This window comes from Pseudomonas sp. BN415, from assembly GCF_029871195.1.
In the GTDB taxonomy this organism is placed as follows: domain Bacteria; phylum Pseudomonadota; class Gammaproteobacteria; order Pseudomonadales; family Pseudomonadaceae; genus Metapseudomonas; species Metapseudomonas resinovorans.
The window spans coordinates 166-100,347 of the sequence record NZ_SSOK01000035.1 but is presented as its reverse complement, the minus strand read 5'-3'; the positions used below and the strand labels follow the sequence as shown (position 1 = coordinate 100,347).

The following is a 100,182-nucleotide window of genomic DNA, read 5'->3' as shown; positions in this document are numbered from 1 at the left end:
GGCAGCTTCACGGTCGCGGATTCCGATGGCCTGGCCAACCTGAAGACCCTCAGCGTTGGTAGCCTCAACGTGGACCTGACCACCAGCGGCTTCGCCAGCCTGGTGGGGCAAAGCTTCGCGGCGGCCCATGGCACGGTGCTGATCACCGGCTACAGCAACGGTACCTACAGCTTCAGCTACACCCTGACCGAAGCCACCACCGACGCCGCTGGTCCGGAGACGGACGGCTTCCTTATTAATGTGGGCGACGGGCTGGCCAATGCCTCGGCCACGGTGACCATCGAGATCGTCGACGACCTGCCGCAGGCGAAGGCTGATGGTGCATCGGTCAGTGAAGGCAGCAGCGTCAGCGGAAACGTGGTCAGTGGTGCAGGCTTGGGATCGGTTGCGGACGTGTTCGGTGCCGATGGCCGACCCTCACCGGCTACCGGCGTGGTGGGCGTGCGTACCGGTAGCGATGTTTCGACGCCGGTCGCTGGCGGCGTGGGGGTGCCAATCGATACCGGCCTGGGCACCCTGGTGCTGCATGCCGACGGCAGTTACACCTACACCAGCCACGCCAATGTCCTGGGCCAGGCGGGTGCGGTGGATACCTTCACCTACACCATCGTCGACGCTGATGGTGACCTGAGCACCACGACCCTGACCATCGACCTGTCGAACATCACCGTGGTTGGTGACGTGCAGGCTGGCTCCGACGATGAAGTCCGCGAGGCAGCCCTGGGCTTCGGCAGCGAACCCACCAGCAATGACGAATTCGCCAGCGGCACCCTGGTAGCCAATGGAGGCAACGGCCCCTACAGCTTCAGCCTGGGCGTTGGCGCCGGCACCGGCCAGTACGGCCAATTGGTGGTCACCAGCAATGGGTCTTACACCTACACGCTGATTTCGGCGCCCAAGGTCAATCCGGATAACAACGGCAACAACCTGCAGTTCACTGAAACCTTCACTTTCACGGTGACCGATGCCAACGGCAATACCGGCATCGGCACCCTGACTATCGACATCATCGACGATGTACCGAGCATCAGCGTGAGGGGGCTGGATGGGTTCGATCTGCAGGTCGACGAGACCACCCTGGGCGCCACCGACAGCACCAACTTCGCCGGGGCCTTCGCGCCAGTATTCGGTGCCGATGGCGCTGCCCTCAGCAATGCCGTTACCTATAGCCTTGATGTGAAGTTGCCAGGAGTGGACAGCGGCCTGCGGGATTCTGCGACCGGCAATAGCATCCTGTTGTTCAAGGAGGGTGCGGATATCGTCGGCCGTGTGGTGGGAGGGGGGCAACTGGCCTTCCGCCTGAGTGTGGCCGCTGACGGCACGCTAACCCTGGATCAATCGCGGGCGATCTTCCACACCCCCAATGAAGGGCCAGACCAGGCCGCCGGGTTGGCCGGTGCCGACCTGATCACCCTGAACGCCACCATTACTGACGGCGATGGTGACCAGGACAGTGCTTCGCTCGACCTGGGCAACGCCATCAGCTTCAAGGATGACGCCCCTAGCATCGATCCCTACGTGAAGGTCTGCCTCGACGACGATGCCTTGCCCTATGGCAACCCCGGCGGCGTGGGCGACAGTGATCCCGACACCCGGAACACCAGCGGCACCATCGCCCATGATTTCGGTACTGATGGCTCCGGCGAGATTACCTTGCAGGATAGCGGCGCCCCCCATGGCTTCATCTATGTGCAAACCCACGGCGGCCTGCTGATCAAGCAGGGCGACGTGACTGTCATCACCATCACTCTGGACAAGTTCACCGGCGCCTACACCGTCACCCAGAACGCACCGATCCTGCATGCCAACGGTTACGACGAGAACGACCTGACCTTCGAGGTCGAGTACAAGATCGTCGACCGCGACGGCGACCGCGCCGACGGCTCGCTGTACATCAAGGTGGATGATGACACGCCCCTGGTCAGCGCCAGCCCCGTGGTGCAACTGGATGATGATGCCCTGCCAGGCGGCAACGCCTATGGCGTGGGCGACGTCACACCGGATACCGCGAATGTCACCGGTAAATTGGGGCATAGCTTCGGGGCGGACGGTCCTGGTTCGATCACGCTGCTTACCAGCGGCGCGCCCGATGGTTTCAGCTATGAGAAGGACGGCGACAACCTGTTGATCAAGCAGGGCGGCCTCACTGTCCTGACGCTGACCCTGAACTGGGCGACCGGTGCGTACAGCGTCGTTCAGAACAACCCGATCATGCATCCGGCCGGGTATGACGAAAACGATGTGAGCTTCAGCATTGCCTACAAGGTGACGGATGCCGATGGCGATAGCGCCACGGGCAGCTTGATCATCAATGTGGACGACGATACACCCAAGGCCTATGCCGACAGCGCCAGCATCGTCGAAGGCAGCGTCCCCGCCACCCTGGGCGGCAACGTGCTGGACAACGATGCCGGTGGTGCCGACCAGCCCAAGGCCTTCACCAGTTGGAATGGCGTAGCCGGTGCCACGCCGGGCGATAACGGCAGCCTGCTGGTGAGTACACCCTACGGCGTTGTCACCCTGAATGCCGATGGCAGCTACAGCTTCGCACTGGCCAATGGTTCACCGGCCGTGGAAGCGCTGGCGCCAGGCGAGCAGGTGGTCCTGCACTACGCCTACAGCATGCGTGATGCCGATGGCGACACCGACGACTCGACCCTGACCCTGACCATCATCGGCAGCAACGACACACCGACGGTTGAGGTCAGTTTCCCGAATACCCAGGGTGGAATGGCCCAGGTTTACGAGAAGGGGTTGCCGGAGGGTTCCAGCGCCGGTGATGGCAGTACTCAGGTCGATGGCACCTTCACTATTGGTGACCCTGATGGCCTGGGAGATCTGCAGTCGCTCAGCGTTGGCAGCCTGACTGTGGACCTGACCAGCAGCGACTTCACCAGTCTGGTCGGACAGAGCTTCACCACTGCCCATGGCACCGTGCAGATCACCGGCTATAGCAACGGTACCTACAGCTTCAGCTACACACTGACCGAAGCCACTACCGATGCCACTGGTCCGGAGACCGACGGCTTCCTTATTAATGTGGGCGACGGGCTGGCCAACGCTTCGGCGACGGTGACCGTCGAGATCGTCGATGATCTGCCGCAGGCGAAGGCCGATGGTGCATCGGTCAGCGAAGGCAGCAGCGTCAATGGCAATGTGGTCAGCGGCGCCGGTCTGGGCTCGGTGGCGGACGTGTTCGGTGCAGATGGACGTCCGTCGCTGACCACCGGTGTGGTAGGCGTGCGTACCGGTAATGACACGTCGACCCCGGTTTCGGGGGATGTCGGCGTGCCCATCGATACAGGTCTGGGCACCCTGGTACTGCATGCCGACGGCAGTTACACCTATACCAGCCACGCCAACTCCGTAGGCCAGGCGGGCGCGGTCGACACCTTCACCTACAGCATTGTCGATGCCGATGGTGATCTGAGCACCACGACCCTCACCATTAATGTGTCCAATTACACGGTGGTCGGCAGTGTGCAGGCCGGCTCGGATCAGGATGTGCGTGAAGCCGCCCTGAGCTTTGGCAGCGCGCCCACGAGCAACGATGAGTTCGCCAGCGGCACCCTGGTGGGCAGTGGCGGCAACGGGCCCTATAGCTTCAGCCTGGGTGTCGGGGCGGGCAACGGCCAGTACGGCCAGTTGGTGCTCGGCAGCAATGGCTCCTACACCTACACCTTGCTCTCCGCACCCAAGGTCAATCCGGGCAACAACGGCAACAACCTGCAGTTCACCGAAACCTTCACCTTCCAGGTGGTCGATGCCAACGGCAACTCCGGCACCGGCACCCTGACTGTCAGCATCGTCGACGACGTGCCCGAAATCAGCGTGACGAGTCTGGGCGGCCTGGGCGTGCAGGTGGACGAGACCGACCTGAACCTCAATGCCAGCACTAGCTTCGCCGGGGCCTTCACGACGGTGTTCGGCGCTGACGGAGCGGCCGTCAGCAACGCCATCACTTACAGCCTGGATGTGAAATCTGCGGGTGTGGACAGCGGGTTGAAGGACACCGCGACGGGCAACAGCATCCTGCTGTCCAAGGTTGGTTCGGACATCGTCGGCCTGGTCAGCGGCAGCGGGCAAGTGGCTTTCCGCCTGAGCGTGGCCGCCGATGGCACGGTGACCCTGGACCAGCAGCGCGCGATCATTCATTCGCCGGACAGCGGACCTGACCAGGTAGCTGGCTTGTCCAGTGCCGACCTGATCACCCTGACCGCCACTGTTACCGATGGCGATGGCGACAAGGACAGCGCGACCCTCGACCTGGGCAGCGCCATCAGCTTCCGTGACGCCGCTCCGACGGTGACCAGCAATGCCGTGGTGCAACTGGATGACGACGCCCTTCCCGGCGGGATTCCGAATGGCTCGGGTGACGATCCTGACTCGGCGAATGCCACGGGCAGCGTCGGGTTCGGTTTCGGTGCCGATGGCGCTGGTGATGTCCAGTGGCTGTCCACGGGCGCGCCTGACGGCTTCACCTATGTGAAGTCCGGCACCACCTTGTTGATCAAACAGGGCACTACCACGGTCATTGAAGTAACCCTCGACAGCACCACGGGTGCCTACGGGGTGACCCAGCTCGCACCCATCCAGCATGCGCTGGGCGACCAGGAGAACGACCAGCTCTTCACCCTGACCTATCAAGTCACCGACAAGGACGGCGACTCCACCAGCGGCACCCTGGATATCAAGGTCGATGACGATACACCGCATGCGAAGAACGACAGTGCCGATGTGGCCGAAGGCAGTGGTCAGGACTTCAACGTGGTGTTCGTGCTGGACTTCAGTAGCAGCATCGACAACACCGAGCTGAACACCATGCTGGACGCGGTGCGCAACGCCGGGCAGGCGCTGTTCAACACCACCGACGGCGATGTTCGCATCCAGTTGGTGGCGTTCTCTGGAACTGCCGCTTCCTACCCGCTGGTGACCGATGTCACCGCATTCACTACCCTGGTGAACAGCCTGAACCCGGCTGAAGGCGGTGCACGGCCGTTATCCGGCAACACGGACTTCACCGCAGCCATCCAGCAGACGATGGCGGTCTACACGCCCATTCCGAGCTGGAGCAATCAGGTCTTCTTCATCAGTGATGGCAACCCGAACGAACAAACCGGGCCGAATGACACGTCTCTGACCTCGACTGTGGCGGGCCAGTGGAACACCTTCGTTGATAACAATGGCATCAACGTGACCACCATCGGGGTGGGCAACGGTATCAATACCGAGCGGCTACAAGATGTGGATGTGGATGGCTCCGGCTTGCCCATCATGGTCAGTGCTTTCGAGGATCTGGTCGAAACCCTGGCCAGTCAGATAGTCGGGGGGGTGGTATCCGGCAACGTGCTACTGGGTAGTGATAACGCAGTAGGCGGTGGCGACGATGATGCCTTTGGTGCAGACGGTGCTGGCCGCATCCTGTCTCTTCAGATAGGCACCACAACCTATACCTGGAATGGTAGCGACAGCATCAGCCTGAGCACGGGCGGCAGCATTTCCGGCAACCTGCTCAATGCAATCACCACACCCGGTGGCGGCAAGCTCAGCTTCGATTTCACTAATGGCACCTGGACCTACATCGCTCCGAAGAACGTAGCGGCTGACACCAGCGAGAGCTTCACCTATAGCATCATCGACAAGGACGGTGACCCGTCGAGCGCCTCACTGACGGTGCGGATCGAGGACGCTTCGCCAGTGATCGGCCGCGTGGACGAGGACGAACTGCCGGGTGGCATCACCGACGGTGATGCCCAGACGACCGTGGTGACCGGCAATCTCGGCGAGCTGCTGGTCGGCACTCCGGTTGGCGCGCAGTTCAGCGTGGCCGCTACTCCGCAGGCGATGCCCGTGCTGACGTCCGATGGCGTTGCGGTCACCTACTCACGCGAGGGTGACACCCTGGTCGCCAAAGCCGATGCGTTTACCGTCTTCACCCTGCAGGTGGGTAGCGATGGCAGCTACACCTTCACCCTGCTAGGCGCATTGGACCATCCCGGCGGCGCGGGTGGTGACGACCAGATTCTCACTCTGAATCTGACAGGGGCCCTCCAGGCGAGCAATGGCAGCGGGAACCTGCCGTTGGCAGGAGATCTGCTTATCCAGGTGGAAGACGATATTCCGACAATCCTGGCCGCCTCGAACCTGGTCTACTCGAATAGCAGCAATCCCGGTGGAGCGACTGGCGTCTTCGATTACAGCACCGGTGCGGATACCCGCGGCAGTGGGCCTTTCTCGGCCACGGACTCGGATTTCACCTCCATCAGCCTCAGCGGCACCGTCGGCGGTACCGCTATTTCGTCGACTGCTGTCACCTGGGTTTCCGAAACCGCCTCGACAGCAACCTTCGATATCAGCTTCCGGTATGCGCCGAATCCGGCCAACCCGGGCGCACTCGATGATGCTGCCGGTAAGCTGGTGTTCGATAAGACCAACGGTACCTACACGGTGTCGCTGAATGAGCCGATCCAGGGCTTCACCATCTTCAAGACCAGCACATCGCTGAGCATCTCCGGATACGAGGTAAACAGTACGGTACCGGACAATACCCAGCCGGCGGTGTCCGTGGTGGAGCTGGATAACGATTTCTACGTCCAGTACACCAGCTACGCCGAGCCCGGCGGCGGCACCGACGAAGATAACCTGCGGGCCGGCACGGACAACACGTCGGTCTTCAGCCAAGGCGAGCTGTTCAGCCAGAGCTCCTCATGGGTCAGCGTGAGCAACTCGGACAATGGCGTGGGTGGAGACACATTGGGCAAGGGCGAGGTGCTGGACCTGAACTTCTATACCTCGAATCCCAAGGGCAACCTCGGCGTCGAGCCGTCTGCCCGCGCGGCCGGGATGTTCCTCAAGTTCGACGGGGTGGGCAATGAAGACCTGGTTGTCGTGCTCAAGCTGATCGGTGCGGGCGGTACCAAGACCACGCGAGCGTTGGTGGTGAGCAACAGTGACATCATGACCGCCAATAGCGTGGCATTGGCTGCCTACGGCATCACCCTGGGCAACAATGACGGGGCCATCGTCATCGAGAGCAACGACTTCAATGCGTCCGGCGAGAGTTGGCAGATCTACGGCGCACAGATACTCACCAGCGTCGAAAACATCACCACCTCCAGTGCTATCGACTTCAATTCGGCGCTTGGGGGCGGTGGCGCCTCGAATGTAGCCAATGGAACCAGCTTTGGCTCATCGGCAACCGATAACGATGTGCTCAAGGTTTCGGATATCGGCTTCATTACCGCCGAGACCAATACACTGGATACCGAACTGGACTTCCAGGTGGGTATCAAGGACGCAGACGGTGATTCCACCTCGCCCCAGTCGCTGCATGTGACGATGGAGGCGGGCAGCACCTTCGTAGGCACCACAACCAGTGATGTGATCCACGGGACCAGTGGCAGTGATCATCTCTCCGGCATGGCGGGGGATGACGTGCTGGTGGGGGGATTGGGCAATGATGTGATGGACGGAGGGATCGGAAGCGACACGGTGTCGTACGACGGCGCCAATGTGGGTGTTGCAGTGGATCTGGCTCTGATTGGCCAGCAGAACACCGGCGGCGGAGGCCTGGATACCCTCATCGACATCGAGAACCTGCTGGGTTCGCGCTTCGATGACGTGCTCACCGGTAACAACGGCGACAACATACTCGCTGGCAATGGCGGCGACGACCTGCTCAATGGTGGCGCCGGGGCGGATACCTTCAAGTGGTTGCCCGGCGACAGTGGCGTCACCACCATTGCCGGCTTCAACCCGGGCGTGGACAAACTGGACCTGTCGCAACTGCTCAGTGGCGAGCACAGCGATGTGGGCAGCCTGGACGATTACCTGACCATGGCCTTCGGCGCCAACACCACCATCACGGTGGACAGCAACGCGGCGGCAACGGGCGGGGAAGGACAGACCATCGTGCTGCAAGGGGTGAATCTGATGGCCGCGTATGGCGCGCCGGATACCGCCTCGGTGATTTCGCACATGCTCGATGACGGTTCATTGAAGGTGGATGCCTGATCGGTAGCGAAGGCCCGCCCTCAGGGCGGGTCTGGTCCTGCAAGGCAGAGGGGGAGGGAACAATGGTTTTCGTGCAACGCGACGAGAAAGGAAGAGTGCTGCGGGTAGAACACGAGCCCTTCGAGAGCATGACCCAGAGCATGCCGGCCAACGACCCGGAGGTGCAGAGCTGGTTCGCCAGCCGAAGCCTGCATGACCATCTGATGTCCTTGCAGCATTCCGACCTGGAATTGGTGCGGGTGATCGAGGACCTGGTGCAGGTACTGGTGAGCCGGGGCTTGATGAACTACACCGACCTACCGGAGCCTGCCCGTCACAAGCTCCAGCATCGTGCCTACGCGCGTGCACAGGTTGAGGGGCTGGGCGGATTGGTGCCCGACGAGACGGGCTTGCCGTATTGAGGGGCTGCACCTGGGCGCGTGCAAATCCAACCTACGCGCGTCTGCGCCTGGCTAACCGCCGAACCTGCAGGAGCGAGCTTGCTCGCGAATTATCCGAGCGCGATCATTGCGCAAGCAGGCTCACCACCTACACAAACGCCGACTTCACCCGGTTAGTCAGAGTGTTTCAATCATCACAGGCAGGGCCGGTTACTCGTGCCAGGGCGCTGGTGCGCCAATCAGGCGGCCCATGGCTCCCTGGATTCCCAGCTCCTTGAGCACCTCCAACTCGCCCTCGGTTTCGACCATTTCCGCGATCAGTGGCAGGTCGATGCTGTTGGTCGCGCGAAACAGCGCTTCGATGAACAGGCGCTTGTCGCTTTCCTGGTCGATGGTGCGGATGTAGGTGCCGTCGATCTTCAGGTAGGCCAGCCCCAGGTGGGCCAGGTTACCGATCAGGCTGAAGCGACCGCCGAAGTGTTGCAGGCCCACGCTGTAGCCGGTTTCGCGAATCGCCTGGCAGATTTGCCCGAGCTCGTTCGCGGGCGGTAGATGGCGCTCATCCAGTTCCAGCGTGAGCAGCGCCGCTTGCTGGGGATGGCTCTTCAGCAACGCAAGCAGGCGTTCGCGGTTGTCGCCCTGCTGCAGGCTGGCGGCTGACAGGCTGAGGGCGATAGGAGAAGGCGTCTGCTGCAGATGCGCCAGGCAGTGCTCCAGCATCGCCAGGTCGAAGCGCGCAGCCCAGCCCAGACGTTCGATCCAGGGCAGGAAGCGTCCGGCGGGTACGGCTTCGCCCTGAGGATCGAGCAGGCGCGCCAGCGCTTTGTGGTGCAGGATTTCCGCCGCATTCGTACAGAGGCCCACTGGCTGGAAGTAAAGGCGCAGCTTGCCCTTGTTGAGGGCGTCGTCGATCCAGACACGCCAGTCGTGCAGGCTCTGGCCGGGTGCAGCGTCGTAGTCGTCCAGCCGGACCCAGGGTCGGTCCGTGCATTGGGCCGCCTGGGCCAGAGCCTGGTCGGCGCGACCCATGACCCTATGGATGTCTTCCCCCGGTCGGTAGGCGGCGATACCCAGCAGGGCCACCGGGCTGCGGTCACTGGCGCCGGTGGCATGCAGGTTCTCCAGGCGATCAGCGAGCTCCGCGGTCAGGTGCTCGATGTCTTCGCCGTTGAGACCGGGGGCGAGCAGTGAGAACTCACCGCCGCGGCTGCGTGAGGCGAGCCAGTCCGGGGTTCCGTGCTTGTGTTCAAGGGCCTGGAGGAGTTCGCCGATATCCCGGATCAAGGCGTCGGTGCGCTGACCGCCGAGGCGCTGGTTGAGCCCTGCCAGGTCGTTGACCCGCAGCAATAGCAGGTAGCCGGCGGCGTTCTGGTCGTTGGGCACCAATTGGTTGGCCAGGCGGATGTCGAACTGACGACGGTTGGCCAGGCCCGTGAGGCTGTCCTGATAGGCTTCTTCGCGTAGGCGCTCGCTGCGTGCGGCTTCCTCGGCGAAGAGGTTGCGCAGCTTGTCCACCATCTGGTTCATGGCCAGTACCACGCGACGCAGCTCCGGCGTGCGCGGCACTTTCGGCAGGGCTAGAAATTCTCGGCGGCTGATGGCTTCGGCTTGCTGGACCATGTTGTCCAGCGGCCGCAGTTGGGTGCGCAGCAACCACGCGCCGACCAGCGCGCTGACCAGGCCGCAGAGCAGCAGCCAGGCGAGACTGCCGACCGCGCTGTCCCAGAGCTTGGCCAGGGCGAACTGGGGATGGCTGAGCACTTCCACCCGTGCCGCCTGTTGCCAGCCGCGCATGATCAGCGCATCGCCTCCTTGGGGGCGCAGATCGACCAGGTGGGCGAACCAGCTGGGCACTTGTTCGCTGGTCGTGGTGGTGCGGCGTTCGGCAATGACGCTGCCATCGGGGATGCGCACCACACGGATGCTGGCGAAGTAACCGCTGTCGAAGATGGAGCTGACCATCAGTTCGATCATTGCCGCGTCGTCGACATGGGGCGTCATCGACAGGCCAAGCGCCGTCGCCGCGTCCTGGGCATGGGAGCGCAACTGGCTGAGCAACTGCTCGCGGGAACTTTCGACTCCGGCGAGGAAGCTGCCGGCGAAGGCCAGTGCGAGCAGCAGGCAGATGGCCAGGAACAGTTGCTTGAGTAACGACATGAACTAACCCTCTCCAATGGCGAAGCCCTCGGCTCGCATCTTTTTCAACAGGTCCTGCCAGCGCGACAGTTTTTTGGTATCACCGGCGCGCTTGGCGCCGGTGTAGAGGCCCTCGGCATTGAAGGCATACACCGGCAGCAGGTCGGTGCGCTGGGAGGCGGGGCGGATCTCGCCGATCAGGTTGTCCAGCACCAGGGGGTCGGCGGTCGGGGTCCTGTAGTAGGTGAGCACCATGTGCGCCTGGTTCTGGCGCAGGGCCTTGACGTAGGTGATGCGCAGCTTCTCGGCGGGAATGCCAAGCCGGCGCAGGGTGAAGTACTTGGCGATGGAGTAGTCCTCGCAGTCGCCTGCCCCCTTCACCAGGGCCTCCACCGGGGTGGCCCAGTAGTCGTTCTCGCGCCAGGTGCGGATATCGTCGGTGAAGCGGATCTGGCGGTTGAAGAAACGGTTCACCGCGCTGAGCTTGTCGGCCTCGGGCAGGTCGGCGCTGCCTTGGATCAGCTCGCTCCAGGCAAGGATGCGCGCCTTGGACGGGCCGAGGTCGCCGTAGCGTTTCGAGGCGTTCTGCAGGATCAGCTCGAAGTCCCAGTTGGCCAGCACGCTGGCCAGGCAGAGCAGCAAACCGGCGAGCAGGCAGCCGCCTTGCCATGCCAGCCACGAGGGGTTCCGCAGTCCCTTTGCTGCCCACCGATGCCGCATCAGCCGTCTCTCCGCCCAGGATGCTCAGAGTCTAGGCGGAAATCGGCGATCTGCCGGGGCTTCAGTGGCTGCGCAGGGTTTTCTGGCGAAGGATGTAGACGCTGACCAGCACGGCGCTGGTGAGCATGAAGCCCCGGGCCCAGGGCAGGGGCACGAGGAAGCAGGAGAGGGTGATGCTGGTCCACATCAGGCCCAGGGCGTAGACCTTGGCCTTGAGGGGGATGCCCTGGCCTTCCAGGTAGTCGCGAATCCAGGGCCCGAGTTTCGGGTGTTCGACCAGCCAGAGGTAGAAACGCCGCGAGCTGCGTACGAAGCAGGCTGCGGCGAGCAGCAGGAAGGGCGTGGTAGGCAGCACCGGCACGAAAATGCCAATCACGCCCAGCACAACGCTGAGCCAGCCGATGATCAGGAGGACCATGCGCAGCGCCGGGTGGCGCTGCTGCTGGATATCGCTGTGCGCCATGCGCGCCTGGCCTTAGTGGTGGCGGGGCTTGAGCAGGGCGGGCTTTTCTTCCGGGGCGTTGCAGAGCAGGAAGAGGGCGGTCAGCAGTTCGGGGATCTGCTCGATCATCTCGTCCACCAGGTTGCGGTCCTTGGCGATGTCGGCGAACTCGGGCTGCTCGTCGAACAGGCCGGAGCCCACCATGATCGGCAGCAGCAGTTCACTGACTTCTTCCTCGGCGTTCTCGAACCAGGCCTCTTCACGCAGGAACACGCCTTCCATGAAGCCGATGCACCAGCCGCGCAGGTCGGCGTCGTCCGGGTCACTGCCCAGGTCCAGGTCGCACGGCAGCTCGGGGTCTTCATCGCTGGCCAGTTGGCGGGCGATGTGGGCCTTGAGGGCCAGCAGGGTGGTTTCGACCTCTTCGCGCTCGGCGTCGCTGCGGTAGTGCGGCGGTTCGGCGAACAGGGCGTCGATCCATTCACGCTCGGGCACCTGGTCCGGGCAGATCGACAGGGCGGTCAGGTAGCCGTGGGTGGCCACATAGTCCAGAGCCTCCTCGTGCAGGTCATCGGCGTCGAGAAAGGCTTGCAGGCGGGACAATTGCGCAGCGAAGGACATCGTGGGACTACCTTGAGGGATAAACGACGCTGAATTCTAGTCGAGTGCGAGGTCCGCGGCAAAAGGCACGCGCGATGGGCGTGGCCATCTTGCTTGTGCGGCTGACGTATAATGCGCGGCTTGTTCCGGAGACCTCCATGCTCGATCAGGCACTGCGCATCCTCAAAGACGTATTCGGCTACGACGCTTTCCGTGGCAACCAGGCCGCGATCATCGAACGTGTGGCGTCGGGTGGCGATGCCCTGGTGCTGATGCCCACCGGCGGCGGCAAGTCGCTCTGCTACCAGGTGCCGGCGCTGCTGCGCGAGGGCCTGACGGTGGTGGTGTCGCCGCTGATCGCGCTGATGGAGGACCAGGTCGCCACCCTGGATGAATTGGGTGTGCCGGCCGTGGCGCTGAACTCCATGCTGACCGCTGAAGCCCAGCGGGAGATCGCCGATCGCATTCGCCGGGGCGAGATCAAACTGCTCTATCTCGCCCCAGAGCGCCTCGTGCAGCCGCGAATGCTGGCATTCCTGCAGCGGCTGCAGATCGGCCTGTTCGCCATCGACGAAGCCCACTGCGTGTCCCAGTGGGGGCATGATTTCCGTCCCGAGTACCTGCAACTTGGCCAGTTGGCCGAATTGTTCCCCAATGTCCCGCGCATGGCGTTGACCGCCACCGCCGACATGCGTACTCGCGAGGAGATGGTCCAGCGCCTGCACCTGCAGAACGCCGAGCGTTTCCTGTCCAGCTTCGACCGGCCGAACATCTTTTATCGCATCGTCGCCAAGGATCAGCCGCGCAAGCAGCTACTGGGCTTCCTGGCCGAGCGGCGGGGCGATGCCGGCATCGTCTACTGCATGTCGCGCAAGAAAGTGGAGGAGGTGGCGTCCTTTCTGTCTGAGCAGGGATTCCCTGCGCTGCCCTATCACGCGGGCCTGCCCAACGACCTGAGGGCGTTTCACCAGAAGCGCTTCCTTAATGAGGAAGGGCTGATCATGGTCGCCACCATCGCCTTCGGCATGGGCATCGACAAACCCAACGTACGCTTCGTCGCCCACCTGGACCTGCCCAAGTCCCTCGAAGCCTATTACCAGGAAACCGGTCGCGCCGGCCGCGATGGCCTGCCGGCGGATGCCTGGATGGCCTATGGCCTGCAGGATGTGCTGCTGCTCAAGCAGATGCTGAGCAACTCCGACGGTGACGAACGCCACAAACGCATCGAACAGCACAAGCTGGACGCCATGCTGTCGCTCTGTGAGGAAACCCGCTGCCGCCGCCAGGCACTGCTGACCTACTTCGACGAGGAATTGCCCCAACCCTGTGGCCACTGTGATATCTGCACCGACGGCGTACAGACCTGGGATGCCACCGAGCCCGCGCGCCAGGCGCTCTCGGCCATCTACCGCAGCGGCCAACGCTATGGCGTCGGCCATCTGGTCGACCTGTTGCTGGGGCGTGACAACGAAAAGGTAAGGTCCTCTGGCCACCAGCACCTGTCGGTGTTCGGCATGGGCAAGAGTCTGTCCGAGAATGAATGGCGAACCCTTTACCGGCAATTGGTCGCCCGCGGCCTGGCCGATGTGGACCTGGAAGGCTTCGGCGGCCTGCGGTTGACCGAGGCTTGTCGCCCGCTGCTGCGCGGCGAGGTGCGACTGGAGTTGCGCCGCGACCTGTCGACCAAAGCACCCAAACCAACCGCCAGCGCTGCCAGCCAACTGGTGCGGGGCGAGGAGCGCGAGCAGTGGGAAGCCCTGCGTACGCTGCGCCGCAAGCTGGCTGAAGAGCACAGCGTGCCGCCCTACGTCATCTTCCCCGATGCAACCTTGCTGGAGATGCTCCGCAGCAAGCCGCGCAGCCTGTCCGAAATGGCCCAGGTCAGCGGTGTGGGTGCGCGCAAGCTGGAACGCTACGGAGACGCCTTCCTCGAAGTACTGAGCGGTGCCGGGGAAGCACCAACGGCCGTTGCCGACCTGCGCCATGAGTTGGTGAGCCTGGCTCGTGCGGGCATGACCCCGGCGCAGATCGCCCGTCAGCTCAGTTGCAGCGAGAAGAATGTCTACAGCCTGCTGGCCGAAACCATCGGCAACCAGCAGTTGAGCCTGGAGCAGGCGCTGGACCTGCCGGAGGAGCTGTTGGGCGAGATCCAGGATGCCTTCCTGGACGGCGAAGGTGAGCTGCCGCCGGTGGCAGAAGTGGCCGAACTCTTTGCAGGCCGGGTGCCCGATGGCGTGCTGCATTGCGTGCGGGCGGCCCTGCAGGCGGAGTTCGAGACCTGATCGGTTCGGGTTTGACGTAAAAATGGCGGGATAGAGCGACAAACTTGTGACGCTGCGCACGACCGGCTAATGTGCGTCAGAGGCCTCCGACAGAAGAGGTAGACGTGTCCTACAGCAATACTGCCTGGCTCAATGACGTCCGCCCCAATCCCTACGCCGATCAAATGGCCCTGGGGTTTCGGCATCTGCGTTTCTCGCGCTCCCTGGAGCGTGAGTACCGCGACTATTTCCTCGAAGAGAATTTCGATCTCAAGCGCATTGCCCTGGGTGTCGGCCTGCTGATCTGGCTGGCGTTCGCCGTGCTCGATTTCTATCTGATCAGCAGCGAGGAACGCTGGTGGATGCTGGCCGTGCGACTGGGCGTGCTGGGCTTGTTGCTGGTGTGCGGCGTACTGATGCTCCAGCGTCGCCACCGCAACCTGCTGGCGCCACTGAGCCTGGTCTGCATCGGTGCTCTGGGTATAGGCGCCGGTGCGGTGGTAGCCATCGCCCATCGCAGCGATCCGTCATTCCCCTATGAAGGGCTGGTGCTGGTGTGCATGGCTGCCTATTTCCTGGTGGGGCTGCGACTGGTGGAAGCCTTGGGCGTTTCGCTGGTGATCCTGCTGGCCTATGTGGGCCTGGAGCTCTGGGCCGGCCTTCCATGGCCGCGATTGATCAGCAACCTGTTGCTCCTGCTGTTCGGCAACGTGGCGGGCGCCGTCGGTTGCTACCTGCTGGAATTCAAGTCCCGCGAGCACTTCCTCATCAGCCGCCTGATGCGGGTCCTGGCCGATCATGACAGCCTGACCGGTCTCTATAACCGCCGCAGCTTCAATCGTCAGCTGGAGCGTCTGTGGCGCCAGGCCCAGCGCGAAAAGCACGGGCTGGCGCTGTTGCTTTGCGACGTTGACCATTTCAAGTCGTACAACGACCGCTACGGCCACCAGGCCGGTGACCAGGTACTGCAGCAAGTGGCCCGGGTGCTGGAAGAGACCGCGCGCCGGCCCCTGGATATGGCTGTGCGCCTGGGAGGCGAGGAGTTTGCCGTGCTGCTCTATGACATCGGCGAACAGGAGGCGCGTCGCTGCGCCGAGGCACTGCGCGCGGCGCTGGAGGGCCAGTCCATTCGCCACGAGGCGTCTCCCACCGCGCCGGTCTTGACCATGTCCATCGGCGTTGCCTGCATTCAGCCGGTTCCAGGCATGCCCCTGGGCAAGCTCTACGAGCTGTATGAACACGCGGATCGTGCGCTCTATGAGGGCAAGGCTTTCGGTCGTAACCGGGTCGTGGCATAGATAGTCGCTCCGGATGGCGCGCACCGTGACTGTCCGGCGCGGCGGCCGGTGCTAGCATCGCCGCTCCTCCCGCCTTGAGCGACCTGCATGGACAAGCTGATCCAGGCCGATGGCCGACCGCATTACGGCATCTTTCCCGCCGGACCGGGCGTCATCAACTACCGCGACTTCGACTTCCGCTCGCCCATGGGGCGGCGTCTGGGGACTCTGGCCAAGTGGCGCCGCTTCCACCAGTTCCAGTACTTCGGCCTGCTCAGCGACGAATTGATCGGCGGCTGCGCCCTGGCGAACCTGAGCCTGGTGGGCGTCGGCTTCGTCTATCTCTTCCACCCGGCCAGTGGGCGCATGATCGAGCGCCAGTTCAAGCTGCCGCTGGGGATGGGCACCTCGTTTTCCCAGACGCCGGACGAGGGGGTCTGCGAGTTACGCCAGGGCCGTAACCTGCTGCGCCTGGAGAATCGTGGCGATACGGGGGAGAAGCGGCTTCTGGTGGAGCTGGATGACGGCACGCGCATCGACGCGCGATTCAGCGAGCGGGAGCCTGCCTTCCAGCCCATGTGCATCTGCACGCCAACGGCGGTGAATGGGTGGGTGTATGCGCAGAAGGTGGCTGGTGTCGCCTGCCGGGGGCAGGTGAGCAGTACCCTGGGCAACTTCGATCTCGGGCAGATCGGTGCCTACGCCCACCACGATTGGTCGGCCGGCTATATGCGCCCGGAAACCCACTGGAACTGGGCCTGCTTGTCCGGCCTGGCTGATGGACTGCGGGTTGGACTGAACCTGTCGTGCGGGGTGAACGAGACCAGTTTTACCGAGAACTGTTTCTGGCTGGACGGGGAGCTGGTCAAAGTCGATTCCGTGCGTTTCGCCTTTGATCGTGACCAGCCCCTCAAGGCCTGGGCCATCGCCTCGCATGACGGCCAGGTGGCGTTGACTTTCGAGGGGGTGGGGTTGCATCAGGAGCGGCTGAACCTCGGTTTCATTGCAAGTAATTTCAAGCAGGTCTTCGGCTGCTTCAGTGGCACCCTGCGGCCAATCGGGCGTCCGCCGGTGCAAATCGAGCGTATGTGGGGGTTCGTCGAGGACCAGTATGTGAAGTGGTAGGGCAGGGGGGCTTGCTCGCGGCATTCGGCTATGATTAGCTGGCTAATTATTAGTATAAGAAGTCCGAGTCAATTTCGATGTCCTATCCCGATCAACACCGCTTCGCTATGCAGCTTGCGCAGATGTCTCGCGCCTGGCGTGCCGAACTCGACCGTCGTCTCGCTGGCCTCGGGCTGTCCCAGGCTCGTTGGCTGGTGCTGCTGCACCTATCCCGTTTCGAAGAGTTGCCCACCCAGCGTGAGCTGGCCAAGAGCGTCGGCGTCGAAGGCCCGACCCTGGCCCGCCTGCTGGACAGCCTCGAAGCTCAGGGCCTGATTCAGCGCATGGCCGTCATCGAGGACCGCCGGGCGAAGAAGATTGCCCTGTGCCCGCCGGCTCGCCCATTGATCGAGAAGATCGAAGCCATCTCCAGCCAATTGCGCCAGGAGCTCTTCGCCGGAATCGACGAAGAAGAACTTCGCCATTGCCAGCAGGTTCACGCGCGGATACTGGCGAACCTGGACAACTTCTGATGGGGCAGGACCTTGAGGCGCTGCACGGGCGCTTCGGTGCCCGCTATCCGCAATGGCTACTGGCTTTGTTGATGCTCGGCAGCATGGCAATGATCCTCGCTTCCACGAGTATCAACGTTGCACTGCCGGCGATCATGGACGACTTCGACATCGGCCGACCGCTGGCGCAATGGCTTGCCACCGGATTCCTCGCCGCCATGACGGCCGGCCTGCTGCTGGCGGCCTGGTCTCAAGCGCGGCTGGGGGCACGGCGTACCGTACAGCTCGGACTCGGCTTGTTCGGCCTGGCGTCGCTCCTGGCGCTGGTGGCTACTTCTGCCTGGCAACTGATTGCGCTGCGCATTGTCATGGGTGCCTGTGCCGGCATCATCCAGCCACTGGCAATGGTGCTGATCTTCCGCGTCTATTCCGAGGGTGGCCGTGGCTTGGCCCTGGGGATCTATGGGCTGGGCATCATGGTGGCGCCGACGCTGGGACCGACCATTGGCGGTTACCTGATCGACCAGTTCGGTTGGGGCGCGGTGTTCTGGTTGCCGCTGCCGCTGTGTTTGTTGGCGCTAGTAGGCGCGCAGTGGTTGATGCCCAGTGTTCGTGACCGCAATACACCTGGCGTGGACCTGCGGGCATTCGCCCTCCTTTGCATCGCACTCTTCGCTTTGCTCGGCGCACTGGCCGAGGCCCAGCGCTTTGGCTGGCTGGCGCCGAGCACCTGGCTGACGGGGACGCTCGGCCTTGCATGTGCCGCGGCTTTCCTGCACCGCAGCCGTGCCTGCGAGAGGCCTTTGCTGCCGCTGCAGCTTTGGCGCCATGCTGCGTTCCGCAATGCCAGCTGGGTCGCCCTGGTGCTCGGCCTGGGGTTATACGGGTCTACCTACCTGATCCCGCTCTTCCTGCAAACCGTGGAGGGTTACACCGCGGGTCGGGCCGGTCTCCTGCTGTTGCCGACCGGCGTTGTACTGGGGCTGGCATCCTTTCTCGGTGGATGGGCCAGCGACCGTCTGTCGGCTGCTTTCATGCTGGTCGTGGGCCTGCTGGTGTTCGCGCTCTCTTCGGCCGCACTGGGCCTGATGGGGGAGGGGACATCCTTCCTGGCGCTCTGCGGCTGGGCCTGTGTCGGCCGGCTTGGGCTCGGTTTGCTGCTGCCGGCCATGAGCACAGGGGCGCTGGATGTCCTTAGTCCCGACGAACTGGCCCTGGGCGCTGGTGCCATCACGTTCGTTCGTCAGCTGGGTGGCGCCTTCGGGGTCAACCTGCTTACCTTCTTCCTGGAGTGGCGCCATACCGCCGGCGGAGGCGATGCCGTGGCCGAAGCGCTGGCGTTCGAGCAGAGTTTCTGGCTGGTTGCGCTGCTTTTCCTCCTGGCGGTAATGCCGGCGCGAGGCGTGCGTCCCGCAAGGCGGTGAGGTTGCAAATCGCACGACGAAAAATTTGTCAAGCCCAATAGCGAAAATCTGTAGATTGTGGAGTAAGCTACATCGCAGGTCTGTGGCCAGCTGCCATTATGACGGGCAAGGGAGCATGAAGCCCGACGCCATGGGTCTTGAGTGGGATGGATAGGGAGCGGCATCCCGCTATCATTGTTGTTTTGAGGTCACGGTTTTCACGACGTTTCGAGGATGCCCGGGCGGGACATCAGAGGCGTGATTCGTGAGTGCGAATGACCGGGGAGGACGTATGGCAAGGGTTCACAAGCTCCTTCTGACGCTTGCATCTGGCTCTGCACTTTATTCAGGCCTGGTGCCCGCGCTGGGGCTAGGCGAAATCACCTTGCACTCCGCCCTCAACCAACCACTGGATGCCGAAATCGAGTTGCTTGAGGTCGGTGACCTGAATGACAGCGAGATCAAGGTCAGGCTGGCGTCCTCCGACGATTTCGAGCGTGCCGGTGTCGAACGCTTCATCTTCCTCAACGACCTGCGCTTCAGCCCGGTGATCCGTGGTTCGGGAAGCCGCATCCGTGTGGTGTCGAACAAGCCGGTCCGAGAGCCCTACCTGAATTTCATCGTCGAAGTCGCCCGCCCCAATGGCAAGCTGCTGCGCGAGTACACCTTGCTGCTGGACCCGCCCGGTTCCGCCTATACCGCCAATGCGGCGCCGATCAACCCAGCCCGCGAGCTGCCTGTCTCAACCTCAAGCGTGGCGCCGGTACAACCTAAGCCGGCACCTGTCGCCACACTGGGCAAGTACTACCAGGTTGCACGAGGTGACAGCCTCTGGTTGATTGCCAAGCGACTTAGCGCAGACAGTGGAGTGACCCAGCAGCAGATGCTGGACGGCATTTACGCCCTGAATCCCCAGGCTTTCCCCGGTGGTGATATCAACCTGCTCCATGCAGGCCAATCGCTGCTGCTGCCGGATAGTGCCGTGCTGGCCAGTGCCCCGGCACCTGTCGCCACAATCCCGGCGACCGCACCGAGCGAGGCGCCAGCCCCTGCCTCCGGCACGACCCTGGAAGCATTGACCCAGGCCCAGCAGCGGGTAGATTCCAGCATTGCCGAGGGTGACGCCGAGCGCGCTGAACTGCGCCAGCATATTGCTGAGTTGCAGGCCAAGCTTGAGGCCATGCAACAGCAATTGAGTGGCAGCGATCAGCAGATGTCGGCATTGCGGACCCAGGTCCAGCAAATTACCACCGCTCCAGTTGTCGAGGCACCTCAAGTCCAGCCGTCCCCGGCTCCCGCAATGATCCCTTCCGCCCAGGCCGCCGAGCAAACCGCGCCGATCCCGGTGCAGGAAAACAGCTCCGGCATCAGCCCCTTCTGGTGGGCGATCATGGTGTCCGGTCTGGTTCTGTTGTTCCTGCTGGATTGGGTGCTGCTGCGTCGCTCCCGTCGCGACGCCCAGGAGCAGGAGCTGGAAGAAGCCCAGACCACAGGCAAGGCCAAGGTGGCCTTCCAGCATCGTCATCAGGACGTACAACCTGCCGCCCCCGCTCCGGTCTTCGCCGCGGCCGCCGTTGCGCCGTTGCAGGTCGTCTCCGCACCCAGTGCCAAGACTCACTCGGATGCCCTGGAAGGTGCCAACATCTACATCGCCTATGGCCGCTGGCGGGAAGCCCTGGCCGTATTGCGCCCAGCTGTCGCCCAGGAGCCCCAACGCCTGGACCTGCGTTATCGCCTGCTTGAAGTGCTTGGCGAACTGCGTGAGCCGGTGGCCTTCACCCTTGAAGAGGCGGCCCTGCGCGAGCTGCACGCGGATGAAGATCGACTGGCCGCCATTCGTGCCCGCTACGCCGGCGTGGCGTCGGCGACTGCTTCGACAGATCCCGTATTTGTGCTGGACGAAGCCACTCCGACGCTGGCAGCAGCGTGCAATGAGCCAATCGATGGCCTGCAATCGGACTTCGACGGGTATCCGCTGGATGCCGACTGGGAAGAGGTCAGCCCCTTCAAGACCGCAGAACCCAAGCGCAAGGCGTCTGTGGTCCAGGCATTCCCGACGGTGGACGACGACCTGGGCTTCCCCACCAATCTCCAGGAGCTGCCGGAAGTCTACGAGCTGACCCTGGACGCCGACACCCTCACCCCGTTCGGCGAGCTGCCGGAGCTCGCCCGGGCGGAGGGCCTGGACGAACTCACCGCCGAGTTCGTCGACCCTATCGCCAGCCTGGACGATCTGGACAAGCTGGATGCTCGCCAGGAGAACCTCATCAAGCTCAATCTGGCGCTGGCTTATATCGAGCAAGGCAATATCGAAGCGGCCTGCAGCATCCTCAACGAGGTCATCAGCGAAGGTGACGATCAGCAGAAACAGGAAGCGCGCGACCTGCTCGCGAAGATTGCCTGAAACGCCTCAGCCTGAATGAAGAAGCCCGGACTTGATCCGGGCTTTTTCATTTGGGGAGATTGCAACATCGGATGCTGCCCATGCAGGGCTTCCGATGGGCAGCGCTCCGGCCAGCTTGGCGAATGAATTGGTTTTGCCGGCAATGCGTGTTGCAAGTAGCTGCATTGCCCGTAGGCGCTTGGCCTGATGGTAAATCTCTCGCAACAGCTAACGCAGACATAGCGAATAAACTCGCCCCTACGACGTCCGCGACGGTGCAGGCTGTGCCAGCCCGATCATCCGCTTGATGGCCAATACCAGCCAGCAGGCAAGGATGAACGGGGCGGTCATGGCTGGCAGGCCGATGGCTTCGAAACCGGGTTGCAGCGTGACGCCCAACAGGATGCCGGCGAGCGCGCACCAGGGACGGCGCAAATCCTTGCCCAGGGCCAAAGCGATCAGCGCGCCATTGAGGCTGAACAGACCACCCAGTACCGCCTGCATCGGCATGCCCTGGAGCAAGGCGAAAACCAGCGCGGTAATCGAGCCCAGCAGCGCCCAGAGCGCTACCCGCCAACCGGCAAGGAAGAGCGCGCCCAGCACCAGGGCTCCGGCGGTGGGATGCTCGAGGAATATTACCTGGCCGATGCCCCTTACGAACGCCAACGACGTGTCGATCCAGCCAGGATGCAGCGTTGCGGTGGCTTCAAGGGAAGGCGTCAGCTCCAGCGGGCCACTCAGGGTCAGCAACAGCCAGCCGAGGCCGACGAAAGGCGAGGTGTAGGCCGGCAGCCAATTATGTTGGCGCGTCGCCTTGAGCAGGGGGGTGAGCAGCAGGCTGGACAGCCCGCTGGCGCAGAGGATCAGCAGTGCGAGGTAGAGCGAAGGCTCGTAGCGGGCGCTGAGCAGTAGGCCGAGCAGGACACCGTTGTAGCCGTAGAGCCCGGCCTCAATGTCTTCAGGGGCAAAGCGTCGGCGCACGGCCGTAAGCCAGGAAGCGGCACCACCGAGCAGGGCACCGCCCAGCAGGTTGGGGGCGCCGACGGCGATGGCGAGCAGGATCAGCGCGCCGCAAGCAGGGTGGCGCTGGAGGAAAATCTGGCTGAAACCGTTCAACTGGGCAGTCGCCCAGCTACGGACTTCGGGTCGTAGAGGCAGTCGATACATGGCAGCTTGAAAAAAGAGGCGCCCCGGTGAAAGGGCGCCGACTAACTGGCCGTGGCCAGATGGGATTTCTGTTAACGCCCGACATCGAGGCCGGTGCGGGGAGCGCGGGTTCTCTTTGGACCCCGTCGCTCCGGGTGTTTCGCATCAGTTCAGGGTTTCGATCCGCAGGCTGTTGGTGCTGCCCGGCTGGCCGAAGGGCACGCCGGCGGTGATCACCACGGTATCGCCGCGCTTGGCCATGCCCTGGGCCTGGGCAATCTCCAGCGCGGTGCTGGTGACTTCCTCGACCTTGTGCAGGCGTTCGTTGACGACCGAATAGATACCCCAGGCCACGGTCAGGCGACGCGCGGTATTGAGGTTCGGGGTCAGGCTGAGGATCGGCGCCTTGGGCCGCTCGCGGGAGGCGCGCAGGCTGGAGCTGCCGGACTCGGTGTAGTTCACCAGGGCGACCACCGGGAGGATGCTGCTGATGCGGCGGATGGCGCAGCTGATGGCGTCGGACGCGGTGGCTTCGGCCTGCGGGCGGCTGACGTCGAGCTGGCTCTGGAAGTCCGGACCGTTCTCCACCTGGCGGATGATCTTGCTCATCATCTGTACGGTTTCCAGCGGGTAGTCGCCGGACGCGGTCTCGGCGGAAAGCATCACGGCGTCGGTGCCTTCGGCCACGGCATTGGCCACGTCGGTCACTTCGGCGCGGGTCGGTGCTGGGGAGAAACGCATGGATTCTAGCATCTGGGTGGCCACCACCACCGGCCGGCCCAATTGGCGGCAGGTGCGGATGATGTCTTTCTGAATGCGCGGCACGTTCTCGGCCGGCACTTCAACGCCCAGGTCGCCACGGGCAACCATGATGGCGTCGCAGAGGCGGGCGATCTCTTCCAGGTGCACGACGGCGGACGGCTTCTCGATCTTGGCCATGAGGAAGGCGCGGCCCTGGATCAGCTCGCGGGCTTCGATGATGTCTTCAGGACGCTGCACGAAAGACAGGGCGACCCAATCCACACCCAGCTCCAGGCCGAAGTCAAGGTCACGGCGGTCCTTGGCGGTCAGCGGCGAGAGTTGCAGCACCGCTTCCGGCACGTTGACGCCTTTGCGGTCGGACAGCTCGCCACCGGCGATCACGGTGGTCTCCACCGCATCGGCGTGCTTGGCGGTCACCTGCAGGCGCAGGCGGCCGTCGTCCAGCAGCAGGTTCATGCCCGGTTCCAGGGCTTCGATGATCTCGGGGTGGGGCAGGTTGACCCGCTTGGTGTCGCCCGGCGTGGCGTCCAGGTCCAGGCGGAAGGCCTGGCCGCGCTCGAGGTTGACCTTGCCGTCGGCGAAGCGGCCCACCCGCAGTTTCGGCCCCTGCAGGTCCATCAGGATGCCGATGGGGTAGCTCAGCTGGCGTTCAACCTCGCGCACCCACTGGAAGCGCTGGGCGTGGTCGGCGTGCTCGCCGTGGCTGAAGTTCAGGCGGAACAGGTTGACGCCGGCTTCCACCAGTTGGCGGATGTCGTCGATGCCTTTGATCGCCGGACCGAGGGTGGCGAGGATTTTTACTTTCTTGTCAGGCGTCATTTTCAGGGCTCTCGAGGATCAGGATGGCGCGGAAGTCGTTGACGTTGGTACGGGTCGGCTCAGTGACGATGAGGTCGCCGAGGGCGGCGAAATACCCGTATCCGTTGTTGTTGTCCAGTTCGTCGCTGGCGGACAGGCCTTGCTTGGCGGCACGGCTGAAGCTGCACGGGGTCATGATGGCGCCGGCGTTGTCTTCCGAACCGTCGATGCCGTCGGTATCGCCGGCCAACGCGTAGACGCCGGGCAGGCCTTTCAGGGTGTTGGTCAGGCTGAGTAGAAACTCGGCGTTGCGCCCGCCACGGCCGTTGCCGCGTACTGTCACGGTGGTCTCACCGCCCGAGAGGATCACGCAGGGCGGCGTGATCGGCTGGCCATGCAGCACCACCTGGCGGGCGATGCCGGCGTGTACCTTGGCCACCTCGCGGGATTCACCTTCCAGGTCGCCGAGGATGAGCGGGGTAAGGCCGGCGGCGCGGACTTTCTCGGCGGCGGCATCCAGGGACTGCTGGGGCGTGGCGATCAGCTGGAAGTGGCTGCGGGACAGGCAAGGGTCGCCGGGTTTGACGGTTTCCGAGCGCGGGTCCTGCAGCCAGGCGCGCACATGGGCCGGTACCTCGATCTCATAGCGGGCGAGGATGGCCAGGGCTTCGGCTGACGTGGTCGGGTCCGCCACGGTGGGGCCGGAGGCGATCACCGTGGCCTCGTCGCCGGGCACATCGGAAATCGCGTAGGTGTACACGGTGGCCGGCCAGCAGGCCTTGGCCAGGCGGCCGCCCTTGATCGCCGAGAGGTGCTTGCGCACGCAGTTCATCTCGGAAATGGCGGCGCCGGATTTCAGCAGGGCCTTGTTGATCGCCTGCTTGTCCTTGAGGGTCAGGCCTTCGGCGGGCAGGGCGAGCAGGGAGGAACCGCCGCCGGAGAGCAGGAAGATCACCCGGTCGGTCTCGGACAGGCCGCTGACCAGCTTCAAGACGCGCTGGGCGGTTTCCAGGCCGGCAGCATCCGGTACCGGGTGGGCGGCCTCGACCACTTCGATCTTCTTGCAGTTGGCACCGTGGCCGTAGCGGGTCACCACCAGGCCAGAGATTTCGCCCTGCCATTCGCGCTCGATCACTTCGGCCATGGCGGCGGCGGCCTTGCCGGCGCCAATGACGATGACGCGGCCGGAGCGGTCGGCGGGCAAGTGATCAGCCAGCACCTGGCGAGGGTGGGCGGCGGCGATGGCGGTGGCGAACAGGTCGCGCAGGAAGGCGTTGGGATCGAGGGACATGGCAGGCTCCGGGCGCTGGATTCTTGTTCTGGGCATGATGGCCGATTTCAGTCCCGAACCGCTGCACGCAGCGGCTCGGGACTGGAATCGACCTTCCCGGCCTTTGGCGCCGTGTCACCGCCAGCCAGGAGGGTCGAAAGGGGACGTAGGATGGGTTGAGCCTGCGATACCCATCAGGGGAGCTGCCGGCTCGATGGGTATCGCTTCGCTCCACCCATCCTACGAAAGCTGCCTTCTTACTCCTCGCGAATCGAGAAGTTGGCCATGTGCTCCAGGCCCTTGATCAGGGCGGAGTGGTCCCAATTGCTGCCGCCGATGGCCGCGCAGGTGCTGAACACTTGCTGGGCATTGGCGGTGTTCGGCAGGTTCAGGCCCAGTTCGCGGGCGCCGGACAGTGCCAGGTTCAGGTCTTTCTGGTGCAGGCTGATGCGGAAGCCCGGATCGAAGGTGCCTTTGATCATACGCTCGCCATGGACCTCGAGGATCTTGGAGCCGGCGAAGCCGCCCATCAGCGCCTCACGCACCTTGGCCGGGTCGGCGCCGTTACGGGCGGCGAACAGCAGGGCTTCAGCAACCGCCTGGATATTCAGGGCGACGATGATCTGGTTGGCCACCTTGGCGGTCTGGCCATCACCATTGGCACCCACGCGGGTGATGTTCTTACCCATGGCCTGGAATAGCGGCAGGGCGCGTTCGAAGGCGTTCGGGCAGCCACCGACCATGATGCTCAGGGTCGCGGCCTTGGCGCCTACTTCGCCGCCGGAAACCGGGGCATCCAGGTAGGCAGCACCAGTGGCCTTGATCTTCTCGGCGAAGGTCTTGGTCGCGGTGGGAGAGATGGAGCTCATGTCGATCACGACTTTGCCAGCACCTACGCCTTCAGCTACGCCGTCCTTGCGGAACAGTACGTCTTCGACCTGAGGGGTGTCCGGCACCATGATGATGATGAACTCGGCTTCCTGGGCAACCTCTTTCGGGTTGGCCAGGCCGATGCCGTTGTCACCCAGCAGGTCGGCCGGGGCCTTGTCGAAATGCTCCGAGAAGAACAGGGTGTGGCCGGCTTTCTGGAGGTTCTGAGCCATGGGCTTGCCCATGATGCCGGTGCCGATGAATCCGATCTTGGCCATGTGATGTACCTCTTTCTTAGATGGCGTTATGGGTTTTCAGCCAGCCCAGGCCGGCAACGGTGGTGGTAGCCGGCTTGTACTCACAGCCGACCCAGCCCTGGTAGCCGATGCGGTCCAGGTGCTGGAAGAGGAAGCGGTAGTTGATCTCGCCGGTGCCCGGCTCGTTGCGGCCCGGGTTGTCGGCCAGCTGCACGTGGTTGATCGCGGCGAGGTTGGACTCGACGGTGCGCGCCAGGTCTCCTTCCATGATCTGCATGTGGTAGATGTCGTACTGCAGGAACAGGTTGGCGCTGCCCACTTTCTCGCGGATGGCCAGGGCCTGTTTGGTGTTGTTCAGGTAGAAGCCAGGGATGTCGCGCGTGTTGATGGCTTCCATCACCAGCTTGATGCCAGCGGCCTGGAGCTTCTCGGCGGCGAACTTGAGGTTCTCCACGAAGGTCTGCTCGATGGTGGCGCAGTCAAAGCCCTGCGGGCGGATGCCGGCCAGGCAGTTGATCTGGGTGTTGCCCAGCACCTTGGCGTAGGCGATGGCCTTGTCCACGCCGGCGCGGAACTCTTCCACGCGGTCGGGGTGGCAGGCGATGCCACGCTCGCCCTTGGCCCAGTCGCCGGCGGGCAGGTTGAACAGCACCTGTTCCAGCTTGTTGGCGTCCAGGCGGGCACGGATTTCCTCGACCGGGAAGTCGTAGGGGAAGAGGTACTCGACACCGCTGAATCCGGCTTCGGCAGCAGCGGCGAAACGGTCCAGGAAGTCCACCTCGGTGAACAGCATGGACAGGTTGGCGGCAAAACGGGGCATGAATGTCTCCTCAAATCTAGCTCCCTCTCCCACCACGAATAGGCGAGGGATTGGGGTAGGGGTGCACCGAGTCGCCTCGAACATCCCTCACCCCCGGCCCCTCTCCCAGTGGGAGAGGGGAGTCAGAGCGATCAATCCAGCAGCGAGATGGCAGTCGGGGCGTCGACGCCGCGCTGGGCCAGTTCTTCGAACTCGTTGATGGCGTTGATCTCGGTACCCATGGAGATGTTGGTGACGCGCTCCAGGATGACCTCGACCACGACCGGCACGCGGAACTCTTCCATCAGTTGCTTGGCCTTGGTGAAAGCGGCCTGCAGGTCGTTGGCGTCGAACACGCGGATCGCCTTGCAGCCCAGGCCCTCGACCACTGCGACGTGGTCCACGCCGTAGCCGTTGAGTTCCGGTGCGTTGATGTTCTCGAAGGACAGCTGCACGCAGAAGTCGATCTCGAAGCCGCGCTGCGCCTGGCGGATCAGGCCCAGGTAGGAGTTGTTCACCAGTACGTGGATGTAGGGCAGGTTGAACTGCGCGCCCACGGCCAGTTCTTCGATCATGAACTGGAAGTCATAGTCGCCGGACAGCGCCACGACCGGACGGGTCGGGTCGGCCTTGACCACGCCCAGGGCTGCCGGAACGGTCCAGCCCAGCGGGCCCGCCTGACCGCAGTTGATCCAGTGGCGCGGCTTGTAGACGTGCAGGAACTGTGCGCCGGCGATCTGCGACAGGCCGATGGTGCTGACGTAGCAGGTGTCCTTGCCGAAGAACTCGTTCATTTCTTCGTACACGCGCTGCGGTTTGACCGGCACGTTGTCGAAGTGGGTCTTGCGTTGCAGGGTGCGCTTGCGCTCGCGGCAGGATTCGACCCAGGCGCTGCGATCTTTCAGCTTGCCGGCGGCTTTCCACTCGCGGGCGACTTCGAGGAACGCGTCCAGTGCGGAGCCGGCGTCGGAAACGATGCCCAGGTCCGGCGTGAATACACGGCCGATCTGGGTCGGTTCGATGTCCACGTGGATGAAGCGGCGGCCCTGGGTGTAAACGTCGACGGAACCCGTGTGGCGGTTGGCCCAACGGTTGCCGATGCCAAATACCAGGTCGGATTCCAGCACGGTGGCGTTGCCGTAACGGTGCGAGGTCTGCAGGCCGCACATGCCGGCCATCAGCGGGTGGTCATCGGGAATGGTGCCCCAGCCCATCAGGGTCGGGATGACCGGAACACCGGTCAGCTCGGCGAACTCGACCAGTTTGTCCGACGCGTCGGCGTTGATGATGCCGCCACCGGCTACCAGCAGCGGACGCTCGGCGTCGTTCAGCATGGCCAGGGCTTTTTCGGCCTGGATGCGGCTGGCCGCCGGCTTGTTGACCGACAGCGGCTGGTAGGCATCGATGTCGAACTCGATCTCGGCCATTTGCACGTCGAACGGCAGGTCGATCAGCACCGGGCCGGGACGGCCGCTACGCATCTCGAAGAAGGCTTTCTGGAAGGCGTAAGGCACCTGGCCCGGTTCCAGGACGGTGGTCGCCCACTTGGTGACCGGCTTGACGATGCTGGTGATGTCGACGGCCTGGAAGTCTTCCTTGTGCAGGCGAGCACGCGGAGCCTGGCCAGTGATGCAGAGGATCGGGATGGAGTCGGCGGATGCCGAGTACAGGCCGGTGACCATGTCGGTGCCGGCGGGGCCGGAAGTGCCGATGCAGACGCCGATGTTGCCCGCATTGGTGCGGGTGTAACCCTCAGCCATGTGCGAGGCGCCTTCGACGTGACGGGCCAGTACATGGTCAATGCCGCCGATCTTGTTCAGGGCCGCGTACAGCGGGTTGATGGCGGCGCCGGGAATGCCGAACGCGGTGTCGATGCCTTCGCGGCGCATCACCAGGACGGCAGCCTCGATTGCTCTCATTTTGGCCATGTTTTGTGCCTCTTTCTTGTGAAAATTGTATACAAGCTACGTGACTGGATTCTATTCAGCACCTGACTGAAGGGTCAAGGCCATTTGTGAGGCTAAAGGTCGCAGGGTGGAGACTCTTTTAAAACGCCCGTTTCACGGGCCTCACCATGGAGACTCAAAGCGCTGACGGAAACACTGTATACAAAAAATAATGTGATTGTATCTATCTGTTGATTTTTTTGTGTTCGATGGGATAGTGAGCTACAGCTTTCGGATGCGTCGCAGGACGGGCTGGAAAATGCCCGCGTGGACCCAGGAGTGCGTCAGCCCTGGCCCGGACGACGCCGCACAAGGTTCAACCACTCATGAGGAACGCTTGAAAATGACCACTCTGACCCTGGAAACCGCTGTGAGCATTTCCAATCACGCCCTGGCCGTTGGTCGGGAGCTGCGTACTGCGCCGCTGACCATCGCTGTGCTGGATGCCGGCGGGCACCTGATTACCCTGCAGCGCGAGGATGGCGCCAGCATGCTTCGCCCGCAGATCGCCATCGGTAAAGCCTGGGGCGCCGTGGCGCTGGGTAAGGGGTCGCGCCTGATCGCCGCCGACGCCCAGCAGCGCCCGGCCTTCATTGGTGCGGTGAACAACCTCGCCGACGGCAATCTGGTGCCAGCGCCAGGTGGCGTGCTGATCCGCGATGGTCAGGGGGTCGTTATCGGCGCCATCGGCATCAGCGGCGATACTTCGGATATCGATGAGAAGTGTGCGGTGAGTGCGGTGGAAGCGTTGGGCCTGCAGGCGGACGCCGGCATGGCCTGATACGAGGCAGGGGCTGCTGCGCAGCCCTCAGCGAAAGAATTCGCCCCCACAGGGTTGGTACCTTGTGGGGGCGATTTTTTCAGGGGATTTTTTGTCGGGGTATCAGGCGCTCTTGGCCTGAACCTTTTCCTCGACCTCACAACCCTTGATTACCAGGCGGATGATGGTTTCCGCGGCGGCATCGTAGTCGGCATCACTGAGGCTGGATTTGCCGGTAACGGTAGATATCTGCCAATCGAAGTCAGCGTAGGTCTGGGTCGCGGCCCAGATGCTGAACAGCAGGTGATGAGGGTCGATCTTGGCCATCAGGCCCTGGTCGATCCAGCGCTGGATGCATTCGATGTTGTGCTTGGCCTGCAGGTTGAGTTGCTCGGTCTGTTCAGGCGAGAGGTGTGGTGCGCCGTGCATGATTTCGCTGGCGAACACCTTGGAGGCGTAAGGAAGGTCGCGGGAGATGCGGATCTTCGAGCGAATGTAGGCGGTTAGCACCTCGAAGGGGTGACCTGTCTGGTTGAACGGCGCTGACGCCTGCAATAGCGGCTCGACGATGCTCTCGAGCACCTCGCGGTAGAGGTTCTCTTTCGACTTGAAGTAGTAATAGACGTTGGGCTTGGGCAGGCCAGCCTTGGCCGCGATGTCGCTCGTCTTGGTGGCGGCGAATCCTTTGTCGGCGAATTCCTCGCTGGCCGCGCGCAGGATCAGGTCTCTGTTGCGCTCGCGAATACTGCTCACATCGGCTCCTTTTTTGGCTCGCCCGGGCGCCAGGAAGGCCGGCCGGCGAGAGGTCGGGCATGTTATCACCCGCTTTGCGAGGCCCTCAAGCGACACACTGGATGAATTTCCTGTATACAAAATTTCGTTCTTCTGTTTCCATTCGGCATCCGTCCATGTCACCGGAGTCCTGTCCGGTGCGTGTTGCGGCAGACTTCACCCATGCAAGACAACCACTTGCTCGACCCCTTCGGGCGTCGAATTTCCTACCTGCGCCTCTCGGTCACTGACCGTTGCGACTTCCGTTGCACCTATTGCATGAGCGAGGACATGGTCTTCGCTCCCCGCGCGCAGATTCTCAGCCTCGAAGAGCTCTATGCTGTCGCCGATGCGTTCATTGGCCTCGGGGTTTCGCGCATCCGCATCACCGGCGGCGAGCCGTTGGTGCGCAAGGGCCTCACCTCGTTGTTGGCGCGTCTGGGCGCCCGTGAGGAACTGGAAGACCTGGCCATCACCAGCAACGGTTCCCAGCTCGGGCACATGGCTGCAGACTTGCGCCGGGCCGGGGTCACTCGCCTGAACATCAGCCTCGACTCCCTGAAGCGCGAACGCTTCGCCGCCTTCACTCGCCGTGACCGCCTGGAGCAGGTACTGGCCGGAATCGACGCGGCTCGAGCAGCTGGCTTTCGTCGCATCAAGCTCAATACTGTCGTGCAGAAAGGCCGTAACGACGATGAAGTCCAGGACCTGGTGGCCTTCGCTGTGGAACGCGGCCTGGACATCAGTTTCATCGAGGAAATGCCGCTCGGCAGCGTTTCCAGTCACGAGCGCAAGGTCACGCTGTGTACGTCGGACGATGTGCGCGAGCGGGTGGAGCAACGCTTCGAGTTGCTGCCCAGCAGCTATCGCACGGGAGGGCCGTCGCGTTACTACCAGGTGGTCGGCAGCGGCACCCAGGTCGGTTTCATTTCTCCCCATAGCCGCAACTTCTGCGGCGACTGCAACCGGGTGCGCGTCACCGCCGAAGGCAAGCTGGTGCTCTGCCTTGGCCACGAAGGCGCGCTGGATCTCAAGTCGCTGATCCGGCGGCATCCCGGTGACCACGAACGGCTGCGGGCGGCGCTGATCGAAGCGCTCCGGCTCAAGCCCGAGCGGCATTTCTTCGAAGCGGACCAGCAGGTGCAGGTGGTGCGCTTCATGAGCATGACCGGCGGCTGATCGAGTTCCCTGGATAAACCCTGGCTGCGTGGCTTCATCCTGCCGCAGGAAACCTGCTGTATTCGATGAAGCGCCTTGCCATGGCGTCCCAGGGACCTCGATTCCTTTCTGATCAGATCCTGATAACTAGAGCGCCCGCCAGGGCGAAGGAGAATACGCATGGGCAAGACGCTATTGGTAAAGAACGCCGACCTGCTGGTGACCATGGACGGCCAGCGCCGGGAGATCCGGCAGGGCGGGATGTTCATCGAGGACAATCGCATCGTTCAGGTCGGGCCGAGCAATGAACTGCCTCAGACTGCCGACGAAGTGCTGGATATGAAGGGCAAGGTTGTCATTCCTGGCCTGGTCAATACCCACCACCACATGTACCAGAGCCTGACGCGCGTGGTGCCAGCCGCCCAGGACGGCGAGCTGTTCAACTGGCTGACCAACCTCTATCCAATCTGGGCGCGGTTGACCCCAGAGATGATTGGCGTCTCGACCCAGACCGCCATGGCTGAGTTGATTCTTTCCGGCTGCACCACCTCCAGCGACCACCTCTACATCTACCCCAACGGCTGCAAGCTGGATGACAGCATTCACGCCGCTGGCGAGATCGGTATGCGCTTCCATGCCGCGCGCGGCAGCATGAGCGTTGGCCGCAGCCAGGGCGGCCTGCCGCCGGATTCAGTGGTGGAGAAGGAAGCGGACATCCTCAAGGAGTCCCAGCGCCTCATCGAGGACTACCACGATGCGTCCCACGGTTCGATGCTGCGGGTAGTGGTGGCGCCATGCTCGCCTTTCTCGGTGAGCCGCGACCTGATGCGCGAGGCCGCTGTGCTGGCGCGACAGTACGGCGTATCGCTGCACACCCACCTGGCCGAAAACGTCAACGACATTGCTTACAGCCGGGAGAAGTTCGGCATGACGCCGGCTGAGTATGCCGAAGACCTGGGGTGGGTCGGCCACGATGTCTGGCACGCCCACTGCGTGCAACTCGACGAGCATGGCATCGAGCTTTTCGCCCGCACCGGCACGGGCGTTGCGCACTGCCCGTGCTCGAACATGCGCCTGGCCTCGGGTATCGCGCCGGTTCGCCGCATGCGTGATGCCGGTGTGCCGGTCGGCCTGGGCGTGGACGGTTCGGCATCCAACGACGGTGCCACCATGATCGGTGAAGTGCGCCAGGCATTGCTGCTGCAACGGGTTGGTTTCGGCCCCGACGCCATGACCGCCCGCGAGGCGCTGGAAATTGCCACCCTGGGTGGTGCCAAGGTGCTCAACCGCGACGACATCGGCGCGCTTGCGCCGGGCATGGCGGCCGACTTCGTCGCCTTCGACCTCAACCATATCGCTTACGCCGGCGCCCTCCATGATCCGCTCGCGGCGCTGGTGTTCTGCACGCCGACCCAGGTTTCCACCAGCGTAATCAACGGCAAGGTCGTCGTACGCGACGGTCAACTGGTCACCGTCGACCTGCCGCGTGTGCTGGAACGCCACAACCAACTGGCGCGGCAACTGGTACTGGGGGAGTAAATCCCCTGACGGGGGCGTGGCCGGGTGCTGCGCCCTTTTTTCTGTTCGTGCCCACATGAGAACAAGGAGAAGGTCATGAAACCTCAGGTTTTCGGCTGGCTCGCTGCTGGCCTGTTGTCCGCGAATGGCGCCTTGGCGCAGACCTATGTAATCGGTGTCGAAAAGCAGTCCTTTCAACCCCACTATTGGATCAGCGACCAGGGCGAGTATCAGGGCTTTGCCCGTGATGTGCTCGACTTGTTTGCGCGTGAAGCCGGGCTGGACATTCAGTACCAGGCACTGCCGGTCAATCAGCTCACTCAGCACCTGCTCAATGGCAGCATCGACTTCAAGTACCCGGATAACGCCAAGTGGGCCAGTGACCTGAAGGGCAACAAGGACATCGCCTACAGCCTGCCGGTGGTGCAGTACGTCGACGGTGTGCTCGTGGCGCCCAAGCGGCAGGGCAAGGGAGTCGATCAGTTGGCGCGTCTGGCGGTGGTGGATGGCTGGACGCCCTGGACCTACCAGGACCGTATCAATGGCGGTCAGACCCAGGTGGTGCGCAGCGCCGACCTGGGCCAGATGATCAAGCAGGCAATGAAGCAGCAGGCGGACGGTGCTTACTACAACGTCGTGGTCGCCACCTACTACCTGGACAACATCCGTGCGCGCCCCGGTGCCCTGGTGTTCGATCCGAACCTGCCCCACACCCGTGGAACCTTCAATCTCTCCAGCCTCAGGTATCCGGAGCTGATAGCGCGCTTCGATCGCTTCCTCGCTGAGCACCGGCAGGAAGTTGATGCGCTCAAGGCGCGCTACCAGGTGGAGTCCAACCTGGATTCCGAGTACCTCGGCATGGAGCAGTGGAAGATCGACTTCCTGAAACGCCAGAAAGAGAAGGAAAACCCCTGACTGCGATTGACCTGTAAGTGCCGCAGCAGAGCGCTTGGCTGGCTGTATGGCTATTCCATTCGGCGGTTTTGTACACAATTCTGAAAGAAAATGTTGTTTGTGATGTTCGCCGCGTGTATATAATTCGGCAAATCCTGACCGCAAGATCAGCTTTTTCTGATGAAGTAACTGCATGGGGTGTTCATCGGCACCCGTGTAAGCCAACGACCGACAAGAACAATAGGCAGGCTTTACCCATGAGTTCATTCGACATTTCCGGGGTTCGCTCCGGCCTCAGTCACTACCTGGAGGATCGTCCAGGGACGAGGTACTCCCGCTTCACAGTTCTCGGCCGACTGGCTGCATGCTTCTCCGGCATTGCCTCGTCGACGCTGATTGTTGGTGGCTTGCTTGGACCGCCCGGCCTCGTCCTTTCAGACGCAAGCGCAGACGTATTCGAACCCCTGGCCTCGATGAGCGAGGTCCAGCGGAACGCCCTGGATGCAGCCGAACAGCGCAACGCTGAAGACAGCCCGTCCAGCATCGCCCGCCACCCCAGCCTCGAACTGACCGGCTGACGCTCGGCGCGCACAACCCCCACCAATCCCGAACCTGCCCGCAGCCTGCCCTGATGCCCGGGGCGGTCTTTGGGTGGGCGCGGGGCGGAAAAACCTGAAACCCACTACAACAAGGAAAAAAACATGAATGCCAAGTATCTGCCGCACTGCCTTGCCCTTACGACTGGATTGCTCGGTGGCGGCCAGGCGATCGCCGGTGACCTGCTGTTCTGGCAGAACAACAGCCTGAGCTACCTCTACGGCCAGAACTTCAAGATCAACCCGGAGATCCAGCAGACGGTGACCTTCGAGCACGCGGACGGCTGGAAGTACGGCGATAACTTCTTCTTCCTCGACAAGATCTTCTACAACGGTGACAAGGACGACCTCGTTGGCGACAACACCTATTACGGTGAATTCCAGCCGCGTCTGTCGCTGGGCAAGATCTTCGACCAGAAGGTCCAGTTCGGTCCGGTTACCGACGTACTGCTGGCCATGACCTACGAGTTCGGTGAAGGGGATGTCGAGTCCTACCTGATTGGCCCGGGCTTCGACCTGGCCATTCCTGGCTTCGACTTCTTCCAGGTCAACTTCTACAACCGCACCACCGACGGCAGCCGTCCGGGCGACAACGTCTGGCAGATCACCCCGGTGTGGAGCTACACCATTCCGGTGGGCAATTCCGACATCCTGATCGATGGTTTCATGGATTGGGTGGTCGACAACGACGAGAACAGCCGCGGCACCTACCACGCCAACCTGCACTTCAACCCGCAGGTGAAGTACGACCTGGGCAAGGCCATGGGCTGGGGTGAAAAGCAGCTCTACGTCGGTTTCGAATACGACTACTGGAAGGACAAATACGGCATCGACAACGACAGCTTCCTGGGTGACGTGATCCTCGATGGCACTGACCAGAACACCGCCAGCCTGCTGGTCAAGGCGCACTTCTGATCGCATTGCGTGACAAGACGAGGGGGACGGCGCGCTGCGCTGTCCCCCTCCCGTTCAGGATGGGAGGGGAACCATGGCTGTTTCTGCAGGGGCGAATTCATTCGCCAGGGGCCGCGCGGCGACCCCCAGCCTGGTATTACCCCGGAGGGCAGGATGCTGGCCGGCTTGGCGAGTAAACTCGTCTCTACGACAGATGAGGTCACGCCACCACGAGCCGACCCATTTTGCGGCGGGCCTCAACTCAGAAGGTGAATTCCAGGTTCACCGTTGGTGTCGAGGTGCGGCTGCCACGCCCGCCATCGACGCCGAACTTGTTGTGCCAGTACTCGTAGCCGACGCCCAGCCACAGGTTCGGCTTGCGCTTTGCTCCGGGCATGGCGGCGACCATGAGCGAGGTGCGCATCAGGGTTTCCGGGGCGGTGTCCTTGTCGAAGTAATCCTCGCCCTTCTCTCCGACGTAGTTGACGAAACCCTGGAACTTGGCGTCGTGCTCGCCGAGCTGGAAGGGCTTGAGCCAGGTCAGGTTAACCATGTACGTGGCGTCGAAGGTGTGGTCCGGATGCTTGGCGTTGGGGATGCCCGAGTGGTTCTTCTCCCGGTAGTACATCAGGCTCAGGTCGAGCACGCCGGCACCGTTGAACTTGAGGGTAGGGCCGAACACCAGGGCGCGCTTCTTGGCCGAGGCCAGGTTGTTGTTGCGGCTGGCGTCGAAGCCGAAAGTGAAGGCGTAGTCCTTGATCAGGCCGGTCCCCAGCGGTTGGTCGAATACCCGTGAGGCAAACAGTTGATGGCGGTAGACCGCGTAGACCTCGCTGCCACCGTGGTCGGTGCCCTTGCGCGGGTCGCGACTGTCGGAGAGGAATACATCGAGGTTGAAGAAGTTGCTGCCGTAACGGTAGCCATCGGCATGGGTGAAGCTGTAGGCCCGCTTCGCAAACTTGTTCGGGTTGTTCGGATTGGTGAACTGTTGGCCGTAGCGGAAGCCGACGCTGTTGTTCATCCACTCGAAGAACTTGCCGTCCTCCGCGGCGAAGCCGGTTGGGCCTGCGGCCATCAAGGCGGCGCCAAGCGCCAGACTGGTGAAACGACGCATTCGGGTACTCCTTCTTTTTGTTGTTGAGCTGAAAGCGGAAAAGTCGTCCCCTCAACGGCAGCGCGCGAAGGCGGCCGTCACCGGGTTCGGAGGTTAAAAGAGCCCGCCGGGTAGGCGGGCTGTTGAAGTCCGGCTGCACCTCATGGGAACGGCCGGGTGGGAGCAACTTCAGGTCAGTGGGCGACGCACTGCCGGCTGCGATCCTTCTCTCCGAGAATGTTGAACAGCAGATTCAGGGTGAGGGCGCTGACGGTGGCCATGGCGATGCCGCTGTGGGTGATGGGCTCCATCCAATGGGGGAGCTGTGCGAAGAGTTCGGGGCGTACGACCGGCGCCATGCCCATGCCCATGCTCACGGCGACCAGCAACTGGTTGCGGCGATCGCCGATGTCGGCCTCGTGAAGGATCTTGATGCCGGTGGCGGCCACCATGCCGAACATCGCCAGGCCCGCTCCACCCAGCACCGCTGGTGGGATCGAGGCCACCAGGAAGGCGGCCTTCGGGAGCAGGCTGAGGCCGATGAGGAAGGCGCCCGCGGCGACCGTCACGTAACGGCTGCGCACGCCGGTCATCTGCACCAGGCCGATGTTCTGGGCGAAGGACGAATGGGTGAAGGTGTTGAAGAAGCCGGCCAGGAAGGACGCACCAGCGTCGCACATCAGGCCGCGGCGCAGGGCGTTGGGGCAGACCTCGCGACCGGTGATCTTGCCCAGGGCCAGGAACATGCCGGTGGACTCGACGAAAATGATCACCACCACCAGGCACATGGACAACACGGAGGCCAGCTCGAACTTCGGCATGCCGAAGTGCATGGGCTCCACGATCTGGAACCAGGGTGTTTCGTCCAGGCCGTCGAGGTTGACCATCCCGCAGGCGCCGGCCAGGGCATAGCCCAGGGCCATGCCGACCAGTACTGAAACATTCACCCAGAAGCCCTTGAGGAAGCGGTTCACCAGCAGGATGGTGCCCAGTACCAGGGCCGCAATAGACAGGTATTCCAACCCGCCGAATTGCGTGGCCGTGTTACCGCCGCCTGCCCAGTTGACCGCAACCGGGAAGAGCGTGAGGCCGATGGAGGTGATCACGGTGCCGGTCACCAGCGGCGGGAAGAAGCGCACGATGCGCGACATGAAGGGGGCGAGCAGCAAGCCGAAGAAACCGGCAGCAATGGTGGCGCCGAAAATACCCTGGATCCCAACGCCGGGCATGCCGGCCATCACGACCATGCTGCCGACAGCGGCGAAACTGGCCCCCATCATCACCGGCATGCGGATGCCCACCGGACCGATGCCGATGGATTGCACAATGGTGGCGATACCGGCAACCAGCAGGTCGGCGTTGATCAGGAAGGCGATTTCTTCACGTGAAAGACCGGCGGCCTGGCCGACGATCAGAGGTACGGCAACGGCGCCGCCGTACATAAGCAGGACATGCTGGAAGCCGACAAGCAGCAATTGCATCAGGGGCAGGCGCTGGTCAGCGGGCGAAAGGGCGATCTCTCGCTCTGTCGGAGTGGTCATGCAACACCTCGGGCGCTTTTGTTCTTGTAAGTCGCTTGGCACTGCCGCGCCTCGTGGGTGCGGCGTGCCGGGTATTCATGTTGCTGGCCGGGTGGGTGACACCTGGCAGGGGTACTGCGGGTACTGCTGGAAGAAAAAAAGCCTGCCTGGGGCAGGCTTGAAGCGCGGGTGGTGCTTGGGGTCACCACCCGCCGTGGTCTTGCTTGCAGGGGCGCTTAGTTGGTCTTCGCGCCTTGTGCGATCCAGCGGCCGATCAAGTCACGCTCTTCCTGGGTCATCTGGGTGATGTTGCCCAGCGGCATGATCTGGGTGGCGACTGCCTGAGCCTGGATCTTCGGTGCCAGCATCTGGATCTGCTGCGGGGTGTCGAGCATCACGCCGCCCGGCGCCGAGGTGAACATCGGACTGGTGGGCTTGGCGGAATGGCAGACAGTGCAGCGTTCCTGAATCACGCTGTGGACCTTGCCGAAGTCATTGCCGCTGGCGCTGGCCTGGGCCGGGGCGGCCTGAGCGGATTGCGCCGGGGTGGCAGTCTGCGGCTTGCTTTCGGCGCTGGCCGGGGCAGCGCTGGTGCTGGCTGCCGGAGCAGCATGCTCCTGGTGGGCAGGTTCTACGGCCAGGCTCGGTTCGGCGGCCTTGTAGTTCGGCGCGGTGACGAAGGCCAGGCAGATCATGCCGAGGGCGCCGGCGGGGAGGGTCCAGGCGAACTTGTTGCTCTCGTGGCGGGTGTTGAAGTAGTGGCGCACCAGCACTGCGATCACCGCGATTCCGGCCAGGATCAGCCAGTTGTACTGGCTGCCGTACGTGCTCGGGAAGTGGTTGCTGATCATGATGAACAGCACCGGCAGGGTGAAGTAGTTGTTGTGGCGCGAACGCAGCAGGCCCTTGGCCGGCAGGGTCGGGTCAGGGGTGCGGTTCTCTTCGATCGCCTTAACCAGGGCACGCTGCGCCGGCATGATGATGCGGAACACGTTGCCAACCATGATGGTGCCGATCAGGGCGCCGACATGGATGTAGGCACCGCGGCCACTGAATACCTGAGTGAAGCCCCAAGCCGCGCCGATCACCAGCACGAAGAGGATCAGACCGAGCAGGGCGGGGGTCTTGCCCAGCGGCGAATCGCAGAGGAAGTCGTAGATGAACCAGCCTGCGACCAGCGAGCCGATGCCGATAGCGACGGCGGCAGCCGGGGCGATATCCACGCCGGGTGCGATCAGGTACAGGGTCGGATTCAGGTAGAACACCACGGTCAGCAGGGCGACGCCTGACAGCCAGGTGAAATACGCTTCCCATTTGAACCAGTGAAGGTTGTCAGGCATTTTCGGTGGAGCGAGCTTGTATTTCTCCAGGTGGTAGATGCCGCCACCGTGGATGGCCCAGAGATCACCCGACAGGCCGTCGCGCGGGTTGGCGCGGTTGAGGTTGTTCTCGAGCCAGACGAAATAGAAGGATGCGCCGATCCAGGCGATACCGGTGATCATGTGAACCCAGCGAATGCCCAGGTTCAGCCATTCGGTCAAATGTGCTTCCACAGTTGTTACCTCTTTCCCGCCGACCGGCACGCCGATCGTTGGGCTTCTCTTATTAGTGGTGGGGGTTGAGGAGGAGCTGTTCGTCCTCGGTGAAGTAATGCTCGTCGCAGTTGTTGCCGGAACCACTGCGATCAACCACCAGGAAGTCATCCCGCTTTTCGATCGTCAGCACCGGGTGGTGCCAGACGCCGCGATGGTAATTAACGCCCTGCCTGCCATTGGAAATGAAGGCACGGACCAAACCCGGTACAGGTACATCGCCAAGTGGCGCGACCACGACCAGAAAGGGATTGCCGAGCAGCGGAATGAAAGCCTGGCTGCCCTGCGGGTGTCGTTCCAGCATGCGGATGCGCAAGGGCATCTCGAGGGATTCGGCACTGAAGATGCTGATGATCGCCTTGTCGTCGGGCTGGGCGGTCTCGACCGTTGCCAGCTTGTGATAACGGCGGGTGGAGCCGTTGTTGATCATGAAGTACTCGCTGCCTTCGGTTTCGATCACATCTCCGAAGGGGGCGAAGGCTTCTTTGGTCAGGGGCTCGATCTTCAGGGTTCGCATGGCTGGTCTACTTGTTCGTTGCTGGTTCCCATCCCGCAAGCGGGGTAGGGGCCGGGAAGGAGGGCGGTCATTCCATCCTCTCTCCTGGCTCTCCGAATCGGTGGAGAGCCGATGGGTGGACCGCAGTCCACCTTGTCTCGAATAGGTGCGGTGCGCCTGCGGCTTACATTTGCTGAAGGCGGAACAGCGCGATCTTGTTGATCTCGGCCAGCGCCCTGGAGAACTCGGCTTCAGGAGTGTTGTGGATCCGCTCCTCGAAGGCCGCCAGGATCTGGTGCCGGTTACTGCCTTTCACCGCCATGATGAAAGGAAACCCGAACTTGACCTTGTAGGCGTCGTTCAGTTCGGTGAAGCGCGCGAACTCTTCAGCCGTGCACTCGTGGATACCGGCACCGGCCTGTTCGCTGGTGCTGGCTTCGGTCAGCTCGCCGCGGACGGCGGCCTTGCCGGCCAGGTCCGGGTGAGCATTGATCAGTGCCAGCTGGGCTTCATGGCTGGCACTGAGCAACAGGTCGGCCATGCGCTGGTGCAGGCCGTCGATGTCGTCGATGTGGGCGTCCTGGCCCAGGTCGAAGGCCTTCTCGGCGACCCAGGGCGAGTGCTCATAGATGTCGGCGAACGCCTTGACGAAGGCATCGCGGGACAGGGTGGACGGTGTCAGGCTCTGGAAGCGGCTCATTTCGCTTGCTCTTTGAAAGGGTGGGTGGCGTGCCAGTGACGGGCGATGTCGGCGCGGCGGGCGAACCAGACTTTCTCATGGCCCTTAACGTATTCGATGAAGCGTGCCAGGGAGGCGAGGCGTGCCGGGCGGCCCAGCAGGCGGCAGTGCATACCGATGGAGAGCATCTTCGGTGCGCCAGCGGCGCCTTCGGCGTAGAGCACGTCGAAGGCGTCCTTGAGGTATTCGAAGAAGTCGTCGCCCTTGTTGAAGCCCTGCACCTGGGTGAAACGCATATCGTTGGTATCCAGGGTGTAGGGGATGACCAGGTGTGGTTTTTCCGCGGTGCTGGCGGCATCCCAATAGGGCAGATCGTCGTCGTAGGTATCCGAGTCATACAGGAAACCGCCTTCTTCCATCACCAGGCGGCGAGTGTTAGGACCGGTGCGGCCGGTGTACCAGCCCACCGGGCGTTCGCCGGTCAGTTCGGTGAGGATGCGGATGGCTTCGAGCATATGCTCGCGCTCCTGGGCCTCGTCCATGTACTGGTAATCGATCCAGCGGTAGCCGTGGCTGCAGATCTCATGGCCGGCCTCGACCATGGCGCGGATCGCGTCTGGATGGCGCTGTGCGGCCATGGCAACGGCGAAGATGGTCAGGGGGATGTCGTGCTGCTTGAACAGGTTCAGCAGGCGCCAGACGCCGGCGCGGCTACCGTATTCGTAGAGGGACTCCATGCTCATGTTGCGCGCGCCCTGCAGCGGTTGGGCGGCCACCATCTCGGACAGGAAGGCTTCGGACTCCTTGTCGCCATGGAGCACATTGCGTTCGCCGCCTTCCTCGTAGTTCAGGACAAAGGACAGGGCGATGCGGGACTCACCCGGCCAATGCGGGTGGGGAGGGTTGTTGCCGTAACCGATCAGGTCGCGTGGGTACTCAGCGCTCACTGCAGTCTTCCTTTCTTGTCTGTTGGACGATCAGCGACAGCCTGGGGAGTGGTGCGTGACCGTGGATGTGGCAATTGTATACAAACTGTCTTGTGTTTTGTAAATCAAAAATTCGCTTGATTCGTCATCCAGGTATCTAGCAAGAAACCTGCCCATGTGGTCAGGTTGATTCACCGCAAGGCCCGCTGGGTGGACGGTACACGTAAATTCAGAATGGTATTGGTGCGATGATGGCCTGGCGGGATTTGGTGTTGTGATTGTGTACAATTTTTCTTGTTTATGTCTTACATTCTCTCGAGCACATGTTATTCTGCGCACCGTACCGGGGCCTCAGCCCTGACCACGCACCGATATGAACAAGCAGAGGAGGTGTGGCGTTTCGATCGCGGCCAGCGCACCGGCCCGAAGAACGCCCAGCGAGCAATGGGACGTTTGACCACGCATGTACTGGATGCCGCCCACGGTTGCCCTGGCCGTGACATCAAGATCGAGCTCTATCGCGTAGAAAACGCGGGTCTGGAGCTGGTCGCCACCACCACCACCAATGACGATGGCCGCTGCGATGCGCCCCTGCTGCAGGGTGCCGACTACCAGAGCGGCGTCTACCAGATCCACTTCCACGCGGGCGATTACTACCGCGCGCGTGGTGTTCAGCTGGCCGAGCCGGCCTTCCTCGACGTGGTCGTGCTGCGCTTCGGCATCTCCTCCGAGCAGGACCACTATCACGTGCCGCTGCTGATCTCCCCTTACAGCTACTCCACTTACCGCGGTAGCTAGTTCGTTACCCTCGACTCACTGGAGTCTTTCTAGCCCGTTCACACTGCGGGCTTTTTTTCGTCTGCAGGAAAGTGCCGACGGTGCTCATAAAAAAGCCCGGCGCAAGGCCGGGCTGAAACGCATCACGGGGAGATGCGCAAGGGATCAGGTCATGCCCAACCAGTTCGGCAGGGCCAGGGAGATCCAGGGTACGTAGGTGACCAGGATGAGGAAGGCCAGCAGTATCATCAGCCAGGGCATCGCTGCGCGGATGGTGGAGGTCAGCGGCATGCCGGTCACGGCCGAGGTGACGAAGAGGTTCAGCCCCACGGGTGGCGTTACCAGGCCGATCTCCAGGTTCACCACCATGATGATGCCCAGGTGGATGGGGTCGATGCCCAGTTTCATCGCGATCGGGAAGAGGATCGGGGCCAGGATCAGGATGATTGCCGAGGGTTCCATGAAGGCGCCGGCAATCAGGAGCACGATGTTCACCACCAGCAGGAAGGTTACTGGTGTCAGGCCGGCATCGATCACCCACGCAGTGATCTGTTGGGGCAGTTGCTCAGTGGTCAGCACGTGCGCGAACAGCATGGCGTTGGCGATGATGAACATCAGCATGATGCTCAGCTTGCCGGACTCCAGCAGCACCTTCGGCGCTTCGCTCAGCTTCATGTCCTTGTAGACGAACAGGGCGATGAAGGCCGAGTAGACGGCTGCCACGGCCGCGGCTTCGGTTGGCGTGAACATGCCGCTGTAGATGCCGCCCAGGATGATCACCATCAACAGCAGGCCCCAGAGGGCCTTGCGCCCGGCGTTCAGCCATTCGCGGAATGTGGCGCGTGGTAGCGCCGGCAGGTTCTTCTTCACGGCGATGATGTAGATCGCCACCATCAGCACAATGCCGAGCATGATCCCGGGTACGACGCCGGCCATGAACAGCTTGCCCACCGAGGTTTCGGTGGCGGCGGCGTAGACCACCATCACGATTGAAGGCGGAATGAGAATGCCCAGGGTACCAGCGTTGCAGACGATGCCCGCGCCGAAGGCTTGCGGATAACCCGAGCGCACCATGCCGGCGATGGCGATGGAACCCACGGCGGCCACCGTGGCCGGGCTGGAACCGGACAGCGCGGCGAACAGCATGCAGGCCAGCACCGCGGCAATCGCAAGGCCGCCGCGGATGTGGCCGACGCAGGCGTTGGCGAAGTCGATCAGGCGCCGCGCCACACCACCGGTGGTCATGAAGGCCCCGGCCAGCAGGAAGAAGGGGATTGCCAGCAGGGTGTAGTGCTCAGAGGTTTCGAACAGCTTGATCGCCAGGGATCGCACCGAATCCGGGCTGAACAGAATGATGGTCATCGAACCGGCAAGGCCGAGCGAGATGGCAATGGGTACGCCGATGAACATCAACAGGAAGAGCAGGAAGAAGAGAAACAGGACAGTCATTGCTTGTCTTCCTTGTGCTGTGGCTCGTCGTGCTCGGTCAGCTTGAGCGCTTCGGCAGCCTCATCGGCGAGGCCCAGACCGGTCTGCCGGTTCTGCAGGATACGAACGAAAATTTCCGCGTAGCGGATGAAGACCAGACCGAATCCCGCGGGCACGATCAGGCCGATGTGCCATTGCTGGACGCCATAGTGGCCGAGGTCTTCGGCGCCGATTCCTGCCGTGAAGAGGGTTTGCACCCACTCGAAGCTGGCGACAGCCAGCAGTCCCGCATACAGCAGGCAGCACAGGCAGGCGATGATTCCCAGGACCCGCTGCACCGGGCGGGTGGTCAACTTGACCAGGGCATCGACGCCGATGTGGCCGGCGGTACGCACGCCGTAGGACAGGCCGAAGAAGATCAGCCAGGCGAACAGCGCCTTGGTCAGCGAGTTGCTCCAGGTCATGGCCTGGGCCATGGCAAGGATGCTGTCGCCGATGCCGAAGAGCACCTCGCTGGCGGCCTCCCAGCGGTCAGCCAGGTTGTAGAAGAGGGTATAGAGGTTGTTGAGGATGACGTAGACGAAGGTCACCAGCGTCATGGCCGCCAGAAGGAAGGCGATGAAACCTTCCTCGAAGTGGTCCCAGACGCGCCGCAGAGCGTTCATGGATGGCATCTCCCGATGGCAGAAGCGTCGTTTGTTCGGGGCTGGCGGAAAACCGCCAACCCCGGACGGGGCGTCTTACTGGGCCTGATTGGCGGCTTCAGCGGCCTTGATCAGGTCTGGACCGATTTCAGCTTCGAACTTCTTCCACACCGGTTTCATGGCCTCGCGCCATTCGTTGCGCTGCTCGGGAGTGAGCTCGATGATCTCGCTGGTCTTGGCATCGATGATGCGCTGCTTGTCGCCCTGGTTCAGCGCCTCGGCCTGCTTGTTCACTTCGTTGGTCACTTCCACGGTGATCTTCTCCAGTTCGGAGCGAACGTCCGCTGGTAGACCGTTCCAGAACTTGGTGTTGGTGATCAGCATGTAGTCGAGCACGCCGTGGTTGGACTCGGTGATGTACTTCTGCACCTCGTGCATCTTCTGCGAGTAGATATTCGACCAGGGGTTCTCGGCACCGTTGACCACGCCGGTCTGCAGCCCTTGGTACACCTCGGCAAAGCTCATCTTGCGAGGGTTGGCACGCACGGCCTTGAACTGCTCCTCGAGCACGGCGGAGGCCTGCACGCGGAACTTCAGGCCGCGAGCATCCTTCGGTTCGCGCAGGGGTTTGTTGGCCGAGAGCTGCTTCATGCCGTTGTGCCAATAACCCAGTCCGGTGATGTTCTTGCTTTCCATCGACTTGAGCAGGTTCTGGCCTTCGGGGCTGTGCTGGAAGCGATCCACGGCCTGGATGTCGTTGAACAGGAAGGGCAGGTCGAACAACTGCACCTGCTTGGTGTACTGCTCGAACTTGGCCAGGGATGGTGCGATCAGCTGCACGTCGCCGAGCAGCAGGGCTTCCATTTCCTTACCGTCACCAAAGAGCGAAGAGTTGGGGTAGACCTCTACCTTCACCTTTCCGGGCAGGCGTTCTTCCGCAAGCTTCTTGAAAAGCAATGCGCCTTGCCCCTTGGGGGTGTGCTCGGCCACGACGTGGGAGAACTTGATCACGATGGGATCGGCGGCCTGGGCCAGGCCAGCGGCACCCAGCGCGAGGGCGCAGGCGAGCGCTTTCAGAGCAGGTTTGAACATTGATGCATCCTCTTGTTGTTCTTGATCGGGTCTGGACGGCCAGGGGCAGTCCGAGCGAGGCAACAAGAAGGAGTCTAGGCGGCAACCGCGATTTGGTCGGTTGGATCGTGAAAACGCGGCTTGGCTTGTTCTTGTTGGCTCGCTTGCCGATCACATGGCAAGCACTGTGCCAGCAGTCTGCAGGTCAGGACTGGCGGGGGTGGGAGGGCGCTGAGGGGGGGGGCGATGGAGGATTTCGTGGCGGGTTTCCGCCATTTGGTTGGTCGTGTGTGGCGGAAATCCGCCAGCCTGGCGTCGGATCATTCTTCAGGTAGAAATGAAAAGCCCCGTCGCATGGCGACAGGGCTCGGTCTCGCGGTGGCGGATCGGTTACAGGAAGATGAACTTCGCGACGAAGATGGCGCAAAGTGCATAAAGGCTTACCGACACATCCTTGTACTTGCCGGTGAAAGCCTTCATTACGACGTAGGTCACGAAGCCCAACGCGATGCCGTCAGCGACCGAGAAGGTCAGCGGCATCATGATCACGGTGACGATGGCCGGAATGGTCTCGGTGTGTTCTTTCCAGTCGATGTGGGCCATGCCGCCCATCATCAGCATCGCAACGTAGATCAGCGCGCCGGCGGTGGCGTACGCGGGGATCATGCCGGCCAGCGGGGCGAAGAACATGGCGGCGATGAACAGGATGCCCACGGTTACCGCAGTCAGACCGGTGCGACCGCCAGCGGCCACGCCAGCAGCACTCTCAACGTAGCTGGTGACCGGCGGTACGCCGAGCACGCCACCAAACACGCTGGAGGCACTGTCTGCCTTCATGGCCTTGGACAGGTTCTCGATACGGCCGTCCTCTTGCACCAGGTTGGCACGCTGGGCCACGCCCATCAGAGTGCCGGCGGTGTCGAACATGTGCACGAAGAGGAAGGCGAGGATCACGCTTACCATCGTCACGTCGAACGCGCCGGTGATGTCCATGGCCATGAAGGTCGGGGCCAGGCTCGGGGGCATGGAGAACACGCCGCCGAACTTGACGATGCCCAGACCCACGCCGACCAGGGTGACGGTGAGGATGCTGATCAGGATGCCGCCGAAGATACGGCGGTATTCCAGCACGGCGATCATCAGGAAGCAGATGGCGGCCAGCAGCGGACCGGGGGAGGTCAGGTCACCGATATGCACCAGCGTGGCCGGATGGGCAACCACGATACCGGCGGTCTTCAGGCCGATGAGCCCGAGGAACAGGCCGACCCCCGCGCCCATGGCGAACCGCAGACTGCTTGGAATGCTGTTGAGCAGCCATTCGCGGATGCGCGAGAAGGTCAGGATCATGAACAGCACGCCGGAGAGGAACACCGCGCCAAGCGCGATCTGCCAGCTGTAGCCCATGGTGTTGACCACGGTGTAGGTAAAGAAGGCGTTCAGGCCCATGCCCGGGGCGAGACCCACCGGCCAGTTGGCGTAAAGACCCATGAGGAGGCAGCCGAAGGCTGCGGCAAGACAGGTAGCAACGAAGGCCGCGCCATGATCGATCCCGGCATCGGCCATGATGTTCGGGTTGACGAAAATGATGTAGGCCATGGTGATGAAGGTGGTCAGGCCTGCAGCCAGTTCGGTTTTCACGGTGGTGCCGTGAAGGCTGAGCTTGAAGAGGCGTTCAAGCAGGCCTTTGGAGGGTGGTGTTGCGGCGTACGTTCCTTGTTCTTGTTGTTTGATGCTTTCCACAGCGTGGTACTCCTCATCTCTTTTGTTTTGTTCACCCAGAGCCTGGAGTTGGCTCCGGACTGACTGAGGCGGATGGCGTGAGTGGTGCACTCCCCTTAATACTTGACCTGAGGGTCAGGAAGTCACGGCGCGATTATGCCTTTGTATACAAAAAAAACAAATAATGTTTTCAGTGTTCGAAAAATTGCCCCAATTCATTAAAGCTGACCGAGCGGGCAAGTTCTGTTGCGACAATTCGCTGTCTGATGAATTGACAAAGTTATTTAAAAACAATGACTTGAGAAGAATCGATTGCGCGAGAACAGGAAGGGGAAGGAGGTGCCAAAGCACTGAATGGCACTGGAGCAATCGTGCTTATGACAAAAAAATGTAGGGAAATCTGTCTTTCTGTCGCTTAAGCCTTCGTCGATCGGAGCGATTCGAGAAGTACCTGAAAAACCTGTGCAACTGGTCAGGAATAGGGCTTGAGCTGCGGCGAAACTGTTCAAGGCTGGATGATTGTGTACAATATCACTCGCTTTTTCCCTGATTTTCCTCGCTGACACACCTGCTCAGCCCGGCGGAGAGGGGCAAAAAGGGCCCTGGAAGACCGCCGAATCCCTTTGACGCGAGCCCCCATGAACGAACAGTTGCAGCCACTCAAGAAGCAGCCGCGCACCGCCAAAAGCACTCGCAGCGGCACGCAGGACGATGTCGTCTATGCGCATATTTTCGATGCCATTCTCGAGCAGCGCCTCGCACCCGGTACCAAGCTGAGCGAGGAGGCCCTGGGCGAGATCTTCGGCGTCAGCCGCACCATCATTCGTCGCGCACTGTCGCGCCTCGCCCATGAAGGCGTTGTGCTGTTGCGGCCGAATCGCGGTGCAGTCGTCGCCAGTCCGAGCGTCGAGGAAGCCCGCCAGATTTTCTACGCCCGCCGCCTGGTGGAGCGCGCCATTACCGAGTTGGCGGTGGAACACGCCACCGCCGAGCAGTTGCAGGAGCTGCGACAGATGGTCAACGAGGAGCAGGCTTGCTTCTCTCGTGGCGACCGTGGTGCTGGCATCCGTCTTTCCGGTGAGTTCCACCTGAAGCTGGCCGAGGCAGCGAAGAACGCTCCTCTGGTCAGTTTCCAGCGCAGTCTGGTGTCCCAGACGTCGCTCATCATTGCCCAGTACGAGAGCGGTAGCCGCTCCCACTGTTCCTTCGATGAACACAATCGCCTGATCGATGCCATCGAGTCGCGCGACGCCGAGCGCGCGGTGATGCTGATGATGCATCACATGGATCACATCGATGACAAATTGAACCTGGACGAAGGCGGCGCTTCGGATGACCTGCACGCGGTGTTCTCGCACCTGCTGCAGACCAAGAAGAAGCCGGGCCGCAACACGCCCCGCAGCGCCTGAGCCAGCCTGACGAATGAGCCCCGCGCATGCGGGGCTTTTTGCTTTCTGTAGGGGCGAACTCATTCGCCAAGCAGGTCGAAGACCTGCCCCCGGAGCAGCTTCCAGGGCCACTGCGCGATCCTTGGCGAATGAGTTGGCTATGTCTGCGTTAGCCACCCGGTGAGCGTGAGCACCTGTTGGAGCCTGTAGCACGCCGAGTTCTTGCGGGCGAATATGTCCGCATTCGCTAGCAAGCCAGCTCCTACAAAGGATTCCTGGACCTTCAGCACTTTACGCAGACAGAGCGAATGAGTTCGCCCTCACTGGGGCGCCAAAAGAAAACCCCGCCGAAGCGGGGTTCTTTTCATCATGCGAGCATTAGCCGCGCTGATGCACGCTGCGGCCGGCGGCGAAGGTTTCCTTCACAGTACGGTCGTCGCCGAGGATGGTCAGGGCGAACAGCTTTTCCTCGAGGCTGCGAGCTTGCTGCAGGCGGTAATCCATCAGCGGGGTTGCTTTGTAGTCGAGGACTACGAAGTCAGCGTCCTTGCCGCTCTGGAAGTTGCCGATCCGGTCATCCAGGTAGAGCGAGCGGGCGCCGCCCAGGGTGGCCAGGTACAGGGACTTGAACGGGTCGAGCTTCTTGCCCTGCAGTTGCATGACCTTGTAGGCCTCGTTGAGCGACTGCAGTTGGGAGAAGCTGGTGCCGGCGCCGACATCGGTGCCCAGGCCAACGCGCACGCCGTACTCTTCCAGTTTCTGCAGGTCGAACAGGCCGCTGCCGAGGAACAGGTTGGAGGTGGGGCAGAACGCTACCGCCGAACCGGTTTCCGCGAGGCGTTTGCACTCGTCATCGCACAGGTGCACGCCGTGGGCGAATACCGAGCGCTCGCCGATCAGCTTGAAGTGGTCATAGACGTCCAGATAGCCCTTGCGCTCCGGGAACAGCTCCTTCACCCACTCGATTTCCTTGCGGTTCTCGGACAGGTGGGTGTGCATGTACAGGCCCGGGTACTCGGCATACAGCTTGCCGGCCAGCTCCAGTTGTTCCGGGGTGCTGGTGGGGGCGAAACGCGGGGTGACCGCATAGTGCAGGCGACCCTTGCCGTGCCAACGCTCGATCAATTCCTTGCTGTCGGCATAGCCGGATTCGGCGGTGTCGGTGAGGTAGTCCGGGGCGTTGCGGTCCATCAGCACCTTGCCGGCGATCATCCGCAGATTGAGCGCTTGCGCGGCTTCGAAGAAGGCGTCCACCGACTCTTTGTGCACCGTGCCGAACACCAGGGCCGTGGTGGTGCCGTTGCGCAGCAGTTCTTTGATGAAGATGCCAGCAACGTCAGCAGCATGGGCCTTGTCGGCAAACTGCTTTTCGGTGGGGAAGGTGTAGGTGTTCAGCCAGTCCAGCAGTTGCTCGCCGTACGAGGCGATCATGCCGGTCTGCGGGAAGTGGATGTGGGTGTCGATGAAGCCTGGGGTGATCAGGGCGTCGCGGTATTCACGCACTTCGACGCTGGCATCCAGGCCCGGCAGCAGGGACTTGGCTTCGCCCAGGGCCTTGACGCGACCGTCCTCAACCACCAGCAGGCCGTCGTCGAAATACTGGTAGGACTGCTCGACGCCCACCAGGGCAGGGTCGGCGATGCTGTGCAGGATGGCGGAGCGGTAGGCGGTTACGTGGCTGGTCATGTCAGTCTCGTTCGTTAGCATTACGATTCTTGCGTCCTCGCCCAAGGGGAGGGGCCGAAGTGGGGGGCGCCCTGTCACGCGGCTCCCCCCACCCGGCACTACGCGTTATCCACTTCCCAAGGAAGAGGAAAGAACTCAGGCCTGTTCACGGCGGGAGGAAGGAATCAGCTTGGCGACTGTCTCGCCCTTTTTCACTTCCTGGCCGAAGTTGACGTTGTAGGTGGCGACGACTTCACCGGCGATGGAGATGGCGATCTCGATCGGCAGCTTGCCTTTGACGTCCTGGATGCCCATCGGGCAGCGCATGCGCTGGACGGTTTCGGCGGCGAAGCCACGCTCGCGCAGACGATGTTCGAACTTGACGCGCTTGGTCTTCGAACCGATCAGGCCGAAGTAGGCGAAGTCGTTGCGCTTGAGGATTTCGGCTGTCAGTTCCAGGTCCAGCTGGTGATTGTGGGTCATGACGATGTAGTAGCTGCCCTTGGGCATCTCGGCGATCTCGTCGATCACGTCTTCGTTGACCACTTTCTCCACGCCGGCCGGAATGTGCTCCGGGAACTCATTCTCCCGCGAGTCGATCCAGCGCACCTTGCAGGGCAGGCTGGCGAGCAGCGGCACCAGGGCACGGCCAACGTGGCCAGCGCCGAACACGGCGATATGCGCCTGGGGCTGGCCCATGGGTTCGAATAGCAGCACGGTGGCGCCGCCGCAGCACTGGCCGAGGCTGGCGCCCAGGCTGAAGCGCTCCAGGCGGGTGTCCTGGCTGCGATTTTCGAGCATCTCGCGGGCGATCTCCATCGCCTTGAATTCGAGATGACCGCCACCGATGGTCTCGAAGATACGCTCGGCAGTGACAACCATCTTGGAGCCGGCATTGCGCGGGGTCGAGCCGCGCTCCTCGATGATGGTCACCAGCACGCAGGGTTCACTGCGTTGCTGCAGGTCGGCGAGGGCGCTGATCCAACTCATTTGCTCAGTCTCCAGCTACGCAGTGGCCTGGTGGTTCGCGACAGGCGCCAGTCGTCCTTGGGACGCACAGGTGCAGGCAGCGTTTCCAGCAGGACGGCTTCGGTGTCTTGCTGCGGTGTCTTCGGTCGATCGGTGGATATTGTCATTGTTTTTCACCGTGGGCTTCGTGTGGCGGCCGACCCTTGCGGGGCGGCCGCCACGGGTCATGCCGGTTCGGGCTGCGTCTGCGTGGCGGCCTTGGCGGGTTGTTGCAGTTTCTTCATCTGCTCGACGCCCCAGAGCACGCGTTCGGGGGTGGCCGGCGCGTCGATGTTCGGCTGGGCCTTGTAGTCCCCGAGGCTCGCCACGGCGTCCTTGATGGCGCACCAGACGGCAATGCCAAGCATGAAGGGTGGTTCGCCCACAGCCTTGGAGTGGAATACCGTCTGCTCGGGGTTCTTGCGGTTCTCCACCAGCTTCACGCGCAGATCGATGGGCATGTCGGCAATGGCCGGGATCTTGTAGCTGGCCGGGCCGTTGGTCATCAGTTTGCCCTTGGCGTTCCAGACCAGCTCTTCCATGGTCAGCCAGCCCATACCCTGGACGAAGGCACCTTCGACCTGGCCGATGTCGATGGCCGGGTTCAGCGAGGCACCCACGTCATGCAGGATGTCGGTACGCAGCATCTTGTACTCGCCGGTCAGCGTGTCCACGAGGACTTCGGCGCAGGCTGCGCCGTAGGCGAAGTAGTAGAAGGGGCGGCCGGAGGCCTTGTCGCGGTCGTAGAAAATCTTCGGTGTGCGGTAGAAGCCGGTGCTGGAGAGCGAGATCTGGTTGAAGTAGGCGAGCTGAATCATTTCCTCGAAGGAAAGATAACGGTCGCGCACGCGCACCTGCTCGTTCTTGAACTCCACATCCTCGGCCGTCACCTTGAAGTGATTGGCGAGGAACTCCACCAGCCGTCCCTTGATGGTTTCAGCCGCGTTCTGCGCCGCCTTGCCATTCAGGTCCGTACCGCTGGATGCCGCGGTCGGCGAGGTGTTGGGCACCTTGTCGGTGTTGGTGGAGGTGATCTGGATGCGGCCGATATCCACCTGGAAGACTTCGGCCACGACCTGGGCGACCTTGGTGTTCAGGCCCTGGCCCATCTCGGTGCCGCCGTGGTTCAGGTGAATGCTGCCGTCGGTGTAGACGTGCACCAGCGCGCCGGCCTGGTTGAGGAAGGTGGCGGTAAAGCTGATGCCGAATTTCACCGGGGTCATCGCCAGGCCTTTCTTCAGCACGGGGCTCTTGGCGTTGAACTCGCGGATTTCCTCGCGGCGTTTGGCATACTCGCTGCTGGCTTCGAGCTCGGCCGTCATCTCGGCGAGCATGTTGTGCTCGACGGTCTGGTAGTAGTGGGTAACGTTGCGCTCGTCCTTGCCGTAGTAGTTCAGCTTGCGAACTTCCAGCGGGTCCTTGCCGAGGCTGCGGGCAATGGCGTCCATGATCTCTTCGATCGCGACCATGCCCTGAGGGCCACCGAAACCACGGTAGGCGGTGTTCGAGGCGGTGTTGGTCTTGCAGCGGTGGCCATTGATGGTGGCGTTTTCGAGGAAGTAGGCGTTGTCCGAGTGGAACATCGCGCGGTCGACGATGGAGCCAGACAGGTCGGGCGAATAGCCGCAGTTGCCGGCCAGTTCCAGCTCAATGCCGGTGAGCAGGCCGTTATCGTCGAAGCCCACGTCGTACTCGACGTAGAAGGGGTGGCGCTTGCCGGTGATCGACATGTCTTCCATGCGCGGCAGGCGCATCTTGGTCGGGCGACGGGTCAGGTGCGCGATCACGGCGCACAGGCAGGCCGGGCCGGCCGCCTGGGTTTCCTTGCCGCCGAAACCGCCGCCCATGCGGCGCATGTCGATGACGATCTTGTTCATCGGCACGCCCAGCACTTCGCCGACCAGCTTCTGGACTTCGGTGGCGTTCTGGGTGGAGGTGTAGACGATCATGCCGCCGTCTTCGGTGGGCATGACGGAGGAGATCTGGGTCTCCAGATAGAAGTGTTCCTGGCCGCCGATGTGCAAGGAACCTTGCAGCCGGTTCTTCGCATTGGCCAGTGCGGTGGTCGAGTCACCGCGCTTGTGCTGATGACTGTCCAGCACGAAATGCTTTTTGCGCAGGGCGTCGACAACGTCCAGCACGGGCTCCAGGTCCTCGAACTCGACGATGGCTGCCATGGCGGCCTTGCGCGCGGTCTCCAGGCTGTCGGCGCCGACGGCCAGTATCACCTGACCGACATACTCGACCTTGCCGTCTGCCAGCAACGGGTCACCGGCGACCACCGGGCCGATGTCCAACTGGCCGGGCACGTCCTTGGCGGTGATGGCAATCGCCACGCCCGGGAACTGGTAGCAGGGTGTGGTATCGATGCGGGTGATGCGCGCGTGGGCGCGGTCGCTCATGCGGGCGTAGACGTGGAGCTGGTTGGGGAACTCCAGGCGGTCATCCACGTACACGGCTTCGCCGGTCACGTGTTTCGGCGCGCTCTCGTGCTTGACGCTGCGGCCGACGCCGGTGGTGATATCGGCACGGAACAGTTCCGCCAGTTCTTCCTGGGTTTTGTGATGGTGATTGTTAGACATACGCGGTCACCCGGGTTTCGACTTCTGGGGATTGCAGTTCGAGGAAGAACTTGCGCAACAGGTTCTGCGCGGTCAGCAGGCGGTATTCCTTGCTGGCGCGGAAGTCCGAGAGCGGGGTGAAGTCCTTGGCGAGGGCCTCGCAGGCGCGCTCGACAGTGCCCGGGTACCAGGAGGCGCCGATCAGGGCCTGTTCACAGGCGCTTGCGCGCTTGGGAATGCCGGCCATGCCGCCGAAGGCGACTCGGGCCTTGCGTACCACACCGTTCTCGATCACCAGGTTGAAGGCGGCGCAGACAGCGGAGATGTCGTCGTCCAGGCGCTTGGACACCTTGTAGGCGCGGAACGCCTGGTTCTTGCGGGCGCGGGGCACGCGTACCTTTTCGATGAACTCGGAATCCTGGCGGGCAGTGACCTTGTAGTCGAGGAAGTATTCGTCCAGCGGCAGGATGCGGGTCTGGTTGCCTTTGCGCAGAACGATCTCGGCACCCAGGGCGATCAGCAGCGGCGGGGCGTCGCCGATGGGCGAGGCGTTTCCGATGTTGCCGCCCAGGGTGCCCTGGTTACGAATCTGCAGGGAGGCGAAGCGGTGCAGCAGCTCGCCGAAGTCCGGGTACTCGCGCGACAGGGTTTCGTAGCAGTCGGACAGCGGAGTGGCTGCGCCGATTTCGATGAAGTCGCCGTTCTCCTCGATGCGCTTCATGGCGTCGATATGGCCAACATAGATCATGACCGGCAGCTCACGGTGGAACTGGGTGACTTCCAGGGCCAGGTCGGTGCCACCGGCCAGCAGGCGGGCCTGCGGGTTGGAGACGTAGAAGTCGGCCAGGTCTGCCACGGTCAGCGGCACCAGGCAGCGCTTGTCGCCGCTGTTCAACTCGGCGGTTTCGCGTGGGGCGATGGCCTTCAGCTGGGCGACGGTCTGCGCTTCGGCATTATCGAACTGGTCCGGCTGCTTCTGGCAGCAGGCCTGCTCGGCGGCGTCGATGATCGGGCGATAGCCGGTGCAGCGGCACAGGTTGCCGGCCAGGGCTTCCATGGTCTGCGCCTTGTCGAAGCCGTTGCTGTTCTTTTGCAGCGCGAACAGCGACATGACGAATCCGGGGGTGCAGAAGCCGCACTGGGAACCGTGGCAATCAACCATGGCCTGTTGCACGGAGTGCAGTTGGCCCTGGTGCTTGAGGTCTTCCACGGTGATCAGTTGCTTGCCGTGCAGCGAGGACACGAAGGTCAGGCAGGAGTTGAGGGTGCGATAGCGGACGCGGTCCCCGTCCAGCTCGCCGACTACCACGGTGCAAGCACCGCAATCGCCCGAGGCACAGCCTTCTTTGGTACCGGGTTTGCCGACATGCTCACGCAGGTAGTTGAGCACCGTGACATTGGGATCGAGGGCTTGCTCGGTGCGCAGCTCCCGATTGAGTAAAAACTGGATCAAGGACGACCTCCAGGCACTTTATTGTTTTTACGAGGGCTCGTATGGGGGCAAATTTAGAGGTGTCTGACTTTTGGGTCAATAAATATTTGACTCGGAAGTCAGGAAATCTTCATCTCTTTCGGTTATTAGCCCGCCGTACCGGCTCTGTCTCAAGGTTCAAGCGCAATTCGTGCCACCTGCCCTAAGTGTAGGTAAGGGAGGACAGGAGCTGTTGCTGCCTTGTGATAAACTCCGCCCGCTGCCAGCGTCCTGCGGCAGAGCCGGACATTTCCCCCTTTTGCTCTTGCGTCCACTGCCCGTACCCGTAGTACTGTCAGCGCCGGAGCTTTGGCGTGGGAAAGCTCCGGCACAGCGCACAATGTTCCCCAGTTCAAAGGAAAACCATGACGTTCAAGGCACCGGACAGCCTCTCCGAGCAGATTGCCCACCATTTGGCCGAACGCATCATCCGCGGCGAGCTGAAAGAGCGTGAGCGCATCCAGGAACAGAAAGTCACCCAGGCCATGAATGTCAGCCGTGGTTCAGTGCGCGAGGCGCTACTGATCCTCGAGCGTCGCCACCTGATCACCATCCTGCCGCGTCGTGGCGCCCAGGTGTCCGAGCTGACGCAGCAGCATGTGCGCAGCCTCTATACCCTCGTGATGGAACTCTACATCCTGCTGGGTTACGCCGTTGCCGAGCACTGGCGTGTTGAGGACGATCTCGCGCCATTCCGAGCGATTCAGCAGCGCTTGGCGGAAGCGCGCGAGCGTGAAGACATCCTGGCGTTCGTCGACTCAAGCTTCGCCATCATGCAGGCGGCCTATCCGTTCGCCGATAACCCTTACCTGCAGCAGACCCTGGACAACCTGCAGCCGGCCATCGCGCGTACCTACTACATCGCCCTGGAGCGCCGCCGTGGCCAGATGAGCCAGTTCGGCGCGGTTTTCGACGACCTGTTGATGGCCGTGATTGGCCGCGACCAGGCGAAGATTCGGGAAGTACTGCTGGGCTACGGCAAACAGAACTGCGAGCTGGTGCTCGCGGCCCTGGCCGAGCGTTGAGCGGAGCGCGCCGATGCGGTTGAAGTGCATCAAGTTGGCCGGGTTCAAGTCCTTCGTGGACCCGACCACTGTCAGCTTCCCCAGCAACATGGCGGCCGTGGTCGGTCCCAATGGTTGCGGAAAGTCGAACATCATCGACGCCGTTCGCTGGGTTATGGGTGAGAGTTCGGCGAAGAACCTTCGCGGTGAGTCGATGACGGACGTCATCTTCAACGGCTCCAACACTCGCAAACCGGTGGCCCAGGCCAGCATCGAGCTGATCTTCGACAACTCCGACAACAGCCTGGTAGGCGAATACGCCGCCTTCACCGAGATTTCCATTCGCCGCCGCGTGAGCCGCGACGGCCAGAACACCTATTTCCTCAACGGCACCAAGTGCCGCCGTCGCGACATCACCGATATCTTCCTCGGCACCGGCCTGGGGCCGCGCAGCTATTCGATCATCGAGCAGGGGATGATCTCCAAACTGATCGAGGCCAAGCCCGAGGACCTGCGTAACTTCATCGAAGAAGCGGCCGGTATTTCCAAGTACAAGGAACGCCGTCGCGAGACCGAGAGCCGCATCCGCCGTACCCAGGAGAACCTGGCGCGCCTGACTGACCTGCGTGAGGAGCTGGAGCGTCAGTTGGAGCGCCTTCATCGCCAGGCCCAGTCCGCCGAGAAGTACCAGGAGTACAAGGCCGAGGAGCGTCAGCTCAAGGCCCAGCTCGCCGCCCTGAAATGGCAGGCGTTGAACGACCAGGTCGGCCAGCGCGAGGCGGTGATCGGCAACCAGGAAGTCAGCTTCGAGGCCCTGGTGGCCGAACAGCGCAACGCCGACGCGAGCATCGAGCGTCTGCGTGACGGGCATCATGAGCTGTCCGAACGCTTCAATCTGGTGCAGGGGCGCTTCTACTCCGTGGGTGGTGATATCGCCCGCGTCGAGCAGAGCATCCAGCACGGCCAACAGCGGTTGCGTCAGCTGCAGGACGACCTGCGCGATGCCGAGCGCGCGCGTCAGGAAACCGAATCCCACCTGGGCCACGACCGTACCTTGCTCGCCACGCTGAGCGAAGAGCTGGACACGCTTGGCCCTGAACAGGAAATGAGCGCCGCCGCTGCGGAAGAAGCCTCCGCCCAGTTGGAAGAAGCCGAAACGGGCATGCACGCCTGGCAGGAACAGTGGGATGGTTTCAACCAGCGCAGCGCCGAACCACGTCGCCAGGCTGAGGTGCAGCAGTCGCGCATCCAGCAGTTGGAGCAGAGCCTGGAGCGTCTGCTTGAGCGCGAGCGCCGCCTGAACGATGAGCGTGCTCAACTGGCCGCTGATCCGGAAGATGCGGCGGTGCTGGAGCTGAGCGAGGAACTCGCTGTAGGCGAAATGCGCCTGGAAGAGCTCCATGTCGCCGAGCAAGGCCTGGCGGAACGCCTGGACGAGCTGCGTGAAGAGCTGCAGCAGGCCAATCAGGCCCAGCAGCAGGCCCAGGGCGAGCTGCAGAGGCTGAATGGACGCATCGTTTCGCTGGAAGCCCTGCAGCAGGCCGCACTGAACCCTGGCAAGGGCGCTGCCGAATGGCTTCGTGAACAGCAGTTGTCCGAACGTCCGCGTCTCGCCGAAGGCCTGCGGGTGGAGCAGGGCTGGGAGCTGGCGGTGGAAACCGTGCTCGGCGCCGATCTGCAGGCCGTGTTGCTGGAGGAGTTCACCGGCCTCGATCTATCCGGTTTCAGCCAGGGTGAGCTGCGCCTGGCCAGCGCCGGCAGGGGCGGGGTGCGAGCCCCCGGCAGTCTGTTGGAGAAGGTAGAGGCGCCTATTGATCTGGCGCCCTGGCTGGCCAAGGTCTTGCCGGTGGAGAACCTGGATCAGGCCTTGGCCCAGCGCGGCACGCTCGGCGAGGGCGAAAGCCTGATCAGCCGTGACGGTTACTGGGTCGGTCGCAACTTCCTGCGAGTTCGCCGCGCCAGCGAAGCGGAGAGCGGCCTGATCGCCCGTGGCCAGGAGCTGGAACGTCTGCATGCCGAACGCGAAGAGCGCGAAGCCGCTCTTGAGCAGCTGGAGGAACGCCTGCACCAGCTGCGCGACAGCCAGCGCCAGCAGGAGGAGTCCCGCGAGCAGCAGCGCCGTCTGTTGCAGGAAGAGTCGCGCAATCTGGGCGAACTGAAGGCTCGCCTGTCCGCCCAGCAGGCGAAAGTGGAGCAACTGACCTTGCGCCGTCGTCGCCTGGAAGATGAAGTCCGGGAACTGGATGAGCAGCGCGCCCTGGAGCTCGAACAGTTGGGCGAGGCGCGCCTGACCCTGCAGGACGCCCTGGATGCAATGGCCAGCGACACCGAGCAGCGCGAGAAACTGCTCGCCGAGCGCGACAGCCTGCGCGAGCGTCTTGACCGGATTCGCCAGGAGGCTCGCCAGCACAAGGATCATGCCCATCAACTGGCGGTGCGCGTCGGCTCGCTGCGAGCGCAACATGACTCCACGCGTCAGGCCCTGGAACGCCTGTCGTTGCAATTCGAGCGCCTCAACGAGCGCCGCGAACAGCTCAGCCTGAACCTGGAGGAGGGCGCTGCGCCGTTGGAGGAGCTGCGCCTGAAACTAGAGGAATTGCTGGACAAACGCCTGGGCGTAGAGGAAGAGCTCAAGCTGGCCAGGTTGGCCCTGGAAGATGCCGACCGTGAGTTGCGCGACGCTGAAAAACGCCGCACCCAGGCCGAGCAGCAGGCGCAATTGCTGCGTGGCCAACTGGAGCAACAGCGTCTGGAATGGCAGGCCCTAACGGTTCGTCGCAAGACACTGCAGGATCAACTGCATGAAGACGGCTACGATCTGCACGGGGTGCTCGCCACGCTTCCGACCGAAGCCAGCGAAAGTGCCTGGGAGGAGGAGCTCGAGCGACTGGCGGCGCGCATCCAGCGCCTCGGGCCGATCAACCTCGCGGCCATCGACGAATACCAGCAGCAGTCCGAGCGCAAGCGCTATCTGGACGCGCAGAATGACGACCTCGTGGAAGCCCTGGAGACGCTGGAAAACGTCATCCGCAAGATCGACAAGGAAACTCGCAATCGCTTCAAGGAAACCTTCGACCAGATCAACGCCGGTCTGCAGGCACTATTCCCGAAAGTGTTCGGCGGTGGCCATGCTTATCTGGAATTGACAGGCGAAGACCTGCTGGACACCGGTGTGGCCATCATGGCGCGGCCGCCGGGTAAGAAGAACAGCACGATTCACCTGCTGTCCGGCGGTGAGAAGGCGCTTACCGCGCTGGCCCTGGTCTTTGCGATCTTCCAGCTCAATCCGGCGCCTTTCTGCATGCTGGACGAAGTGGATGCGCCGCTGGACGACGCCAACGTCGGCCGTTATGCGCGACTGGTGAAGGAAATGTCCGAGAAGGTGCAATTCATCTATATCACCCACAACAAGATCGCCATGGAAATGGCCGACCAGTTGATGGGCGTAACCATGCACGAGCCCGGATGCTCGCGCCTGGTAGCGGTGGATGTCGAGGAGGCGATGTCGATGGTTGAAGCCTAGTAGCCAGTCGAATGCGAACTCCAGATGGGTCTGGAGATCAAATTCGCGTTGGCATCGGAGTAAGCCTCTATCAGAGGTTTCTCTGCTGGGCTGGTCGTGCTAGCTTTATGCCCAATTTTGTCGCACGTGGAAAACGCCATTCAGAACATGGAGTTGGGTGCCACGTTTCAAGGGACGGGATGTCCTTTCTTCACCATTGTTTGCATTTTCACTAGGGGACACAGGACTACATGGATATCGGTCTGCGCGAGTGGCTGATTGTCATTGGCATCATCGTAATCGCCGGCATTCTGTTCGATGGCTGGCGCCGCATGAGTGGCGGCAAGGGGAAGCTCAAATTCAGATTGGATCGCAGTTTTTCCAATGCCACTGGCGATGATGAAGATCCGAACCTGCTTGGCCCGGCGCGGGTCAAGGATCGCGCTCATCAGGAGCCGTCTCTGGATGAGGAAGACCTGCCTTCCCTGAGCGCTCGCGAGGCCGGCAAGCGTCGCGGCGAGCCGCAACAGGGTGACCTGAACCTCGACGAGCCGGTGCCGACCCTGCTCAACCCGGTTGATGAAGGGAAAAAGAACGGCAAGCCTCATCCGCAGATGCAGACCCCGGAAGTTCCGGTTGAGGAAGTCCTGGTGATTAACGTCGTTGCGCGCGACGAAGCCGGCTTCAAGGGACCGGCTCTGCTGCAGAACATCCTGGAAAGCGGTCTGCGCTTCGGCGCCATGGACATCTTCCATCGCCACGAAAGCATGGCCGGTAATGGCGAAGTGCTGTTTTCCATGGCCAACGGTGTCAAACCCGGCACCTTTGACCTGGACGACATTGACCACTTCAGCACCCGCGCCGTGAGTTTCTTCCTCGGGCTGCCGGGCCCGCGTCATCCGAAGCAGGCCTTCGACGTGATGGTTGCCGCCGCCCGCAAGCTGTCCCAGGAGCTGAACGGCGAGCTGAAGGATGATCAGCGCAGTGTGATGACTGCCCAGACCATCGAGCACTACCGCCAGCGCATCGTCGAATTCGAGCGCAAGCACCTGACCCATAAGCGCTGATCCAGCGCGCAGTCAACGAAAGAGCAGCCCTGGCTGCTCTTTTTGTTTCAAGAAAACGAGCCTGAACCATGATCGATGCCCAAACTGCCGTCGAACGCATCTACGCGCTGCGCGCCGAGCTGGATGCGCACAACTACCGTTACTACGTGCTGGATGAGCCCAGCGTGCCGGACGCCGAGTACGACCGCCTGTTTCGTGAGCTGCAGGCCCTGGAGGCGGAGCACCCTGAACTGGTGACCCCGGAATCGCCGACCCAGCGGGTCAGCGGTGCGGCCCTGTCGGCCTTCGGCGAGGTGCGCCACGAAGTACCCATGCTCAGCTTGGGGAACGCCTTCGAGGAGCAGGACCTGCTGGACTTCGATCGGCGGGTGCGCGAAGGGCTGGGTGAGTTGCTGCCCGGCGGCGACCTGTTCGGTAGTGGCCCGGAAGTGGAATACACCTGTGAGCCCAAGCTGGACGGCCTGGCCGTGAGCCTGCTGTACGAGAACGGCTTGCTGGTGCGCGGGGCGACTCGCGGCGACGGCACCACGGGCGAGGACATCAGCAGCAACGTGCGCACCATCCGCAACGTGCCACTGAAGCTGCAGGGCGAGGGTTGGCCCGCCGTGCTGGAGGTGCGGGGCGAAGTCTTCATGTCCAAGGCCGGCTTCGAGGCGCTCAATGCCCGCAACCTGGAGCTCGGCGCCAAGACCTTCGCCAACCCGCGAAACGCCGCCGCTGGCAGTCTGCGTCAGCTGGACTCGAAGATCACCGCCAGTCGCCCGCTCGAGTTCTGTGCCTATGGTTTCGGTCGGGTAGAGGGCGAGCTGCCAGATAACCAGTTCGCCATACTCCAGGCGCTCAAGGGCTGGGGCCTGCCCATCAGCCGTGAGCTGAAGCTGGTCACGGGTGCCCAGGGCTGCCTGGCCTATTACCGCGATATCGGCGAACGCCGCGACAGCCTCGCCTACGAGATCGATGGCGTGGTCTACAAGCTCAACAACCTGGCCTGGCAGCGGGAGCTGGGCTTCCGCGCCCGAGAGCCGCGCTGGGCGCTGGCTCACAAGTTCCCGGCCCGGGAGGAGCTCACCGAACTGCTGGATGTGGAGTTCCAGGTCGGTCGTACAGGCGCCGTGACGCCGGTCGCTCGCCTCAAGCCGGTACAGGTGGCCGGTGTCACCGTTTCCAACGCCACCCTGCACAACATGGACGAAGTCGCGCGCCTGGATCTGAGGATCGGCGATACCGTGATCATCCGCCGGGCTGGCGACGTGATTCCGCAGGTGATGCAGGTCGTTCTGGATCGTCGCCCTCCCAATGCGAGCCCCGTGCTTGTTCCCGAGCAATGCCCGGTATGTGGCTCTGCGGTCGAACGTACCCAACTGGTCAAGCGCGCCAAGGGCAAGGAAACCACCAGTGAAGGCTCGATCTATCGCTGCGTCGGTCGTCTGGCCTGCGGTGCCCAGTTGAAGCAGGCGATCATCCACTTTGCCTCGCGCCGCGCCCTGGACATCGAAGGCTTGGGCGACAAGATCGTCGAGCAGTTGGTGGACGCCGGGCTGGTCGCTTCGCCGGCTGATCTGTACACCCTCAAGTACGAACAGGTGGTAGAGCTGGAAGGCTTCGCCGACCTCTCCACTCGCAACCTGCTGGGCGCGATTGCCGATAGCCGCAAGCCGGCCCTGGCGCGCTTCGTCTACGCCTTGGGTATCCCGGACGTGGGGGAGGAAACCGCCAAACTGTTGGCTCGCGCCCTGGGTTCTCTGGAGCGCATTCAGCGGGCACTGCCAGACGTGCTCACTTACCTGCCGGACGTGGGATTGGAAGTGGCCCACGAAATCCACGCGTTCTTCGCCGATGCTCATAACGAGAAGGTGATCGGCGACTTGATGGCGCGCGGTATCGAGTTGCAGGAGGAGGGTGATCTGAGTCCGGAATTTGCCGCCTGCGCAACCTTCGCCGGCTTCATCGACAAGCTCAACATTTCCGGTATCGCGACCACAGGTGCGAAAAACCTGGCTGAAAAGACTGGCAACCTGGATGGCCTGATTGCCCTCAGTCGCGACTGGCTGGACCTGAGCGTGATGAAAGGCCTGAATGAAAAGGCCAAGCAGGCCCTGCGTGAATTCTTCGTGGCGGAGGATAGCGTTCTGCGTGCCCGCGCAATCGAAGCCCAGCTGCGCGACTTTGGCATGCACTGGGAAAGCGAGAAGAAGGCCGTGGATGGGCTGCCGTTGGCGGGACAGACCTGGGTGCTGACCGGCACCCTGGAAGTCATGAGCCGGGAGGTGGCCAAGGAAAAGCTGGAGGCGTTGGGAGCCAAGGTGGCGGGTTCGGTGTCGGCACGTACCCATTGCGTGGTGGCTGGACCCGGTGCTGGCTCCAAGCTGGCCAAGGCCAACGAGTTGGGCGTACGCGTGCTGGACGAAGAGCAGTTCCTCGCCGAACTGGCACGGCTGGGCTGAGACCTAGGCGCCGATGCCCAGCGCCGCCTGGTCTGCTTCGGAGACGGAGGCGCCGATAGTCGTGGCCGTGCGAACGCTCTGGCGGTAGTCGCTGGGGCTGCAGCCGGCCAACTGCTTGAAGGCGCGGGCGAAATAAGACGGGTCCTTGAATCCAGCCTCGTAGCCGATGCTGGTCACCGGCATCTGGCTGTTCTCCAGCAGGTGCTTGGCGAAGTCCATGCGCTTGCCCAGGATGTACTCCATGAAGCCGACGCCGTTGACCTCCTTGAACAGCCGACTGAAGCGGAAGGGCGTCATGCCGCATTGCTGGGCCAGATCCTTCTGGTCCACGTTTTCGCGGAAGTGCTGCTCGATATAGGGCATCACCTTGCTCAGGGCGTTGTGCTTCTGATGGCCAGAGGTCAAGCGAATGCTGCCCGGTAATGGCGGGTTGCGTTCCAGCAGAGGCTTGCGGCCCAGGCTGGTGACGGCGCGGCGCACTTCGCAGAGTTGCTGCAGGTTTTCCAGATAGCGATTCTGTTCCTCCACTGCCAGGGGCAGTATCACGAACTCCCAGACTCGCGCCCGCATTGCCCAGATCGCCAACTCCTCCGAATGCTGCACGGTGAACATGGTGATAGGGATGGAGGGGTAGGTGCGCTTGGTTTCCAGCAGCAGGTTGAGCCCGCTTACATCGGGGCGGTCGAAATGCACGCAGATCATGTCGATCTGGCGCACCTGTTCCTTTGCCACGCCAGCGCGGCCCTCCACCAGCCGGCATTCGCAGCGCCCCCCGAATTGCGACATGAGTGCGGGCGTCGACCTGTCACGAGTCAGGTCGAGCCAGAGCAGAACTGGTTCTACGGCGGAGTTCGACTGCATGTTCTAACCCTGCGCCCAATTATTGTGGTTCCCCGAGCTGCAGTATTGTCACTGTGCCATTACGCCAAAGAACCAATCCCTATAAGCAGGTCCTGCTTCCTGCAACACCGTTCTACCCAAAAGTGGGTGCCCCATTTTTCGCGGCTTCCGCACCCGCGCGACCGTTCGTCATCCGACCAGTCGCCTGGTTGTAAGCCGCGCCCTGCCTGGGTCAGAGCCACTCTGGCCTCGCGCCATGATTTCCCCGCATTCGCTGCAAGAAAGTCCTAGCGATCCGCAAAAAACTCCTAACTCCCCACTTTTGGGGGTGACTAGGGTGAACTCAGGCGGGGCGAGAAGTGCCGCCGGACACTGCAGATACAACTGAGTGAGGTGGGCGAAATGACTTTTGAAGCGATCAAACAATCGGTGGTGAAGTTCGTTAAGGATGAAGCTGGTCTTACAACCGTGGAGTATGCCGTGGCCGGCTCTTTGGTCGCTGGGGCAGTAATTATTGCCTTCACAGGTTTGGGAACTGCCGTTACAACTGAAATCAACAGGCTTGCGACTTGTATTGCTGGCAACGGCACAACCGGCTGCTAGCAATTCTTTAGCTGTTGGGAGATGCACCAATGTCCACGGAGCAGATATTACTTGCAGTTGTACTGCTCGGGCTGCTGGGCGTAGCGGTGGCGTGCGATCTTCGCCGCCACCGCATTCCCAACCTCCTGGTGCTCCTGGGCATGGCTCTGGGGCTGGCTGGCCAGAGCTATGCGGACGGGCTGACCGGGCTAGGCAATGGAGCGCTGGGGCTGGCGATCGGTTTCGCCGTTTTTCTCCCGCTTTATGCGCTGGGCGGAATGGCCGCCGGCGACGTCAAGCTGATGGCCATGGTCGGTGCGTTCCTCACCCCCTATGCCTCGCTTTCAGCTGCGCTCAGTTGCCTGGTTGTCGGGGGAATCTGCGGGTTATTGATTGTCCTGGCCCGTGGCCAGCTGCTACAGACCCTTGCTCGCTATGGGTTGATGATTCGGGCACGGGCATACATCGCTCCCGCAGCGGACGAAGTAGCCAGCCAAACCTTCCCTTACTCGGTTGCGATCCTGCTCGGCACCTTGGCCAGTGGCCTGTGGTGGTTCGTCGTTCTTCTGTAGCCGAGGGAGTGAAATCATGTACGCCATCAGCGACAGCGATGCTTATCCCAGTGAGCGAGAGGCCGTACAGCGTCTGGCGCCACAGCCGCGCACTGTCCGCGAGACCGGCCTGGCCGACAACTTCCTTGGTGACCTGGTCTGCAAGCACCTGCACGATGCGGGCGTGCTCGATCTGCCTCACTTGGTGGAGCGCCTGGCGCTGACCGGGGCTGTGCTGGAGGAGGTCCTCGCATTCCTGCGCAAGGACGGGCGCATCGAAGTACTGGGTCAGGCTAGCGGCCAAGCCATGCGCTACGGTCTTACCGAGCGGGGCCGCAGCGCCGCACGCGACGCGCTGGCGCGCAGCGGCTATATAGGTGCCGCCCCATTTCCGGTGAGCGCATATCGTTCCCTGATCAAGGTCCAAACCATTCACCATGGCCGCATTACCGCCCGCGATATGCGCAGTGCCTTTCAGGGCGTGGTTCTGGTCGACGAGATGCTGGACCAGCTCGGCGTGGCGATGAATTCCGGTCGCGCCATCATGATCTACGGGCCGGCGGGTACCGGTAAGACCTACATCAGCAGCCGCTTGATCCGGCTCTTCGCCGAAGCCATCTGGGTGCCTTATGCCATCGCCATCAACGAGGCGGTGGTGGAAATCTACGACCCCCAGGTGCACCAGCGGCTCGAGGACGGCTCCAACGCCAACAAGCTGCTGCTGGATGAAGGCATCGATCGCCGCCTGCTTTGCTGCAAGCGGCCCATCGTGATCACCGGCGGCGAGCTCGGCATGGAACAGCTGGATATCCGCTACGACCCCTTCACGCGGCTTTACCAGGCGCCGCTGCAACTGAAGGCCAGCAACGGCCTGTTCATCATCGACGACATGGGGCGCCAGCGCATGGCGCCGGCCGAGCTGCTGAACCGCTGGATCGTGCCCATGGAAGAGAAGCGTGACTTCCTCAACCTGGGCGGTGGGCGCCACTGCGAGCTGCCCTTTGACCTGATCCTGGTGTTCTCCACCAACCTTAACCCTCTGGAATTGGCCGATGAGGCCTTCCTCCGGCGGATTGGCTACAAGCTGCATTTCAACTACCTGCAGCCGGAAGAGTACGGGCGCATCTGGCGGCAGGAAACCGAGCGACTGGGCATTCCCTTCGACCCGATCCTCTTGCGCTACGTGCTTCAGGGATTGTACGAGCCCCAAGGCATGCCTCTGGTGCCTTGCCATCCTCGGGACCTGCTGGGCATGGCGCTGGATCATCAACGCTATCTCGACGGTTCCGGGCCGCTGTCGCCACAGGACCTGGAGTGGGCCTGGCACAACTACTTCGTCCAGCTCGATTTCCTTGGCTGAGGAGAAACCGACATGAGCGCAAGAACCCTCACCCTGGTTGCCCTGTCCCTGCTCCTGGGCCTGGGCGCCGCCTTGATGGCCAACAACTGGCTGAGCGCGAAGCTCAACGCCAATCCGGACGACAACCTGCAGGCCGTGGTGGTGGCCACGGTGGAGATCCCCTTCGGGCAGATGATCGAAGCCCAGCAGGTGACCCTGGTACGCATGCCCAAGGACACGGTGCCGGACGATGCCTTCGAATCCACCGACAAGGTGGTGGGCAAGATCGCCACCTTCGCCATGCTGCGCGGCGACATCCTGCGCGAAGCGCGGGTTGCCGAGCACCTGGGTGGCAGCACCCTGGCTTCGTTGATTGAGTCGGACAAGCGCGCGGTATCGGTGCGGGTGGACGACGTGGTGGGCGTGGGCGGCTTCCTGCTACCGGGCAACCGGGTCGATGTGCTGGCCACCAAGAAAGTAGGCGGCAACGGTACCGACGCCGAATCCAAGACCATTCTCGAAGACCTGCGCGTGCTGGCCGTGGACCAGACCGCCAGCACCGACAAGACCCAGCCTGTGGTCGTGCGTGCCGTGACCCTGGAAATGAGCCCCAGGCAGGCCGAAATCCTGGTCAAAGCCATGACTGAAGGCCGCCTGCAGCTGGCCCTGCGCAACCCCCTGGACGACCAGAAGAAGCCTGAACCCAAGGTCGCGGCGGCAACAAAGCAGGCAGCTCCCGTACCCGCCGCCCCCAGGCCAATAGCGCGCCGCAGCGATGGTGGCTACGGCGTGATCATCATCCGCGGCACAGAAGTAAAGGTGGCGAAGGCTCAACTCTAGGCCAGTACTTTCGCTAATCGGCGCAAAGTGGGCGCAGTCAGTGACCAGTCACACGAGGAGAGGGTTATGCAAAACATTCGGAAAGTTGGAACCCTGGCACTGCTCCTGCTGGCCTGGACCCTGCAGCCGGCCCCCCTGGATGCGGCGCAGCCACCGGTAATGGCCGCGCCCATGCCGACGGCCAGTACCGGCCGGATCCAGGTGCCTATCTACAAGGCACGCATCCTCACCACCCGGGCGCCGGTGAAGCGCATCTCGGTGGGCAATCCCGAGGTGGCCGACCTGCTCATGACCAGCCCGACCCAGCTCTACCTGCTGGGGCGTTCCTTGGGCAGCACCAACGTGCTGCTTTGGGACAACAGCAACCGCCTGATCGACAGCCTCGACCTGGACGTGGTGCATGACCTCGGCGGCGTCAAGGAAAAGCTGCACCAACTGATGCCCAACGAGCGCATAGAGGTGTTCAGTTCCCAGGGCTCACTGGTGCTGCGTGGCCAGGTCAGCAGCGCTGCGGTCATGGACACGGCGGTGAAAGTGGCCAAGAGTTACGCCGCCCAGACTTCCAGCGTGGTCCAGGGGGAAGGCGAGGCGGCCAAGCTGGCCCCGGCCCAGTCGCTGGAGGTGATCAACCTGCTCAGTGTCGGCGGCAGCCAGCAGGTGATGCTGGAGGTCAAGGTGGCGGAAATTCAGCGCAACCTGCTCAAGACCCTCGACGTACGCTTCAACGCCTTGCATATGGGCGGCAACTGGGCCACGGGGGGCTTCAATAACGGCCAGGGCCTAGGCTTCGACGGGGACGGATTCGTCAACCCGACCGCGCTGTTGGGCAATGGCAAGGGCTTCTTCGGCCAGTTCCTCTCGGACGACTTCCTATTCAACGTGGTGCTTGAGGCGGCCAAGGACAATGGTTCGGCCAAGGTGCTGGCCGAACCCACTCTGACCACCCTCAGTGGCCAACAGGCAGAGTTCATTTCCGGCGGCGAGTTTCCGGTGCCCATCACCGAGGACGATGGCATTACCATCGAGTTCAAGGAGTTCGGGGTAGGCGTGAAGTTCCTTCCGGTGGTACTGGATGAAGGACGCATCAACCTGAATCTCAATGTCTCGGTGAGTGAACTATCCAACGCCAACGCCCTGTCGCTGGATACCGGGCTGGAGAGCATTCTGGGCGACGGCGTCACCCAGATCATTCCTTCGCTGACCAAGCGCAGCGCCGAGTCCACCGTCGAACTGGGCAATGGCCAGACCATCGCCATTGCCGGCCTGATCAGCGAGAACACCCGCGACTTCGTCAGCCGCTTCCCAGGCCTGGGCGACATTCCGGTACTGGGGCACCTGTTCCGTAGTCAGTCATTCCAAAATGGGGAAACCGAACTGGTGATCCTGGTCACGCCGCACCTGGCCAAACCGATCGACGCCAAGGCAGTGCGCTTGCCCACTGAAAAGTTCGTCGAGCCAAGCGACCTGGACTTCTACCTGCTGGGCAAGACCAAGGGCCGCGAGCCGGGAAGGCCAGTGCCGGTCAGCCTCGGCGTCAGCGAAGGCCGGTTTGGCCACGATCTCAAGTAACCGGAGGCATGACCATGAAACTGATCATTCCGTTCTGCCTGATGGCGCTGTCCTGCGGTTGCGTCATGAGCTACGAGGAAGGCCGGGTCGGGACCCTGGGCTACAGCGTCTACCAGACCACCTACCAGCAAATAGCTGACAAGGAGCGGGCGGCCAACCCCGGCACCGAGGTGTCATCCGTCGGCAGGGACGGCCCGGTAACGGAAAATGCCATGGACGGTTATCGGGGAGTGACAGGCGACGCGAAACAGATCGGCCAGCCGATTGAGATCAATATTGGCAACTGAGGACATCGCGATGACCCAGCCAATCTGGAGACCTTTCTCTTCGCCGCCGGGGCGCCAGCGGGGCGCAGTGCTGGTGTTGGTGGCGATAGCCCTGCTGGCCATGCTGTTCATGGCCGCGCTGGCGCTGGACGGCAGCCATATGCTGCTGAACAAGACCCGGTTGCAGAACGCGGTGGATGCGGCAGCCCTGAGCGGCGCCAAGACCCTACAACAGGTCATGGGGTCGGGCAATGCCTCCACCGAGGCACGGGATGCAGCATTGGCCACGCTGAATCTGAATGCGTCAGCACCTGGCAATGGTGAACTGGCCAAGGCCATGGCCGGCAATGCCGGATTCGCCGTGGTGGAATTGTCCAACAGCGTCGTTGGACCCTTCGCCTTTCCTGGGCCGTCGGATGCGCGCTACGTCAGGGTGTCGGTACCGAACTATCCGCTTGCCGGGTTTTTCTGGGGAATGCTCGGTGCCTTCGGTAATGGGAACAGCCCGACGAAGGCGGTGGCGGCTATTGCCACGGCCGGCCCCAGTCCCACTAGCCCTTGCGATATTGCGCCTCTCATGGTGTGTGGCAACCCAAACCAGTACGACCCGGAGGATGGCATTTTCTGGGGCTACCAGTTCGGTGACCTGGAGGTGCTCAAGAGCGCTGCCGGCAACGAGCCCGCCATTGGTCCCGGCAACTTCCAGCTGATTCGCCTGGGCGACAACACCGGTGCGGACGATATTCGCGAAGCCCTGGCCGGCGGTATCAATCAATGCAACGAGGTGGGCGAGGACGTGGAAACCGAACCGGGTAACTCGGTGGGCCCGGTCGCACAAGGGCTCAACACCCGTTTCGGAGAGTACACCGGGCCGATGGGCAATAGCTCCGGCTCTTATCCACCGGACCTGGTGACCAGCTTCAGCAATCCCAATATGACCTACAACGACAATGCTTCTCCTCCCCGGGTGGAATACGGGGGGCAGGTCGTAACCTCGAACGGCGGGGACCTTTCTACCAGCAGCGGCAGCCTGCTGGATTACAACGACTGGCGTCAGGCAATCGGCAACTGCCCCAGTGGGTGCAATTCCAACGGTGTTTTCGAGCGACGCATGATCAAGATCGTCGTGGGCAACTGCAATGGGGCGTCGGGTGGCCAGACGTCCGTACCGGTGCTTGGGTTCGGTTGCTTCTTTCTGCTGCAGACGGTGGCCCAGCAGGGCAACCAGGCGCAGATATTCGGCCAGTTCGTCGAGGAGTGCGAGGGGGACAATGTGCCCGGCCCCACGCCTTCAGACGATGTCGGACCCAACATCATTCAGCTCTACAAAACCTACCTCACCACCACCACAGTGAGTAAGGACTCCTAGGGGGCGTCATGGGACGTCGGGAATGCAAGGCCGTGAAGGGGCAGCGCGGGGTGGCCATGGTGGAGTTCGCCATCACCCTGCCACTGCTGCTGCTGCTGCTGTTCGCCATCGGTGAGTTCGGTCGCATGCTGTTTCAGTACAACTCTTTGCTACAGGCCAACCGCGATGCCGTGCGTTACGTCTCTGGCAAGGCATGGAACTCGACCCTTGGAAAGGTCGAAGTGAGTACCGCTCTGGAGACCCAGACCAAGAACCTGGCCGTCTACGGCGTGCCTGCAACCTCCGCGGGCAGCAAGCCCGTGGTTGTGGGGCTGACGACCAATAACGTACAGGTCACGCCGGTGGGTACCGAGCACGTCCAGGTGAGCACCAGTTATACCTTTGTCCCGCTGCTGGGCGGTGGCATTCCTGGTTTCCTGGGCAAGGGCAAGGGCGTACCACTGGGCTTGACCCTCGTCGCCACCACCGTCATGAGGGCGCTGTGATGAACGCCAGGCGAATGCGCGGGGTGTATGTGGTGGAGTTCGCCATCATCGGCCTGATGCTGTTCATCCTGTTGTTCGGGGTGCTCGAGATGGGGCGCCTCTACTACACCGTGAATACTCTCAATGAGGTCGTTCGTCGCGGCGCCCGCCTGGCGGCGGTATGCAACATCAGCGACAAACAGGTGATCCTCGAAAGAGCGATCTTCGACACGGTGGGTGGCGATGGGACCAGCGAACTGGTGGGGGGGTTGAAAAGCAGTCACGTGACGTTGACTTACCTGGACGAGAACGGCGCCCTGGTTGGAAATCCCGCCGATGAAGCAGGAGTCAATGGGTTTCGCGCCATACGTTACGTTCACTTGGAAGTGGCGAATTTCACCTTCTATCTACTGATTCCCACCTTGGGGAAAACGATCACCCTGCCGGTATTCAGGGCAACCCTGCCCAGGGAAAGCCTCGGGCGAAGTGTCGAGGGGAATACACAATGTTGACCTCAAGAGAGTCTTCCGCAGGCAATCATCCGAACAAGCAGGCGCTGCGGCTGCTGATCAGTAGCCGTGACGCCGAGGCGCTGCGACATTTGCAAGGTTGCTGCCAACGCGTATCGGGTCTGCTGGTCAATACGCGGCTGGTCACCAACGGCCATACGGATCCCTTGTATGGCCTAGAGCAGATGCCCGACTTTCTGCTCCTGCGCGTCAGCCACTTGTGGCGCGAGGAGTTGGCCGCATTGCTCCAGAGGCCGGCGCAGGAGCGTCCGCCGCTGCTGATCTGCGGCCCTCTGGAGGAACGCGAGGGCATTCGCCTGGCCATGCAGGCTGGCGCCCGAGACTTCCTGCCAGAACCCGTCGCGGAAGAAGAGTTGCGCGCGGCGCTCGGCCGCATGCTGGTGGACGCCCGCACGGGTAGCACCACGGGCGGGAAACTTATCGCCGTGATGAATGCCAAGGGCGGTTCTGGGGCAACCCTGCTGGCCTGTAACCTCGCCCAACAGCTCAGTGTGGCGTGCAAGGGCACCTTGCTGCTGGACCTGGACCTGCAGTTCGGCAGTGTGTCCCATTACCTGGATGTGCAGACCCCGCACAGCCACCTGGATGTGCTGCAGCAGGTCGACGAGCTGGACAGCGTCGCATTGCGCGGTTTCTGCAGCCACTTCAGCCCCAGCCTGCATGTGCTCGGTGGGCGTACAAGCGAGCTCTGCCTGTACCAGGATGTGCGCCTGGAGCAACTGGAGACCCTGCTGGCCCTGGCCCGCAACACCTACGACTGGGTGGTGGTGGACCTGCCGCGGCAGATCGACCATATCACCGGCGTCACCCTGGAGCAGGCCGACCGGGTATACATCGTGGTGCAGCAAAGCCTGAGCCATCTTAAAGATGCCAATCGCCTGGTACGTATCCTGCGTGACGATCTCGGGGTGCAGGGCAACCGCTTGCAGGTGGTGGTCAATCGCTACAACAAGACCGCGCCTGTGTCGCTCAAGGATATTGCCGAAACGCTGCGCTGTTCGGAGCTGCAGAAGTTGCCCAACGACTATGCCGTGGTCAGCGAGAGCCAGAACACCGGAGTGCCCCTGGTGCTCCATGCGCCGCGGGCGCCGGTGAGCCTCGCCATCCGCGAACTCAGCCAGGAACTGCTCGGCACCGAGGCGGCCAGGCAAGGCCTGCTGAAACGTACCTTCAGCCGACTGTTCGGGGGATAGACCATGCTCAGCGAATTTCGCAATCGCCTGCGCCAGCCGGCTGCCAAGAAAGCCGATAGTGCCCAGCAGGACGTAAATGAAGAGGGTCTGGAGGGCACCAGTGCGCTGATGGCTTGGGAAATCAGTGCGCCTGATGCAGTGTACGAGACCAAGACCCAGCTCAACCCGGTGGAAGCCGAGTGGAGGGAGAGGATCTACCAGCAGTTGCTCAAGGTCATGGACCTGTCCCTGCTGGACTCCCTTGAACCGGCAGAGGCGGCGCGGCAGATTCGCGAAATTTGCCTGCGTCTGCTGGATGAGCACTCGGCCCCGGTGAGTTCCAACTGCCGTCAACTGATCATCAAGCAGATCACCGATGAGGTGCTCGGTCTCGGGCCGCTGGAGCCCTTGCTGGCCGACCACAGCGTGTCCGACATCCTGGTCAATGGACATGCTTCGGTATATGTCGAGCGCCATGGCAAGTTGCAGCGTACCGACGTGCGTTTCCGTGATGACCAGCATCTGTTGAACATCATCGACCGCATCGTCTCCAGCCTGGGGCGGCGTATCGATGAGTCATCGCCACTGGTGGATGCGCGCTTGAAGGATGGTTCCCGGGTCAATGCCATTATCCCGCCGCTGGCCATCGATGGGCCAAGCATGTCGATCCGCCGGTTCGCCGTGGACCTGCTCAACACCGAGAGCCTGATCCAGATGGGCACGCTGACCCCGGCCATTGCTCTGGTGCTCAAGGCCATAGTGCGCGGGCGCCTGAATGTACTGGTGTCCGGAGGCACCGGTACCGGCAAGACCACCATGCTCAACGTGTTGTCCAGCTTCATTCCGCACAACGAGCGGATTGTCACCATCGAAGACTCGGCGGAGTTGCAACTGCAACAACCCCATGTGGTGCGCCTGGAAACCCGCCCGTCGAACATCGAAGGGCGCGGCGAGGTGAGTCAACGCGAGTTGGTACGCAACAGCCTGCGCATGCGCCCGGACCGGATCGTCATCGGCGAGGTTCGTGGCGCCGAGGCCCTGGACATGCTCACTGCAATGAACACCGGGCATGACGGCTCGATCACCACCATTCACGCCAATACCGCTCGCGATGCACTGGGGCGGATCGAGAACATGGTGTCCATGACCGGTGCCACCTTCCCGATCAAGGCCATGCGCCAGCAGATAGCCTCGGCTATCGATGTCGTGATCCAGCTGGAACGACAGGAGGATGGTCGGCGACGTCTGGTCAGCGTGCAGGAAATAAACGGTATGGAAGGCGAGATCATCACCATGACCGAGATCTTCGGTTTCGATCGCCGCGGCATGGGCGAGCATGGCGAGGTGCTGGGGGACTTCCGGCCAACCGGCATGGTTCCTGCGTTCCGCGATGTGCTGGCCAAGCGCGGCATCGAGTTGCCGTTGAATCTGTTCCGCCCCGAATGGATGGAGGCCTAGCGATCATGAACCAGATTCCCTCCGAGTTCATCCTGGCCTTCCTGGGCATGGTGTTCGTTGCGGTGTTCCTCCTCAGCCAGGGGCTGGTAGTGCCCGTATTTGGTGAGGCGAGCAAGGTGCGCAGGCGGATCCGCTCTAGGTTGGATCTGCTCGAGCATGCCAGCAACCAGCCGAACATGCAGAGCGTGCTTCGGCGGAAGTACCTGAAGCGGCTGTCGCCTATTGAGGCGGCGTTGGAGCAACTGCCGTTCATGGAGCGCCTGGCGCAGATGATCGAGCAGGCAGGCCATGAGTACCGTGCCTACCGAGTGCTGATGCTGGGCCTGCTCCTGGCTGTTGGCGCCGGTCTCTGCCTCTGGTTTCTGCTGAAGCTCTGGTGGGCAGCCCTGATACTGGCTTCAGTGGTGTTCTGGCTTCCCGTCCTGAAGGTCGCCAGCGACCGGAACAAGCGCTTCGCCGCTTTCGAGGAGGGCTTGCCGGATGCCCTGGATGCTATGTGCCGCGCCCTGCGCGCGGGGCATCCGTTCAACGAAACCCTGAATCTGGTTGCGGAGGAGCACAAGGGGCCGGTGGCCCATGAGTTCGGCCTCACTTTTGCCGATATCAACTATGGCAACGATGTGCGCCGGGCCATGCTAGGTCTGCTGGAACGGATGCCGAGCATGACGGTGATGATGTTGGTGACCTCGATACTGATTCACCGCGAAACCGGCGGAAACCTGACGGAGGTGCTGGAGCGGCTGAGTGGCCTGATTCGCGGGCGTTTCCGCTTTCAGCGCAAGGTAAAGACCCTTTCCGCTGAGGGGCGCATGTCGGCCTGGGTGCTGGTTTCGATTCCGTTCATTTTGACCATCATGATCATCCTGACGACTCCCGATTACATTCCCAGGCTGATCAAAGAGCACATAGGCCAGCAACTGGTGATGGCGGCATTCTTAGCCATGCTGCTGGGAATTTACTGGATCCGCAGAATCATTCGTATCCAGGTGTGAGTGTTACTCGCGAGCTGCACGGAGTGTGTCATGGACTACCTACTTGGTTTGATCAGGGGCTCAGTGGGCAGCGAGGAACTGGCTCGTCTGCTGTTCATCGGCGCGATTGGGCTGAGTGCAGTGCTTGCCTTGGTCACCGTGGGCTTACTGGTGCTGGGCTTGCAGGACCCAGTACAGCGCCGCCTGGCGTTGATCAAGCGAGGCCATGGCGGACAGTCCACTGACCAGCGCCCCCCCAGCAACCTGCAACTGTTGCTGGAGCAGGTCGGGCAGCGCTTTGCATCCGTCGAGGACAGCAAGCTTTCCGCCACTCGTATCCTGTTGATGCATGCCGGTTACCGCTCGCATTCGGCAGCACAAATTTACTGGGCCATTCGCCTGCTGCTGCCGCTGTCGTTGCTGGCCGTGACGGTGTTGGCATTGCCCTTGTTGCCGAAAATCTCGTTGGTGCTTGGTCTGGCGTTGGCGGCAGGCGCCACAGGCATTGGCTGGCTGGCGCCAGCGGTATACGTGGACAAGCGCAAGGGGGCGCGGCTGAATCGTCTGCGTGCTGCTTTTCCCGATGCCCTAGACCTCATGGTGGTTTGTGTGGAGTCAGGGCTGTCGCTGCCCCAAGCCATCGAGCGGGTGGCCGAAGAAATGACGGTGAGCCAGGTGGAGCTGGCAGAGGAGCTGGCACTGGTGAATGCGGCAATTCGTGCGGGCATCCCAAGTGCCCAGGCGCTCAAGCTGCTGGCGGATCGAACCGGCTTGGAGGAGGTGCAGGGGCTGGTCAGTCTGCTGGCGCAGAGTATTCGTTTTGGCTCCAGTATCGCTAATACCCTGCGCATCTACGCCGAGGAGTTTCGCGACAGGAGGAGTCAGGCGGCTGAAGAAAAGGCAGCTAAAATCGGCACCAAACTGATATTCCCGCTAACTTTCTGTCTGTGGCCAAGTTTTTTCCTGGTGGCCGTTGGTCCCGCAATCATTGGGGTTCTGAGAGCTTTAGGGAAACTATGACATGAACAGAGTCAGTCTGCTGTTGGCCATGATGGCCGTGCTGTCCGGATGTCAGACGATGGGGCCGGATAAGCCGAACGGTTTCCGCTCGGTCTACAGCGGCGATAATTCCGTGCTCTATCAGGTGCAGAAGGAGATCAACTCGCCGGACCAGGCGATGCTGATGGCGGGGCGGGCGTACCAGGCCGGTGATCTGGATCTTGCTCTGTTCCAATACCTGCGCGCCATCGAACTGGATCCGAAGCGCTATCAGGCCTTGGTCTGGGTCGGCCGGATCCACAAAGAGCGTGGTAACAACCAGCTTGCCGAAATGGCCTTCAACGACGTATTGACCAGTGAGCCCGGCCATGTCGATGCACAGACGGAACTGGGGCTGCTGAACCTGTCCCAGCGGCGCCACGAACAGGCCCAGGAACTCTTGCTCAAGGCCGTTGGCGAAGACCAGCGCCGTCTCGGGGGCAAGCCGGAAATCGGCCTGGCCGATGTCGGGACGCTCAAGGTCGACAGCAAGTCGCCGCTTAAGGCCTACAATGGGCTCGGCGTGCTAGCGGACCTGCGCGAGGACTTCCCGATTTCCGAAGGCTTCTATCGGTTGGCAATGCAGATCGATCCCCGCTCACCCATGGTGCAGAACAGCCTCGGCTATTCCTATTACCTGGCCGGGCATTGGGAGCAGGCCGAGCGGGCCTACAAGCAGGGCATCAGCTACGAGCCGGCCTACCATCCGCTATGGCGCAACTACGGACTGCTACTGGCACGCATGGGGCGCTACGAGGAAGCAATCTCCGCCTTCGAGCAAGTCGAGAAGCGTGCCGAGGCGAGCAACGATGTCGGTTACATCTGCCTGGTTGAGGGCAAGCTGGAGGAAGCGGAGCAGTTCTTCCGCAGCGCCATCGATCAGTCGCCAGCGCACTATGAAACGGCCTGGGACAATCTCAATCGGGTCCAACAGATTCGCCGTTTGCGCGGGATGGGGGGCGCTACTTCGGTGGGTGAGCCGGTGGCGGTGATTCCAGGTGCGGAGGTGAGGCCGGTCGCCTTGCCGTAGGTTGAAAAGAGGAAGGGGCAGGCCTTGGGCCTGCCCCTTTTCTATTACTTGTTGACCGCGTCGGTCAGGGCCTTGGCCGGTACGAACTTGACCACCTTCTTGGCGGCGATCTCGATCGCCTTGCCGGTCTGCGGGTTGCGGCCAGTGCGAGCGGGGCGCTCGCCAACTTTCAGCTTGCCGATGCCCGGCAGGGTGATCTCATCACTGTTTTCCAGAGAGTCGCTGACGATCTCGCCCAGTTGCTCCAGCACGGCGCGTACGGCGGCCTTGGTGGTGTCGGTAGCTTCTGCGATGTCAGAGATCAACTGGTCTTTGGTGAGTGCCATGGTGTTGCTCCATTCAATGAGTGTCTGGCTTGTGGCCTGGCCGGTCGCGCCGGCCCTGATGAGACAAGCGGTGCGTCTGGAAGTGCGGCCGAGGTAGTGGGGGACAGGCCGCAACCGGAGAGGAAGCTAGCACAAAAGGTGCGGCGCTCCTGTGCGCGAACCCAGGGTTTGCGTCGATTTGACGCAACCTTTACTCGCTCATCGCAACCGACGACAGGTCGTCACCGTTGCTGCGAATCCGGCGTCTACAGATGCTGATGGCCGCAGTTCCGCATGCGGGCCCTGATTTCCCTTGAACGTCTACGCTTGGCCTAGTGATGCCAAGCGCTAAGGAGAGCCGCCATGCTTCGTGCCTTTGCCGATCTGGGTTTTCGCTGGAAAGTCGCCCTGCCCATCCTGGTGCTGGCGCTGCTCATGGTGCTGGTGGGTGGCCTCGGCGTGCAGGGAATCACCCAGGTCGCTGACTCCAGCAAGCAGCTGACCAACCGTTACCTGCCCGCCATCAGTTTGCTGCTCAATGCCGATCGTGACCTGTATCAGGCGTTCATTGCGGAGCGCAGCCTGCTGGATGAGGCGGCCGGCGAGCATGTGCAGGCCCTCAAGGCGGATCATGCGGAGAACCTTCAGCAGGCCTACGACCGCGTGCACAAGTACGCTGCCATGGACGCCAGCGTCGAGGCCCAGCAGCTGGTCGCCCAGTTTGACCTTGGCTACTCCCAATGGAAGGCCACCTCACAGCGAGTGGTTGCGCTGTCGGCCCAGGACCCGACAGCGGCGAGCGCCCTCAGCTTCGGCGACAGCGAGCGCCAGTTCGAGGCCATGCGCGACGCCATCGACAAGCTCGGCGAGCTGGAAGACAAGGCTGCCAACGCAGAGGGGCAGGGTGCCATTTCCCTGGGCGACGCCCGCACCTGGCAGCAGGGTTTGTCCATCGCCATCGGACTGGTCCTGTGCATGATTCTGGTTATCGGCTTCCCGGTGCTGGTGACCCGTCCGCTGCGGAATCTGCTGGAGCGCATCGAGCAGATTGCCGATGGCGACGGCGACCTGCGGGTGCGTCTGGACGTCCTGTCGAAGGATGAGCTGGGCAAGCTCAGCCATGCCTTCAACCGCTTCCTCGACAAGCTGCAGCCGTTGATTCGTGAAGTCAGTCGGGTAACCGGGGAGGTGGCCGATTCCGCTCGCAGCCTGGCCGGGCTCGCGGCGGCCAACGACCGCCTGATCAGCAGTGAGCATGCGGCCGTGGACCAGGTGAGCACCGCCGCCACTGAAATGAGCGCAGCCGTGCATGAGGTGGCACGCAACGCCCAGAACGCCGCGGACGCGGCGCGTTTCGCTGAAGAGCAGTCCCGTGAGGGGGCTCAGGTCGTCGGTGCGACTGTGGCCGTCATCCGCCAGTTGGCTGTGGAGGTGGAAAACGCTTCCACCACAATCGGAACCCTGGAGCAGGAAACCACCAACATCGGCTCAGTGCTGGCGGTAATCAAAGGCATCGCCGACCAGACCAACCTGCTGGCGTTGAACGCCGCCATTGAAGCTGCGCGTGCAGGTGAACAGGGCAGGGGATTTGCCGTGGTGGCGGATGAAGTGCGCGCCCTGGCGGCGCGTACCCAGGACTCCACCAAGGACATCCAGCTGATGATCGAGCGCCTCCAGGTTGGCGTGCAGGAGGCGGTCAAGGCGATGCGCTCGGGCAGCCTCCGGGCGCGGGACAGCGTAGAGCGTGCGGCGGGTGTCGACCGGGCGTTGTCTGACACGGGAGACTCGGTTCAGCGGATCAACGACATGGCGGCACAGATTGCCACCGCCTGCGAAGAGCAGAGCAGTGTCACCGAAGAGATCGCCCGTAACATCAGTGATATCCGTGACCTCTCCAACGAAGCGGCGCAAACCTCGGAACAAAGTACCCAGGCCAGCCAGCACCTCTCTCAGCTTTCCAGTGGCCTGGCGCAGCTGGTGGGGCGTTTTCGGGTCTGATCCGCAAGTGCTTGTAAGGAAACCGGTTTTACCGGTTGTAAGTTGGCGAAGAGCCGGTACAATGGCGCGGCTCGCCGATCTGGCGAGCGGCGTGATGGTGGCCCTGCCGGTCCCCCCGCAACGATCAGCCGTGAACCCGGTCAGGCCCGGAAGGGAGCAGCCGCAGCGGTGAAATCGTGTGCCGGGGTGTGGCTGGTGGGGTCACCTCCAATTCTTCCCAGCTACCGAATCTCAGCGGTAGCGCGCCATAATCCCTTCGATTTCCCCCGATTCCTTCATCTGCAACAGCGTGCGCAGAATGCGCTGCGTTGGCAGGGCCGGGTCATTGCGTATCAGGCAGCTCACGGGTTCTTCTTCCAAAGTGGCGACGTTCTCAAGGCGGTCGCTGTCAGGCAGGTCACGGTTGAACCAGCTCAGGGCCAGTTCGTTGCTCACTGCAAACTGATAGCGTCCGGCCAGCAGTTTCTGTAGTGCCAGTTCCTGGTTGCGGGCTTCGTCGCGATGCAGGGCGCCCCGGTCGAACAGGTGCTGAAGGCGGGGATAGGTGTAACCCAGTACGGTGCCGATGCTTAGCCCGGACAGCGCGTCCGGACTGGCCAGGCGCGGGCTGCCCCTGCGGGCCACGATCAGATCGCGCTGTTGGATGAAAGGCACGCTCCAGAGGTAGTTCTCGCTGTGGGTGATCCATTTCGGGCTGATGTAGCAGCGCACATCGATCTCGCCTTGCGACAGGGCCAGCTCAACGCGGTTGCGCGGCAGGACCTGGATTTGTGCCGGCACATCGAGTCGCTGTACCAGGCGTTCGATCACATCATGAATGATGCCGCCGACCAGGCGGTTGTCCTCGAACTTTGCGAGCGGCATGGCCCAGCTGTCCACTGCCGAAAAGCGCAGCGGTGCCGGTGCGGCGTTGCCAAAGGTGCTCCAGCAGAGGAGTAGGGCGAGGACAAATGAGCGCATCGGGCTCCCTCGTCTGGTTGGGCGGTGCCCCACAATGCCTGTTGCTACATTGATTGAACAGGGCGCCGTTCGCATCGGATGCAATTTACGCATCGCTCCGCTAGCATTAGCCCCTTCTGCTCTTCAGACGCGATGGTTTTCAATGAGTTATCAGGTTCTTGCACGTAAGTGGCGTCCGCGCTCGTTCCGCGAAATGGTCGGCCAGACTCATGTGCTGAAAGCCTTGATCAATGCCCTGGACAACCAGCGCCTGCATCACGCCTACCTGTTCACCGGTACCCGCGGCGTGGGCAAGACCACCATCGCGCGCATTCTCGCCAAGTGCCTGAACTGCGAGACCGGCATCAGCTCAACGCCGTGCGGTCAGTGCTCGGTGTGCCGCGAGATCGATGAGGGGCGTTTCGTCGACCTGATCGAAGTGGACGCCGCCAGCCGTACCAAGGTGGAAGACACTCGCGAGCTGCTAGACAACGTGCAGTACGCGCCCAGCCGCGGTCGCTACAAGGTCTACCTGATCGACGAAGTGCACATGCTTTCCACGCACTCGTTCAACGCATTGCTGAAGACGCTTGAAGAGCCGCCGCCTCACGTCAAGTTCCTGTTGGCCACCACCGACCCGCAGAAACTGCCTGTCACCATCCTCTCGCGCTGCTTGCAGTTCTCCCTGAAGAACATGCCGCCGGAGCGCGTGGTCGAGCACCTGACCCACGTACTCGGCGCCGAGAATGTGCCCTTCGAGGCCGACGCGCTCTGGCTGCTGGGCCGTGCCGCTGATGGCTCGATGCGTGACGCCATGAGCCTCACCGACCAGGCGATCGCCTTCGGTGAAGGCAAGGTGCTCGCTGCTGATGTGCGCGCCATGCTCGGAACCCTTGATCACGGTCAGGTTTACGGTGTGCTCCATGCATTGCTGCAGGGCGATGCACGCGCGTTGCTCGAGGCGGTGCGCCATTTGGCTGAGCAGGGGCCGGACTGGAATGGCGTGCTCTCCGAGATGCTGAATGTGCTGCACCGCGTGGCCATCGCCCAGGTGCTGCCGGATGCCATCGACAACGGCCAGGGTGACCGCGAGCGTGTGCTGGCGCTGGCCCAGGCGTTGCCCGGCGAGGATGTGCAGTTCTACTACCAGATGGGTCTGATCGGTCGGCGCGATCTGCCGCTGGCGCCAGATCCGCGCAGCGGCTTCGAGATGGTGCTGCTACGGATGCTGGCGTTCCGCCCAGCGGATGCCGAGGGCACACCCAAGGTCCAGCTAAAGGACCCGGGGATCAGCCAGGCCACGGTTGATCCCCGGACGAACCCAGTGGCCGGAGCCGCTTCGTCGGCTCCGGTGGCCGTTGCCGCGCTGCAACCCGCCCCCGCAGAAACGCCTGCTCCCGCCGTTGCGTTGGTGCCAGTGGCCAGCCAGGCTATTCCGGCTCCGGCTCCGGCTCCGGCTCCGGCTCCGGCTCCGGCTCCGGTCGTAGAAGCGCCTGCGCCCGCTCCGGCGGTCGAGACTCCTGTTGTGACTGCCGTGGCGGAAGCCATTCCGCCGGCACCCGTTGCCGAACCTATCGTTGAAGCTGCTGCCGAGCCTACTGCGGAACCCGCGGTAGACGCGCCTGAGCCTGCGGCTGAAGTCCCAGCCGAGGTGGTCGACCTGCCTTGGGACGAGCCAACCACGCCAGTGGCAGTAGCGCCTGCTGTCGAGCCCCTGCCTGAATCCGAACCGGAGGTCGTGGCTGAGTCGGTGCCTGTTGTGCCCGAGCCTGTCGCTCAGTCCGAGGTGGCTGCAACGGCGGATGAGTCCGAAGACGAACCCCCGCTGGGCGACTACGAGGACTACTACGAGTCGGATGCCGAGAGCATTGCCTACATGGACGACTTCGGCCCGTCTGAAGAACCTGCCGCGGTACCGGAGGTCCTGCCGGCAGCGCAGCCGGCCACGGGACTGGCCGCCGAGTGGCTGGACCTGTTCCCGCGCCTTGGTCTGTCAGGCATGACCGGCAACATTGGCGCCAACTGCACCCTGGTGGCGGTGGAGGGTGACGTCTGGCGCCTGCACCTGGACCCTGCGCAGAGCGCGCTGTTCAATGCCAACCAGCAGCGTCGTCTGAACGATGCGCTTAACCAGTACCACGGGCGTAATCTGAAGCTGGAAGTTGAAGTGCGTCGTCCCGAGCAGGAAACCCCGGCCCAGGCCGCCGCTCGTAAACGTGCCGCTCGTCAGCGCCAGGCCGAAGCGGCCATTGCCAGTGATCCGCTGGTGCTGAAAATGATCGAACTGTTCGGCGCCCAGGTGCGCGCCGACACCATTGAACCACTTGACCGCTGAGGACAATCACCATGATGAAAGGTGGCATGGCAGGCCTGATGAAGCAGGCCCAGCAAATGCAGGAAAAAATGCAGAAGATGCAGGAAGAACTGGCCAATGCTGAAGTCACCGGCCAGTCCGGTGCTGGCCTGGTGAGCGTGGTGATGACGGGTCGCCACGACGTCAAGCGCGTCTCCCTGGACGACAGCCTGATGCAGGAGGACAAGGAAATCCTCGAAGACCTGATCGCCGCTGCAGTGAACGATGCGGTCCGCAAGATCGAGCAGAACAACCAGGAAAAAATGGCAGGCATGACTGCTGGCATGCAGCTGCCCCCCGGCTTCAAAATGCCCTTCTGAGTGGCCATGTGGCGAGCCACTGCTCTGATGCGGTGGCTACGCTGGTCGCACCCGGCTTCGCGTAGGGTGGGCTTCAGCCCAGCGCCGGGATTGGTGGGCTGAAGCCCACTCTACATTTCACTTCCATCCATCCCGAGACTCCCATGAGCTTCAGCCCGCTGATCCGCCAACTGATCGACGCCTTGCGCATCCTGCCCGGTGTGGGCCAGAAGACGGCGCAACGCATGGCGTTGCAGATGCTGGAGCGCGACCGCAGTGGCGGGCTGCGCCTGGCGCAGGCGCTGACGGCGGCGATGGAAGGGGTCGGCCATTGCAAGCAGTGCCGCACCCTGAGCGAGGATGAACTCTGTCCACAGTGCGTCGATCCGCGTCGCGATGATTCTCTGCTCTGCGTGGTTGAGGGGCCGTTGGATGTATTCGCGGTGGAGCAGACCGGCTATCGCGGCCGCTTCTTCGTGCTCAAGGGGCACCTGTCGCCCCTGGATGGCCTCGGCCCGGAAGCGATCGGCATCCCGGAGCTGATTGCGCGCATCGAGGCAGGCCAGTTCGCTGAGGTGATCCTGGCGACCAACCCCACCGTGGAGGGGGAGGCCACCGCCCACTACATCGCCCAATTGTTGTCGCCCAAGTCCATCACCGTTTCCCGCATCGCCCATGGCGTGCCGCTGGGGGGCGAGCTGGAACTGGTGGACGGCGGCACCCTGGCCCATGCGTTGGCCGGGCGTCGTCCGATCGGGCTCTGATCCGCGAGGCGTCGAGGCCGATACGGCCGGATCGATGGCGCAACTCTCATCTTGCTAACCAAGCAAGCGCTCGGTAAGTTCGACCGATCTTACCGGGGAGTCTTGCCATGTCTGCCTATCAGGAATATTTCGACGAGTCCCATCAACTGGTTCGAGACTCTGTGCGTCGCTTCGTCGAGCGGGAAATCCTGCCCCACATCGCCGAATGGGAAGAGGCCGAGGAGTTTCCCCGCGAGCTTTACCTCAAGGCCGGTGCAGCCGGAATCCTCGGCATCGGCTACCCGGAGCAGTTCGGTGGCAGCCACGAAGGTGACGTGTTCGCCAAAGTGGCAGCCAGTGAAGAGTTGATGCGCTGTGGTTCTGGAGGGCTGGTGGCTGGATTGGGTTCCCTGGATATCGGCCTGCCTCCGGTGATCAAGTGGGGGCGCACCGAGCTGCGTGAGCGCGTTGTGCCCCAGGTGTTGGCGGGCGAGAAGATCATGGCGCTGGCGGTGACGGAGCCTTCGGGTGGATCGGATGTGGCCAATCTCAAGACCCGTGCTGTGCGGGATGGCGATTTCTACCGGGTCTCTGGCAGCAAGACATTCATTACAAGCGGTGTGCGTGCCGACTACTACACGGTCGCGGTGCGCACCGGTGGCGAAGGCTTCGGCGGGGTCAGCCTGCTGCTGGTGGAGAAGGGCACGCCCGGATTCACCGTTGGCCGCAAGTTGAAGAAGATGGGCTGGTGGGCCTCGGACACTGCCGAACTGTTCTTTGACGATTGCATGGTGCCAGTGGAGAACCTGATCGGCATGGAGAACATGGGCTTCGCCTGCATCATGGCCAACTTCCAGAGCGAGCGCCTGGCGCTGGCGATCATGGCCAACATGACGGCCCAGCTTGCACTGGAGGAATCCCTCAAATGGGGCTGCGAGCGTGAGGCTTTCGGCAAACCGATCGGCAAGTTCCAGGTGCTCAAGCATCGTCTGGCGGAGATGGCGACCCAGTTGGAAGTATCCCGTGAGTTCACCTACCGCCAAGCCGCGAAGATGGCGGTGGGCAAGAGCGTGATCAAGGAAATCTCCATGGCGAAGAACTTTGCCACCGATATCGCAGACCGCCTTACCTATGACGCCGTGCAGATTCTCGGGGGCATGGGTTACATGCGCGAAAGCCTGGTGGAGCGGCTGTATCGCGACAACCGCATTCTCTCCATCGGTGGCGGTACGCGGGAAATCATGAATGAGATCATCGCCAAGCAGATGAATCTCTGAACCGGACCGGAACTTCCGAATGGGTGTTCCGGTTTTCATTGGATCATATATATTGCGATCGACATTCAATAATTTCGAGTGACCCAGGAGTAGCCCGATGAGTGATCTGACCCGCGAAGAGAAACTGCAAGCCTGGCTGGTGGCCGAAGCCGAGATTCGTGCCCGCCTCAAGCCCGGCACCATGAGCATCGCGGATGTGGCGACGCTGAGCCCCCTGGAGTTCTTCGACGGCATCGGTCAAGGCGAGTTGCCGGCGCCTCCCATCGGTGAGCTGATGGATTTTGTGCCCATCGAATGGTCAAGGGATTGCTTCATCTTCCAGGGCGTGCCGCAGATGCAGCATTACAACCCCATCGGTTCGGTGCACGGTGGCTACGCGGCGACGCTGCTGGATTCAGCGATGGGCTGTGCCATTCACGCCAATCTGGAGAAGGGGCAGGGCTACACGACCACTGACCTGCGCATCAGCTACATCCGTGCCCTGACCACCAAAACCGGGCCGGTACGCGCCGAGGGTCGGATCATCCATGTGGGGCGTTCCACTGCCCTGGCCGAGGGGCGCATCTACGATGTGGATGGCAAGCTCTATGCGACAGGCTCCACCACCTGCCTGATCCTCGGCGGGAAGTGATTCGCTAATTGGCGGTCTGTGGGGGCTGGGCCAGGGAGGGGGCTGGCCCAGAAAAAAGAGTTCTTCCGCAGAGTTTGGGGGCTGAGCGGGTCGACAGTCAGGGAAGTGGGTAAATTGGTGGAGAGCGCTAAAAACAGTGCTTGTAAGCAGGGGGAGTTGACAGGAGGCCGCACTCTGCGAGGCCTGTAGGGCCCAATCGCTTCAGTCCATCATCGGCGCCACGGAGAAGCGGCGGGACAGCGCAGGGTGGGCTGGAGCTGACCTTGCGGCTGATTCATCGGTAATGACGGCTGTGTTGCGGCGCTGGGCGGCATTGAGGGGCGCGTGGTTTATCAGTAAGCGGGATTACCCGTCCCGACCACCTCTCGGGGGCGCTTCGCAGTCGGGTCGTCCTGTTGGCGCTTCCAATGTTGTTTCCCCTGGTCGCAGGCGTCGGCTGGATGCACGGCTGTGGCGGTTGCTTGGTGGGAACTTCAGGGCACTGGCGCAGGTCGGAGAATGCCGTGATTTCCGTCTCTAGCGCACGCAGGTAACGCCGGGGCGGAGCGGATAGCCGGCGCAGGCAAGGCCTGTAACCTGCCATACCCCGAGCCCAGGTGAGATTGCCCGCGATGTACGCCAAGCGTTTTATGTCGATCCTGACGTTCGCCCTTTACGCGGTTTCTTCGCTGCCGGTTTACTCCGCTGATCCGTGGGCGGGCCAGGGCAATAACAGTGCGTCAGCTGCACTGTTGGAGGCGGCGTCGCTGCAACTGGAGTTTGGCGAGGTGGAGCAGGCTGGCGACACGCTGGAGCGTGCTTTGCGCATCGAGCCGAACAATCCCGCGACCTTGCATTATCTGGGGCAGGTGCGGTTGCAGCAGGGGCAGTATGAGCAGGCCATCGCCTTGGCCAAGAAATCCACTGCGCGCGCTCGCACCAATACCGAGTTGCGCAATCGCAATTTCCAGTTGATCCAGGCGGCCCGGCAGAGCATGGGGCCGGGCGTGGCGAGTGGTTCGGAAGCGGAGGTCGCGGTGGATGAACAGGCTGAAGTCCGAGTGGGCCTGTATCAGCAGCGCGCAAGGCCAGGTGAGGCGGGTATTGCAGCCGGTGGTCTGGCCACAGCGGAGCAGGAAGGCTTCGTAACCGAGTCGCAGGCGGGTGACTGGGAATCCCGTTATGCCGGTGGCCTCCAGGCCGCTTCGTTCGATTCACAGCCGGTGTATGACGAGGTGCGTATCCCGCGTGGTCAGATGCCACCGCGTGGCAAATGTCGGATTTGGTTCCCTGATCGCCCAGTGGGGCAACAGCCCGCACCTGGTAAATGCAAGAAGCTGCAGAATCAGGTTCCGCAGGGTGCCTATCTGGTGCGTGGCTGAGGCCAGGGTTTGACGGCGCCCAGGTTCCTGCGCATAGAGCTCCCGGTCTTCGACCAAGGTGCCTGTGTTGCAGCGTCGAGCGGCAAGGCATAATCGCCGCTTTCTCCCTGCTGGAGCCTTTTCATGCAGCTCGACTTCACCCAACTGGCCCCGCTGGACGCCTACCGCTGGCTTGCTTCCACTGTTACGCCGCGCCCTATCGCCTGGGTTTCCACCCTGTCGAAGGACGGGGTCAGTAACCTGGCGCCGTTCAGCTTTTTCCAGGTCATCAGCGACAACCCGCCGACCTTGCTGGTGAACATCAACACACGTGACGATGGGCAGTTGAAGGACACCCTGCGTAACGTGCAGGACACCGGCGAGCTGGTGATCCAGTTGGTGTCCTTCGAGCAGGCGGAAGCCATGAACGCCAGTGCGGCCTTGCTGCCCCATGGCGTGAGTGAGTTCGAGAAGTGCGGCATTGCCACCGAGGCGTCGCTGCGTGTGCAGGCGCCGCGGGTGCAGGGCGCGCCGGTGGCGTTCGAGTGCCAAGTGGCGGAGGTTCAGCCTTATCCACGTGCCAACCCCAACTGTCATCTGGTGTTCGCCGAAGTGCTGCTGGCGCATGTCGATGATGCGGTGTTGACCGAGGCTGGTCGGGTGGACCCGCATCGCCTGGATCTTGTGGGGCGCCTGGGCGGAAGTGCCTACACCCGCACCCGCGACACCTTCAACATGGTGCGGCCGAGCTGAACCCAGCGCCGCTCATCGGCGTCCGACGCGGGTAGGCGGCGCGCTTGTTCGGGCGCTAGCGGCGCTCACGCCGGATCGTGCGCCGAACGACCTTGTCGACCTCCACTACCGCGCAGGTGGCCGCCGCCGTTCCCAGGCACCAGCTCCAGCCCATCAGGTTCAGCCCGCTGGTACCGAACAGCGTCTGCACCGCCGGAACGTAGGTGAAGCCCAGTTGCAGCAACACCATCAGGCCGACCATGCCCCAGACCATTGGGTTGTCCCTGAAGCTGAAACGCGCCGGGCCATTCAGCCGGCGGCTGCTGAACAGGTAGCCGATCTCGCCGAAAACCAGGGCGTTGACCGCCAGGGTTCGGCTGGCCTCCATGCTCCAGCCGATCTGCTGGGTGTAGATGAACAGTCCGAGGCTGGCCACGGTCAGCAGTACCGATACCAGCAGGATCAGCCAGAGCAGTTCGCCCGATAGCAGTGGTGCTTTCGGGTCTCGTGGCGGTCGCTTCATGACATCGTCCTCGGCCGGCTCGAAGGCCAACGCCAAGGCCAGGGTAACGGCGGTGATCATGTTCACCCAGAGGATCTGCAGTGGCGTGATGGGCAGCGTCAGGCCCAGCAGGATGGCCGTCAGCAGGACGATGGCCTGGGCGCCGTTGGTGGGCAGGATGAAGAGGATCGACTTTTTCAGGTTGTCGTAGACCGTGCGACCTTCTTCTACCGCGTGGGCGATGGTGGCGAAATTGTCGTCGGCCAGGACCATCTGCGCCGCTTCCTTGGCCGCCTCGGTGCCCTTGATGCCCATGGCGATGCCGATGTCGGCACGCTTGAGGGCAGGGGAGTCGTTGACCCCATCGCCGGTCATGGCCACCCGTTCGCCAATGGCCTGCAGACGCTCTACCAGGCGCAGTTTGTGGCTTGGGCTGGTGCGCGCGAAAACGCTGGTTTCCTTGAGCAAGGCATCCAGCTCGGAATCGCTCAGCTCATCCAGGTCAGCGCCAGTCAGTGGATTGCCGGCCGGCAGACCCAGGCGCTCGGCAATGGCGGCGGCGGTGGCGGCGTGATCGCCAGTGATCATTTTCACGTGGATACCGGCGTTGTGGCATTCCTCGATGGCGAGGATGGCTTCCTCCCGGGGCGGGTCCATCATGCCCACCAGACCCAGCAGCACGAAGCCACTGTCCAGGTCGGCATGGTTCAGCTCGTGCTGGCCGCTGCCGGCGCCGCGGCGGGCCAGGCCGATCATGCGCAAGCCGGCGGCTGCGCCTTCTCCCAGCACGTCGTCCCAGATGCGTGGGTCCAGGGGCTCGGCGCTGCCGTCACGCCATTGCTGGTCGCAGACTTCCAGCAATCGCTCCGGTGCACCAATCAGGTAGATGACGCCCCGGCCGTGCTCGTCGCGATGCAGGCTGGCCAGGTAGCGGCGCTCGGAGCTGAAGGGGAGGGCGTCGACTCGGGGGTGGCGGCTGGCTTCGTCGTCCGAGTCCAGTTGCAGCTTGCCGGCCAGGGTGAGCAGCGCCGCTTCGGTAGGGTCGCCCGTGATGCACCACTGGCTGTCCACCTCGCAAAGGCTGGCACTGTTGGCCAGCAGGCCGGCGCGGGCCAGCTCGTGCAGGTCGTGGGCGAGGTCGATGGTGGGGCTGACGTCACCTTCGGGGGCGTACCCCACACCAGAAATTTCGTAGCGACGGGCCGCAGTGTAGACGCGTTGCACGGTCATCTCATTGCGGGTCAGGGTGCCGGTCTTGTCGGAGCAGACCACGGTCACCGCGCCCAGGCTCTCCACTGCCGGCAGCCGGCGGATGATCGATTGGCGGTGGGCCATGCGCTGGACGCCCAAGGCCAGGATGATGGTCAGCACAGCCGGCAGGCCTTCAGGAATGGCCGCCACGGCCAGGCCGACGGCGGCCATCAGCATGTCGTCGGCACTGTAGCCGCGCAGCAGGATGCCAAAGGCGAAGGTGGCCACCGCCAGCACCAGGATGATCAGGGTAAGTTGGCGGGCGAAGCGCGCCATGTCTGCCAGCAGCGGTGTCTGCAGCTGCTCCACCGAGCCCAGCAGGTGACTGATGCGCCCCAGTTCGGTTTCGCCGGCGGTGGCGACCACCAGGCCAACGCCGCTGCCGGCACTGACCAGGGTGCCGGAGTAGGCCATGCTGTGGCGGTCGCCCAGGCTGGCATCGCGGGTGACCGGACGGCTGGTCTTGTCGGTGGGGAGGGATTCCCCGGTCAATGCCGCTTCCTCGATCCGCAGGTCGCGTGTTTCCAGCAGGCGCAGGTCCGCCGGAACGCGGTCTCCGGCTTCCAGCAGCACCAGGTCGCCCGGCACCAGGTCCTCCGCCGGCACCTGGCGCACTTCGCCGCTGCGCTTCACCCGGCTGTCCAGGGTTAGCAGCTTCTGGATGGCGCGCATCGCTGATTCGGCCTTGCCCTCCTGGATGAAGCCGACCACGGCGTTGATCATGACCACCCCGAAGATCACCGCGCTATCCAGCCATTCGCCCAGGGCCAGAGTGACCAGGGTGGAGGCCAGCAGCACATAGATGAGCAGGTTGTGGAACTGCAGCAGAAAGCGCTTCAAAGGACCGGCGCTGGCGCGTTCGGGCAGGCGATTGGGGCCAACGCTGGCCAGGCGGCGCTCGGCTTCGTCCGTGTCGAGCCCGGTTGGCCCGCTGTCCAGTTGTCGCAGGCTGTCATCGACAGACTGAGCATGCCAGTGGGTGGAAGTTGGAGCGGTCATGACGTCCTCCTTGGCGAGTCGTGAGTCAAGCCTAGTTCCCCGGGCGCTTTCCTTTATTGGCGTGGGTCAGTTCCTATGCCTTTGTGGGAAACATAGAAAGCTATCCAAAAGCGACCTCCAGTTAGTCAAAAACAGCATGGCCTCCGAGCTGACAGGATTGTGGCTTGTCGCCAGCATTCTGCAGCTCCTATGTTCGGCCTTTCAGGGAAGCGGATAGCAGATCGCGTCCATGCAGTTGTCGCCTTGTGGGGAGGTTGGAGCATGTGGACTGTCTTGCAACGCAGGCTGGCGAGCCTGAGCACTGCCAACAAGCTGATACTGGGGTTCGGCATCGTACTGGCACTCACCCTGGTGGTAGCGGCCACCGGCTTCAGTGCTCTGCGCGCGGTGGACGGCCGGGCTCGTCTTCTTGAGGAGATGCGTGCCATCAGTGGTGATGTGCTGATGATCCGGCGCACGGAAAAGGACTATGCCCTTACCTCTGACACCAAGCATGCCGAGGCGCTGCGTCAGCAGGCCAAAGACATCGTCACCCGCAGCGAGGCACTGGCCGCGCGATTGTCTGGTCCGGGGCGCGAGGCCCTGGATGAAGTCACCCAGGCCATGGCGGAGTACCGAGCGGCTTTTGACCGTTACGTAGAGCTCACCGACAGCCAGCGCCTGGCGCTGGAGGCTGCCAACTGGCTGGTGGTCAGCGCGTCAAACAGCCTCGACGTGCTGCAAAGTGGTCTGAACGAGGATGGCGTTGACCTGCTGAAGAGTTCGCAGGGGGCCGAAGGCGCGGAGCTGGTGACCCAGGGCGGGCAGATCAGCCGCGTTTATCAACTGCTCCTGCAGGCGCTTAACCAGGCCCGCCTGCGCCTGGAGCAGAGCCGGGGCACAGATGAGGCCGGTGCCCCGCAGATCCAGGAAGCCCTGGACGCCCAGAAGCTCGCCGCCGAGTTGCGCGACGCCATGCAAGACCCCGGCTACGCCGCTGTGCTCACTGAAGTGATCGGCAACGTCGACTCTTTCAATGAACGCTTGAAGGATTACACCGCGACCCTGGAGCAGCAGCGCCAGGAGTACATGCATCTGGCGACCCAGGCTGACCGGGTGGTGCAGGCCGTGGAGCGCGCCTACGAACTGCAAAAAGCCGACATGCGCGCTCAGCAGGATTCCAGCTCGCTGCTGATCCTGCTGGCAGCGGCCCTGGCCTTGGTGATCGGCCTGGCGGCTACTGCACTGATCAGCCTGTTGATCGTCCGGCCGCTGCGCCGGGTCATCAGCCTGGCTCGGCAGATCGCCGAGGGTGATCTCAGTGCCAGTATTGAGGTGCAGCGCCGCGACGAGATCGGTCAGTTGATGGAAGCCATGCAGGGCATGTCCGGCAATCTGCGGGACATGGTCGGCCGCTTGCAGGGCGGTGTGGCGCAGATTTCCTCTTCGGCCCAGGCGCTGTCCAGCGTGACCGAGCAGACCCGCGTAGGCGTGAACGGCCAGAAGGAAGAAACCGACCAGGTCGCCACCGCCATGAGTCAGATGGCCGCCACCGTGCAGGAAGTGGCGCGCAATGCCGAGGCCGCCGCCAGTTCCACCGAGGCCGCGGACAACCGTGTCAGCACCGGCAGCCAGGTGGTGCGCCAGACCCTGGAGCGGGTCAATCAACTGGCCCACGCGATGGAGGAAGCCACTTCCAGCATCCAGCGCCTCAGCCAGGACACGCAAAGCATCGGTACCGTGCTCGACGTGATCAAGAGCGTCGCCGAGCAGACCAACCTGCTGGCGCTCAATGCTGCCATCGAAGCGGCCCGTGCCGGTGAGCAGGGACGTGGCTTCGCCGTGGTCGCGGACGAAGTGCGGGCGCTGGCGCGGCGGACCCAGCAGTCCACTGCCGAGATCGAACGGCTGATCGCCACCCTGCGCGATGGCGTGCGCAGTTCGGTGGAGCACATGCAGCAGAGCGAGAGCCTGGTCGGGCTGACCGTGCAGGATGCCAACCTGACCGAGGAAGCACTGGCCGGCATTGCCGACGCCGTGACCCTGATCCACCAGATGAATCAGCAGATCGCCGCGGCGGCCGAGCAGCAGAGCGCGGTAGCCGAGGAGATCAATCGCAGCGTCACCAGCATCCGGGATATTGCCGACCAGTCCGCCATGGCCATGGACGAAACGGCAACCTCCAGCGTCCAGCTCGCGCGGCTCGGGCAGGAGTTGCAGGGCATGGCGGGGCAATTCCGGCTCTGAGTCCGCAGCAAGTCTGGAGGATTCGGCATTCCGTCGTGCGGACCGGGGCCCTAGAATGGTGCCCCTGTCCAACCGGCCTGGAGTGTCGCAATGCTGAAGATCTGGGGACGAATCAATTCCACCAACGTGCGCAAGGCGCTCTGGTGTGCTGAAGAAGCCGGAGTCGCCTACGAGCAGCGCGACGCCGGCGGCGCCTTTGGCCTGGTCAACGAGCCGACCTACCGCGCGCTTAATCCCAATGGCCTGGTGCCGATGATCGAGGACGGCGACCTGGTGCTCTGGGAGTCCAACGCCATTGTCCGCTACCTGGCCGCTCGCTATGCCGCGGGTAGCCTCTATCCCGAGTCGCCGGTGGCGCGTGCCGAGGGTGACAAGTGGATGGACTGGGCCACCTCCAGCTTCGCCACACCGTTTCGCGACCTGTTCTGGGGCACCCTGCGCACACCGCCGGCCGAGCGCAACCAGGCGCTGATCGATAGCGCGCTGACCCGCTGCGGTGAGCTGCTGGCCATTCCCGATCGTGCCCTGGCCGAGCGCCCCTACTTGTCGGGCGAAACCCTGGCGATGGGCGACATCCCGCTCGGCTGCTTCGCCTACGCTTGGTTCGAGATGCCGATCCTGCGTCCCGAGCAGCCCAACCTCGAAGCCTGGTACGCGCGCCTGAAGGTCCGGCCGGCTTACAAGAAAGCGGTGATGACGGCGCTGACCTGATCCGGCTCGCCGATAGAGCCATTGGAACCTAGGCTGAGTGGCAGCGATCCCCGGTTGAATTAGCTGGCATTCGGCCTTATCTAGCCCCTTTCCTTAGAAGCAGACGAATCCATCATGAGTTCCGCCCTGTCCATCCGGCAGTTGACCAAGACCTACGGCAATGGCTTCCAGGCCCTCAAAGGCATCGATCTGGAAGTGGCCGAAGGTGATTTCTTCGCCTTGCTCGGCCCCAACGGCGCAGGCAAGTCCACCACAATCGGCATCCTGTCCACCCTGGTGAACAAGACCAGCGGCACCGTCAGTGTCTTTGGCAATGACCTGGACAAGTCGCCCTACGCGCTCAAGCGCTGCCTGGGCGTCGTGCCGCAGGAGTTCAACTTCAACCAGTTCGAGAAGGTCTTCGACATCGTCGTGACCCAGGCGGGCTACTACGGCATTCCTGCGAAGATCGCCAAGGAGCGCGCCGAGCAGTACCTGAACCAGCTCGGTCTGTGGGAGAAGCGCAATTCGGCCTCCCGCGAGCTCTCCGGCGGCATGAAGCGCCGCCTGATGATCGCCCGGGCGCTGATCCACCAGCCGCGCCTCTTGATCCTCGACGAACCCACTGCGGGCGTGGACATCGAGCTGCGCCGCTCCATGTGGAGCTTCCTCACCGAGCTGAACGAGCAGGGCATCACCATCATCCTGACGACGCACTACCTGGAAGAGGCCGAGCAGCTCTGCCGCAACATCGGCATCATCGACCACGGCCGCATCGTCGAGAACACCAGCATGAAGGAGCTCCTGAAAAAACTGCACAAGGAAACCTTCCTGCTGGACCTCAAGGAGCCCCTGGAAGTGCTGCCCCAGCTCAATGGCTATCCCGCCGAACTGGTGGACGACCACACCCTGGAAGTGCAGGTGGAGAAGAGCCAGGGCCTGACCGAGCTGTTCCGTCAGTTGGCCGCCTTGAACATCGACGTGCTGAGCATGCGCAACAAGTCCAATCGCCTCGAGGAGCTGTTCGTGTCCCTGGTGGAGAAAAACCTGGCGAAGGTGGCCGTATGAGTTCGGAACTCTCCGCAAACCTGGTCGCCCTCAATACCATCGTCTATCGCGAAATCCGCCGTTTCATGCGGATCTGGCCGCAGACACTGCTACCCCCGGCCATCACCATGGCCTTGTACTTCGTCATCTTCGGCAACCTGATCGGTCGACAGATTGGCGACATGGGCGGCTTCAGCTACATGGACTACATCGTCCCTGGCCTGATCATGATGTCGGTCATTACCAACTCCTACAGCAACGTGGTGTCGAGCTTCTTCGGCAGCAAGTTCCAGCGTTCGGTGGAGGAGTTGCTGGTATCGCCGGTGTCGGCGCACACCATCCTCCTCGGCTACACCATCGGTGGCGTACTGCGCGGGCTGGCGGTGGGGGTGATCGTGACCTTCCTGTCGTTGTTCTTCACCAAGCTCCAGGTGCACCACATCGGGGTGACGGCGCTGGTGGTGCTGCTGACTGCCACCATCTTTTCCCTGGGTGGGTTCATCAACGCGGTCTATGCGCGCAACTTCGACGATATCTCGATCATTCCAACCTTCGTGCTGACTCCGCTGACCTACCTGGGCGGCGTGTTCTACTCGATCCACCAGCTGCCGCCGTTCTGGCAGACGGTGTCCCTGGGCAACCCGATCCTGCACATGGTCAACGCCTTCCGTTACGGCATCCTGGGTGTTTCCGACATCAACATCGGCGTCGCCATCGCCCTGATGCTGCTGACCATGGTCATTCTTTACGTCGCCTGCATCCGCCTGCTGGTCAGCGGTCGCGGCATGCGCCAATAAGGCGAAACAAAGCGACACAGAGTGGCATTATCTTCTGGATGCCGCTGATCGAGGTCTGCCGATACAGTCGGCAGACCTCTTTCCTTCCGAATCGTCCCAGGGGCTCCTAATGATGGTCCGCCGCAGTGTTTGGCTGTTGTTCGGGGCGCTTGCCTCGTTTTCCGTCGTGGCCCAAGAGGCGCCGCTGGTGGAAGTGGCCGAGCCTCAGCGGGCGCTGGTGCGCGACGAGCTGGTGACCTTCGGTTCGCTGCGCTCGGACGAGTCGGTGATGATCCGCCCGGAAGTGGAGGGCAGGGTGGCCAGCCTGCATTTTCGCGAGGGTGAGACGGTCAGGGGCGGCGAACTCCTGATCAGACTGGACGACGCCATCGCCCGCGCCGAGCTGGCCCAGGCCCGCGCCAACCTCGACCTGGCGGAAAAGAGCTACCAACGGGCGAAGATGCTGTACTCCCGCGGCGCCAGCAATGCCCAGGCGCAGGACGAGTCGATGTCCCAGGAACAGGCGGCGCGTGCCAGCCTGGCGCTGGCCCAGGCGCGCCTCGACAAGACCCAGATCCGCGCCCCCTACGACGGCACCCTGGGGCTTCGCCAGGTCAGCGTCGGTGACTACCTCAGTGCCGGGCAGGACATGGTCAACCTGGAAGTGCTGGACCCATTGAAGGTTGACTTCCGTATCCCGCAGAAGGCAGTCAGCCAGGTGAGTCTTGGCCAGCCGGTGGAGCTCAGCCTGGACACCTATCCGGGAGAGCGTTTCCGCGGCGAGATCATCGCCCTCAACCCGCGCCTGGACGAAATCGGCCGCAGCCAGGCCATCCGCGCGCAGATCCCCAACAAGGAACATCGACTCAAGCCCGGCCAGTTCGTGAAGGTATCGGTGATCCTCGCCGAGCGCCCGCAGGCCCTGCTGATTCCCGAAGAGGCAGTGATGCCTGTGGGGCAGCAGTTGTTCGTCAACCTCGTGGTCGACGGCAAGGTGGAGCGCCGGCAGATCAAGATCGGCCAGCGCCTGCGCGGCAAGGCTGAGGTTCGTGAGGGCCTGCAGGGCAACGAGCAGGTCATTACTGCGGGGTGGCAGAAGGTCAGTCCCGGGCTGGAGGTCCGCACCGTAGCGCGAGGTGGGGTATGACCCTCTCTGATGTGTGCATCCGCAGGCCGGTATTTGCCACCGTCCTGTCGCTGATCCTGGTGCTGCTCGGGTTGCTGGCTTACCAGCGGCTGGCGGTGCGGGAATATCCCAACATCGACGTGCCCATCGTCACCGTCAACGTCATCTATCCCGGCGCCAGCCCGGAGATCATGGAATCCCAGGTGGCCCAGCCCATCGAGGACGTACTGTCGGGCATCGAGGGCCTGGACTTCGTGGCCTCCATCAGCCGCTCGGAAAACACCCAGATCACCGCACAGTTCCGTCTCGGCACCAACGCCGACGAAGCTGCCAACGATGTGCGCGACCGCCTGGGCCGGGTACGCGGCTTGCTGCCGGACGAGATCAATGAGCCCATCGTGCAAAAGGTCGAGGCCGACGCCCAGCCGGTGATCTGGATCGCCTTCTACAGCGAGCGGCATTCGGCGATGGAGATCACCGATGTGCTCGAACGGGTGATACGCGACCGCGTGCAGACCATTCCCGGTGTCTCCGAGGTACAGATCCGTGGCGCCCGGCGTTTCGCCATGCGCATCTGGCTGGACCCGGAAAAGCTCGCCGCCCACGACCTCACGGTGCAGGACGTGGAAGATGCCCTGCGCCGGCAAAACGTCGAAATTCCGGCTGGGCGCATCGAGTCGGTGCAGCGCGAATTCAGCGTGCTGTCGGAAACCGACTTGCGCACCCCCGAGGAATTCAACGACCTGATCCTCAACGACCAGCGCGGTTATCTGCTGCGCCTGGCAGACGTCGGTCATGCCGAGATCGGCGCTGCGGACGAGCGCAGCATCGTGCGCTTCAATGGACGCTCTGCCGTGTCCCTCGGGCTGGTGAAACAGGCTACGGCCAATCCGCTGGAGATCTCCGACGGTCTCAATGCCGCGCTGCCTGAACTGCAAGCCTTGCTGCCCGACGGCATGAAGATGACCATCGCCAACGACAACTCGCTGTTCATCCGCGAATCCATCGACAACGTCTACACCACCATCTGGGAAGCGGTGGTGCTGGTCATCCTGATCATCTTCCTGTTCCTGCGCTCCCTGCGTGCCACCCTGATTCCCCTGGTGACCATCCCGGTGTCGCTGATCGGCGCCTTCAGCCTGATGGTGCTGCTGGGTTTCTCCATCAATACCCTGACGCTGCTGGCCATGGTGCTCGCCATCGGCCTGGTTGTGGACGATGCCATCGTCGTGCTGGAGAACATCCACCGACACATCGAGGAGGGCATGTCGCCGCTCCAGGCTGCCTACAAGGGCAGCCGCGAGATTGCCTTCGCGGTTGTCGCCATGACACTGACGCTGGCGGCTGTCTATGCCCCCATCGGTTTCATGCAGGGCACCTCCGGCAAGCTTTTCACCGAGTTCTCCTGGACCTTGGCCGGCGCGGTGCTGGTATCCGGTTTCGTCGCCCTGACCCTGTCGCCGATGATGTGCGGCCACTTGCTCAAGCCCCACGGGGCGCAGCAGCACGGGCGCTTCTACAACCTGGTGGAGTCCTTTCTTCACGCACTGACCTACAGCTACCGTCACCTGCTGGAGCGGGTGCTGCGCGCCTGGATGCTCATTGTCCTGCTGTTGGCGGCGATCCTGGTGTTGTGCCTGGTGCTATTCAGCGGTCTGCGCAGCGAGCTGGCTCCCACCGAAGACACCGGCACCATCGTCGGCTCCATCAACGGCCCCGACGGCGCCACCATCGAATACACCAGTCGCTACGCGAAAATGCTGGAAGAGGCCTACCAGACCATCCCGGAAGCCAACCGCTACATGGTGGTGGTGGGCTTCCCGACCGTGGCCCAGGGCCTGTCCTTCCTCAAGCTGGAGCCTTGGGATGACCGCGAGCGCAGCCAGTTCGAAATCCGTGACGAGCTCCTGCCCAAACTGCGCGACATTCCCGGCGTGCGGGCCTTCCCCATTAACCGTCCGCCGCTGGGGCAGAGTGCGCGTAACCAGCCGGTGAACTTCGTGATCCGCTCTTCGCTGGAGTACAGCGAGCTACAGGGTTACGTCGATCAGTTGATGGAGCGCGTGCGTAACTTTCCCGGGCTGGAAAGCCTGGACAGCGACCTCAAGCTCAACGCGCCGCAGCTCAAGGTCACGGTCAATCGCGAGCAGGCGGTGGCTGTGGGCACGGACACCGCGGCCATTGGCCGTAGCCTGGAAAGCCTGTTCGGCAGCCGCCAGGTGACGCGCTTCAAGCAGAACGGCGAGCAGTACGACGTGCTGGTGCAACTGGCCAACGTCGACCGCAGCAACCCGGACGACCTAAACCGCGTGTACGTGCGCGGCCGCAACGACAGCATGGTGCAACTGGCCAACCTGATCGACGTACGCGAAACCGTGGCGCCCCGCGAGCTCAATCACTTCAACCAGCTGCGCGCGGTCACCGTGACCGCCAACGTCGGTTCCGGCTACACCTTGGGCGAGGCCCTCGACCACCTGGAAGTGGCGGCGCGTGAGGTATTCCCGCCAGACACCCAGTTCGACTACACCGGCACCTCGCGTGACTTCAAGGATTCCAGCAGCGGTGTGGCGCTGATCTTCGCCCTGGCCCTGGTATTCATCTACCTGGTGTTGGCGGCGCAGTTCGAGAGCTTCATTGACCCGATGATCATCCTCTTCAGCGTTCCGCTCTCCATGGCCGGTGCGCTACTGGCGCTGACCTTCTTCGGCGGCACCCTGAACATCTACTCCCAGGTGGGCATGGTCACGCTCATCGGCCTGATCACCAAGCACGGCATCCTCATCGTCGAATTCGCCAATCAGTTGCTGCGCCAGGGCGTGGACCTGCACGAAGCGGTGATGGAAGCCTCGGTGAAACGCCTGCGGCCGATCCTGATGACCACCGGTGCCATGGTGCTGGGCTCGGTGCCCCTGGCCATCGCCACGGGCGCCGGCGCGGAAAGCCGGCAGCAGATCGGCATGGTGATCGTCGGCGGCCTGCTGGTGGGGACCTTCTTCACCCTGTTCGTGGTGCCGACCCTGTATCAACTGCTGCGCCGCTGGAAGCCGATCCACAAGCTGGAGGCTGCGCCCGCGTGACTTCATCTTGCGGTGCCGGCGGGCTGACGCCCTTTGCAGGGGCGAATTCATTGGCTAATTCTGCGTTAGTTGTTGCAACGATGAAGGAAGTGCTCTAGTGCAGACCTTCGAGGCTTCCGCGCCAGCC

The 100,182-nt window shown here is 62.7% G+C and carries 78 protein-coding genes and 1 other RNA gene; 49 read left to right on the top strand and 30 right to left on the bottom strand.

Features of this window, described 5'->3' with window-relative positions; translation table 11 throughout:
- Nucleotides 1-69 precede the first annotated feature (69 nt).
- Both E8F20_RS09890 and E8F20_RS09885 read left to right on the top strand, forming a co-directional pair.
- A complete protein-coding gene (locus E8F20_RS09890) occupies nucleotides 70-8,013 on the top strand; it encodes a DUF5801 repeats-in-toxin domain-containing protein (RefSeq protein ID WP_280283589.1) in 7,944 nt (2,647 codons plus the stop codon).
- A gap of 62 nt (nucleotides 8,014-8,075) precedes the next feature.
- Entirely contained in the window at nucleotides 8,076-8,414 is a 339-nt protein-coding gene (locus E8F20_RS09885; protein ID WP_280283588.1) for a tryptophan synthase subunit beta, read from the top strand.
- 189 nt (nucleotides 8,415-8,603) lie between these two features.
- Here E8F20_RS09885 and lapD read toward each other — a convergent pair whose 3' ends face one another.
- The 4 genes from lapD to E8F20_RS09865 form a co-directional block, all read right to left on the bottom strand.
- Nucleotides 8,604-10,550: a cyclic di-GMP receptor LapD gene (gene lapD, locus E8F20_RS09880; RefSeq protein WP_280283587.1), complete on the bottom strand. Its 1,947-nt coding sequence runs from the start codon at nucleotides 10,548-10,550 to the stop codon at nucleotides 8,604-8,606.
- A gap of 3 nt (nucleotides 10,551-10,553) precedes the next feature.
- The gene (gene lapG, locus E8F20_RS09875) at nucleotides 10,554-11,249 is read right to left on the bottom strand and encodes a cysteine protease LapG (protein ID WP_280283586.1); all 696 of its coding nucleotides are present in this window, start codon (nucleotides 11,247-11,249) and stop codon (nucleotides 10,554-10,556) included.
- Nucleotides 11,250-11,310: 61 nt separating this feature from the next.
- A complete protein-coding gene (locus E8F20_RS09870) occupies nucleotides 11,311-11,712 on the bottom strand; it encodes a YbaN family protein (protein ID WP_280283585.1) in 402 nt (133 codons plus the stop codon).
- 12 nt (nucleotides 11,713-11,724) lie between these two features.
- Entirely contained in the window at nucleotides 11,725-12,312 is a 588-nt protein-coding gene (locus tag E8F20_RS09865) for a YecA family protein (RefSeq protein ID WP_280283584.1), read from the bottom strand.
- A 137-nt stretch (nucleotides 12,313-12,449) separates the two neighbouring features.
- On the opposite strand from E8F20_RS09865, the gene recQ reads away from it, so the two are divergent.
- The 6 genes from recQ (at nucleotide 12,450) to E8F20_RS09835 (ending at nucleotide 21,252) form a co-directional block, all read left to right on the top strand.
- Nucleotides 12,450-14,573, top strand: coding sequence for a DNA helicase RecQ (gene recQ / locus E8F20_RS09860; protein WP_280283583.1), 2,124 nt, complete (start codon nucleotides 12,450-12,452; stop codon nucleotides 14,571-14,573).
- A gap of 164 nt (nucleotides 14,574-14,737) precedes the next feature.
- Nucleotides 14,738-15,850 (top strand): GGDEF domain-containing protein, encoded by a 1,113-nt coding sequence (locus E8F20_RS09855; protein ID WP_280283591.1) that lies wholly within the window; start codon nucleotides 14,738-14,740, stop codon nucleotides 15,848-15,850.
- A gap of 87 nt (nucleotides 15,851-15,937) precedes the next feature.
- On the top strand, nucleotides 15,938-16,954 hold the full coding sequence (locus E8F20_RS09850; RefSeq protein WP_280283582.1) for a DUF2804 domain-containing protein: 1,017 nt from the start codon (nucleotides 15,938-15,940) through the stop codon (nucleotides 16,952-16,954).
- A gap of 77 nt (nucleotides 16,955-17,031) precedes the next feature.
- Complete coding sequence (locus E8F20_RS09845; protein ID WP_028629728.1) at nucleotides 17,032-17,466, top strand: MarR family transcriptional regulator; 435 nt, start codon at nucleotides 17,032-17,034, stop codon at nucleotides 17,464-17,466.
- Nucleotides 17,466-18,869 carry a DHA2 family efflux MFS transporter permease subunit gene (locus E8F20_RS09840; protein ID WP_280283581.1) on the top strand — a complete coding sequence of 468 codons (1,404 nt, stop codon included), beginning with the start codon at nucleotides 17,466-17,468 and terminating at the stop codon, nucleotides 18,867-18,869. Before E8F20_RS09845 ends, E8F20_RS09840 begins: the two co-directional genes overlap by 1 nt.
- Before the next feature lie 364 nt (nucleotides 18,870-19,233).
- Nucleotides 19,234-21,252: a FimV/HubP family polar landmark protein gene (locus E8F20_RS09835; RefSeq protein ID WP_280283580.1), complete on the top strand. Its 2,019-nt coding sequence runs from the start codon at nucleotides 19,234-19,236 to the stop codon at nucleotides 21,250-21,252.
- A 237-nt stretch (nucleotides 21,253-21,489) separates the two neighbouring features.
- Here the strand turns inward: E8F20_RS09835 and E8F20_RS09830 are convergent, their stop codons facing one another.
- The 6 genes from E8F20_RS09830 to gcl all read right to left on the bottom strand — a co-directional run bounded on the left by E8F20_RS09830 (nucleotide 21,490) and on the right by gcl (nucleotide 29,061).
- A complete protein-coding gene (locus tag E8F20_RS09830; RefSeq protein ID WP_280283579.1) occupies nucleotides 21,490-22,398 on the bottom strand; it encodes an urea transporter in 909 nt (302 codons plus the stop codon).
- A 144-nt stretch (nucleotides 22,399-22,542) separates the two neighbouring features.
- On the bottom strand, nucleotides 22,543-23,958 hold the full coding sequence (gene pyk / locus E8F20_RS09825) for a pyruvate kinase (RefSeq protein ID WP_280283578.1): 1,416 nt from the start codon (nucleotides 23,956-23,958) through the stop codon (nucleotides 22,543-22,545).
- Nucleotides 23,948-25,228 (bottom strand): glycerate kinase, encoded by a 1,281-nt coding sequence (locus tag E8F20_RS09820; protein ID WP_280283577.1) that lies wholly within the window; start codon nucleotides 25,226-25,228, stop codon nucleotides 23,948-23,950. Before E8F20_RS09820 ends, pyk begins: the two co-directional genes overlap by 11 nt.
- 236 nt (nucleotides 25,229-25,464) lie before the next feature.
- Nucleotides 25,465-26,355, bottom strand: a complete 891-nt coding sequence (locus tag E8F20_RS09815; protein ID WP_280283576.1) for a 2-hydroxy-3-oxopropionate reductase — start codon at nucleotides 26,353-26,355, stop codon at nucleotides 25,465-25,467.
- Nucleotides 26,356-26,371: 16 nt separating this feature from the next.
- Nucleotides 26,372-27,154, bottom strand: coding sequence for a hydroxypyruvate isomerase (gene hyi, locus E8F20_RS09810; protein ID WP_280283575.1), 783 nt, complete (start codon nucleotides 27,152-27,154; stop codon nucleotides 26,372-26,374).
- A 131-nt stretch (nucleotides 27,155-27,285) separates the two neighbouring features.
- Nucleotides 27,286-29,061, bottom strand: coding sequence for a glyoxylate carboligase (gcl, locus tag E8F20_RS09805; RefSeq protein WP_280283574.1), 1,776 nt, complete (start codon nucleotides 29,059-29,061; stop codon nucleotides 27,286-27,288).
- A 361-nt stretch (nucleotides 29,062-29,422) separates the two neighbouring features.
- On the opposite strand from gcl, the gene E8F20_RS09800 reads away from it, so the two are divergent.
- Entirely contained in the window at nucleotides 29,423-29,860 is a 438-nt protein-coding gene (locus E8F20_RS09800) for a heme-binding protein (protein WP_280283573.1), read from the top strand.
- A gap of 102 nt (nucleotides 29,861-29,962) precedes the next feature.
- Here E8F20_RS09800 and E8F20_RS09795 read toward each other — a convergent pair whose 3' ends face one another.
- On the bottom strand, nucleotides 29,963-30,592 hold the full coding sequence (locus tag E8F20_RS09795; RefSeq protein ID WP_137820804.1) for a TetR/AcrR family transcriptional regulator: 630 nt from the start codon (nucleotides 30,590-30,592) through the stop codon (nucleotides 29,963-29,965).
- A gap of 201 nt (nucleotides 30,593-30,793) precedes the next feature.
- Here E8F20_RS09795 and moaA point away from each other — a divergent pair, with 201 nt between their 5' ends.
- The 5 genes from moaA to E8F20_RS09770 all read left to right on the top strand — a co-directional run bounded on the left by moaA (nucleotide 30,794) and on the right by E8F20_RS09770 (nucleotide 35,691).
- A complete protein-coding gene (moaA, locus tag E8F20_RS09790) occupies nucleotides 30,794-31,789 on the top strand; it encodes a GTP 3',8-cyclase MoaA (protein ID WP_280283572.1) in 996 nt (331 codons plus the stop codon).
- A gap of 159 nt (nucleotides 31,790-31,948) precedes the next feature.
- The gene (locus tag E8F20_RS09785; RefSeq protein ID WP_280283571.1) at nucleotides 31,949-33,307 is read left to right on the top strand and encodes an 8-oxoguanine deaminase; all 1,359 of its coding nucleotides are present in this window, start codon (nucleotides 31,949-31,951) and stop codon (nucleotides 33,305-33,307) included.
- Between the two features lie 75 nt (nucleotides 33,308-33,382).
- Nucleotides 33,383-34,201 carry a transporter substrate-binding domain-containing protein gene (locus tag E8F20_RS09780; protein WP_280283570.1) on the top strand — a complete coding sequence of 273 codons (819 nt, stop codon included), beginning with the start codon at nucleotides 33,383-33,385 and terminating at the stop codon, nucleotides 34,199-34,201.
- A gap of 236 nt (nucleotides 34,202-34,437) precedes the next feature.
- Entirely contained in the window at nucleotides 34,438-34,758 is a 321-nt protein-coding gene (locus tag E8F20_RS09775) for a hypothetical protein (RefSeq protein WP_280283569.1), read from the top strand.
- A 123-nt stretch (nucleotides 34,759-34,881) separates the two neighbouring features.
- Complete coding sequence (locus E8F20_RS09770; protein ID WP_280283568.1) at nucleotides 34,882-35,691, top strand: outer membrane protein OmpK; 810 nt, start codon at nucleotides 34,882-34,884, stop codon at nucleotides 35,689-35,691.
- Between the two features lie 241 nt (nucleotides 35,692-35,932).
- Here the strand turns inward: E8F20_RS09770 and E8F20_RS09765 are convergent, their stop codons facing one another.
- The 6 genes from E8F20_RS09765 to puuE all read right to left on the bottom strand — a co-directional run bounded on the left by E8F20_RS09765 (nucleotide 35,933) and on the right by puuE (nucleotide 41,997).
- Nucleotides 35,933-36,745 (bottom strand): nucleoside-binding protein, encoded by an 813-nt coding sequence (locus tag E8F20_RS09765; protein ID WP_280283590.1) that lies wholly within the window; start codon nucleotides 36,743-36,745, stop codon nucleotides 35,933-35,935.
- 212 nt (nucleotides 36,746-36,957) lie between these two features.
- Nucleotides 36,958-38,304 (bottom strand): nucleobase:cation symporter-2 family protein, encoded by a 1,347-nt coding sequence (locus tag E8F20_RS09760; RefSeq protein WP_280283567.1) that lies wholly within the window; start codon nucleotides 38,302-38,304, stop codon nucleotides 36,958-36,960.
- A 215-nt stretch (nucleotides 38,305-38,519) separates the two neighbouring features.
- Nucleotides 38,520-39,836 carry a urate hydroxylase PuuD gene (locus E8F20_RS09755; RefSeq protein WP_280283566.1) on the bottom strand — a complete coding sequence of 439 codons (1,317 nt, stop codon included), beginning with the start codon at nucleotides 39,834-39,836 and terminating at the stop codon, nucleotides 38,520-38,522.
- Nucleotides 39,837-39,888: 52 nt separating this feature from the next.
- Nucleotides 39,889-40,392, bottom strand: coding sequence for an ureidoglycolate lyase (locus E8F20_RS09750; protein WP_028629746.1), 504 nt, complete (start codon nucleotides 40,390-40,392; stop codon nucleotides 39,889-39,891).
- Between the two features lie 163 nt (nucleotides 40,393-40,555).
- Nucleotides 40,556-41,071 (bottom strand): 2-oxo-4-hydroxy-4-carboxy-5-ureidoimidazoline decarboxylase, encoded by a 516-nt coding sequence (gene uraD / locus E8F20_RS09745; RefSeq protein WP_280283565.1) that lies wholly within the window; start codon nucleotides 41,069-41,071, stop codon nucleotides 40,556-40,558.
- Complete coding sequence (gene puuE, locus E8F20_RS09740) at nucleotides 41,068-41,997, bottom strand: allantoinase PuuE (protein ID WP_280283564.1); 930 nt, start codon at nucleotides 41,995-41,997, stop codon at nucleotides 41,068-41,070. Before puuE ends, uraD begins: the two co-directional genes overlap by 4 nt.
- 423 nt (nucleotides 41,998-42,420) lie before the next feature.
- Between puuE and uraH the strand changes: the two genes are divergently transcribed.
- Nucleotides 42,421-42,774 (top strand): hydroxyisourate hydrolase, encoded by a 354-nt coding sequence (gene uraH, locus E8F20_RS09735; RefSeq protein ID WP_028629749.1) that lies wholly within the window; start codon nucleotides 42,421-42,423, stop codon nucleotides 42,772-42,774.
- 144 nt (nucleotides 42,775-42,918) lie between these two features.
- Here uraH and dctM read toward each other — a convergent pair whose 3' ends face one another.
- From dctM to E8F20_RS09715, 4 genes are all read right to left on the bottom strand, one after another.
- Nucleotides 42,919-44,202, bottom strand: coding sequence for a C4-dicarboxylate TRAP transporter large permease protein DctM (dctM, locus tag E8F20_RS09730; protein WP_280283563.1), 1,284 nt, complete (start codon nucleotides 44,200-44,202; stop codon nucleotides 42,919-42,921).
- The gene (locus E8F20_RS09725; RefSeq protein WP_280283562.1) at nucleotides 44,199-44,846 is read right to left on the bottom strand and encodes a TRAP transporter small permease; all 648 of its coding nucleotides are present in this window, start codon (nucleotides 44,844-44,846) and stop codon (nucleotides 44,199-44,201) included. The genes dctM and E8F20_RS09725 overlap by 4 nt, the downstream gene beginning before the upstream one ends.
- A gap of 75 nt (nucleotides 44,847-44,921) precedes the next feature.
- The gene (dctP, locus tag E8F20_RS09720) at nucleotides 44,922-45,917 is read right to left on the bottom strand and encodes a C4-dicarboxylate TRAP substrate-binding protein DctP (RefSeq protein ID WP_137820800.1); all 996 of its coding nucleotides are present in this window, start codon (nucleotides 45,915-45,917) and stop codon (nucleotides 44,922-44,924) included.
- Between the two features lie 369 nt (nucleotides 45,918-46,286).
- Nucleotides 46,287-47,636 (bottom strand): NCS2 family permease, encoded by a 1,350-nt coding sequence (locus E8F20_RS09715; RefSeq protein WP_280283561.1) that lies wholly within the window; start codon nucleotides 47,634-47,636, stop codon nucleotides 46,287-46,289.
- Nucleotides 47,637-48,253: 617 nt separating this feature from the next.
- On the opposite strand from E8F20_RS09715, the gene E8F20_RS09710 reads away from it, so the two are divergent.
- On the top strand, nucleotides 48,254-49,024 hold the full coding sequence (locus tag E8F20_RS09710) for a GntR family transcriptional regulator (protein ID WP_280283560.1): 771 nt from the start codon (nucleotides 48,254-48,256) through the stop codon (nucleotides 49,022-49,024).
- A gap of 357 nt (nucleotides 49,025-49,381) precedes the next feature.
- Here the strand turns inward: E8F20_RS09710 and guaD are convergent, their stop codons facing one another.
- From guaD to xdhA, 5 genes are all read right to left on the bottom strand, one after another.
- The gene (gene guaD, locus E8F20_RS09705) at nucleotides 49,382-50,689 is read right to left on the bottom strand and encodes a guanine deaminase (protein WP_280283559.1); all 1,308 of its coding nucleotides are present in this window, start codon (nucleotides 50,687-50,689) and stop codon (nucleotides 49,382-49,384) included.
- A 135-nt stretch (nucleotides 50,690-50,824) separates the two neighbouring features.
- Nucleotides 50,825-51,658, bottom strand: a complete 834-nt coding sequence (xdhC, locus tag E8F20_RS09700; protein WP_280283558.1) for a xanthine dehydrogenase accessory protein XdhC — start codon at nucleotides 51,656-51,658, stop codon at nucleotides 50,825-50,827.
- Nucleotides 51,655-51,804, bottom strand: a complete 150-nt coding sequence (locus E8F20_RS09695) for a hypothetical protein (protein ID WP_280283557.1) — start codon at nucleotides 51,802-51,804, stop codon at nucleotides 51,655-51,657. Before E8F20_RS09695 ends, xdhC begins: the two co-directional genes overlap by 4 nt.
- A gap of 57 nt (nucleotides 51,805-51,861) precedes the next feature.
- On the bottom strand, nucleotides 51,862-54,258 hold the full coding sequence (gene xdhB, locus E8F20_RS09690; protein ID WP_280283556.1) for a xanthine dehydrogenase molybdopterin binding subunit: 2,397 nt from the start codon (nucleotides 54,256-54,258) through the stop codon (nucleotides 51,862-51,864).
- A complete protein-coding gene (gene xdhA, locus E8F20_RS09685) occupies nucleotides 54,251-55,690 on the bottom strand; it encodes a xanthine dehydrogenase small subunit (RefSeq protein WP_280283555.1) in 1,440 nt (479 codons plus the stop codon). The genes xdhB and xdhA overlap by 8 nt, the downstream gene beginning before the upstream one ends.
- A 383-nt stretch (nucleotides 55,691-56,073) precedes the next feature.
- Here xdhA and E8F20_RS09680 point away from each other — a divergent pair, with 383 nt between their 5' ends.
- The 4 genes from E8F20_RS09680 (at nucleotide 56,074) to ligA (ending at nucleotide 63,725) form a co-directional block, all read left to right on the top strand.
- Nucleotides 56,074-56,733: a GntR family transcriptional regulator gene (locus tag E8F20_RS09680; RefSeq protein ID WP_280283554.1), complete on the top strand. Its 660-nt coding sequence runs from the start codon at nucleotides 56,074-56,076 to the stop codon at nucleotides 56,731-56,733.
- Nucleotides 56,734-56,746: 13 nt separating this feature from the next.
- The gene (gene smc / locus E8F20_RS09675; protein WP_280283553.1) at nucleotides 56,747-60,235 is read left to right on the top strand and encodes a chromosome segregation protein SMC; all 3,489 of its coding nucleotides are present in this window, start codon (nucleotides 56,747-56,749) and stop codon (nucleotides 60,233-60,235) included.
- Between the two features lie 230 nt (nucleotides 60,236-60,465).
- Nucleotides 60,466-61,281 (top strand): cell division protein ZipA, encoded by an 816-nt coding sequence (gene zipA, locus E8F20_RS09670; protein WP_280283552.1) that lies wholly within the window; start codon nucleotides 60,466-60,468, stop codon nucleotides 61,279-61,281.
- A 68-nt stretch (nucleotides 61,282-61,349) separates the two neighbouring features.
- A complete protein-coding gene (ligA, locus tag E8F20_RS09665) occupies nucleotides 61,350-63,725 on the top strand; it encodes an NAD-dependent DNA ligase LigA (RefSeq protein ID WP_280283551.1) in 2,376 nt (791 codons plus the stop codon).
- Nucleotides 63,726-63,728: 3 nt separating this feature from the next.
- Here ligA and E8F20_RS09660 read toward each other — a convergent pair whose 3' ends face one another.
- Nucleotides 63,729-64,586, bottom strand: a complete 858-nt coding sequence (locus tag E8F20_RS09660) for a response regulator transcription factor (protein ID WP_280283550.1) — start codon at nucleotides 64,584-64,586, stop codon at nucleotides 63,729-63,731.
- A gap of 381 nt (nucleotides 64,587-64,967) precedes the next feature.
- On the opposite strand from E8F20_RS09660, the gene E8F20_RS09655 reads away from it, so the two are divergent.
- The 14 genes from E8F20_RS09655 to E8F20_RS09590 all read left to right on the top strand — a co-directional run bounded on the left by E8F20_RS09655 (nucleotide 64,968) and on the right by E8F20_RS09590 (nucleotide 77,744).
- On the top strand, nucleotides 64,968-65,168 hold the full coding sequence (locus E8F20_RS09655; protein WP_081668115.1) for a pilus assembly protein: 201 nt from the start codon (nucleotides 64,968-64,970) through the stop codon (nucleotides 65,166-65,168).
- Between the two features lie 29 nt (nucleotides 65,169-65,197).
- Nucleotides 65,198-65,719 (top strand): prepilin peptidase, encoded by a 522-nt coding sequence (locus E8F20_RS09650; protein ID WP_280283549.1) that lies wholly within the window; start codon nucleotides 65,198-65,200, stop codon nucleotides 65,717-65,719.
- A 16-nt stretch (nucleotides 65,720-65,735) separates the two neighbouring features.
- Nucleotides 65,736-67,058, top strand: a complete 1,323-nt coding sequence (locus E8F20_RS09645; RefSeq protein ID WP_280283548.1) for an AAA family ATPase — start codon at nucleotides 65,736-65,738, stop codon at nucleotides 67,056-67,058.
- Between the two features lie 12 nt (nucleotides 67,059-67,070).
- Nucleotides 67,071-67,877 (top strand): Flp pilus assembly protein CpaB, encoded by an 807-nt coding sequence (gene cpaB / locus E8F20_RS09640; RefSeq protein ID WP_280283547.1) that lies wholly within the window; start codon nucleotides 67,071-67,073, stop codon nucleotides 67,875-67,877.
- 66 nt (nucleotides 67,878-67,943) lie between these two features.
- A complete protein-coding gene (locus tag E8F20_RS09635) occupies nucleotides 67,944-69,446 on the top strand; it encodes a type II and III secretion system protein family protein (protein WP_280283546.1) in 1,503 nt (500 codons plus the stop codon).
- A 14-nt stretch (nucleotides 69,447-69,460) separates the two neighbouring features.
- Entirely contained in the window at nucleotides 69,461-69,733 is a 273-nt protein-coding gene (locus E8F20_RS09630) for a hypothetical protein (RefSeq protein WP_028629768.1), read from the top strand.
- Between the two features lie 10 nt (nucleotides 69,734-69,743).
- Entirely contained in the window at nucleotides 69,744-71,081 is a 1,338-nt protein-coding gene (locus tag E8F20_RS09625) for a Tad domain-containing protein (protein ID WP_280283545.1), read from the top strand.
- 8 nt (nucleotides 71,082-71,089) lie between these two features.
- Nucleotides 71,090-71,566, top strand: a complete 477-nt coding sequence (locus E8F20_RS09620) for a TadE/TadG family type IV pilus assembly protein (protein WP_280283544.1) — start codon at nucleotides 71,090-71,092, stop codon at nucleotides 71,564-71,566.
- The gene (locus E8F20_RS09615) at nucleotides 71,566-72,057 is read left to right on the top strand and encodes a TadE family protein (protein ID WP_028629771.1); all 492 of its coding nucleotides are present in this window, start codon (nucleotides 71,566-71,568) and stop codon (nucleotides 72,055-72,057) included. Before E8F20_RS09620 ends, E8F20_RS09615 begins: the two co-directional genes overlap by 1 nt.
- Complete coding sequence (locus tag E8F20_RS09610; protein WP_028629772.1) at nucleotides 72,051-73,268, top strand: AAA family ATPase; 1,218 nt, start codon at nucleotides 72,051-72,053, stop codon at nucleotides 73,266-73,268. The genes E8F20_RS09615 and E8F20_RS09610 overlap by 7 nt, the downstream gene beginning before the upstream one ends.
- 3 nt (nucleotides 73,269-73,271) lie before the next feature.
- Nucleotides 73,272-74,705, top strand: coding sequence for a CpaF family protein (locus E8F20_RS09605; protein ID WP_280283543.1), 1,434 nt, complete (start codon nucleotides 73,272-73,274; stop codon nucleotides 74,703-74,705).
- Nucleotides 74,706-74,710: 5 nt separating this feature from the next.
- A complete protein-coding gene (locus E8F20_RS09600; RefSeq protein ID WP_280283542.1) occupies nucleotides 74,711-75,697 on the top strand; it encodes a type II secretion system F family protein in 987 nt (328 codons plus the stop codon).
- Between the two features lie 30 nt (nucleotides 75,698-75,727).
- Nucleotides 75,728-76,696, top strand: a complete 969-nt coding sequence (locus E8F20_RS09595; protein WP_280283541.1) for a type II secretion system F family protein — start codon at nucleotides 75,728-75,730, stop codon at nucleotides 76,694-76,696.
- Nucleotide 76,697: 1 nt separating this feature from the next.
- Complete coding sequence (locus tag E8F20_RS09590) at nucleotides 76,698-77,744, top strand: tetratricopeptide repeat protein (protein ID WP_280283540.1); 1,047 nt, start codon at nucleotides 76,698-76,700, stop codon at nucleotides 77,742-77,744.
- A 44-nt stretch (nucleotides 77,745-77,788) separates the two neighbouring features.
- Here E8F20_RS09590 and E8F20_RS09585 read toward each other — a convergent pair whose 3' ends face one another.
- The gene (locus E8F20_RS09585) at nucleotides 77,789-78,088 is read right to left on the bottom strand and encodes an HU family DNA-binding protein (protein WP_256658019.1); all 300 of its coding nucleotides are present in this window, start codon (nucleotides 78,086-78,088) and stop codon (nucleotides 77,789-77,791) included.
- A 324-nt stretch (nucleotides 78,089-78,412) separates the two neighbouring features.
- Here E8F20_RS09585 and E8F20_RS09580 point away from each other — a divergent pair, with 324 nt between their 5' ends.
- Nucleotides 78,413-80,047, top strand: a complete 1,635-nt coding sequence (locus tag E8F20_RS09580) for a methyl-accepting chemotaxis protein (RefSeq protein WP_280283539.1) — start codon at nucleotides 78,413-78,415, stop codon at nucleotides 80,045-80,047.
- A gap of 104 nt (nucleotides 80,048-80,151) precedes the next feature.
- An RNA gene (gene ffs / locus E8F20_RS09575) (signal recognition particle sRNA small type) lies at nucleotides 80,152-80,248 on the top strand.
- A 30-nt stretch (nucleotides 80,249-80,278) separates the two neighbouring features.
- Here ffs and E8F20_RS09570 read toward each other — a convergent pair.
- A complete protein-coding gene (locus E8F20_RS09570) occupies nucleotides 80,279-81,007 on the bottom strand; it encodes a transporter substrate-binding domain-containing protein (RefSeq protein ID WP_280283538.1) in 729 nt (242 codons plus the stop codon).
- A gap of 142 nt (nucleotides 81,008-81,149) precedes the next feature.
- Between E8F20_RS09570 and dnaX the strand changes: the two genes are divergently transcribed.
- From dnaX to E8F20_RS09535, 7 genes are all read left to right on the top strand, one after another.
- On the top strand, nucleotides 81,150-83,321 hold the full coding sequence (gene dnaX / locus E8F20_RS09565; protein ID WP_280283537.1) for a DNA polymerase III subunit gamma/tau: 2,172 nt from the start codon (nucleotides 81,150-81,152) through the stop codon (nucleotides 83,319-83,321).
- 11 nt (nucleotides 83,322-83,332) lie between these two features.
- On the top strand, nucleotides 83,333-83,659 hold the full coding sequence (locus E8F20_RS09560) for a YbaB/EbfC family nucleoid-associated protein (RefSeq protein ID WP_009619439.1): 327 nt from the start codon (nucleotides 83,333-83,335) through the stop codon (nucleotides 83,657-83,659).
- A 143-nt stretch (nucleotides 83,660-83,802) separates the two neighbouring features.
- On the top strand, nucleotides 83,803-84,402 hold the full coding sequence (recR, locus tag E8F20_RS09555) for a recombination mediator RecR (protein ID WP_280283536.1): 600 nt from the start codon (nucleotides 83,803-83,805) through the stop codon (nucleotides 84,400-84,402).
- A gap of 107 nt (nucleotides 84,403-84,509) precedes the next feature.
- Nucleotides 84,510-85,658: an acyl-CoA dehydrogenase family protein gene (locus E8F20_RS09550; RefSeq protein ID WP_280283535.1), complete on the top strand. Its 1,149-nt coding sequence runs from the start codon at nucleotides 84,510-84,512 to the stop codon at nucleotides 85,656-85,658.
- Nucleotides 85,659-85,755: 97 nt separating this feature from the next.
- Nucleotides 85,756-86,289 carry a PaaI family thioesterase gene (locus E8F20_RS09545; protein ID WP_280283534.1) on the top strand — a complete coding sequence of 178 codons (534 nt, stop codon included), beginning with the start codon at nucleotides 85,756-85,758 and terminating at the stop codon, nucleotides 86,287-86,289.
- Nucleotides 86,290-86,900: 611 nt separating this feature from the next.
- Nucleotides 86,901-87,650, top strand: a complete 750-nt coding sequence (locus tag E8F20_RS09540) for a tetratricopeptide repeat protein (protein WP_280283533.1) — start codon at nucleotides 86,901-86,903, stop codon at nucleotides 87,648-87,650.
- 123 nt (nucleotides 87,651-87,773) lie between these two features.
- Complete coding sequence (locus tag E8F20_RS09535; protein WP_280283532.1) at nucleotides 87,774-88,382, top strand: flavin reductase family protein; 609 nt, start codon at nucleotides 87,774-87,776, stop codon at nucleotides 88,380-88,382.
- Between the two features lie 55 nt (nucleotides 88,383-88,437).
- Here the strand turns inward: E8F20_RS09535 and E8F20_RS09530 are convergent, their stop codons facing one another.
- Nucleotides 88,438-91,113 (bottom strand): cation-transporting P-type ATPase, encoded by a 2,676-nt coding sequence (locus tag E8F20_RS09530; RefSeq protein WP_280283531.1) that lies wholly within the window; start codon nucleotides 91,111-91,113, stop codon nucleotides 88,438-88,440.
- A gap of 261 nt (nucleotides 91,114-91,374) precedes the next feature.
- Between E8F20_RS09530 and E8F20_RS09525 the strand changes: the two genes are divergently transcribed.
- From E8F20_RS09525 to E8F20_RS09500, 6 genes are all read left to right on the top strand, one after another.
- Nucleotides 91,375-93,339, top strand: a complete 1,965-nt coding sequence (locus E8F20_RS09525) for a methyl-accepting chemotaxis protein (protein WP_280283530.1) — start codon at nucleotides 91,375-91,377, stop codon at nucleotides 93,337-93,339.
- Nucleotides 93,340-93,429: 90 nt separating this feature from the next.
- Entirely contained in the window at nucleotides 93,430-94,050 is a 621-nt protein-coding gene (locus tag E8F20_RS09520) for a glutathione S-transferase (RefSeq protein ID WP_280283529.1), read from the top strand.
- Nucleotides 94,051-94,164: 114 nt separating this feature from the next.
- The gene (locus E8F20_RS09515) at nucleotides 94,165-95,097 is read left to right on the top strand and encodes an ABC transporter ATP-binding protein (RefSeq protein WP_280283528.1); all 933 of its coding nucleotides are present in this window, start codon (nucleotides 94,165-94,167) and stop codon (nucleotides 95,095-95,097) included.
- Nucleotides 95,094-95,873 (top strand): ABC transporter permease, encoded by a 780-nt coding sequence (locus tag E8F20_RS09510; RefSeq protein WP_028629790.1) that lies wholly within the window; start codon nucleotides 95,094-95,096, stop codon nucleotides 95,871-95,873. The genes E8F20_RS09515 and E8F20_RS09510 overlap by 4 nt, the downstream gene beginning before the upstream one ends.
- Before the next feature lie 109 nt (nucleotides 95,874-95,982).
- Nucleotides 95,983-96,999, top strand: a complete 1,017-nt coding sequence (locus E8F20_RS09505) for an efflux RND transporter periplasmic adaptor subunit (protein WP_280283527.1) — start codon at nucleotides 95,983-95,985, stop codon at nucleotides 96,997-96,999.
- Entirely contained in the window at nucleotides 96,996-100,055 is a 3,060-nt protein-coding gene (locus E8F20_RS09500; protein ID WP_280283526.1) for an efflux RND transporter permease subunit, read from the top strand. The genes E8F20_RS09505 and E8F20_RS09500 overlap by 4 nt, the downstream gene beginning before the upstream one ends.
- Nucleotides 100,056-100,182 lie beyond the last annotated feature (127 nt).

Excerpts from the sequence above, each read along its gene's own strand:
- E8F20_RS09885 (WP_280283588.1), top strand. The coding sequence starts at position 8,076 with ATGGTTTTCGTGCAACGCGACGAGAAAGGAAGAGTGCTGCGGGTAGAA.
- lapD (WP_280283587.1), bottom strand. The coding sequence starts at position 10,550 with ATGTCGTTACTCAAGCAACTGTTCCTGGCCATCTGCCTGCTGCTCGCA.
- lapG (WP_280283586.1), bottom strand. The coding sequence starts at position 11,249 with ATGCGGCATCGGTGGGCAGCAAAGGGACTGCGGAACCCCTCGTGGCTG.
- E8F20_RS09870 (WP_280283585.1), bottom strand. The coding sequence starts at position 11,712 with ATGGCGCACAGCGATATCCAGCAGCAGCGCCACCCGGCGCTGCGCATG.
- E8F20_RS09865 (WP_280283584.1), bottom strand. The coding sequence starts at position 12,312 with ATGTCCTTCGCTGCGCAATTGTCCCGCCTGCAAGCCTTTCTCGACGCC.
- recQ (WP_280283583.1), top strand. The coding sequence starts at position 12,450 with ATGCTCGATCAGGCACTGCGCATCCTCAAAGACGTATTCGGCTACGAC.
- E8F20_RS09855 (WP_280283591.1), top strand. The coding sequence starts at position 14,738 with ATGGCCCTGGGGTTTCGGCATCTGCGTTTCTCGCGCTCCCTGGAGCGT.
- E8F20_RS09850 (WP_280283582.1), top strand. The coding sequence starts at position 15,938 with ATGGACAAGCTGATCCAGGCCGATGGCCGACCGCATTACGGCATCTTT.
- E8F20_RS09845 (WP_028629728.1), top strand. The coding sequence starts at position 17,032 with ATGTCCTATCCCGATCAACACCGCTTCGCTATGCAGCTTGCGCAGATG.
- E8F20_RS09840 (WP_280283581.1), top strand. The coding sequence starts at position 17,466 with ATGGGGCAGGACCTTGAGGCGCTGCACGGGCGCTTCGGTGCCCGCTAT.
- E8F20_RS09830 (WP_280283579.1), bottom strand. The coding sequence starts at position 22,398 with ATGTATCGACTGCCTCTACGACCCGAAGTCCGTAGCTGGGCGACTGCC.
- pyk (WP_280283578.1), bottom strand. The coding sequence starts at position 23,958 with ATGACGCCTGACAAGAAAGTAAAAATCCTCGCCACCCTCGGTCCGGCG.
- E8F20_RS09820 (WP_280283577.1), bottom strand. The coding sequence starts at position 25,228 with ATGTCCCTCGATCCCAACGCCTTCCTGCGCGACCTGTTCGCCACCGCC.
- E8F20_RS09815 (WP_280283576.1), bottom strand. The coding sequence starts at position 26,355 with ATGGCCAAGATCGGATTCATCGGCACCGGCATCATGGGCAAGCCCATG.
- hyi (WP_280283575.1), bottom strand. The coding sequence starts at position 27,154 with ATGCCCCGTTTTGCCGCCAACCTGTCCATGCTGTTCACCGAGGTGGAC.
- gcl (WP_280283574.1), bottom strand. The coding sequence starts at position 29,061 with ATGGCCAAAATGAGAGCAATCGAGGCTGCCGTCCTGGTGATGCGCCGC.
- E8F20_RS09800 (WP_280283573.1), top strand. The coding sequence starts at position 29,423 with ATGACCACTCTGACCCTGGAAACCGCTGTGAGCATTTCCAATCACGCC.
- moaA (WP_280283572.1), top strand. The coding sequence starts at position 30,794 with ATGCAAGACAACCACTTGCTCGACCCCTTCGGGCGTCGAATTTCCTAC.
- E8F20_RS09785 (WP_280283571.1), top strand. The coding sequence starts at position 31,949 with ATGGGCAAGACGCTATTGGTAAAGAACGCCGACCTGCTGGTGACCATG.
- E8F20_RS09780 (WP_280283570.1), top strand. The coding sequence starts at position 33,383 with ATGAAACCTCAGGTTTTCGGCTGGCTCGCTGCTGGCCTGTTGTCCGCG.
- E8F20_RS09775 (WP_280283569.1), top strand. The coding sequence starts at position 34,438 with ATGAGTTCATTCGACATTTCCGGGGTTCGCTCCGGCCTCAGTCACTAC.
- E8F20_RS09770 (WP_280283568.1), top strand. The coding sequence starts at position 34,882 with ATGAATGCCAAGTATCTGCCGCACTGCCTTGCCCTTACGACTGGATTG.
- E8F20_RS09765 (WP_280283590.1), bottom strand. The coding sequence starts at position 36,745 with ATGGCCGCAGGCCCAACCGGCTTCGCCGCGGAGGACGGCAAGTTCTTC.
- E8F20_RS09760 (WP_280283567.1), bottom strand. The coding sequence starts at position 38,304 with ATGACCACTCCGACAGAGCGAGAGATCGCCCTTTCGCCCGCTGACCAG.
- E8F20_RS09750 (WP_028629746.1), bottom strand. The coding sequence starts at position 40,392 with ATGCGAACCCTGAAGATCGAGCCCCTGACCAAAGAAGCCTTCGCCCCC.
- uraD (WP_280283565.1), bottom strand. The coding sequence starts at position 41,071 with ATGAGCCGCTTCCAGAGCCTGACACCGTCCACCCTGTCCCGCGATGCC.
- uraH (WP_028629749.1), top strand. The coding sequence starts at position 42,421 with ATGGGACGTTTGACCACGCATGTACTGGATGCCGCCCACGGTTGCCCT.
- dctM (WP_280283563.1), bottom strand. The coding sequence starts at position 44,202 with ATGACTGTCCTGTTTCTCTTCTTCCTGCTCTTCCTGTTGATGTTCATC.
- E8F20_RS09725 (WP_280283562.1), bottom strand. The coding sequence starts at position 44,846 with ATGAACGCTCTGCGGCGCGTCTGGGACCACTTCGAGGAAGGTTTCATC.
- dctP (WP_137820800.1), bottom strand. The coding sequence starts at position 45,917 with ATGTTCAAACCTGCTCTGAAAGCGCTCGCCTGCGCCCTCGCGCTGGGT.
- E8F20_RS09710 (WP_280283560.1), top strand. The coding sequence starts at position 48,254 with ATGAACGAACAGTTGCAGCCACTCAAGAAGCAGCCGCGCACCGCCAAA.
- guaD (WP_280283559.1), bottom strand. The coding sequence starts at position 50,689 with ATGACCAGCCACGTAACCGCCTACCGCTCCGCCATCCTGCACAGCATC.
- xdhC (WP_280283558.1), bottom strand. The coding sequence starts at position 51,658 with ATGAGTTGGATCAGCGCCCTCGCCGACCTGCAGCAACGCAGTGAACCC.
- E8F20_RS09695 (WP_280283557.1), bottom strand. The coding sequence starts at position 51,804 with ATGACAATATCCACCGATCGACCGAAGACACCGCAGCAAGACACCGAA.
- xdhB (WP_280283556.1), bottom strand. The coding sequence starts at position 54,258 with ATGTCTAACAATCACCATCACAAAACCCAGGAAGAACTGGCGGAACTG.
- E8F20_RS09680 (WP_280283554.1), top strand. The coding sequence starts at position 56,074 with ATGACGTTCAAGGCACCGGACAGCCTCTCCGAGCAGATTGCCCACCAT.
- smc (WP_280283553.1), top strand. The coding sequence starts at position 56,747 with ATGCGGTTGAAGTGCATCAAGTTGGCCGGGTTCAAGTCCTTCGTGGAC.
- zipA (WP_280283552.1), top strand. The coding sequence starts at position 60,466 with ATGGATATCGGTCTGCGCGAGTGGCTGATTGTCATTGGCATCATCGTA.
- ligA (WP_280283551.1), top strand. The coding sequence starts at position 61,350 with ATGATCGATGCCCAAACTGCCGTCGAACGCATCTACGCGCTGCGCGCC.
- E8F20_RS09660 (WP_280283550.1), bottom strand. The coding sequence starts at position 64,586 with ATGCAGTCGAACTCCGCCGTAGAACCAGTTCTGCTCTGGCTCGACCTG.
- E8F20_RS09655 (WP_081668115.1), top strand. The coding sequence starts at position 64,968 with ATGACTTTTGAAGCGATCAAACAATCGGTGGTGAAGTTCGTTAAGGAT.
- E8F20_RS09650 (WP_280283549.1), top strand. The coding sequence starts at position 65,198 with ATGTCCACGGAGCAGATATTACTTGCAGTTGTACTGCTCGGGCTGCTG.
- E8F20_RS09645 (WP_280283548.1), top strand. The coding sequence starts at position 65,736 with ATGTACGCCATCAGCGACAGCGATGCTTATCCCAGTGAGCGAGAGGCC.
- cpaB (WP_280283547.1), top strand. The coding sequence starts at position 67,071 with ATGAGCGCAAGAACCCTCACCCTGGTTGCCCTGTCCCTGCTCCTGGGC.
- E8F20_RS09635 (WP_280283546.1), top strand. The coding sequence starts at position 67,944 with ATGCAAAACATTCGGAAAGTTGGAACCCTGGCACTGCTCCTGCTGGCC.
- E8F20_RS09630 (WP_028629768.1), top strand. The coding sequence starts at position 69,461 with ATGAAACTGATCATTCCGTTCTGCCTGATGGCGCTGTCCTGCGGTTGC.
- E8F20_RS09625 (WP_280283545.1), top strand. The coding sequence starts at position 69,744 with ATGACCCAGCCAATCTGGAGACCTTTCTCTTCGCCGCCGGGGCGCCAG.
- E8F20_RS09620 (WP_280283544.1), top strand. The coding sequence starts at position 71,090 with ATGGGACGTCGGGAATGCAAGGCCGTGAAGGGGCAGCGCGGGGTGGCC.
- E8F20_RS09615 (WP_028629771.1), top strand. The coding sequence starts at position 71,566 with ATGAACGCCAGGCGAATGCGCGGGGTGTATGTGGTGGAGTTCGCCATC.
- E8F20_RS09610 (WP_028629772.1), top strand. The coding sequence starts at position 72,051 with ATGTTGACCTCAAGAGAGTCTTCCGCAGGCAATCATCCGAACAAGCAG.
- E8F20_RS09605 (WP_280283543.1), top strand. The coding sequence starts at position 73,272 with ATGCTCAGCGAATTTCGCAATCGCCTGCGCCAGCCGGCTGCCAAGAAA.
- E8F20_RS09600 (WP_280283542.1), top strand. The coding sequence starts at position 74,711 with ATGAACCAGATTCCCTCCGAGTTCATCCTGGCCTTCCTGGGCATGGTG.
- E8F20_RS09595 (WP_280283541.1), top strand. The coding sequence starts at position 75,728 with ATGGACTACCTACTTGGTTTGATCAGGGGCTCAGTGGGCAGCGAGGAA.
- E8F20_RS09590 (WP_280283540.1), top strand. The coding sequence starts at position 76,698 with ATGAACAGAGTCAGTCTGCTGTTGGCCATGATGGCCGTGCTGTCCGGA.
- E8F20_RS09580 (WP_280283539.1), top strand. The coding sequence starts at position 78,413 with ATGCTTCGTGCCTTTGCCGATCTGGGTTTTCGCTGGAAAGTCGCCCTG.
- E8F20_RS09570 (WP_280283538.1), bottom strand. The coding sequence starts at position 81,007 with ATGCGCTCATTTGTCCTCGCCCTACTCCTCTGCTGGAGCACCTTTGGC.
- dnaX (WP_280283537.1), top strand. The coding sequence starts at position 81,150 with ATGAGTTATCAGGTTCTTGCACGTAAGTGGCGTCCGCGCTCGTTCCGC.
- E8F20_RS09560 (WP_009619439.1), top strand. The coding sequence starts at position 83,333 with ATGATGAAAGGTGGCATGGCAGGCCTGATGAAGCAGGCCCAGCAAATG.
- recR (WP_280283536.1), top strand. The coding sequence starts at position 83,803 with ATGAGCTTCAGCCCGCTGATCCGCCAACTGATCGACGCCTTGCGCATC.
- E8F20_RS09550 (WP_280283535.1), top strand. The coding sequence starts at position 84,510 with ATGTCTGCCTATCAGGAATATTTCGACGAGTCCCATCAACTGGTTCGA.
- E8F20_RS09545 (WP_280283534.1), top strand. The coding sequence starts at position 85,756 with ATGAGTGATCTGACCCGCGAAGAGAAACTGCAAGCCTGGCTGGTGGCC.
- E8F20_RS09540 (WP_280283533.1), top strand. The coding sequence starts at position 86,901 with ATGTACGCCAAGCGTTTTATGTCGATCCTGACGTTCGCCCTTTACGCG.
- E8F20_RS09535 (WP_280283532.1), top strand. The coding sequence starts at position 87,774 with ATGCAGCTCGACTTCACCCAACTGGCCCCGCTGGACGCCTACCGCTGG.
- E8F20_RS09530 (WP_280283531.1), bottom strand. The coding sequence starts at position 91,113 with ATGACCGCTCCAACTTCCACCCACTGGCATGCTCAGTCTGTCGATGAC.
- E8F20_RS09525 (WP_280283530.1), top strand. The coding sequence starts at position 91,375 with ATGTGGACTGTCTTGCAACGCAGGCTGGCGAGCCTGAGCACTGCCAAC.
- E8F20_RS09520 (WP_280283529.1), top strand. The coding sequence starts at position 93,430 with ATGCTGAAGATCTGGGGACGAATCAATTCCACCAACGTGCGCAAGGCG.
- E8F20_RS09515 (WP_280283528.1), top strand. The coding sequence starts at position 94,165 with ATGAGTTCCGCCCTGTCCATCCGGCAGTTGACCAAGACCTACGGCAAT.
- E8F20_RS09510 (WP_028629790.1), top strand. The coding sequence starts at position 95,094 with ATGAGTTCGGAACTCTCCGCAAACCTGGTCGCCCTCAATACCATCGTC.
- E8F20_RS09505 (WP_280283527.1), top strand. The coding sequence starts at position 95,983 with ATGATGGTCCGCCGCAGTGTTTGGCTGTTGTTCGGGGCGCTTGCCTCG.
- E8F20_RS09500 (WP_280283526.1), top strand. The coding sequence starts at position 96,996 with ATGACCCTCTCTGATGTGTGCATCCGCAGGCCGGTATTTGCCACCGTC.